The following is a 114706-nucleotide window of genomic DNA, read 5'->3' as shown; positions in this document are numbered from 1 at the left end:
GGCTTCGGCGTGGTGGAAAGTCCGGACCATGTTATCGGCTCCTCCCTGCGGCGGAACGACAGCCTGCTGTACCTCATCGGCCACACGGAAGACGAGATGGGAGGCTCCGTTTTCGCCCGCACCCACGGCGTGGAAGACGGCAAGGTCCCCCAAACGGACTGTGCGGCAAACATGGAGCTGTACAAGGCCTATTACAACGCCCTGACTTCCGGCCTGGTGCTCTCCGCCCACGACGTCTCCGAAGGCGGCCTGGCCGTCACGGCGGCGGAAATGGCCTTCTCCGGCAAGGGCGGCGTACGGCTGGACCTCACGAAGGCGCCGACCGTCAACGGATGGAAATCCCCGGCAGTCCCCCTGTTCAGTGAAAGCACGGGCCGCATCCTGGTGGAAGTGGACCCGGAATTCGCCGCGGACTTTGAAGCGGCCATGGCCGGCTTCCCCTGCGCCTGCATCGGTAGCGTCACGAAGGAAAAGAGCCTCACCGCCACCTGCTGCGGCGGGGAAAAGGTGCTGGACTGCGACGTAGCCAAACTCAAGAAGCTCTGGAAAGACGGGCTCACCCCCTATTATTGATTTCCAAAAACCGGGACCTAACCATACCAACGATTCATTTCTACCAATATGCCTCACGCACTTTTACTGAAATACCCCGGCACCAACTGTGACGCGGAAACGGAACGCGCCCTGCGCGCGGCCGGCTTCTCCACCCAGATCCAGCCCATCGCCACGGCCACGCCGGAACACGTCGCCAAATCCCAGCTCGTCGTCCTCGGCGGCGGCTTCAGCTACGGGGACTACGTCACCAGCGGCCGCCTGGCCCAGCTGGAAACGGAACGCTTCCTGGGAGACGCCCTGCACCGGCACCATGCCGGAGGCGGCCTGCTCCTGGGCATCTGCAACGGCTTCCAGATACTCACCAAGCTGGGGATTCTGCCGGATTCCAGCCTGATTGACAACAAGAAGGAACGTTTTGAATGCGTCTGGGCCAAGCTGGTGAAGGTAGCTAAAAACTCACCCTTCCTCCAGGGCCTTCCGGATGAATTCGAGCTGCCCTCCGCCCACGCGGAAGGCCGCCTGGTCACCCGCCCCGGAGACGCGGAAAAATACCTGGCTGCCGGAAATGTGGCTCTCCAGTACGTGGACAACCGCGACGGCTGTGAATGCAGCATCGCGGGCCTCCAGGATTCCACCGGCCGCGCCATGGGCCTGATGCCCCACCCGGAACGCTTCCTGCTGCCCCGCCACCACTATGACAAGGACTGGGCCGGCAATGAAGACTGGGGCTGGGGATACTTCCTCTTCAAATCCGCCTTTGACGCCCTGAAATAACGGCACCATCCCACTCAACCGCCCAACCTCCGCACCTCCCCATGACAGACACGGCACTCATCGGTTCCTCCTGCGCCCTCGGCGCCTTCTGGTCCTCAAAACGGTACTTCGACTACCTGATTGATGAAACCAATCTGTCCCTGCTGCGCGGCAAGGAATTCGGGCAGGCCGTGATCATCTGCCCCTCCCTCCGGGAAGGGCGCAGGGCCATCCGGCAGAACATGGCCCCTTTTCTGGCGCAGGTTAAAACCCTGATCGACCTCCTGCATGAGGTGAAGGCGGAACGGGTAACCTACGTTACCTGCATTGACACCCAGCCGGAAACGGGCAATGAACATTCCCCCTGCTCCGCGAACCGGAAGATGAATGGCTTGCCGCGCTGGTGGAAATGAAAGCCTTCATCAACCTCCGGTTCGGACGCGTGCTGAACGTCTACCTTCCGGAAGTCACCGGAACGGGAGCGGACATGAGCGTGGCGGATTTGCTGGCCGCCGCCCCGGAAGGAACGGAAGAACTGGAAGCGGCCCTGCTGGAACGCCACCAGCTCTATCCCATGAACCGCCTGGTCAGGGATGTGGAAAAGGCATGGGAATGCGGAATCTTCTCCGTCAACCTGGTGCCGGAGCCCGTCACCACCTTTGAACTGGTGGAGCAGTGCTTCCCCTCCCTGAGCAACCGTCTTCCCGTCGCGAAGGAAACGGACCCGTACGGGAGCGCCAGAACATCCGTTTACTCCACGCAGTACCATGATCCGGACACCGGCTATATCATGGACAAGCAGGACGTCCTGGAAGGGCTTTCTCCGGTCAGGCAGGCCTAGCCCCCGCTGAAAACCATTTCCCGGCTCCGCCCGCATCCCGTGCAGGCGGGGCTTTTTCATCCCCCTCCCGGAACGTCTCCCCGCCAGCAGCCATGCTTTCCTGTTGAGCGGATACGGGAACGGTGCTATACAAAAGCCATGAAGATCAGCGACGACAGTCTTGAATTTTTAACGGAACTTCTGGAAACTCCCAGCCCCTCCGGCTTTGAAATAGACGCCCAGCGAATCTGGGCGGACGAGCTGCGCAAGTACACGGAAGACGTCCAGTGCGACACCTACGGCAACACCTGGGCCACCTTCCACGCGGAAGCGGAAAACGCTCCCACGCTCATGATTGAAGCCCATGCGGATGAAATCGGCTTCATGATCCGCCATATCACCAAGGACGGCTTCCTTTACGTGGAGCGCGTGGGCGGCACGGATACGGCCATCGCCCGCGGACGCCGCGTGCGCTTCCTGGGCTCCCGGGGGAAGTGACGGGCGTAACCGGAAACACGGCCATCCACCTGCGGGAACCCGGGGAAAAGGAACCTAAAATCTGGGAAATCTACGTTGACGTAGGTGCATCCTCCGACAAGGAGGTGGCGGAACTCGGGTTGCGCGTGGGCCATGTGGGCGTCTATTGCGACGGCCCCATGCTGATGAATGAAAGCAAGCTGGTATGCCGCGCCCTGGACAACCGCCTGAGCGGTTTCGTCTTGTCGGAAATAGCAAGGAAACTGTGCAAGCTGAAAAAGCCCCTCGCCTGGAACGTGATGCTCGTCAACGCCGTCCAGGAGGAAGTGGGCTGCATCGGCGCGGGAATGATCACCCACCGCCTGCGTCCGGACGCGGCCATCTGCATTGACGTGACGCATGCCACGGACTCCCCGGACTGGACAAGGGCAAATTCGGAGACATCAAGCTGGGCGGCGGTCCCGCGGTCATCCACGGCACGGCCAACCACCCCAACCTGGTGGCGCGCCTGGAAATCGTGGCTGACAAGAACAAAATCCCGCTCCAGCACGAAGCCGCCGGACGCCGCACCGGAACGGACACGGACAGCATTTACGTTTCCCGCAACGGCGTGGCCTCCGCTCTGGTATCCCTGCCCCTGCGCTACATGCATTCCCCGGTGGAAACGGCCGCCCTTACGGACGTGGAAAACACGATCAAGCTCCTGCTGGAACTGATCAAATCCCTGAAGCCGGAAGATACCTTCGGCCACAAGCTGTAAGACAGTACGGCGGCAAAGGCGCCCGGGAAAGGTGCGCCTTCTTTTGGCGGCAGCCAGGGCATGTGCACAGGGTTCGCGCCGGAGAACAAGCGGAGGGTGATGCGCCGGCCTGCGGGTTCCTCCTTCCTGCGGGCTTCAGGCTTCTCCATCCCTCCGGACGATACCCTGCCTCCCTGCCCCTGCAAGGAAATTTTCCACGACGAACACCGGTCTCAAGAAACGGTGAAAACCCGATTGGACGGAAGGCGGCGTTCATTGGTAAAATGAGGCTATGAAGGCCGGGAAACCGGACAAACCGGCAGGTCGGAAAGCGCAGCTTGAAGCCCGCAGGGTGAGTAAATCTGAAAAATGAACGGATCAAACCTTCATTCCGGGAAAGGGAGCCTGTTCTCCAAGCATATATGAATGCGGCGGCGTGCACGCGAAACTGCCTCCAGGGAGCAAGGGTCTTCCGGTCCCTGGAAATCCTTCTCCCCGGAATGTATTCCCAGAGAAACGTTCCAGGCCTGAAAACGGCCGCACGCCCTTTCCCATCGGTCACATTTCGCTGAAATCCAGCCGGGTCACATTGAAATACGTCTTCCCCTTCCGGCAGGAATTCCACAGGATGACCAGCATCAGCAGGAACAGGCCCAGCCTCCACGCCACTTCAAAGGGATAGCTGGTCACTTCCCTTTCCACGCCGATGCAATTGCAGGAAAGGGAAAGCCCCCTGACCCATCCCTGGACGAACAGAGCCACAAACGTGAACGTCAGCGCACTGCCCAGCAGCGCGGCGCCGGCGCAGGTCCGGCGGAAGAGGAGTCCCAGACCCACCACAATCTCGCACGCCACGCCCAGGCAGGCCAGGGGATGTCCCCAGGCCTCCGGGAAAATGGCGAACCGGTCAATAGTCGCCTGGAGCTGGTCCAGGTGGAACAGCTTGCGCCCCGCCACAAAGAGAAAAAAGCCCCCCATCCCCAGCCGGAGCAGGAGCAGGCAGAAACGGATGATCTTTTCTCTCAGCATGGCGGGGAGTCCGGTTATTCAAAGTGGGTTTGCTGGGCGCTCACCTTGTCGTTGCGCAGCTTGTTAAGCTCATGGCGCACCTTTTCCAGCTCCGTCTGGAGGGATTTTTCCCGTTCGGAAGCAGGCGCCTCTGCGGAAGACGGCGCAGCCGCCCCCTTCTTCGCCTTGCCTACGGCATCTTCCGTGAAGAGCATGTTCAGCCCGGGAGCCTTCGTGTCAAACTTCAAGACGCCGGAAACGGGTTTCTGAGAGCCGGGATGCTTCACGGAGGCCCTCACCGTCACTGTTCCGGGCTTGGCGCCCAGGCGCACCAGCGCCGGAGCGGAGCCCCACTTGACGGGCTGGGTCAGGGTGCCGTCCGGTGAATCCGTCAGCAATTCGGCAGGACCTTCCACAGAAAAGACAAGCTCTTCATCATTCAGGCGCTTCACCGTTCCACGGCTGTCCGTGACTTCCGCCACCACCGCAAACACGTCGGAACCGTTGGCGCACAGCTCCACGCCTTCCTCACGGTCCAGGCTCAGGCGGATTTTTTCCGCCCTCCGGGAGGGCCGCACTTCATGCCTGGTCACCACCTTGCCGCCAATCAGGCCTTCCGCCACCAGCTTCACCGCCCCTTCCTTGCCGGCGCGGGCGAGCTTCTTGTTTTCCATGAAATCCCAGGCCTTCGGGAACACGACGGGAACGCGCTTGAGGCCGTTGGGGTAGGAAGCCACCTTCTTTTCCACCGGCACGCCTCCGTTGACGCTCAGGCGAACGGAATCACAGTTGGAAAACACCGTCACGTCTTCCGGAGAAAAAGGCGTGCATTCGTTGGCTATGTACACCACGGGACCGGAGCCGAGCTCATTGCGCGTCTTCTGGGGCCGCTGGGACATGAAGGCGTAATAGGAGGTCTTGGGCTGGCGGAAGGCATCCAGAATGCCGCCGTAGAAAGGGTCCGGATGATAGCCGCGCTGGTGGTCGAAGGGGTGCCACAGGCAACCGCCGAAGTGGTAGGCCGAAGCGGCGTTCAGGGTATCATACGTAGTGTACGGGAACGAGGTCTTGAGGTAATGGAGGGCCTGCACCATCATGGGGACTTCACCCCAGTGGCGCGCCGCGCGGGAGGTGGAGTTATGGGCGGACCAGGTATCCACGTTATCCCCGAATTCACGGGTAAAATACGGCTTGTTGTCCTTCCGTTCCTTGATGGACCAGTGCTTGTCCCCCGTGGCCGGGTGGGCGTACAGCACCTCATAATGCTGATTGCCCTGGGCCACCGCGTCGCAAGCGGTGTAACAGCCCTTATACGGGTATTCCTCATGCACCAGGTCGCGGGCCTTCTTGGCGAAATCCGCCGGGTAATGGGTCTCGTTCAAAATGGGCTCCCACATCATCACGGAGGGATGGTTCCTGTCCCGGCGCACCATCTGGCGGATGTCGTCATAAACCCGGTCCGCAAAAGGCCCCTTGCCCCAGAACTGCCAGCCCGGCGTAGCGACGATGACGAAAAGGCCCAGGCGGTCGCAGGCGTCCATGAAGGCCGGATCCTGCGGATAATGGGCGCTCCGGATTACACGCATGCCGGCCTTCCTCAGCTTCACGGCGTCCTGCCATTGCAAGTTGTTGGGAACTGCATTCCCCAGCCGGGCGAAATCCTGGTGCCTGTTGCCGCCAATCAGCTTTTCAGGGAACAGGGAGCCATTCAGCACCAGCCCCTTTTCCGTAATCTCCACGGTCCGGACGCCCACCCTCATGGAGCGGTTGTCCAGCAGATGGGCCGGATTCTTGGCATTGTTCCCTCCGGCGGCGTTCCATACCTCCACGCTCAGGGTGTACAGGTTGGGATCATCCGGCGACCACGGCTTTACATTGGAGATCACCAGGGGAATATCCACTTCACCCGTGGAATGGGGCGGAATGACCAGCGGGGCGGTCTCTCCGACGGGGTCCACGCCCTTGGGGTCCGTCATCAGCGCCTGCACGCGCACCTTCTGTTCCTTGTCCGTATCGTTGGCCACCTGCACCTTCACTCCCACCCTGCCTTTGCGGGTACGGGGGTCAAGGGATTCCGTCCGGAAGAAAACTCCGCCGCCGGCAACGGTTCCGGCCTCGTTCGGGTCCGTGATATAGACGGGACCGGTGGAAATCAGGTAAACGTCACGGTAAATGCCTCCGAAGTAGGCGAAATCCAGGCTTTCCTGGGGCTTGCCGGGAGGATAGGACCCATCGTTGGAATTGTCCGCCTTCACGACGATCACGTTCTTCTGGCCCGGCTTCAGCCACTTGTCCAGATTCACGATGACGGGAAGATAACCCCCGAAATGCTCCGCGGCCTTCTCCCCGTTCACCCAAACCTCGCTCTTCCCCATGATGCCTTCAAAATACAGGGTGTTCCTCCTGCCTTTCAGCTTCTCCGGGGCCGTGAACGTCTTCCGGTACCACACCGGCCCCTGGTAATTGGAGCAGCCGCTGGCCTCCTCCGGAAGAAGCTCAATGCCGTTGGGAAGATTCACGGATTCCCAGGAAGAATCATTAAAGTCCGGACTGTTCACTCCTTCCGGGGCATTTTTGCCCTTGAACAGCTTCCAGCCCACGTTCATGCCGTAGACATCCCTCTTGGTCGTATTTTCAGGCAGGCGGAGGGCTCCCGCTACGGAATAGGCTCCCGTGGATGACGCAGCTTCTTCCCTGTCCGCAGCCGGGTCCGCATAAAGAGAGAAAGAACCAGCCAGGCATGCCGCCGCCGTCAGGATAGTAGTGACTTTCATAAATGGAATAGGTGAATGTAATTTGGATATACGGGAAACACTGCCGCCATCTTTCATTCATATAGTACATCCTTGCTGATAATGCAAATACATATGTCATCCCGCATCTTCCGCTTGACCTGGAAGGCATGTTTTTTCATAGTCGATTCGTCCTGTACGGGATTATCCCGCAGCCCCGGTCCGGGTGCCAGGCTTTCAGTCCCGTGAAAAGGAAAAAGTGTGGCGTTCCTCCCCGGCTGTTTCAGGGCTACGCCTTTATCCACTAGTTTTTTATGTCATCTTTCTTTCAGAAAATTGTCAAACTTTTCTCCTATGACATTGGCATTGACCTGGGCACCGCCAACACGCTGGTCAACGTCAAGGACCAGGGCATCGTTCTGCGAGAGCCCTCGGTTGTCGCCGTCAAGGGAGACAAGGTTCTGGCCGTGGGGGACGAAGCCAAGCGAATGCTGGGCCGCACCCCCGGCTTCGTCACGGCCATCCGGCCGCTGAAGGACGGCGTCATCGCCGACTTCTACATCACGGAGGAAATGCTCCGTTACTTCATTAAAAAAGCCACGGCCAGGTATTACCTGATCAAGCCGCGCGTGCTCATCGCCATTCCCTCCGGCATTACGGAAGTGGAACGCAGGGCCGTCAAGGAATCCGCGGAAGCGGCGGGAGCTCGCCGCGTGCACCTGATTGAGGAGCCGATGGCCGCCGCCATCGGCGTGGGCCTTCCAGTCCAGGAAGCCGCCGGCAACATGATCGTGGACATCGGCGGGGGCACTACGGAAGTGGCACTTATTTCCCTCTCCGGCATCGTTTACAGCCGTTCCGTCCGCTGCGCCGGGGACGAGCTGGACGACGCCATTATCTCCTACATGAGGAGAACCTACAATCTTATGGTCGGGGAACGCACCGCCGAGGACATTAAAATCCGCATCGGCTCCGCCTATCCCCTGCCCCAGGAACTCTCTATCGAGGTCAAGGGCCGCGACCTGGTCGCGGGCCTGCCCAAGACAGTGACAATCCGATCAGAAGAAGTGCGCGAAGCGCTCACGGAACAACTCAACACAATTGTTGACGCCGTGCGGACGACTTTGGAACGCTGCCCCCCGAACTGGCCGCCGACCTCGTGGACCGGGGGATCGTTCTAGCCGGCGGAGGCGCCCTGCTGCGCGGACTGGACCAGCTCCTTCATGAGCAGACCGGCCTGCCCATCCACATTGCGGAAGACCCGCTCAGCGCCGTTGCGGAAGGTACCGGAAAAGCCCTTCAGGAACTGGACTTCTTCACTAATGTTACTGACGCGGAAGACTGAAGACGGAACCTCCGGAGCCAGCGCTCCGGCCTTGCGCCTGCCGTACTGCCGCATCACATCAACGCATCTGCCTGCATGATTCCTCTCCGGCCATCTCCACAGCTTGAAATCCAGCCGCTCCTGCCGGGAGGCGGCCCTCCGGGAACATTGCGGGCAATAGCACACCCTAGCTTATTCACACCCCGTGTTTACAAAAATGCTTAAAAAAATTAAACGAGCCTTCGGCTTCGGATCCTGTGATCCCATGGAAGGCTCCACCATCATCATCAATGCCGAGAAACTCGAACGCCGCGTAGCCCTTCTGGAAAACGGCGTACTGGAAGAATACACCATCGAGCGCGAAGGCGAAGACAACATCGTAGGCGGCATCTTCAAGGGCCGCGTCAAAAACATCGAACCGGGCCTCAAGGCCATGTTCGTGGACATCGGCCAGGAAAAGAACGCCTTCCTCCACTTCTGGGACGCTCTGCCCGCCGCGCTGGACTCCAGCCTGGAAGAAATCGAACGCGAAGGACGGCCAAAGAAGCAGCAGCGCAAAATCACGTCCAAGGACATTCCGGACATCTACCCCATCGGCTCCGAAATCATGGTGCAGGTCACCAAGGGCCCGATCGGCACCAAGGGCCCCCGCGTCACCACAAACGTCTCCCTGGCGGGACGCTACCTGGTCCTGATGCCCTTCACGGACCAGTTCGGCATCTCCCGCAAGATTGAAGACCCCAAGGAACGCCTGCGCCTGCGCCAGATCATGCAGAAGCTGAACGTGCCGGACGGCATGGGCATCATCATGCGCACGGTGGCCCAGGGACAGCGCTACCGCCACTTTGTCCGCGACCTCGCCATGCTGCTGGAGCAATGGTACGGCGTGGAGGAAAAGGAGGCCAACCCCGCCCCCGTCTGCGTGTACCGGGAACCCGACCTGATCGAACGCACGGCACGGGACTTCCTGACGGACACCGTGGACAACATCATCTGCGACGACGCGGAAACTACGGAGCACATGCGCTCCATTGCGGGAAAAATCTCCCGTCGCGCCAAGCGCCACATCCAGCACTTCCCCGTGCGCACGCCCATCTTTGAAGAACTGGGGATTGAAAAACAAATCAACGAAGCCTTCCAGCGCCAGGTGCTCCTGCCCTGCGGCGGCTACCTGGTGATTGACGAGACGGAAGCCCTGATTGCCATTGACGTGAACACCGGGCGCAACAAGGGCACCAAGGACCTGGACAAGACCATTCTGGACACCAACCTGGAAGCCGCCTATGAAATCGCCAGACAGCTCCGCCTGCGCAACATCGGCGGCCTGGTGGTGGTGGACTTCATCGACATGCGCCATAGGAAGGACCAGCAGGCCGTGTACAAAGCCATGAAGGACCGCCTGAAGCGCGACAAGGCCAAGACCCAGGTACTGCAGATCACCCCCATCGGCCTGATGGAAATGACCCGCCAGCGGCTCAATGAAAGCCTCCGGGAATCCGTTCATGACCCGTGCCCGTACTGCGGAGGCCGGGGCCGCGTCAAATCCGTGATGACCATGAGCGTGGAAATTCAGCGGCAGATCTACGCCTGCATCCAGAAATACAGGGAAACCATCGGGGACATGGTCATCGTCGTAAACTCGGAGGTGCTCTCCCGCTTCAAGAATGAAGACGCCAGCCTGCTCATGGAACTGGAACGCCAGCACAGCGGAAGGTTGATCTTCCGCGGCGACCACAACCAGCACCGCGAATCCTTCGCCATTTACGACGCCCGGTACGACAACAAGCCGCTGTACCAATCCGGGCAGTAGCTAAACCAACTCCGGCTTTCCGGGCCGGGCGACACCATCGCCCGGCCTTTTTTTGACCCGTCATGAACAGCATTCCCTCCTCTCCGAACGATCCCGTCAACACGGACATCCTGATGGTGGCGGAAGACCGCGTCAAGGGCTTCCGGCGCTTCCCCTTCCATGCCATTTCCGAGCAATGCGGCCACCCGGTCCCGGTAGTCATCCAGCGCCTGAAAGCCATGATGGAAGCCGGAGTGGTGCGCCGCGTGCGCCAGACGCTGCTGGCTACCAAGCTCGCCCAGGGGGCCCTGGTGGCATGGTCCCTGCCGGAGAAGAACCTGGATGCGGCCTTTGACTGGATGAAGGAGCACGACCCCTTCACGGGCCACGTGGTGCTCCGCAACACGGATGCGGCCAATCCCGGCGCCCAATACAGGCTCTGGACCACGGTCAAGGTGCCCGTGGGCTGCGGCACGCTGGAGGAACACTGCGAGATACTGAAACGCCACATCGGCGCGGACGACTATGTCCTGCTGCCCGCCCGCGGCGTTTTTGCGCTGGGCGTGGGGCACATGCGCCGCAGGGGCCTCCGGCCCGGGGACAAGACTCCGGAACCGGCCCCCATGCAGGAAACGAAAACCGTCTCCCTCTCCGGGCTGGAATGGAAGGTGCTCCTCTCCGTCAAGGAACAGCTCAGGCCGGAGGAAATGGTGGAAGACCCCTGGGCCCTCCGCGCCGCCCAGGCTGGCCTGGAACCGGAGGAATACTGCCGCACGGCGGAAGAGCTGGACCGGAAGCAGGTCATCGGCCGCTTCGCCACCTTTTTGGAACATGTACGGACCAGAACGAACGACGGCCCCGTCACCAAATACAACGGACTGTTCCACTGGACGGTTCCCGCCGGCATGGAAATCCGGGCGGGAGCGGAATGCGGACGCCACATCTGCATGACCCACTGCTATTGGAGAACCGGAGGGGACATCTTCGGCGGGGCGCAGATCATGGGCGTGGTGCACGGCCTGGAAAAAAACGCCGTGCTGGAACACAAGGCGGCGATTGACCGCCATCTGGACGCCTCAGGCATTCCCGTCCTGCATACGGCCGTCTTCTGGGGCGAACGCTCGGAAATCAAGCCCTCCGAAATTTCCCCGGACCTGTACAGGAAATGGACGGAGGAAGTGAAAAGCGCCCCCGTCCTGCGGTAGGCGTCCTTCTTCCTTTCCTCCCTGCTTCGCGCCATTCCCCGTGGCAAACTTGTTGCACGAACAGGTTTCCCTCCCGCGCGTCCGTTCTGGCATGGTGGCGTCGCTCCCGTTAACCTGCGGAGCTTGTCACCATGAAGGCACACCATCTTTATTCCACAGCCACGACCCTGGCCACGGCGGTTCTGCTTGCCGCGCCCTCCCTTGCGGACCAGACCATCAGCGACACCCAGACCAAGGCCGTCAACATGACGGAGGGCAAACTGACCGTCACGGGAACCGGATTCCTGAACGTCGCCAAAAATGCCGTCAACCTGAAAGACCCCATCCAGTCCGCCCTTGAGATCGCGGTAATGGAAGGAGGCAGGATTTCCGGAAAAAGCGCCCTTGTCCTGGACCAGGGCATGGAAAACGGAATAACGGGACAGTTGATCAGCGTGACCAATTCCGGCACGATGACCGGAACGGAAAAACAGGCCATCGACCTGCGCTACATGATCAACACGTCCGCCACCATCACCAACAACGGTACCATTTCCGCCGGTCAGAAAGGAGCCGTCAAACTGGGCAATAACGCCACTGTGACCAACAATGGCACGATTGAAACCACGGCTGCGGGGGAAAACGGCATCACGGCCAAGCATTACGATCCGGAAGACGACGGCATTGACACCTTTGCCCATGGCCTGGATCTTGCCAACAACAGCGGAGGGAAAATCACCGGCATGAAACACGGAGTTACCGGAGAAGGGAAAGCCGCCATCAGCAATAACGGCAGGATTGAAGGCAGGGGAGGTTCCGGCCTGAACTGGGACTGGAACGCCGCCCTCCAGCAGGACGACAAGTACGTGGTCACCGTGGTTAACGGCAAAGACGGCGTCATCAGCGGCACCGGAGACGCAACCACCCTGGACGGCGACGGCGTGGACGTGGATTACATCGTAAACCTGACCAATTCCGGCACGATTATTGCCAAGGACTCCTTCGGCAGTGCGGACGGCCTTGCCATCGGCGGGGGCGTCGTAACCAATACCGGGACCATCACGGCTTCCAATTCCAACACGAACGGCCAGGCCTACGGCATTCTGGTGGATGATTCCGACGGCGGCAATGCCTTTGAAGCCATCCGGATCACCAACAGCGGCACCATTGAGGGAACAGGCGCCAACGGCGTGGGCATCAGGATTGTCAGCGACAGGGAGAACTGCATCTTCATGGAAGGAGGAACCATTACAGGAGGCAGCGGCCAGGCGGTGGTCATGGGTTCCGGCGACGATGTATTTTCCTATTCCGGCGGAACAGTGAACGGCAGCGTGGACGGAGGAACAGGCTTCAACACCATGGTCTTCCAACCGGCGGAGACGGACCTCACGTTTTCAAGCGATTTGAAAAACTTCCATTCCATCAGCATCCAGGGCTCATCCCTTTCCCCGGGCGCTTCCGTCACCCTGGAAAACCTGACCATTACCCTGGATATGGCCTCCCTGAGCCAGGACAAGCCCCTGTTCAGCCTGGAGGGGAATTCCACAGCCTCCGGCTCTCTTTTATTCAACAATGTAATCCTTCAATTGATGGGAACTCCGGACGCTCTTCCGGTGGATGGGTCCGGCATGGTTTACTTCAAACTGGCAGGGAACGGCATCAGCCTGGAAGGGCTGGAAGTACGGACGGAAGGAGGGTATAAGCTGGATATGAGCCGGGATGGCTACGTAGGCGTCAATTTCAACACGCCGGAACCGGCTGCCGCTGCCCTGGGCCTGTTCGGCTTTTCCCTCTCCATGCTGCGGCGCCGGCGCACTGCGGCCTGACATCATTCTTCCGGACCCCCCAAATCCTCCAACAGGGAATGACCCTGCACGGGAAAAATAAAGCTTCTGAAAAGACGAGCTTTTTTCCCGGACGCAGGGGCGTTCCGTACATGGGGGCAGAAAACCAACAAAAGGATACCTTCTAACGGAGGACAGCGCCGCGCAACGGCCTTCCTGCCCCCTGTTCCCTCTCCGGCGTTGAGTGGCCGGCTGGCCGTCCATGCGGAATTCTTCATTCCCGGCTTTCAGCTTGAGGGGGAGGCAAACCCCAAACAGTCATGGAAGCCGCAACAGCCGCACCGGTTTCCCTGTTCCGGCCCCCTATCATCAACAACGCCGTTTCTCCTTCCCCGCGCCAGGGCAAAACATACGGAATATGGCTTTCCAGGCATCTCCGCACAAAGTCCCGGAAACTGCATCATCTGCAAAAAACTGTCTTTTCTTCCTTGTGGAACACGCGCCCGCAGCCGCCACCTCATATTTTTCCGCAAGTCTGCGCTCAAGAGAGCCCCTCCCTACGGTACGCACCGTTTTTTAACCGCTCTTGTTCTCTCCCTGCCAGCGGCTCTTCCGCATTTTCCCAATGAAAAAATGTCTCCGGAAAACGTGCAGCGTCCCCTAAGGCGCGGCAGCCATTCCGGACAGTAGGGATGCGGTACCCTCATGAGGGAACGAAGTACAAAAAAGGACTGTCTCCCTGTGAAGGGGAGACAGTCCTTGTTGAATGGAAGGCGGCTGGCAGAAAACCCGCCGCGTCAGTTCGTTACTACTTTTTCTCCGGCTGGGCGGGAGCCTGTGCCGGGGCTTGGGCAGGCGCCTGAGCGGGAGTCTGGGCCGGAGCAACGGCAGCGGGATGCTTGTAGGAAACCGCAAACCCATCGTACTTGGCCGGCAGCTTCCTGTCCGGAAGCATCAGTTCATGCAGGCGGTACAGCGCGGCCGCTTCCTTGACGTGCGCGGGACGGGCCTTCATCTGCAAGTCGGGAATCACGGTTTCAGGATTGTGTTTTCTGGCTTCCACGGCAGCCGTCACGGCGGAATCCTCCAGGAACTTGGCCACATCCGGCATGTGCAGGTAGGAGTCTAGGGAACGCACCACGCAGGCGGAGGCCAGTTCTTCATCGGAACCGTGCAGCAGCACCAGGGCTTCCGCAAAGTAATCCAGAGCCTTGTTCCAATCCTGGGCCACCATGGCGGCGGCCCCAAGAGCATACTTCATCCGCGCCTGCTGAAGGCGGGTGGCATTTTTCTTGGTGGCCAGGAAAGAGGCGGCACGGCTTTTCACGCCGTTCCAGTCCTTGTCCGGAATCAGGGCCATGATTTTGGCAACCTCCAGATCATCCTGGGCGGAGGGGGACAGATTGGAACCCCTTACGGGGAACTTGGCCAGCAGGCCTTTGACCCCGGCCCAGTCCATCATGCGCATGGCGCACTCCAATTCATAAACGGCCGCCCGGGCGGACAGGCTGTCCTTGATGGAAAGCGTGGAGGCATATTTGTTCACCAGGGCATGGAATTTGTTGCGGGCGTCCTGGTATTTCCGGTTTTCCATAGCCACCTTGGCGTCCACGAAATCATCCGTTTCAAAGATGTACAGCGTTTTGAAGGCGCTGGCCATCTGCTGGAGGACTTCCTGGGATTCCCGGCTTTCCACGAACTGGACCATGGGGCCGTTGGCGGAAAGAATGTAAATATCCGTCGGGCGGCCATTCTTGATGGCCGGAGCGGCAGCCCTGGCGCGCAGGCGCTGGGGATTCTGGGCATTCTGAGCCATAGCCGGAACCAGGGTGGACAAGCCGGCCAATACCATTATTACTGAAAGTGCTTTCATATTGTTGATTGCTAAACCTTTTGTTGTTACTTCTGGCCCTTGGCGGCGCGTATGGCGGCTTCATAGGCGGCGATGTCCGCCCGTTCCTGGCTGACGGCGGGATCGGAGCCGAACTTGGCCGTCTTATCCTTCACCTCGTTGACCAGGGCACTGTCTTCTGCCGTCATCTTCTTGCGGTTGGCGGGAGTATCCAGCAGTTGCACATACTGGCTGCCGGCCTTCCAGGCGATATACCTGTCGGACGGCTGCTTGCCCGCCCCCTGGGACATCGTGTTCCTCTTCCACAGCGTATCCATCTGTGCAAGCACGGCGGGAGCGGACCACTTCACGAGGCCCTTGTACGTGCCCGTGATGTTCATGAAGTTGATCAGGGCCTTGTCCAGCTCGTTCTGCTTCAGGTAGGCTTCACCTTGCAGGTAGAGGACTTCCGGCAGATTCTTCTTGTAGGACTTGTTCTCGCGGTACTTGTCGGCGGCGGCAATGACGGACGGCCAGTCCTGGCGGGCGGAGGTGAACTTGACCAGGTTGTACTGGGCGTCTTCCATGGCCTTGCGGTCCGGGTTGGCGCTGGATTCCTCCTTGCTGAGTTCATCCTTCATCATCTTGATGGCGGTTTCCACCTTGGCGTTATCTTTGCTGCGGCCCAGAGCAACGGCCTTCCCGAAGACCGCATTCTTGCGGTACTTGGACATGCCGTTGATGCGGGCCTTCTTGCGCACCGGATCAGGTTCCGACGGGTCCAGGATTTCATCAAAGTAGGCGATGCTTTCTTCCGGCTGGGACGTATTGGCCAGGTGGACACCCAGCTTCACGAGCGTGTACGGAGGCAGGTCGGAAGGTTTGAAGTCCCGCTTCAGCTCCACGAAGAGCTGCTTGACCAGACCTTCCAGAGCGGCCTTCTCGGCACGCTGTTCGTCCGTTTCCGTGGGAGCCTTTTCATACCGTTCCTGCGTCTGGGCAATGACGGCCATGCGGAGCATGGCGCTCAGCGTCTTGTCCTTGTCATTGTCCACGCCGGGGAACCGGTAGAAGTGGTTGCGCATGGCGTTGGCGTCCAGATTGCGGCCCAGCGCCTGATTGCCGGCCATGTACGTCTTGGTGTAGGAGTTGACGGCTTCCTCCAGAAGAACGGTCATCTTGGGATCGTCCTTCTTGCCTTCCCTCACAATGACTTCCTGCATCTTGACGGACGCGGGGTCAAACATCTCCTTGTCGTCCTTGAAGAAGTCCATGGCTGCGGCAGCCAGCTGGAGGCTGTAGCGGCTGCCGGGCTGGTCGCTGTTCTTCCAGTACTCGTCATACCACTTCTTGACTTCGTCCCGTCGCGCCGTCCTGGCCGCTTCCACGGCTTCCTTCGGTTCTACGGGGAGAGGTTTCTTGGTGGCATTGATGAGCAGGTTGTACACGGCTTCCGCGGCGGGGCGCTTGTCGCCCAGCTTTTTGGCGGATTCCAGAGCGGCCAGGAAATAGCCTTCCGCTTCCTGTTCATGCTCCTTGCTGCCGGCATACAGGTTCGCCAGCAGGTTGTTGGCATACGGGAACAGGCGGTGCTCCTTGAAGTTGTCCACGATTTCCTTCGCATCCTTCGTGGCAAGCTCCTCGTCTCCGGGGTTCTTGCGGTTCAGGTAGTTGAAGGCACGGTCATAAAGCACGGCGGCCATATTGGCGTCATTCTTGTCCGGGAAACGGGCAATGTAATTGGTGAAGGCCTGGATGGCTTCATCCGTATTGCCCAGGTTCGTGTAGGTTTCACCCAGCAGGTACATGGCCGTTTTCAGGTAGGTGCTGTCACGGTATTCCTTCACGAAGCGTTCCAGCACCGGCACCGCTTCCTTGTAGCGGGCGGCGTCCGCAGCCCCCAGGTTGAACAGGGAGGCGCCTTTGCAGTACAGGGCCAATTCATAGAACTTGTGGGTGGGGTCGTCCTTGTGCAGCTCCATGACCTTGTCCGCCTGCTGGACGCAGAGATCGAATTTCTTGTCCTTCAGCAGTCCTTCCAGGGACAGGGTGTTCAGCATGGGGGCATACTTGGAATTGGGAATTCCTTCAGGTGCTGCGCCACAAGCTCGCCGCCCTTGTCCGCTTCTCCCAACTGCCAGGTAGTCATGGCCAGGTAATAGAGGTTGTCCTCCCTGCCCGGGGCGTCCGGATAGGATTCATTGATAAGCTGGTAAGCGGCGCGGGCGACCCGCTGGGAACCATGCACCAGGGCCTGGTTGCCCATGAAACTGAACGTGAAGGCGTCCATGACCTTCCCTTCCTCCTTCATCTTGTTGAACTGGTCAATCAGGGCGGTCACCTTCGTCCTGTCCAGCGTATGGGAGAGGTCCGTCACGCCGGGCACGGCGCCGTTGGCGCGTCCCAGGCGGTCCAGGGAATGGTTGGCGTCCGCCAGCACTCCGGCCTGGTCGGGCAGGAGGCCCATCAGCACCATTGCCAGGGAGGCGTAGTCTTCAGACTCCTTCTGCTTTCCTTCCTGGAGAAGGGCGCGGGATTTTTCCAGCACTTCCGCAATGTAGCTCACCAGCCGGGGAGCGTACAGCGCCACGCGGGTGGGGCTGATGTTCATCACGGAAGGATGGGCTTCCACAAATTTTACCGTTTCCTGGCATTTGCCGGTCTTGATGGCGGCATCCACCATCGCCAGGAAGCCGTTGGTGATGACGGCATCCGTAATGCGGCGCCCCTTGTAGCGGGAGGTGACGCAGGAGGTAAGGTTTTCCAGCCCTTTCTCAAAGGCGGGCGGATCCATCTTGAAATAACACTGGGCCAGCAGTCCCTGCACTTCACCGGCATTAACATTCCGGGCTACAGGGTCGCTGCGGTATTCCTTCAGGAATTTCTCCAGCAGCTCCGCGCCCTTGGCAAAATCCCCAAGGCGGCAATAGTTTTCCCCCTCGCGGAACAGGGCCATTTTCACGAGCTGGTTCTTGGCGCTCGGGAACTTGGTGTAACACGCCTTGAACGCTTCCACAGCTTCCTTGTATTGCTTCAATTGGGCCAGGCAGACGCCCTTCTGGTAATAGAACCAGCCGAAGCCGTCATCCAGCCCCAGCGTCTTGATACGGGGTTCATAAACGCGGATGCAGCGGTCCACGGCATCCAGGGCTTCCTGCCACTTGCCTTCCTTCATGGCGGTCAGGGCCGTGCGCTGGTAATCGCGCGGGCCATGCTGGGCACTGGACGGGAGCGCCGCCCCAATGCTCACCACGGAAACCAGGCCTGCAGCCAGTGCAGTAGTATAGTTTGATTTGATCATGTGTTTAAAATTCGTTGAAACAGAAGAGATAATAGAATAGGTACAATATCTGTGCAAATGCACGGAATGCACCTATCTGTAATGGATTGCGTCATTCTAACAGGATGCTGCAAACTCTAAAGCAGAAAGTTCTGTATTTTTAGTCATCCTTGCAAGAAAGTTCTTCCTGCTCGCGTTCCCTTAAGGGAGGATTGGGTTTGGAACCAAAAAGGCCTTTTTATCTCTGAGAATCCTGCTCTTTCAAAAAAAGATCCGGCATTCCGAGCCGGAGCAAATTCCGGCCATTAACGAAATGAACGCCCCTCTCTCAACTATCCTTGAAAGTTTTCAGGACCACTGAGTCCATCCCGGCTCTCATCAAAACATCCATGACAGCTGCGGCGCGCTGATTGGGAACATCTCCAGCCACCATTAACTGAACCACTACCCTGCCTCCCGCCCTCCCCGCGCTCCGCTTTTTGTTTTTCAGCCACTCGACGATAACCCCCAGGCTCCCTTTCTCCTCCACCAGAGGATAAAAAAGGCCATTCCCGTTACCGTAAAAGAGAGCATGCGGAAGAAGAAAAATGGAAGCGGACGGCATTGATGAAACCGTCCCGCTCTGCGGCCTTTCAGGAATGCCTGGAACTGCTGCAACAGGAGGTCCGGAAAAACGAACCCTCTTCACATTGCATTCTGCGGCAACCTGTATAACTTCGCGGGAATCCGTGAAGAGAGCCCTCCGGTCACCGCGCAGATAGAGGAAAGGCTCCTTACAGCCCTTTGCCCTCAGCTGTTCTGCCTGCTTCTTGATATGTTTCTTTAGTTCTTCCGGGGAATGGAGAGGCTCATGGGAGCCGGATCCCCAGCGGATACTGGAATCAATACCTTCCGGACGCCTGTCCTCCTTTTTGCCATACACATTAATCACGATGTTGCCGAAGGAGGACCTGATTTCTCCGGAATGTTCATCTTCCTGCATCTGAAGGCCTTCCTCTCCCCGCCGCGCACTACATCCTGCCGTCTCGGAAACCGGGATGCTGCGGCAGGCGCCCGATTCCTGAGACGCCTTCAACGGTAATGCCTGAACGGCGTTCGAGAAGACGATCAGGATTGCCCCCCACCGGGCTACATGATTTGACCGGACCATAAGAAAAAAAGACAGCGGGCCACTTCCACACTCTTGCAGGGAAGCCGAACATCAATAACACGGTCCATCCGTGAATGGCTTAGTCGTCCTTGAGGTCGGTCAGGGCCACCGTGGTAATTCCTGCTTCTGTCAAAGCGTTCATGACGTCAATGACGCGCTGGTGGGGAACATCGCCCTCCACCCACAACTGAACTACCGGCTTGGTGCCTACGGCGCTGGCTTCCTGTTTCTTGGCTTCCAGCTGCTGCACGAGGGTCGCCAGGTTATGGTTGTTCATGTCATTGTCAATCATCAGGCTGTTGTCCTTGCCCCAGTAAATGGTGCCGTCCTTGATGATGCGGATCAGCGCCGGTTCAATCTGGGAGGCGGTATCGCTCACGGATTGCCCCGGCATGGACATGTCCAGCTTGCGTTCCTGAATCAGGGAGGTCGCCACAATGAAGTAAATCAACAGAAGGAAGCACACGTCGATGAGGGAGGAAATATCCAGCTTGGGATCTTCATCCTCAACCATCTCCAATTTTTTATGTCTTGCCATAGCGCGTAATGTTATTCGGCCTTGTTTGCAGCAGAGGAATTTTAGCAGGCAATACGGCAAAGATCACCTTGACCACGCCACATTCCGCAGCCACGCGAATCACTTCCCGGGAGCCCTTGAACAGGGCCTTCTGGTCGCCGCGCAGATACAGGCGGGTTTCAAAGTCCTGCTTGTCCTTGAAGCGTTCCGCAAGGTTTTTGATATATTCCTTCAGTTCATCCGGAGAGTTGAGCGGCGCACTGACATCGGAAGCCCAGCGAACGTTGGGGTCCATGCCGGCGGGACGCTTTCCATCCCCTTCACCGTACACATTCACCACGATACAGCCGTTGGCGGATTTCACTTCACCGGAACTGCTGGCCGTGGGCATTTGAATGTTCTTATCCTTTTTAACGGTAATGGCCGTAGCGTTCACCACGAAGAAGATCAACAGGAGGAAAACCATGTCGATCATGGGGGACATATCCATTTCCCCGCTCTCTTCGTCGGCCGCTACATTGGCTTTTTTCTTACCCATAAGCTACATTTGGTTGAGATTCTCCGGCCCGGCTCCGCCTGGGCGGAAACTTCCGGACCGGACCGTCTTTCCCGGCGATCAGGCCAGGCCTTCGGGAATGCGGGCAAGCTGGGCTTCGGCGTTCACCACGTTGATGGAGGTGTTCACCATTTCCTGCACGGTGCCTACGCATTCGGCAATATGGGCGTTGGCGATGCCCTTCTGGAAGAAGAAGAACGGCGTGGCGATAATGGCGTTGATCAAGCCCCAGAAGGTCGTCAGAAGAGCCACGGAGATGTCACCGGCAAGCTGGGTGGGGTCTGCCTGTCCGGCGCTTGACAGCGTGCCGAACGCGCCCACCATCCCCTGCACCGTACCGAAGAGGCCGAGCATGGGGGAAATCTGCGCGCAAAGGGCCAGCATGTTAATCCATTTGAATACGGAACGGCTTTCATTGGCCGTAAAGTCGGCTACGGCGTCTTCAATGGCGTCCTTGCCAAGGTCTTCCGGACGGGTGGCGTCCACATTCGGCAGGGCATACGCAACCAGGCGGCCCAGATAGGTGGGGCTGCCGGCTGCCACTTCAATGGCAGAGCGGATGCGGCATTCGGCCATCAGCTGCAGCAGGGTGACCTTGAGGTCTTCCGGACAGAATTTTTCCTTTTTCAGAGCCACCATGTTGTAGATTACCAGGAAAACGATGAAGGCTTCCACCAGCATAATCGGGATCATGGTCCAACCACCGGCGATGATCCATTTGTCAAGCATGGTCTGTTCCTGCGGAACAGCGGCTTCGGCAGCTTCCTGAGCAAAGGCGGATGTAGAAAACGCGGCCATCAGGACGGAAGCAAATGCGGCGAAACGGAAACCCAGTCTAAAAAGGTTCTTCATAATTTAAGTTATATGGTTGTTCGAAAAGATACTGGTGTATTAAAGCATGCAAATTCAGACTTGCAAGCATTCATTTCGGGCCCTGGCAAAAATTCAGACACCCGCGGAACCGTCTTCCCGGGCCAGCCGGCTGCAGATCGGACAGCGCCCTCCGCAACCCCGCGCAGAGCAGTATTCACGCCCGTACAAGACGATGCGCAAATGAAGATCTCCCCATGAATTTTCAGGGAAAAGGCTTTTCAAGTCACGTTCCACGGCTTCCACCGTTTTCCCCTTGCTCAGCCCCCACAGCCGGGAAAGGCGGAAAATGTGCGTATCCACCGGAAAGGCAGGAACGCCGAAGGCCTGAGTCATGACGACGGAGGCCGTTTTATGCCCTACCCCAGGAAGGGATTCCAGGGCCGCAAAGTCGCAGGGAACCTGCCCCTGGTATTTTTCCACCAGGATGCGGCTGAGGTTCACGATGGCGGACGCCTTCCTTTCCGAGAGGCCGCAGGGCCGCACGATTTCCCGGACCGCTTCCACATCCTGCCGGGCCATTTCCTCCGGGGTGGAAGCCAGGGCGAACAGGGCCGGGGTCACCAGGTTTACGCGCTTGTCCGTGCACTGGGCGGACAGAAGAACCGCCACCAGCAGGGTGTAGGCGTCGCGGTGCGCCAGGGGGATGGGAGGGTTCCCATACAGGGACATGAGTTCCTCCCGGACAATGGAAGCCCGTTTTTTCGTATCCATGCCGCCAGATTACCATCCTGCACGCACGCCGGAAAATAAAAAAGCGCCGCCATGTGATGAATGGCGGCGCCCGGGTTAAAGGGTTCAGGAATCCGGTCAGTCAGCCTTGGCGTAAAGCCCCTTGGACACGCGGTGCTGCAGGGCCGCATACATGGCGCGGCAGTGCCTATAGCCGCGGCGGCTGCCGAGCACTTCCAGACTGTTGGCGGGGTCTCCCCAGCGGACGATGGTCAGTTCCACATAGCGGCGGCCCCATTCCTTCATCAGCTTCTTGTTAGGCTGGTAAATGTCAATGGTTCCGGTGCCGACCAGGGCGCTCCCGTAATCGTCAACGACGTAGAGATAGGGCTGCCCCTTGATGCGGAAGGTTGTTCCCAGAGGGTAAACGGACCAGTCCGCAGCGGCGCTGCGCACGGAAGAAGTGTATTTCAGCGTCGTGCCAACGGCATTCCGGGGTCCGTAGGCCAGATGGTCACGTTCGGAATGGGTATAAGCCGTGGTGCGTACTACACGGGTGCGCTGGGCGGGGTGGTAAAACGGCATCTTGTGTTTGTCGCGCCCCAGTTTGGGGAGCTTGGAAGAAGGCACTGCCGAACGGCTCGGCGCCAGGGGCTGAACAAATCCCTGGGCATTTTCACCTACACGGGCCAAAACAAGGGCGTCACTACTGGATTTCCCCATGCCGGTTACAGCTCCGTTTGTCGAGCAACTGCTGACAAACATGGCCGCGACGGCACAAGACAGGGTGGCAATTATTCTTAAATTCATGCGGTATGAGGTTAGGCGCCATACACATGGCAGTCACTCCGGCAGAACCTTCAGGCCATGTGCGGAAGCCGAAAAATCGGCAACGGCGGCTCTTGGGTACGAAATAATTTCTGCCTTGGCAATCCTTTTTTTTCACCGACCCCCTTCCAAACAAGGAAAACCTATTAATATAAAACGCTAAAAATAAGCAATATATAAAACATGCCGCATTTTTGTCATATCATGACAAATAATATACTTCACGAAACATCTTTTTCTATCACATCACGACACACTTTTTTATTTTTAATACATCTTGCTTACTATAAATATGATATAAGAGAAAATCGACCTCAATCCTTCAAAAGATTCCCTAAAAAAGTTCAATGGGCCAAATTCCGGAAGGCCGTCATGGATGGAAAAATCGCGTCTCCCCTTGAACGAATTTCCCTTTGCTGTTCAGGCTTCCACGTGAATTTTTCCTTTCCCGTTTCCTTATCTGCGCCCTTCCTGCTTCCCAATATGCCGCAATGCAGGGTTCGGGAAGAGGTTGGGAAGAACATTTCCCGGCAATAAGGATTCGGGACACGGGATTTTTACCGGGGCATGCTCCGGCCATGGGAAAGCTATAGAAAAAAAGGCATGCAGGCCTGATTGAAAAAACATCCCGTAACCCGTCTTGCAGCAGTTTTTCAAATTCTGGAGAAACTTCCATGCCAAGAAAAAGAAAGATGCGGGGAACAGCCCGCTCTGCGCAGGAAAGGAATCCTTCCGTTTTCTCCTGTAATTTTTCCGGAGCGGGAACCGGAAAAGCCCGGTTGGACGGAAAACGAAGCTTCAACCCTGAAGAGCAGGGAAAGCCGGAAGGCGAACGAATCAATTCCCTGCCTCCTGTAAAACGGTCCCGGAACAAGCATGCCCGCTTGCAGGCGGGCATTGCCCCGTTGAACGGCATTCATGGACAAGAGGGGGGAAATTTCATAGCCGCCCTTCCTTTTTTCTCTTTCCCCTCTTTCCTGCGACGCTCTTCAGATGACGCCAAGCCTCCTGCTCCCGGCGGCCGGGCGCACACCCAATGGGCAGTTGCATCCCTCCGGAAATAGATTACACTCCGGAACGAACATGTCTGCCGGCCTGCCCCAACACCTCACGCTGGACTACCTGCGCGCCCTGTTATCCCGGGGCGTGGAGAAGGCTGCCGTCACGGAGGAGGCCAGAACGGTCTTGAGGAAATGGGTCATGGACGCACGGCGGATCGCCAGGGGGGAAATCCCCTCTTCCGTTTCCGCCCCCTCTGTTTCCGGAGAAACGCAGCCGCCGCCGGAAATTCCAGGCCAGCCGCCGGACTCCGTGGATGAAGTTTCCTTCGGCAACGAACTCCGGGACATCCTCAACGGAGTACAGCCGGGCAGAACGGAGGAGGAAGCCACGCTGCCCCGCCATATTTCCTTTGCCCTGGAAGGTGAAACGGAGGAAGAGAAACTGTCCTCCCTCCGGGAACTGGTCGTCAACTGGCCGCCGCTTCGGAATATGGAGTCCCTGCGGGACACGCCCGTCTTTTCCTCCGGCAGTCCCAGGGCGGACATCATGATGGTCACGGACGCCCCCGGCCTGTATGAAGAAAAGCAGGGCGTTCCCCTGGCCGGCCCCTCCGGACAGAAGCTGGACGCCATGCTGAAAGCCATGGGGCTTTCCCGTACGGACATTTACCTGACCCATCTGGTCAAGTACCGCCCCGCCCTCCCCCGCCAGCTTACCAACAACCGGCCTCCCACGGACCGGGAGATAGAGGTATCCCTCCCCATTCTCCGGGAGGAAATCATGCTGGTGCGCCCGAAAGTGGTGGTAGCCCTGGGCGCCATCGCGGCCAGGGGCATCCTCCAATCCGGAGAGACGCCGCTTTCCGCCCTGAGGGGGACGTTCCACACGGCTTTCGACACGCCTGTGCGCGTTACTTACAATCCCAGCTACCTCCTCCGCACGGAGGATATTTCAGAAAAACGAAAGGTTTGGGAGGACATGCTGTGCGTCATGGAACAGGCCGGCCTTCCCATTTCCGAAAAGCAACGTTCCTATTTCCTGCCCAAAAAGTAACATATGGATTATTTAAACAGCATTCTGGAGCGCAAACGCGCCGACTTGAAAAAAATCCTTCCCCTGGAAGGGAAATTGCGGGCCTCCGCCATCCAGAGGAATGACTATGCGGGATTCCGCACCGCGGTGGACCTTGGGGAAAACCGTCTTTCCGTCGTCCCGGAAATGTCCAGGGTCCATCCCGTCCTCAACCTCCGGGAGTCAAACCAGGACCTCCGCCACCTGTACGGCATGTTCATCCAGGGCGGCGCGCAGGGCATTTCCATCGCCGTGGAACCGGAGGTATACGGCGGTTCCTGGGACATGGTTTCCACCATTTCCAGAATCAGCACTGTCCCCGTCATGGCGCGCGACGTTTTCATCCATCCCGCCATGATCTGCCAGGCCATCGTCTCGGGAGCGGACGCCGTCAACCTGGTGGCGGCCGCCCTGCCGGAAAAGGACCTGGAAGACCTGTACCGCATGGCCTCCGGGCTGGGACTGGACGTGATGATGGAAGTCCATACCCTGAATGAGCTTGAAACCGCCATGGATCTGGAAGCGGAATTCGTCTGCATCAACAATGCGGATCCGCATACCCTCCAGGCCAATCCGGCGGTTACGGAAAAACTCATTGAAGAAATTCCCGCCTCCGTCACCGTCCTGGCCGCAGGAGGCATCCGCACCGTGGAAGACGCGCGCCGCATGCTGGACGCCGGAGCCAACGGCGTCATTCTTCAGGACGAACTGGCCCGCATGGATATTCCCCAAGATTTCATGGAAGCCATTCTGGCGCTCAGGGCGGAATGATTTTTCCTCCTGCACTATATATAATAGACAGGAGCAATCTGTGCCCGCATGGAGAAATGCGGGCTTGAAGCCGCTTCCGCGGTTTTTCCAATCATGGCTGTCCCGGAACGGAAAGGGTCCCGGAATTGTCTCACTTTCCGTATGGACATGACCAACAGCCCGCATGCCCGGCATGGAGCTTCCGGACACACGGACCCCGTCTGCGGAGCGCAAGTCGGGGAAGATACTCCCTGGAAGGCCGGCTATCAGGGGAAAACCTATTTTTTCTGCAGCCGTTCCTGCCGGGATAAATTCACGGCAGCGCCGGAAGAAGCTCTTGCCCACCCTCCGGACGCCGGACACGGCATGGACATGAAGGGCATGGACATGCCCATGCACCACCATGAAGACATGGACCATTCCTCTGCCATGGAGTCTGCGGCCGCCGCTCCCGGTACGGTGTACACCTGTCCCATGCACCCTCAAATCCGGCAGGATCATCCCGGAGCATGCCCCATCTGCGGCATGACGCTTGAACCACTGCTCCCTTCCGCAAACGCCCGGGACGATACGGAGCTGAATGACTTCCGCAGGCGTTTTTATTTTTCCCTGCCTTTCGTCGTCCTGATCTTCATTATTTCCATGGGCGGCCATCTTGCGCGCTGGATGAACGCCGGAGTCCAGAACTGGGTGGAACTGTTCCTGGCCATCCCCGTGGTCCTGTGGGCGGGAGAGCCGCTCCTGGTCCGGGGATGGGATTCCATCAAGACCCGCAATCCCAACATGTGGACGCTGATCGGCGCCGGAACCTCCATCGCCTTTCTGTACAGCCTGGCCGCTACCATCGTGCCCGGCTGGTTTCCCCCGTTTTTACCCATGACGGGCATGTTCCCGTTTATTATGAGGCGGCGGCCATCATCATTTCCCTCAGCCTTCTGGGCCAGGTGCTGGAACTGAAAGCCAAATCCCGTACGGCGGAAGCCATCAGGGCCCTGATGAATCTGGCCCCCGCCACCGCCCATCTGGTACTCCCCAACGGGGTGGAAAGCGACATTCCCCTGAAGGACGTGCAGACCGGCGACGTGCTGAGAGTGAAACCGGGAGAAAAGATTCCGGTAGACGGCGTCCTGAAGGATGGGGGAAGCGATGTAGACGAGTCCATGCTGACCGGAGAACCCATTCCCGTCTCCCACGTTCCCGGCGACAAGCTGATCGGCGCCACGCTGAACACCACAGGCACCTTCACCATGACGGCGCAGAACGTGGGGAATGACACCGTCCTGGCGCGTATCGTCAACCTGGTGGCCCAGGCCCAGCGGACCAAGGCCCCCATGCAGAGGCTGGCGGACAAGGTGGCGCGCTACTTTGTGCTTGCGGTGGTGCTCATTGCCGTTCTCACGTTTTTCGCCTGGGGATTCTGGGGGCCGCAGCCATCCTGGCCGCACGGGCTGGTGAACGCCGTCGCCGTCCTGATCGTAGCCTGCCCCTGCGCGCTTGGCCTAGCTACTCCCATGTCCATGATGGTGGCTTCCGGAAAGGCGGCCTCCCTGGGCATCCTTTTCCGGGACGCGGCCGCTCTGGAAACCATGCACAAGGTCAATATCCTGGTGATGGACAAGACAGGCACCCTCACGGAAGGCAGGCCATCCCTGGTCAACGTAACCACGGGGAACAACGTGAATATGGACGCGCTGCTCGCCCGGTGCGCCTCTCTGGAGCAGAACAGCGAACACCCCATCGCGCACGCCTTCCTCCAGAAGGCGGCGGAGGAAAAGCTCACCCTGTCGCCCATTGAGGATTTCCAGTCCTTCCCGGGCGGCGGCGTGGCCGGGACTTTCCAGGGCAGCAAGGTTTGCGTAGGCACCGCAGACATGATGCAGAAGCGGGGCGTAGACATCTCCTCCCTGGCTCCGTGGGTGGAAGAACAGCGGAGACAGGGCCGCGTTACTGTCTTTGCCGCGGTGGACGGCCAGGCGGCGGGAGCCTTCTCCCTGGCGGATAAAATCCGGGAAAACACGCGCCAGGCCCTGGCGGACCTTACTGCGCGCGGCATCCGCATCATCATTGCCTCCGGGGACGCGCCCGCGACGGTGGAAGCCGTGGCGAGGGAGCTGGGCATTTCCGAATTCCACGGAGGAATGACACCGGCGGACAAGCAGGCGCTCATCGCCTCCCTGAAAAGCGGGAACGCCGTGGTCGCCATGGCGGGGGACGGCGTTAACGACGCTCCCGCACTGGCGGAAGCGGATGTGGGCATCGCCATGGGAACGGGATCGGACGTAGCCATGCAGAGCTGCGGCGTCACGCTGGTGAAGGGGAACCTGCTGGTGATTTCCAAGGCTTTCGCCCTTTCCACCGCCACCGTGAAAAACATGAAATCCAACCTGGGTTTCGCCTTCGTGTACAACGCTCTGGGAATCCCCATAGCCGCCGGCATCCTCTATCCCTTCTGGGGCATCCTGCTTTCTCCCGTCATTGCGGCAGGGGCCATGTGCCTGAGCTCCGTATCCGTCATTCTGAACGCCCTGCGCCTGCGGCGCTTTTCATGAAGCGGGCAAATCCTTCTCCCTGAACGCTCCGCGTATATGCCTGAATTCCGGGGCTTCCCCTCCCGGTACAGGACTTCCACAATATCGTAACGGGAGGGAACCGGTTCCGGAAGCTGGCGGAGCCATTCCGCCGCTCCCCGCCGTATCAGCGCCCTTTTGCGGGCGTCCACGGCGCGGCGGGCTCCCCCGTAACTGTTTCCCGTACGGGTTTTCACTTCCACAAAAACCAGGCAGTTCCCGTCCCGGCACACGAGGTCCAGTTCCCCGCCCCTGACGGGACGCCAATTCCTCCTTAAAACGGAAAACCCTTCCCCACGCAGGAAAGAGGCCGCTGCCAGTTCCCCGTACATTCCCAGCCATGCCGTATCCCGCTCCTTCCTATTCAGGAATGGACAGTTCCATTTGTGAAACCGGCGCAAACGAGCGGCGATGAAGCGGACAGGGCCCATGCCTCCGCAGGGCTTCCATGTGGGCTTTCGTGCCATATCCCTTGTGTTTTGCAAAACCGTACTGCGGATAGGAGGCATCCGCCTCCGTCATCATGCGGTCCCTCGTCACCTTGGCCAGCACGCTGGCGGCGGCAATGGAAAGGCTCCTGCCGTCTCCCTTCACGATAGCGCGGTGCGGAACGGGAAGCCCCTTGACGGGCAAGCCGTCCACCAGGCAGAAATCCGCATGCGGGGCCAGTCCTTCCACGGCGCGCGCCATGGCCAGATGAGTGGCTCTCAGGATGTTGAGACGGTCTATTTCCTCCACGGAAGCCATTCCCACGGAGCAGGCCACCTGTTCGCAATCCAGCAGAGCCAGGAATAGGCGTTCCCTCTTAGCCGCGGTCAATTGCTTGGAATCATTCAACCCGGACAGTTCCTCCGGCAGTTCAGGCAGAATGACGGCCCCGGCCACCACGGGGCCGGCCAAAGGGCCGCGGCCGGCTTCATCCACCCCGGCCACATAAAGAAAACCGGAGGAACGGGCCTCCCTTTCAAAACTCATATCCGGGTGTGACTTTTCCGTCATGGCCTCATTCCTCCTCCTGTTCTTCCGGAAGGCGGGTCAGCAGAATCTGCGTGATTCTTCTGCCGTCCGACCCCGTCACTACGGCCCGGTAGCGGCCAATCTTCAATTCCTCCCCTTCTTCCGGAATGTAACCCAGCCGGCTGATCACGTAACCGCCCAGGGTGGTGACGCCCGGGCAATCCAGGTCCATTTCAGGCAGGTAATCCGCCAAGTCAAACAGGGTAACGGCTCCGTTCACGGCATACGTATCCTTGCCGGTCTTGACGAATTCCCGCATTTCCTCCTGGTCAAACTCATCCTGAATGTCGTCCCCCACGATCTGTTCCAGCACATCGTCCAGGAACACCAGGCCGATGGAATCACCAAACTCATCCACCACCAGGGCAAAATGGGCATGCTCTTTCAGGAAGAACGTCAGAAGGCTGTCCAGAGGCATCGTATCCGGCACCACGCGCAACTCACGCCGCACGCTTCTAAGGTCCGGATTTTCCTGCCCTACCAGCTTGAGCAGATCCTTGACGTGCACCCAGCCCTTCACCTCGTCCAGATGGTCGCCCTCCACCAGGGGGAAACGGGTATGGCGGGACTTCCGGGCAAGTTCCCAGTTCTCCTCAAAGGGAGCCGTCAAATCCATCACGTCCACTTCGGAACGCGGCGTCATCACGTCCTTGACGCACATGTCGTTCAGTTCAAGGGCATTCTTGGAGATCTCCGCCTCCTGCTTCGTCAGCTCTCGGGAACGTTCGCTTTCCTCCACCAGGTACATCAGTTCATCCGTGCTGTGAACCGTGCAGGCCGTGGAGCGGGGATCGATACCCAGCAGGTACTTCAGCACAAACCGGGCAATTCCGTCCGTCAGGCCAAGAATGCCCGTATATTTGAACACCGTGTAAAAGAAATGCAGCAGGGGGACCGTCGCCAGAGCGGCCCTGTCCGGATGGCGCACCGCCATGGCCTTGGGAATAAACTCCCCAAAAATAACCTGGCAGCAGGCAAAGAAAATAAACGTAACGGCCAGGGCAATGCCGTAAACGGGAACCTTACCGCCCAGCCCCAGGGAAACAAGGAAGGGAGCCGTCAGCTCCGCCACGAAAAACGTGCCCAAAAATCCCAGCGCCAGAGAAGAAAGGGTAATGCCCGCCTGGCAGGCGGCCAAATACAGGTCAAGGTGCTTGACCGCCTTCCGTGCCCGGGCCAGCTTCCTACGGGTACGCGCCGGAACGCCATCCCCGGCGTGCAGCTGGCTTTCGCGAACCTTCATCAGGGCGAACTCGGCCGCCACAAAAAACGCGTTCAGCAGTAAAAAAAGGATAAAGCCGGCAATCGCCAGCGTCATTCCACCCAGCGCCGGAACAGCGCCGGGCGCTTCAGCGGCCCCGAAGGCCGCAAGAATACTCAGAGGGTCCGGATCATTCATTCTGTTTCAAGTAGTATACGGGAAAGGAGGCCGGAATATTTCCCGGCTTTTGTGTTACAGTTTTTCATAAACGCCCTTGTCCCGGCGCTCCAGCACGGTGAACCCGGCTGCCTTGGCGTCGGAAACGGAAAGGGGCTTGGTCACCTCCGGCACATTGATCCGGCTGATGACCTTGCGCACCGGGTGCTTGCACACCAGGCACTTTTCAAGCGGCGCACGGTCCACCGGCCGCCGCAATTCAAAACCGCGGCGGCACACCGGGCAGGACTGGCCGGGGTCGTCAGGGTTTTCGGAAATATACTCGTATATGGGCATAGTAAAACGCTAGGCTAAATAAAAATCAGCCTAGCGTCAAAATCTTTATAAGGCTGCAACCTTTCCCAGCCCTTACCAGCTGGACTTGGTCACACCGGGGATCATGCCGGCGTTGGCCAGTTCGCGGAAGGAAATACGGGAAAGCTTGAAACGGCGGATAAATGCGCGGCGGCGGCCGGAAACAAGGCAGCGGTTGACCGTACGGGTCGGGCTTGCATTGCGGGGCAGCATGGTTAAACCGATATAATCCTTCTCAGCCTTCAATTGCGTACGCAGTTCCGCGTAGCGCTTGACGGTGTCAGCCTTTTTCTTGTCTCTTGCGATCCAGCTCTTCTTAGCCATAAGTTCGGCGGAATAAGTAGAGGGCCGGGGATGAAAAATCAAGCGCTTTTTTTCAATTTCATCAAATTCAAGCCGTTTTCAATGTCATCCGTCCTTTTTGGCAGCTTCCGCACATCGGCTTAAACGCCTGTTTCTTCCGCAAGCGGCACCATCAGGAAAAGCCTCACAGGCGTTTCCGGCGGAACAGAAGCAGTCGATTATTTAACTCTTCCTAATCATTTCTTCCCCGGCGGAACGGGATCATATCTGCAAGGCATCAGCATAAAATGGGAATTCCCTTGACTTCAATCGTATTTTTGGAAAACTTTTTCAAGAATGTTGTTGAAAAACAAGGTTGTTATGAAGATCTGCGTCTTTGGCGCACTTCTTGCATGCCCCTGCCGTGTGACGGCGGAAGAGGAGGGACCCATGCAAGGTCTGAAGATTGAATCGAAAACGCATAAGTATTCCGCGGATTACCACATCGCCAAGGAAGAAGGACAGAATCCGGACGAGGACGAGGATAAAAAAAGGACCTGCGTGGGCATGGGCGAGAAGGTTACCTTGACGTTGACGGGAAAGAAGGCGCTCATTGGAGAAGATGAGGACATCAGGTGGAGCCTGGCGGACGGGGCGCATTTGGGCAGCTTTGAGGGAATAACTGATGGAAAGCGTAAAGTAACATTGTCCATCAATGAGGATTTGGGTCCGAAGACCGTCGGAAACAACCATACGATCAAAGTCTGGGCATATGGTTCAAAAACGCAGCAGATGCCCGATAAACCGCTCAAACTGGAAGTGTGCATCCCTACCCACATCACCGGGAAGCACAGGAAAAAGGAAGGAGGCGGCAGGGGAATGATTGCGGACGCTGAAAATTTCCCGGTTTTCCCACGGATGAGGCACAGGACCGGGGCAAACCCGGAGCTTCCGCCCAGCTGGAATTGACAATCCATCCCACGAAAGTCAATTTCCAGAATATCCATGTGATTGAAAAAGACGCGGACGCCAGCGACAAAACTTTTCCTCCCCTGGGAGGCAGGCACCGGCCCGGAGAAACATGGTCCCAGATTGATCCCGGCAACAGGGTCATTGACACCATAGCATGGAAAAAGACGATGAATGAGGTGAAAGCCGGATTGAGTCCGGATGCCCCGGAACAGAAATGGGATTGGGCATGTAAACGTTACGTGCAGTCTATTCTGCACCGGGATGTTTACATGCTCAATACCGTGACGCAAAGCTTCAAGGTCCGGTGGACGGACCCCAGGACCAGAAAAGCCGTCCATGCATGGATTTCCAAATTTGAATGCCAGGTGGAACGCGACTCCCAGCAGGGAACCCATGCGTTTTCCCCGCAAGACAACAAATAATGATCCCCACAATAATGATGAAAACATTCCACCTCGTCCTCCCGCTCATCCTTCTTTGCTCCGGCATCACGCCCCGGGTGCAGGGAGCCGCCACGCTCCCGGGGTCTCGCCTTCCCCTGGCTTATCCGGAAACGGCCCAGCCCCGCGCGTATCCGGGCTACCGCATGCTGGCGGAGATGGGATGGATGTACCTGCCGGTGAAGGAACCGTATCCTCCGCTCTGGCACCTGCAGGAAATGCTCAAAAAGAACGAGCTGGAACTGTTCTACCTGTGCACAGCCCGTCTGTTCCAAATCTATTGTGTGATCCATATTGATGACCTGAGGGGAAGACAATGCCGAGAACTGTACCACTTGTGCGGTCTGGTGACGGCAGCGCCGTTCTACCAGGTGGACTTCAGCGGAGAGCATCCGTGGGAATACGGAAGAAGGACGGGAGATATGGATACGAAGAGGGTAGCCGTTTCATGCCTAAGCCGTATTATAAAAAAAGAATCTGCCGGACGCATGAACGTGAACCAGAAGGAGATCGGAAAGTTCAGCGCGTTATATACAGCGGTAATTTTAAAAGGATTCCGGAAGGAGCACCAGGCGACTTCCGAAGAAAAGCTGAGGAAGCGATGGAAGGAAGGGGAAAAGAACACGTGGAAGGTGCACCGGGAGGGACGTGTTTTTGGCTGGGAAGACCAGTTCATCGTGGCCCAGGGCAGAAATGATGATATGAAATATGAGATAGAAGAATGGCTGGAGGAAGATTTAATTCGCATCCTGGTGGGATACTTTCCCGGCCGTGCGGCGGAAGCGCGCCAGTACATCCGGATGGCGGGATACGAAGACAAGGAGATCAACGGACTGGTGGACCGGACCTTGGGACGTGCCAAGGAAACGGAGTTTCTGTATAGAGGAGGCAAGAAAAAGAATTAAAAGCAGCTTTCCGGGCTTATGCGGTGAACGAATCCTGACGAACCTCCACTTGTTTTTGTTCAGGAACCATCCCGGGGAAGCCGCTCCGGGCAGTTCCGGGAAAAAGCCCATGGTTAAACATGATTTTGTCCTTTCCTCCGGAGAGGGAATGGGGCATCATGCCGCCGCACACTAATCATTGACGTACATGAAAATCGTAGTTGCATACTCTGGCGGCCTTGACACCTCTGTTCTTCTGAAGTGGCTCAAGGAAAAATACAATGCCGAAATCATCGCCTACTGCGCAGACGTAGGCCAGGCGGAAGAACTGGACGGCCTGGAAGCCAAGGCCCTGGCTACGGGAGCCTCCAAGTGCTTCATCGGCGACCTCAAGGAAGACTTCGCCGCCAACTACATCTTCCCCATGATGCAGGCCAACGCCCTTTACGAAGGCCGCTACCTGCTGGGCACCTCCATCGCGCGCCCCTGCATTTCCAAGGACATGGTGGACCTGGCCATCCGTGAAGGAGCGGACGCCATCGCCCACGGCGCCACCGGCAAGGGGAACGACCAGGTGCGCTTTGAACTGGCCGTCAATGCCCTGGCCCCGAACATCAAGGTCATCGCTCCCTGGCGCGACCCCGAATTCCGCAAGCAGTTCCCGGGCCGTACGGAAATGATCGCCTACGCGGAATCCCACGGCATCCCGATCCGCCAGTCGCTGAAAAAGCCTTATTCCATGGACCGCAACCTGCTCCACATTTCCTTTGAAGCAGGGATGCTGGAAGATACCTGGTACGACGGCACCACCCCCGCCGACCGTGAGATGTACAAGCTTTCCGTTTCCCCGGAAGACGCTCCGGACCAGGCCGAATACATTCAGATCCTGTATGAAAAGGGCGATGCCATCGGCATCAAGTACGACGGCCTTGACACGCTGCTGAAAGAACTGAACGTCACCCCGAAGGGTGAACGCGACGGCTATACCCTGCTCAGCCCGCTGGGCGTCATGTACGTGCTGAACGCCCTGGGCGGCAAGCACGGCATCGGCCGTGTGGACATTGTGGAAAACCGCTTCGTCGGCATGAAGAGCCGCGGCATTTATGAAACCCCCGGCGGCACCATCCTGCTGGCGGCCCACCGCGACATTGAAACCATCACCATTGACCGTGAAGTGCAGAAGGTGCGCGATTCCCTCATTCCGGAATACGCCACGCTGGTTTACAACGGCTTCTGGTTTGCGCCGGAACGTGAAGCCATCCAGGCTCTGGTGACCAAGTCCCAGGAAACCGTCAACGGGGAAGTGCGCCTAAAGCTTTACAAGGGCAACGTCATGTACGCCGGACGCCGTTCCCCGCAGTCCCTGTATTCCGAAGAAATCGCCACGATGGAAGGCGGCCATGAGGAACTGTACAACCAGGACGACGCGGAAGGCTTCATCCACCTCAATGGATTGCGCCTGAAGCAGTTCAGCCGCGTCAACAAGCCCTACGGCAACTAACCCCCCGCAACACAACGTTTTCAATCAACCGTCCGGAATACCAGTTCCGGACGGTTTTTTCTTTGCAACAATCCTTTCCTTTTCCACGTACTGCCCGTGATGGGATTTATTTCATGCACATTTCTGGCAGTTGTTTCAGCGCTGGCGTTCTGTCCGGTCCCGGCCACTGCCGCTTCCAGGCCCAACATCATTCTGATTTATGCGGATGACCTGGGCATGGGCATGCTGGGCTGCTACGGCCAGGAGATCGTGAAAACGCCCAACATCGACCGCCTGGCCAAACAGGGCATCATGTTCACCCGGTGCTACAGCAGCCAATACTGCTGCCCGGCGCGCGCCTCCCTGCTCATGGGCGTGCATGACAGCCACTCCCGCTCCTACACCCAGACAAACGGCGGCCTGGTCATCACGGCGGAACAACAAGGCTGGTCCAACGAGGAACTGGAAAAGAAAGCGGCCAGGGCGGCCCGCATCAAGCCTTCCGGGGGAGAGGTTTTCCTTCCGGAACTACTGAAAAAGGCAGGATACGTCACGGGCCAGTTCGGAAAGCTGGAGTGGGGCTTCACCACCTGGCACGGAGAGCTGAAAAGGCACGGATGGGACCGTTACGTGGGATACATGGACCATCAGCGGGCCCACGGCTATTATCCCTCCTTCCTCTGGAAAGACGGCGAACGCCTTCCCCTTCCGGGCAACACGCATGCCGACGGCGGCAAGACCCCGGAGATTTACGGGCCGGGAGCCACGGAAAAACGGAGAGGAAACCGGGACGGAAAAGTGACGTACGCTCCGGACGCCATGCTGGCGGAGACCCTCAAGTTCATGGAGGAAAACCGGAACAGGCCCATGTTCATCCTCTTCTCCACCAACCTGCCCCACGGCCCGGTGGATATTCCCCCCGCAGAGAACAAGTATGCCGGTCATCCAGCCATCCGCCAGGCCTATGCGGGCGCCGCGGGCGGCAACAGGGAATGCGCCGGGGCGGCGGAGGAATACGCCTCCATGGTGGACAAGCTGGACAGGCAGGTGGGCGCCATCCTGGCCCAGGTGCACAAACTGGGACTGGAGAAGCGCACCATCATCGTTTTCAGCTCCGACAACGGGCATGAACTTTACTACCGCACGGACAAGGAGCGGGGCCGCGGCCTCAACTGCCACGGCGGCGTTCTGGACGGCACCGGGGAGCTGCTGGACGTTTTCCGCGGCAGCCGCGGGCTCATCGGCCAAAAGAACGCCATGGTCAACCTGGCCGGGCTGAAATGGACCAACCATGAAGGGGGCATCCGCGTTCCCCTCATCGTCTCCTGGCCCGGGACCGTGCCGCACGGGAAGGTTTGCCGCAGCCTGGTAGCCAACTACGACCATATGGCCACCTTTGCCGAGCTGGCGGGAGTGGGCATGCCGGAAGGCAAGGATTCCGTTTCCTATAAAAACATGCTCTTCGGCAAACCTTCCAGCCAGCGCGATTACGTAGTGGTGGACCACACGGTCATCACGGGGGACGGCTGGAAGCTCACGCACAAGCAGGACAAGTGGCTCCTTTTTCAAATCAGCAGCGACCCGGAGGAAAGGCACAATCTGGCGGAAACAAGGAAAGACCAGTTGGAAAGGCTCCAGGCCATTTACAGAAAGGAAGCGGGAAGCCCCAGAAAAGACAGGCAAAAGCCGGAACAACCCCGGAAAACCGCCCTTTTTCCGCCGCTTGCTTTTGCAGGTTGAAACTTGAACGTTCCGCATGTAGAGTTCCCCGGTGAAGAACAATCCCCCCACCTCCCGCCAGACAGCCCTGACCTGCCTGATGCGCTGGCATGAAGGCCGCTCCTTTGCGGAAACCCTCGTGGACCGGGAATGTTCGCGGGCTGCGCTTTCCACGGCGGACAGGCATCTGGTGCAGGCCCTCGTCTTCGGCGTGCTGCGCAACCAGACCTGGCTGGACCATGTGATCGACTCCCTGCGGAAAGGCAGGCTGGACCTGGAAATGCGCCTTATCCTCCAACTGGGGCTGTGCCAGCTTTTCCTGCTGGGGATGGCAGACCACGCCGCCGTGTATGAAACCGTCAATCTTGCGCCCGCACGCCTGCGGGGGCTTGTCAACGCCATCCTGCGCAACGCGCTTCGGCGGGAGAAAGCCATCCTGGAGGAACGGGAAAAACTGCCGCTTCCCGTTCTTTATTCCACCCCGGCGTGGCTGGTGCAGCGGTGGACGCAGCAGATGGAGCCGCAAACGGTCCGCGCCCTGCTCCACTGGAACAACACCACGCCGCGCCTGTACGTCCGCGCCAATCCGCTGGTCCCCGTGAACGGCATGCCAGCCTCCCTGGCTCCGCTGGACCGCGCTCCCGGCTGGTTCTCCGTAGACGGCGCCCTGCCGCTGGAAGAGATCAAAGCGGGCTCCCTTTACGTGGCGGACCCCTCCACCCGCTACGCCATCGACCTGCTGGCTCCCCGGCCCGGCGAGGAAATCCTGGACGCCTGCGCCGCCCCCGGCGGCAAATCCGCCGCCATCATCGCCGCTACCGGAGGCAAGGCGCGCCTGACCGCCACGGACCTCCATGAACACCGTCTGCCCACCTTGAAGGAAAACCTGGACAGGCAGGGTTCCTCCTCCGTCCGGACGGCGCAGGCGGACTGGTCCCTCCCCTGCCCTCCGGAATGGGAACGCCGTTTTGACGCCGTGCTTCTGGACGTGCCCTGTTCCAACACCGGGGTCATCCAGCGCCGCGTGGACGTGCGCTGGCGCCTGACCCCGCAGGAAATCCGCCGCCTGGCCGCCCTCCAGAGGAGCATTCTTGAAAACGCCTCCCAGGCCGTCAAGCCGGGCGGCAGGCTGGTTTATTCCACCTGTTCCATTGACGCGGAGGAAGACGGCCTGGTGGTCAGGGATTTTCTGCAAAACCACCCGGAATGGACCCTGAAGGAGGAAAAACTCATCCTTCCCCATGAGGAAAAATCGGACGGCGCGTATGCGGCCCTTTTGATCTGTGCTTGACCTCGGCCCCAATTTGGCAACAATGCGTGCTCCTGATTAATCTCATTCCACTATGTCCCGCAAACCCATCATTGCCGCCAACTGGAAGATGAACATCGGCCCCGCCGAAGGCGCCCAATTCATCGAAAGCTTCAAAAACCTCGTTAAGGGAAAAGACGTCGCATGCGACGTGGTCGTCATTCCCCCCTTCACCACCATCCCCTCCGTGCTGAACGCCCTGAACGGCTGCTCCTGCACTGCCGTAGGCGCCCAGAACGTCTCCCAGTATGACAACGGAGCCTACACCGGGGAAATCTCCACCAGCATGCTGAATGAACTGGGTCTCAAGTACGTCGTGCTCGGCCACAGCGAACGCCGCCAGTACTTCGGAGAAACGGACGCCATCATCAACGCCAAGATCAAGAAGGCCATCGCCGCCGGCATCACCCCGATTTTCTGCATCGGTGAAACGAAGGATGAACGCCTGGGCGGCATTCTGGAACCCGTGCTGGAAATCCAGCTCAAGGGCGGTCTCAAGGACATCACCCCGGAACAAGTGGCCAGCCTGGTCATCGCCTATGAACCCGTCTGGGCCATCGGCACCGGCCTGACCGCCACCTCCAAGGAAGCGCAGGAAGCCCACGCCTTCATCCGCAAGGTCATTTCCGACGTCTTCGGCGCGGACACCGCCGCCAGGGTGCGCATCCAGTACGGCGGTTCCGTAAAGCCGGAAAACGTGGTGGAGCTCATGGCCCAGCCGGACATTGACGGCGCCCTGGTGGGCGGCGCTTCCCTGAAGCCGGAATCCTTCGCCGCGCTGGTCACTTCCGCCAAGTAAGCGCAATCCAGCCATTTCCTTTCCTGCGGGCCGGTCCTTCACGGGACCGGCCCTTTTCGTTTCCGGAGCTCCGTCCGGCGCTTTTCCGCCCCAGGGCGCAGTTTCTGCCTTTTCAAGCGGCGGCAATCGTGCATAATGGCGGGAAATCATGAAAGCCCGCTTACTCCCCTCACGCAGCAAAGGTTTCACGCTTATTGAAGTTCTCGTGGTCATCGCCATCATCGCCCTGCTGGCTGGCGTATCCTACAGTATTTATTCCCATGCTACGGAGACTGCGGCCAGAACGCGCTGCACGGACAACCTGCGCCGCATCAGCGACTGGGGCAAGGAATTCGCAGGCCAGAACGGCGGGAAGCTGCCCTCCAGCGGCATGAAGGACAGCCTTCTGACCGCCAGGGAGTGCCGGAACTGGTGGGACGCCCTGGCCCCCATCGTGAACGCAGAACAGCCCGACCTGATTGCCCGGAACGACAAGGAGCCGAACATGCTTCCGGACACCTTCCGCTGCAAGAATGACAACCGGCCGGAAATCCTCGCGGCGGAAGATTCCATCCTTCCCGCCAGCCCGGACACCATTTCCTACACTAGCTGGCTGGACAACCGGAAGGGACGCCCCATGAACGTGGCGCGCGGGCAGGCCCTGCGCGGCAAGCCCTGGATCAGCGACGGCATTCCGCTTGACGGGCGCAGCGTCATCACGGAACAGGACTTTGAGGAAATCGTGGTCCCGGCCCTGGAACGCCATCAGGGAGGCATCATGGTGCTTTACGCGGACGGGAAAATCACCCCTGTGGAGGATCCCACGTTTGAAAAAGTCACCCAAGGCTCCTGAGCCTGCGTTCCTCCGCCGGCTGCGGGGGAATTCCAGCGGCCTGACGCCAGGAATCCGATGGAATTTTCTTCTCTCTCCCGCTGATTCGCCTTTACGAAGCCGGGATAATCATTAAGGTTAGCGTTCAGATGAACCAGCACGCTCCCTTCCTGCATCCGTATGATGGAATGATACCGCTGCCCGTGGCGGGATATGTCCTGGGCGCCGTTCTGCTGCTGGTTCACCTTTACGCACTGGTAAAAAGGCAGCAGGTGCAGGCCTTTCTGCTGGCTTCCCCGCGCAACCACCTGCTGGCCCAGGTTCTGCTGGCCATCGGCCTGTTCTGGTTCTTCCTGCTGGTGGCTCCGGAAGGGCTGGGCGTGCTGAGTTATTTCCGGGTAGGGCTGGCGGAGTTTGAAGGCATCCGCTGGCTGCTCCAGCTTGCGTGTCCCGTTTTCCTGGTGCTGATGGTCACCCAGGTGAAAAACCTGCTCTTTCCGCGGGCGCTCGGCATCTTCGGCCTGATGGTGGCGGCCCCTCTTCTCAGCGCGGCCTTCCTCCAGGATCCGGTCACCAGGCTGCTCATCCCCATCTGGTGCTACATTGTCATTTTCCTTTCCCTCCTCTGGATAGGCAAGCCCTACCTGTACCGTGACATGGTGAACAAGATATGCTCCAAACCGGCCTGGTGGACGCCCCTCTGCCTGGGCGGCATGGCCTACGGAGCCGCCATTCTGCTCTGCGCCGTCCTGTGGTGGTAGCAGACGCATTTTTCCGGCGCACCATATCCGCCCACCCGGCTTTTTCCGGAGGAATTCCCGGTCGCGCAAGCTGTCCGGGCCAACAGGGAAGACAGCTTTCCTTTTCCAGCCTCCGGGCAGGATCCGTCCGCGGGCCTGCCTGCTTTATCATACACCCCGTTCCTCCCATGCGTTTCATTCCAAGTTTCCCCCTCCTGGCCTGCATGGCCCTCTGGCTGCTCTCCCCTGTTCCCTCCCCGGCGGACAAGCCCAACATCGTCCTCATCCTGGCTGACGACATGGGATGGTCCGACCTGGGCTGCTACGGCTCGGAAATCCCCACCCCCCATCTGGACTCCCTCGCCGCACAGGGCATGCTGGCTACACGGTGCTACACGGCTTCCCGCTGCTCCCCCTCCCGCGCCTCCATCATGACCGGTTGCGAGCCCCACAAGGTGGATGTAGGGCTGCTGGACGACGACAGCGGACGCCCCGGCTACCGCGGGCGGCTGAATCCGGATATCCCCACCCTCCCTGAACTCCTGAAAAAAGCGGGATACCGTACCTACCTTTCCGGAAAATGGCATCTGGGGAAAGTCCGCGGAACCTACCCCTGGGACCGCGGCTTCGACCGTTCCCGCGGCCTGCTGGGAGGCGCGGCGGATTACTACAAGCCCATGCCGGACCGCCCCTTCGGAGAAGACGGAAAATTGCTCCGGCCGGAGGACCTGCCGGAGGATTTCTACATGACGGAAGACATCACCCAAACGGCCCTGGCCTACATTGACGACGCCGCCAAAAGCAAAAAACCCTTCTTCCTCTACGTGGCTTACACGGCCCCGCACACCCCCCTTCAGGCCCCCCGGGAGGAAATAGAAAAAATGCTGCCGTCCTACCGCGGAAAATCTCCGCATGCCATCGCCTCCAAGAGGCTGGAAAAACAAAAACAGCTCGGAATCGTCCCTCCCTCCGCCAAGCTGGGCATGGCCGGAAAATTCAATCCTTCCGGCTATGAAAAGGCCACAGCAGAGCGTAAGGACTACCTTTCCAGGTGCATGGCCACCTACGCCGCCCAAATCTCCATCATGGACCGCGGCATAGGCCGCATCCTTGCGTCCCTGGACCGCCACCGCCTCAGCGGCAACACGATCGTCATGTTCCTGTCAGACAACGGCGCAACGGCGGAAATGCCCCAGAACAACAGGAACAAGAAAACCGTTCTTCCCATCGGTCCGCTGGGGGAAGCCGGCTGCCGGGACGGGTACGGCCCCATGTGGGCGGCCGTGTCCAACACCCCCTACCGCCAGTATAAGATTGAGACCTTTGACGGCGGCTTGTCCGCGCCTTTCATCATCCGCTACCCTTCCAGAATCCGTCCCGGCGCGCGCTATCACTCCCCCTTCCTGCTTCAGGATCTCGCCCCCACCTGCCTGGCGTGGGCGCAGCTTCCGGTTCCCGTCCACATGGACGGCAAACCGCTCAACGCCTACTGGGCCAATCCCGGAAAGCTTCCTCCGTCCAGGGTATGGGACTACATTCCCGGCACCTGCCCTTCCCGCACCATTTTCTGGGAGCACCAGAGGAACCGCGCGGCCCTGACCAGCCAATTCAAACTGGTGGCTCCCAACCGCGGCCCCTGGCAGGTATACGACATCAGGGACAGGACGGAACAAAAAAACCTCGCTTCCAGGCACCAGCCGCTTATTGAACAACTGTCCGCACAGTACAGGAAGTGGGCAGAAGAAAACCATGCCGAATAATGCGGCACGGCGGGTAGCCTGGCAGGCGCGCACGGAACATTACCCAGGGGCAAGCCCTGACGTTCCGGCACCGCAGCCACCGGAGCCGTAACCCGCATCATTTCCGGGAAAAAGCCGGAAGAATATTTGTTCCCCCCTTGATATCCGGGGGCCCATTCACCATTCCTTTTCCCCATCCGGATATTGACGGACAATTCCGCAAGGAGTCCGGCCCTCCGGACGGAGCTTGCTCCGGCTCTCCATGCTTTTACCCTGTAAACAAAGATATTCCATGAATCAAAATAAAACACATCAAAACACTGCGATTTAACAAATCGTTTCCCAAATGGAAAACTCTTATTTTTTCCTAACAATTATTGGAACAAAGGAAGCCTTATCATTCAAAGAAATATCGTATTAGAATGCTTCTAAATTAACAAAAAACTCATTGATTATAAATAAACTTAATTTAAGATGGCATAAGAAAAAACCTCTCCGCTTCCTGCTTTCATTCCGCACCATTTCAACCTTCAATATGGAATATTTTTGATAATCAACAAATAACACACCTTTAACAAGACTTGTACAGCATCACCTTCTTTTCAACCAACCTTTCTCCCGCATCTTTCTTATGTTCAAAGAGCCCTCCTTCCTCAAAAAAGCAAACCTGTTCCAGCCCATCCTGGTCGTTGTGATCTCCATCATCGGAGGGACGCCCATGGAAGGCGCCAACACGGGAAAAATCGTCCTGCTGGTTATCCTGGGCGCCGCTTTCATCGTGTGGCACGTGGAATGCCAGAGGCTGATCAACAGGAACCGGGAGATGAAGAAACAGGCCTGCACCCTGAAAAACCGCAGTGCGGCTCTTTACAAAAAAACCTACGCCGCCCTCAGCGGGGAATATGAAAACTTCGCCAACAAGCTGAATGGAGAAGACCGCCGGGAGAAAAAAGCGGACGGCTCCCGCGCAACGACGGAAAGCTTCAACTCCGCCTGCCTGTTCCTGTGTTCCACCATCGCCGCAGCCCTGGCCGAATATAAAAGCTCCCTCATCTTTGAAGTGCTTTACATCCAGGCGGAGCGGCAGCAGGGCCAGACCTTCCTGCGCGTCACAGGCTACGCGCAGGGAGAACACAATAACGACATCCCGTCCCTGCTGGCCCAGCCTCCGCGGCCCGTGACGGGAACTCCCTCCATGCTGGATGAACAATTGTTCGCTGAACGCCATCTCAGCCCCGTAGTCCTCTCCGGCCCGGCGGAAGTGCGGCGCAGCTTCTTCCGGAAGCGCAACCAGCCCCCGGAGGAAAAATACATGCAATACCTCGCCATCCCCGTCCTGAGCAGGAGGAATGAAATCATCGGCCTCATTGAAGTCTCCGTTAAAAAAAATCCGTTCATCTTCCCGGTGGTCATGCTGGAAACCCACGAACTGGCCGACATCCGATCATGGCTGTACCATTTGAAAGACCATTTCCTGCTGTTCCATGAAATAGAACGCGCCGTCCGGCATGATTTGCCCTGATGGACATCCCCGCCCGGTTCCGTCTTTCCGTTCCGCCGGCGGCCTCACGGACCGGGCAGCACGGCAATACCCATTCCCATGCTCATTGGATGGTGGAACACCACGTTCCCGCCCGTTTTCCGGCTACCTCAAAAAAGAAACTCCGCCCGGAAATACTTCCTGCGGAGTTTCAACGTATGAAAGGGAATGGTACTTGGACCGGGACTCGAACCCGGGACCAATAGATTAAAAGTCTACTGCTCTACCAACTGAGCTACCCAAGCACTTACCCTTGCTGGAAGGGCGGAGGCAGTAAACACCACGCCCCCTTTCATGGCAAGCGCAAAATGGAAGACGGACAAAAAAAGATCAGGATTCCATGTATTCCTGCCACCGCGCACGCCATTCAGCTGGAATGCGCGCGGGGCGCCCCTGGGGCATCCGGACCAGGGCCAGCTGTTGATGGGCCCTCACCAGAAGATCGTTGTTGGAGGCGCGGCGCATTTCAAAATCGCACCAGAACCGGGCCCGTTCCACGGATTGCAGCCATCCCGTCGTCAGAATGGTGTCCCCCAGCACGGCGGGGCGTACGTAGTCGATTTCATGGCGGACCACCACGGCGAACTGCTGCAAATCGCTCATGGTTTTGTAATCCATGCCCAATTTGGCTCCCAGCTTGGTGCGGCAGGCTTCAATCATGCGCAGGTAGGCCAGGTTATGAACCACTCCGCCGCAGTCCGTATCATAAAACATGACTTCGTCTTCCGTATGAAACATCAGCTCCGGATTCATGACTGCCATTGTAGGAAGGAAACGGTGAAGCTGAAAGGAAATTCCGGTTCAGCCATGCCATGCATGGTGCGTCCGCGCCAGCGTCAGCACGCAAACGGAAGCCGCCCCGGCCCGGAGCAGCAGATGCGCGCAGGCGTCCGCCGTGGCCCCGGTCGTAAAAACGTCATCCACCAGCAGCACGTCCCTTCCCGCGACGGGATGACGTTTGATTCTTTTTCATCCGCGGCATAAATCCTGCGGGCGTGCCTGAGCCGCTGCTTCCGCGCCAGGCTGGCCTGGGGCAGCCGGTCAGGCAGGCGTTTCAGCACCCCGGCACAGGGCCAGCCCAGTTCTCTCCCCAGCAGCGCCGCCAGTTCCTGCGCCTGGTTGTACCCCCTCCGCACCAGCTTGCGGCGGTGCATGGGCACGGGAACGAGCAGGCGCTTTTTTCCTCCGAACCAGTGGGGATTTCCGCGCACGGCCTCCGCCATCATCCGCGCGAAGGTTCCGGCCAGATGAACGGCCCCCGCATATTTGAAGGCCAGCAGAAGCTTCCTCAATGCCCCTTCGTTCACGTATGCGGCGCGGGCTTCCTCAAAGGACGGAGCCGTTTCCGCACAGCGGGCGCATAACCCGGACGGGATGAAGGAACCTTCCGCAGGTTCTCCGCAGACGGCGCAGCAGGGTGGTTCAATGGGCACGAAACGCTCCCGGCATTCCGGACAAACATGACAGCCGTCCAGTCCGCCCCGTCCGCACAACTCGCAGACGAAAGGGTACACCCAGGAGAGCCATTCCCTGAAAACCGCTCCCAGCATCCCCGGCACGGCAGAAGTTGAAGGGCGTTCCTACCGCCCGTCCTCCCCATCGGGAGAACCGGTTTCCTCCTCTTCCGGCATGTCTTCCAGAAGCTTGTCTATGGCTTCAATAAAACGCCACGGGCAGCGTTTGCGCTGGTACTTGCGCCAGAGCACGTCGCGCAGGGTCACCCAGTGCGCCCGCGTGAATTCCACGTGTTCCCACTCCACATCGTCACGTTCCGCACGGCCCACCTTGGGGGCGCATTCCAGCTTCCATTTGCTGGCGTGGTGGCATGCCCTGTATACCAGGGTACCTTCTTCCGTGCGTTCTTTCCACGTGTGAACTTCCATGGGGGCGAGTGTAGGGAAGAACCGTTCCGGGTAAAGAGGAATTTTTGCTAGTCATCCGCCCTTGCGCGATTAGTATGGCTCCGTCATGAACGACACTGAAATGATCGAATGCCGCGAGCCTGCCCTTCAAATGCAGCGCCTCATCGCCATCATGAAACGCCTGCGCGCTCCCCAGGGCTGTCCCTGGGATGCGGAACAGACCCACCACTCCCTGATTTCCAACATGATTGAGGAAGCCTACGAGGTGGTGGACACCATCCAGAGGGATGACTGGGAGCAGATGCGGGAGGAGCTGGGCGACGTTCTGCTTCAAGTGGTTTTTCATGCGGAGATTGCCCAGGAAGCCGGACGTTTCAATTTCAACGATGTGGCCGCGGAAGTGAGTGAAAAGCTCGTCCGCCGCCATCCCCACGTGTTTGCCCAGTCCACGGCGGACACGACGGATGCCGTGCTGACCCAGTGGGACAAGATCAAACGCCAGGAAAAAGGCGCGGAGACCACCCCGTACCTTCATGGAACGGGCAAGGGACTGCCTCCCATGCTCCGCGCCTGGAAGCTCCAGAAAAAAGCCGCCAAAGCGGGGTTTGACTGGCCGGACGCCCAGGGCGCCCTGGATAAAGTGAAGGAGGAAACCGCGGAGTGTGAGGAAATCCTTCCCGTGCCGGAGGAAGATCCGCACGTCACGGAGGAACTGGGGGACCTCCTGTTTTCCGTAGTCAACCTGTGCCGGAAGAAGGGAATAGACCCGGAAACGGCCATGGCCGGGGCGAACAGGAAGTTTGAACGGCGTTTCAATGAAATGGAACGCCTGCTTGCCAAAGACGGCCTTTCCCTGGAAGAAGCCTCCCTGGACGCCATGGAGGAACGCTGGCAGCAGGCGAAGTCCGCCCAATAAAGTATTTCCATTTCCCGGACCGGGCCTTGTTCCGGTTCTCCGCTTTGCCTTTTCCGGCGCCGTCTGCATGATTCATGCGCGCGGCGCCGGAATGTTTTTCAGGAGTTCAGCTCCTGCGGCGGCGCAGCAGCAGCGCGCCCAGGCCCAGCAAGGCCACGGAGGCCGTGCCGGGTTCGGGAACCGTGCGCACCAGCGTCACCACGCCGTCGCGCATCCAGGAGTCCCCGTTTGCCAGGATGAAGCCGGCGTTTTTCAGGGCGGCGTCATAAAGGACGGAGGCCAGGGAGTAATCCCCGCTGAAGGCATTGGTGAGGGAGCCGTCATACAGCACAAAGTTGATGGTGCTCACACGGGCTTCCACCAGTTTTTCAATCAGGCTGCCGGAGCACTCCGTCAGCAGCAGGTTCACGCCGCCGGAGAAGTCCACGGAGGCCTGCCCGGCCCCGGTAATCAGCGCATTGGTCGTCCACGCATCGGGAGCTGTCATGGAAAAGTTGCCGTCCGCATAGCTGATGTTCAGGTTCGGCACGGCATCCGTTGTGGAAACGCCAGTGACGGCCAGGGAGGAAAACGCGCCCAGCCTGATGCCGGAATCCGCCGCATGAATGAGCATGTCCGTCACGCGGGCCTCCTGCCCTGCGGCCACCTCCAGCACGGAGCCGGAGAATTCCGTATGGGCCAGCGCCGCTCCCGTCCTGACGTTCACGTTGACGCCGTTGAACAGGGCGCGGGCCGCGGAGCCTGCTCCCTGCACGATTCCCGCTCCGGCGGAAGAACCTAGAAAAGCCCTCTCCACCGTGGAGGAGGCGGCCCCGGTGCGGGCCGTCACCGCCACGGAAATATCGGAGAGGGAGGAAGAATTCAGCGTATTGACGGAGGCTCCCGCTCCCGCCAGCTTCACGGAAGCGGCGTAGGAAACCGTTCCGGCCTTCACGTCCAGGCGGGAAGCCGCTCCCTGGAGTTCGACTCCGGCTTTCGTATTGAGCGCGCCCGCATGCGCCAGCTCCAGCGCGGCATGGTCCGTTACCTGGTAGACCCCGTCCCAGGTGTTGGCCGCGCCCAGCACCACGCGGCCGTTTTTGCCCGCATTGCCGTTCTTGACGATGATGGTTCCGGAGGCGCCGCCGGGCTTGACGGTTCCGTTGAGCGTCATGACATGGCTGTTTCCGGAGGCCGTCATGGAGTCCGGATCGTAACCCGTCGTATCCAGCACAAAGGCCTTCCCTCCGGCGTTCACCACCATTTCATTCTCATTGCTCCAGTCCGCGTCCAGCATGCCCAGCACGCCTCCGCCGTTCAGAAGAATCGTATTGCCGGTTTTCTGAACTCCGTCTTCCGTGTAGGGAGTCCCGGTCAGGGAACCAAAGCCGGAGCCCAGGCGCAGAACGCCGCCGTCGTTGACCTGCACGTCATAATCGTACAGCCCCTGCCATTCGTCATGGCCCACCACCAGGTTGCCATCCTGCGCCACGCTCAATTCCCCGGCCAGCAGAAGAGTGTTTACCACCTTGAGGGAACCCGCGTCAATTTGCAGGGAAGCCAGGCGCGCATTCCCCACCGTCTGGGAAAAGATGCCCGTCTTCACCAGGCTGATGTAGCCGGAATCATGGCGCAGGCCCGTATCATACATGTCGATGTACTGCCCAAAGCCCACATTGCCGCAATAAATCCGGTCCTGCGTCCCCACCGCCAGGAAAAGGGTGGTGGAGGAATCGCGCCCCGCGCTGGCTTCCGTGGTCACGAAGGAAGCCTCATCCTGCCCCATGATGCCGGCCAAGGTGATGTGATGGACGTCCTCCACGGAATCAAGATGCAGTATCGTGCTCTGCACACCATTCAGGCTTAAATCAAAACCGGCTTCTTCCCACGTGTTCCGGTCCAGACAGGCCTGCACCGTTCCCTGGCCGTCCTGCGTCCCGCTCATGCTGATCTTTCCATGGAATTTGGAGCCGTCATCCAGCTGGAAAACGGTCTGGCCGCTGCCGTTGGCATGCTGCAGGACAAGGTTGGCGGTGGAATCCCCCCGGACCGTGGAAATGACGCCACCGATCACCCTGTCCGTATGGGACACCGTCACCACGGAATCCTCCGCCACCGTCAGCAGGTTATTCAGCAGAGCCACCTTCTGGATAAAGCCCCCGCTCTGGTAGTCCAGCGCCAGGGAGGTGCCGTCAAACATCCGGATTTCCCCGGTCCCCAGGGCTCCGGCATCCCTCATGACTACCCTGCCGCCGTTGATTTCCGTTCCGCCGGAATACGTGTTGGCCGTCTCCATCACCAGGGTTCCGGCTCCGTCCTTGGTCAGAATGGTTTTCCAGTTGCTGGTTTCATAGTCATCCGGAAGCTCCCCGTCCGCAATCAGGCCCCCGTCCGCATGGGCGCGGAAGATGTAGTTGACGTCATCCTTCACGCGGATGGAGGCGGGGCGCACTTCCCCCTGATGAGCACCACGTTGTAATCCTTTCCTTCCTCCCTTTCCACCATTCCTGTTTTCCCGGCTCCTTCCGCGCCGAAGGCCACATGGTAGGTATCCCGGTAAAAGCCGTTAAGGCCCAGATTTTTGTCCAGGCCCTCCAGCCAGTGGTTGCGGTCGGTCCCCTCCCCTTCGGGCAATTCATTGGCAAACCAGACGTTGTCCGTGGCGGCCACGTATTCCCCCTCGCTCCGGTTTTCTCCGTTGTACCAGGTGCGGATGGGCGTATTGGTCACCGTCATGACCAGGTTCATGTTGTCCCCGGAAACCTTGATGATGCCGAACCACCCGTTCCCGATGGAAATCGTGCGGGTTTGAAAGCCGCCCAGCGCCCCGTCCACGTAAATGCCGCTTTCCGTCGTCGCCAGGTAGTATTTTTTGTCAACCGTGTCCGCTTCTCCAAAATCGTATCCCCCGAAACGCACCAGAATATCGCCGTTCAGGTTCAACCTGCCGGAATCAGCGATGTCCTCCAGCCCCTTGACGGCCAGCAGGGGATGCTCCTGCAGCTCGGAGGGCAGGATGGAGCAGTCAAAATACAGGAAGGAGGAATCAGATACCGTCACGGAACCGTTCACCACCGCCGTTTCAGGAACCGCAACGGCCCCTGCCCCCGTACCGGCGTTTACGGTCCTGTCCGTCACGATGTGGAGCGCATAACCGGGATTGATGGTCATGCCTCCCCCCGCGGCGCCCCACTCCTGCGCCGTGCCGTCGGAGGCGATGCCCCGCGTCACTCCCAGATTCAAGTTGGTTCCTCCGTACAGGACGGCGCTCGTTTTCACGTTGAGGCTGTTGAAGCCCAGCGTCCCCTCCTGGAGCACCAGGCGGTTGACCGCGGCCGTATGGATGTACTGTGCTCCCGCGCCCGTCTTGGTCAGGGAAAGGGTTTCCCTGCTTGCGGCCGTCACCTTGCCGGAGGTAGCGGAACCATACGTGGATGCCGTCCCGAAGACACCGGCAAAATACAGCTTTTCCGTACCGTTCACGTCCAGCGTCAGCGTACTGTTGGAGTTGGTCAGCACGCGCAGCGTATCCACTTCGCTCCCCACGGTGCAAGTCTTGCCGTAATACTCGCTGTCCTGCGTTTTCCCGATCAAATCCCCTTGCAGCCCCGCCAGAACGGCATCCTTCTGCACCAGCAGGATGTGGTAAAGGTCCATGCGTTCCTTTCCTTCAAAAACGGTGCCGTTGTCCGCCGCGTTCACGGTATGGGCGCGCGTCAGGTCCACCTTGGCGTTCCGCAGCGCATCGTCTTCCACGATGAGCTGTACGGCGCCGGGCTTCCGGATGGCCAGGATGTCGTTGTTGGCATCCGCATTGGCGGGGGAGTCCGCCTCGGAATACAGAATGTAGTTGTCCAGCTTGACCGTGCCGGTGAAATTGGACTTTTCCCCCGGGGCCAGGCTTTCATCGCAGATGTGGAACATGCTTACCCACTTGTCCTGGCCGCCCGCCGTCGTGGAGGTATAGCCCATCAGCGTCAGTTCCCCATAGCCGTCCAGCCTGCCGGTCAGGGACAGCGTGCGCCAGTGGCGGGAAGTCAGGTAATCCCACTGGTAGCCGGAGGAACCTGCGCCGGGCAGGTCTTCCTTCTCCGCCAGGGAAAGGGGGGAGTAGCCGATGACCACCTTCGCCGTGTCCTTGGAGGACGTCCCGATCCGGATGTTGTTGGCAATGGAGGGGTTGCGGTAAGAGGAATCCAGCTCCGTGGCAAAGGGGTAGTTGACATACAGTTCCGTTCCGTCCGCCATGCGGATGTCCCCGGCGCCCAGGGCTCCTTCACGGGCGGCCAGAATACTGCCCTCCCGGATTTCCGTTCCGCCGGAAAAAGTATTGCCGGTAGCCAGGGTAAGCATGCCTGCGCCCTCCTTGACCAGCTCGCCCGCGTGGTCCGGTCCGGCGTCCGCAATGCTGCCTGCGCCGCCGTCCGCGGCGTGGAAGACATAGCCCATGCCGCCGTTCGCCTCCTTGTCCACGGAGACCGTCAGGCTGGAGACGCGCACCGTTCCGTCAAGGATGACGTCAAAGCCGTCCACGGCGTGGCCGGATAAATCCTGCATGCCGAAGAAGACTTCACGCTCCCCGTTGCGGAACGTCAGGCCGCCTTCCCACGGGCTGGAGCCCGCCGCCCCGTCGGACCACACGCTGCCGTCCGGAACCTTGGACCCGTTCCCCTGCCAGACGTAGTAATTGAACTTGTCCGCGTCAAAATAGGTGCCTTCCAGGGAAGTGGAATCCAGCCCGGTTACGAGCATCTGCCATTGGCCTCCCCCCTGCACATTCAGGGTCAGTCCGCTGTAAACGTCCAGCTCCCGGTAAATCCAGCTGCCGTCGGCATCCCTGCCCGTGGCGTACCTGACCTTTTCCCGCTGCACGGCATCCGCAAAGGAGAGGGTGTTCCCCTCCGTCACGGAAACCAGTTTGCGGGAGTCTCCGGACTGAATGCCGGATGCGGGCATGATTACCGTCAGCAGGCTGCCCTCCGCAAATTGCACGGAAGAATCCAGTTGAAACGTTCCGTCCACATCCAGAACCAGCCCCTTGTTGAAGACAAGCGTTCCGGCGGACCGCCAGTTCATTCCCCCAGCCGGGAAGCCGCTTCATGGTAATCCAGCGCGAGGGCGGCCCCTGCCGCAATGTCCAGCAAGCCGCCGGAGGAAGTGGAAAAGGAATTCCCTACGGTCAGGGCCCCATCCGCCCCCAGGCGGAAAACGCCGCCCTGAATGTCCAGACTGCCCAGCCGGCCAGAATAAACGGTTTGCTCCCCGCTTCCCTTCTTGACCAGATTGATGACTCCGGTGCCGTCCGCCTCCACAAGCTGGGTATTCTTGTAGCTCTCATTCTTCTCTGTCCCCACGTAGTAGCCGCCGTCCGCGCCCGCGGCGCCGATCATTCCCTTGAATTCATGGTTCTCCGCACCGTCAATGGTCAGGGTAGCGGCAGTCCCATTGCCCACCGTCACGCGGGAGGAGGAACCGGCCGTGGCCCCTTCCAGGCCTGAGACGGTCAAATCCCCCTCCAGCTTCAGAATCACCATGGAGGGGGTCCCTGCACTGCCCGTCAGCCAGCCTCCCAGCCCGGCGGGGTCCTTGCCGCCCTGGCGGATCACGGACAGGTCCATGACCGTGGCGTTCATATTCCCCGCCGCCTGAAGCTGGACGGGCGTATTATACCCTTCTGAGGAGAGGCTGGAACGCGGCGCCGCCGCCTGGACCACGCCGCTGAAACCGCTCATGTCCACGCCCGTCAGGTCAAAAATGCTTACCCGGCTGCGGCTGGTGTTCTCAAACACCAGCGTCCCCGTACCGGAAACGGTACCCTCTAAAAAAGCCGTGCGCGCCGTAGAGCTCGTGAAGCCCAGATACACCTTGGAGCCGGGGCCGCCGTCCATCCGGATATTCAGGCCGTAATGCTTTTCCTTGTTGCCGCCGTCGCTGACATTGACGCTGTCCAGGAAAATATCTCCGGAACCTTCCATCCGCACCGTTCCGTCAAATCCTTCCTCCAGGGCAACGCTTCCACCTCCGGTCACGGTGATGTCCTGCCCCGCGCGCGGGACCGCGGCAAGGCTGCCGGGGCCGGAAACCGCAACGGCATTCTCTGCAAGATGCAGCCCGGATTCCGGCTTCTCCCGGTCCCCATGGCTTTCCGCCTGTCCGTCTTCCTCCCTTGCCTCTTCCTCCCCGTCTGAAGAACCGGAATTTTCCTTCAGCGAGTCAGGAAGAAGGGGGGGGGGGGGGGGTAGGACGGCTTACCTTGAAAGAGTTATAACTCTTGGAGCGGTTATTTCCCGATACCAGGGCATTTGCCAGCACGCCGTGCACCAGTTTCACCTGAGCATCTTCGTGGCTCTGGAACGTGTATTCCTGATCCATGTGGGAGACGGCCACCTTCTTCCGGTAAAGTTCGGCTGGCCTGCTCTTCCGCTTGAGGCTCCACTTACCTTCCGGATTCAGCGGGAAAGCGGGACTGACCAGAGCCAGACGCTCCGGTTCCGTTTTTCCGGCATTTCCGGATACCGGCTCCATGGCGGCGCTCACCATTTTTCCATGGCTGTTTTCAAAATAGAACGCGCCGGAGTCTTCCCGGAGCCCGTTCTTTCCGGCTGCATACCGCACCAGCAAACCGCCTCCCTGCTCCAGTTTTTCATAATCCGCCAGGTTCAGCAGGTATTCATTGTCATCCAGAACTACCGCGCCGTCCTCCGCCAGCGGAACTTTTTCTCCGGACCACGGCTTGCCCTCGGCCAGGGACGCTCCCGCACACATCCCCAGAACACCGGCGAAACAGGTAATAAAAGCAATATTCATCATGATGACGGATAAAAAGGAGCGCGGCGTATACACCCTGGTTTTCTGGCTGTCAAATGGAATGTCTGTTTTTTTCCATCCTGCTGGAACACAATACCATACCCGGGACGATCTGCCCATCTCCCGTAAAAACGGGAAAAAACGGGGCATCAGGGCGCTTCATAAAAACCGCCAGCCTTGTAAAAAAATTCCCTGCCGCAGCCCGGTTTCCCCCGGAAGCGTGAAACAAGAAACGGAAAAGGGAACGCGTGCCTCCGCGGCGGAAAAGAGGTCCGGAATCAGGCCATCATGTCCATGTTCGGATCCTTCCAGGCCGGGTCATACCCCTTGGCATAGCTGAACACATGCTTGTGCATGTATTCAAAATACTGCTCCTTCTGCATGGGGGTAAGCCGCTCCCAGATGGCCACGTTCAAGGCGCGGCACACCTTCTGCATCATTTTCAAGGTAAGCTGGCGTCCCTGCCGGGCCTTTTGAACCTGCTTGTGGGTAAGCTGTTCCGGGGAAATCTCCACCAGGTCGTGGTTGGTCAGATGCCAGCGCTTCATCAATTCGTCCAAAGGCTGTTCTCCGTGGTTGCGTCCGGTTTCTGTAGCTTCCTCTTCCATGCGCCTTTCTTCGTGCCCTATTTCCGGGAAATAGGCAATACATGATTGCCCCATCAGCACTTTTTTTGCATTTCCAGTTGCCCGGCGTGCTGATACATGGTTCAATCCCGCTCTGTTGCAATAAGATGATTAGCGAGAAAGAGGAATTACTGGAATGGCGCAAGCGCGCCACCGCACAGCCCACGGGACGGGTAGTCCTGGACCTGGAGGCAGACAGCCTGCACCGCTATCAGGAAAAGATCTGCCTGATCCAGTACGCGGATGAAACGGGCTCCTGCCTGATCGACCCTCTCTCCATTGAAGACATGGGGCCGTTTTACAACTGGCTGAAGGAAACGGAAGTCTGGATGCACGGGGCGGATTATGACATGAGCCTCTTCCAGAACGCCTGGGAAACGCTGCCCGCCATGATCTGGGATACCCAGACGGCGGCGCGCCTGCTGGGCTTCCGCCAGTTCGGGCTGGCCGCCCTGGTGGAACATTTCCACGGCGTAGCCCTGAGCAAGTCCTCCCAAAAGGCGGACTGGGCGCGGCGCCCCCTTTCCCCGACCATGGTCACCTATGCCCTGAACGACGTGAATTACATGCTGGACATGGCGGACAAACTGACGGCCGCCCTCCGGGAAAAAGGACGCATGGGCTGGTTTGAAGAGATTTGCAGGCACTCCATGGACCGAGCCCGGGAACGCCATCTGGCCGGCCATCAGGACCCCTGGCGCATCCAGGGCTGCGGCAAGCTGAACAGGAAAGGGCTGGCCGCCCTCCGGGAACTGTGGACATGGCGCGATGCGGAGGCTAAAGCGTGGGACAAGCCCGCGTTCATGGTCTGCTCCAACGCGGACCTCATCCAGTGGAGCCTGGCCCTTCAGGAACAGCGCACCGTGACTCCTCCGCCCCGCTTCCACTCCCACAGGCGCAGCCGGTTCATGGACGCCCTCCAGAAATTTTACCTGCTGGATGAAGACGACTATCCCTGCCGCCCGCGCATCCAGCGCCGCCAGCATTCCGACCAGTTTGAGGCCAATCTGGCGCGCCTGTGCAAGCTCAGGGATGAAAAGGCTGAAGAACTGGGCATGGAAGGCTCCTTCCTGATTACCCGGGCCTCCCTGGAAGCCATTGCGGAAGACAGGGAAAAAGGCGTCTCCACCCTGCTGAACTGGCAGAAGGAAGCCCTGGGCTTTTAACCGGCCCCGTCTTTCCGGCGCGCTTCCGGCATTTCCCCCTGAACCGGACCTTCCGCGGCAGAAATGCCCCGCCGGCTGCGTCATGACTCAACGGGGGTGATTTGCCGCTTTTCCTCCTCCTGCCCCATCCCTTAGGATAGGGCCCCTCCTCCCCCTGCACCACTTACCTATTCACCTGACAACATGTACCGTCCCCTCATCATCCTCGGCCTTCTGGGAGCCTTCGCCGCCCAGGGCAGACAGGCAGGAACCGAAATGCTCCGCCCGGACCAGCCGGAACCTCCGGCCCACCTGCTGGCGGACATCAATTTGCTGGGCGGGGATTACGGGGACGAAACGGCCCCCATCCCCAACGATTCCCTTACGCAGGCCCTGACCGGCCTCCACTCCAAAGCGCACCGCGCGGGACTGGAATTCCTGGTGGAAAACGCCTTTTCCTACAACTCCATCCACCACCCGGCTCCGGACAAGCCCGGCACCCAGCTCTGGTACCTGCTGCACGCCCACGCCAATTACCGCCTCATCCAGGCGCCCAGCAACCGGGAAACGTGGCTGAAACTGGAGCTTTCAGGCTCCACTGCGCTGACCGGAAAGACGTGGAGGGGCGGCAACATGAATGACGCCATCGGCCTGACGGGAGACACGCATACGGACATCTTCGGGGAAAGAATCTTCTTCCTGCCGGAAATAGCGCTCCTGCAAACCTTCAACCGGGGAAAAAGCGCCATCGTCGCGGGCGTGGTGAACCAGACGAATTATTTTGACACCAACAGCTACGCCAATTCCTCCTTCGGCCAGTTCTGCGCCTCCCCCTTCGTCAACAACCAGGTGATTCCCATGGCGGATTCCAACCTGGGCGTCATCTTCCAGCACCAGTTCCACGAACAGTGGTACGCCATGCTGGGCGGCAACTTCACCAGCTGCCCCCAGAACGCCTCCCCGCTGAAACACACGGACGGCAAGAATTTCAACGTCCTGGCGGAACTGGCGTGGGTGCATGATTCCGGGGCCGTCAAGCTCACCCCCTTCATGGCCCGCATCAACGAACTGCCGGACGGGGAGGAAAGGAAGAACCTCCACACCGTGGCCGGGATTGCCCTGAACGTGGAGCAGCAGCTTGGCGGCAGCCCGTGGAAGGCCTTCTGCCGCGCGGGCTGGAGCGATTCCACGCGGGACAACTTCTGCGGCGCCGCCGTCCAATGGTCCGGCGGCTTCGTTTGCAGCCAGCCTCTCCAGCACCTGGGCGTCTGCGAGGAGGGGGAAGCCAACCAGTTCGGCATTGCCCTGGCCGTGACCCGCCCGGACGACGGGAGCATGGCGGAAGGCCGTTCCAGAAGCAAAAAGGAAGTGGTGATGGAATGCCACTATAACATTTCCGTGACTCCCTGGTTCCTGATCCAGCCCTCCCTGCTGTGGATTTCCAACCCCGCGGGCCGGGACGACACCGGAAACGCCAGCGTCTTCCGGCTCCAAACCATCCTGACGTTTTAAGAGCCGCCGGAACAGCCGCGGAAGGCTTCCGCCCCCATGGCGGCTCTCTTTTCCCCGTTGTTGATTTACCTGGAACAGGGGAGCGTCTTTCTCTACAATGCACGGCTAGTCTCTCCCGTCATGCCCTCCAACCGCCATTCATACACGGTCCTGGCAGCCGCCTGCGCCTGCGTGCTTGCCGTGTGCGCCTTCCTTTTCTGGCAGAACCGGCAGAAGAAAAACAAACTGGCGCGGCAGTACGCGGAACTTTCCATGCCGCCGCCCGCACAGGGCGGCACTCCGGCGCAGCAGAAGGCCCTGCTTGAAATACTCAGCGGGAAACGGGAGGCCGTTTCTCAGGAAAACCTCCTTTTCCCCGAAACACGGGACGCCGCTCCCCTGCACCGTAAAAAGACGGAAGGGCCGCCGCCCCGGAGCCGAGAAAAAATCTTTTCCACCCCGCCGGGGCATGCTAGGGTGGCAGGCGATGAATCATGCCGATTTAGACCAGTTGCTGATCCTTCAGGAAAAGGACGTGCGGATCTCCAAACTCCGGAAGGAGCTGGCCTCTCTGCCGGAACAGAGAACGCGCCTCCTGCGCCAGATGGAGGCCATCAAGCAGAAGGCCCTGGCCGCCAAGCAGGAAGTCGCGAGCGTTGAGAAGAGCATACGGGACGTGGAAGCCGCCGTTGAAACCAAGCGCGCCTACGTCGGCAAGATGAAAACCCTCCAGTCCAACACCCGGAAAAACGAGGAATACCAGATGTGCATTCAGGAGGTGGAGAAGACGGAAGCCGCCATTGACGCCCTGGAAACCTCCGAGCTGGAGCTGATGGAACGTCTGGAAGCCGCGAAAACGGATATGGAGCAGAAAATCCGGCGCGCGCGGGACGCCCAGCGCGAGATGGAGGAAACGCTGGCCCGCTTTGACCGGACGGCGGAAACGGACAAGGAGCTTCTGGACCACTTGAATGCGGAACGCGCGGACCTGGCCGCCGCCGTTCCGGAGGATTCCCTGGGGAATACGAACGGATGACCAAAAGCAAGGGAGTCCCGGTCATTGTGCCGATGGATGAAAAAGGCCACTGCGGCGGCTGCCACATGGTCATTACGGACAACGCCCGCATGAAGGTGCTGGGCGGCCACGAAACCGTTTACTGCGACAGCTGCCACCGCATCCTCCACTGACGGAGTTTCCAGGCGCGCCGCCGGGCTTATCATGAAATCCAGATCGGAAGAGTTTGAAGAGTGGGGGACGGAAGTCATCTTCGGCCGGGCCAAGGGGTTCCGCGCCTCCATGATGCGCATGGTCCTGCGCGGGGCCTCCTGGCTGTTCAGGCTGGTGGTGCTGGCGCGGCTGTACCTGTTCCACTCCAGCATCGCGAAGCAGGCCAGGCTGGGAACGCTGGTGGTCAGCGTGGGGAACATCACCGTGGGGGGCACCGGAAAGACTCCGGTGGTGGAACTGCTGGCCCGCACCCTCACCCAGCGCGGCCGCAAGGTAGCCATCCTGACCCGCGGCTACAAGAGCGCGGACCTGGACAAGCCCCAGGAGTGGAAGGACAAGGACGGCCGCCAGCCGGAAAACCTGCCCAAGATCGCCAGCGACGGGGAAACGCGCTACCTGGGCCCCCTGCATTCCGGAGACGAACCCTTCATGCTTGCCAAGAACCTGGACGGCGTGGCGGTTCTGGTGGACAAGAACCGCATCAAGTCCGGCATCTTCGCCATTGAACACCTGGGGTGCGACACCCTGCTGCTGGACGACGGCATGCAATACCTGAAACTGGCTCATGAACTGGACATCGTGCTGGTGGACTGCGGCGCGCCCTTCGGCACCGGGGCCATGCTCCCGCGCGGCACCCTGCGGGAGCCCAGGGGCAGCCTGGCGCGCGCCAGCTACATCGTTCTGACCAAATGCGGCGGCAAGCCCCAGGATGATCTGATCGCCGCCATCAGGAAGTACAATCCCGTGGCGGACATCATCGTGAGCGACCACGGCCCCCGGTACCTAGAAAACGTGTTCACGGGGAACGGCTTCCCCTGGAGGCCCTCCAGGGGAAATGGGTGGCGTGCCTCAGCGGCATCGCGCGCCCGGAAAGCTTTGAAGATTCCCTGCGCTCCCTGGGCGCCCACGTGGAAATCTGCCGCAGGTTCCCGGACCACCACTGGTTTGAACAAGCGGAATTGCAGGAGTTCTACGACCGCTGCGCGGACCGGGCCATGGACATGATCGTGACCACGGAGAAGGACGCCGTGCGGCTGGAAAAACCGGAGGAAGACCCGGAGGTTCCCATTTACTTCCTGCGCATTGAGGTGGAGATCTACCAGGGCCGGGAGGCGTGGGAGCGCTGCGTGGACCGCATCTGCGGAATTTCAGAGCCGCGCCCGCGGGATGAATGGATGCCTTCCTCATCCTTTTGATATGGCTTCCGTTTCCGGAGGTTCTCCGGAAATTCACCTCTTTTATGCAGAGAAGGCCGCTTGACTTGCCCGGAAAATCGTGTGAAACAAGAGGGCAGTATTTTTCCATGAAGGCATTTACCATCACCTCCATTCTGGCTGCCGCGTGCCTACTCCCGGCCCATTCGCTGGCCGAAGCCGCAGCAGAAAACAAGACCCAGGCCGCCGCTGTCCAACCGGCGGCAGGCATTCCCAAGCAGGATCCCCGGCTTATCAAGGGAAAGCTCCCCAACGGGCTGACCTACTTCATCCGCCCGAACGCAGAGCCCAAGGGCCGGTTCAGCATCCGCCTGCGCGTCAATACGGGTTCCCTGAATGAAACGGACGACATCCAGGGCATCTCCCACTTCCTGGAACACATGGTTTTCAACGGAAGCACGCATTTCAAGCGCGGGGAAATGATTCCCGCCATGCAGAAGGAAGGCCTGGGCCTGGGCGGGGACGCGAACGCCTACACCGCCTTTGACGAAACCGTGTACATGATGGACGTGCCCAGCATGAAGGAGTCCACCGTGAACCTGGCCTTCACCATCATGAGGGATTTTGCGGACGGCGCCCTGCTGGAGGAAAGCGCCATTGACGCGGAACGCGGCATCATCACCAGTGAATACAAGGCGCGGGATTCCGCCGGCTACCGGGTCATGAAGGAGGTCTTCTCCATCATGCTTGACGGCACCAGGATTCCCGACCGCTACCCCATCGGCACGCTGGAAGTAATCCGTACCGCGCCGCGGGAAAAATTTGTAAACTACTATCAGACCCATTACGTCCCCAGCCAGATGCAGCTCGTCATCGCCGGAGACATCACGCCGGAACAGGGCAAGGCCTGGGTGGAAAAATACTTCGGCTCCATGAAGAAGGACAATTACTCCTTCCAGACGGACCGGGGCGCGCTCAAGACGGCCACGGAAACCACCGCCCACTGGATCACCAACAAGGAGGCCACCAGCACGGAAGTCAGCGTCAACATCGCCCGTCCCTACGTGAAGAAGCCGGACACGGTCGCCAACCGCAACGAGGACATTCCCCTCAACGTGGCTTACGCCATGCTGAACCGCCGTCTGGAAAAGATGGCGAAGAATGCGGACTGCCCCTTCATTTCCGCGGAAGGCGGACGCATGGACGTGATGGAAGCGGCGCAAGTGGACGCCATCCAGACCCAGGCGGACTACAAGAACTGGAAGCCGGCCCTGACCGCCATTGAACAGGAGCTGCGCCGGGCCATCGAATTCGGCTTCAACAAGGAGGAGCTGGCGGAAGCCCGCAGCAACATCACTGCCGCCGCGGAAAACGCCATCAAGTCCTGGCCCACCGTCAAGTCGGAAGACGTGGCCTCCGCCATCGCCCAGAGCGCCGCGCAGGACAAGGTCTTCACCACGCCGCAGGAAGACTGGGCCATCTCCAGGGAAGTCGTGGAAAACCTGACGCCCGAACAATGCCAGGCCGCTCTGAAGGAAGCCTGGACCGGAGCCTTCCCCCGCGTGATCGTCACCTCCAACAAGGAAAACGCCCAGGGAAGCGCTGAAATCATGAAGACGTACCAGGACGCCCGGGCCTCCAAGGTGGAGCCCTACCAGGCGGACAGCCGGAAGGACTTCTCCTACAAATTCGGGGAACCCGGCAAGGTGACGGCCCGCGCGGAAGCCGCTGACCTGGGAGTCACCCAGCTCACCCTTTCCAACGGCGTGCGCGTCAACCTGAAGCCCACGGAGTTCGACAAGGATTCCATCAACATCACCTTTGCCGTGGACGGCGGGGAACTGAGCAGGCCGGAAAAAGCCTCCGGGCTGGAACTCTTTGCGGGCGCCGTGATGAACGGCGGCGGCTTGAAGGACCACTCCAACGACGAACTGGCCGCCATCATGGCAGGCAAGAAAGTCGGCGTGGGCTTCTCCATGACGGACCGCTCCTTCCTGCTCTCCGGAAATACCAGCAAGGAAGACCTGGAAACGCAGCTCCAGCTCCAGACGGCCTACCTGATGTACCCCGGCTACCGCCAGGACGGCGTCACCCTGCTCCGCCGCGCCATCCCCATGCTTTACAACAAGCTGAACCATGAGGTTCAGGGAGCCATGAAGATGCAGGTGCCCGCCATCCTGTACAAGAACAATCCCCGCTTCACCTTCCCCGCGCAGGAACAACTGGCTTCCTATGAGGTCAAGGACGTGCAGGACTGGGTGGACGCCCCCTGAAGAACAATTACATGGAAGTGACCGTCACGGGGGACTTCAAGACGGAAGACATCATTCCCCTGCTGGAACGCACCGTAGGCGCGGTGCCCAAACGTGCGGACGCCCCTGCGAAGCTGGATGAAAAACTGCGCCACCCTGCCATGGCGGACTTCAACTTCTCCAAGGACCTGACCTATGATTCCTCCATTGACAAGACGCTGGTCTGCCTCTTCTGGAAAACGCCCGGCGGAGAAGACAAGAAGCTGGCCCGCAGGCTGAACATGCTCAAGGCCGTCTTCTATGACCGCGTGTTCAAGGGCCTGCGCGAAGACATGGGGGAAACCTACTCCCCCTCCACCGGGCTCAACATCAGTGAAACCTACCCGGACGACGGCTACATCATCACCCTCAGCTCCGGCGTGATGCGCAACAAGGATGCCGTGCGGAATGCGATTGCCAGGATTGCGGACGACCTCGGCAAGGGGAACGTCACCCAGGAGGAACTGGACCGCGCCCGCAACCCCATTCTCAACTCCATGGACCGCGCCCAGCGCGACAACGGCTACTGGACCTCCGTGCTGAGGGATTCCCAGGCCAAACCGGAACGGCTGGCCCAGCAGAGGGAAAGCATTCCGGACGTGAAAGCCATCACCGTGGAAGAGGTCAACAAGCTTGCCAAAGACATCTTCGGCAAGGGAGAACATCTCAACCTGAACATCCTGCCGGACCATCCGGCCGCGGAAGCTCCGCCTGCTGAAAAGCAGGCGGACAAACCCGATGCCACCCAGGCCGCCGTCTCCACGGCGGCTTTTTGCATTCACGCCACTGCCGTGAAAACCATAAAAAAAGACTCCGGCAAGAATGACTACGCCATCATCATCTCCGAGGAAACCGCCGCCATGCCGGAATGGAAGGCCGTGGCGGACAAGCTGGCTGAAAAGCACGGAGGCTCCATCGTCACCGTGAAGGACTCCATGTTCGCCAAGCTGGACACGCTCAAGAAAATGGCTCCCCGCTTCATGGCCGTGGTCGCGCGACCGGAGGAAATAGACCGGGTGCTGGTCAATGACCTGCACCGCCTGACCCGCCGCCTGGACGACGACCCGTACGGGGACTGCATCTGGGGCATCGTCACGGGCTACACCCCGCAGGACGCCATGAGGATAGCCTCTGAAACGCAGCCGCTCGTGATCAGCCGCTCCATGGGAACCACCAACGTGGACGCCTCCCGTTTCACCGACAGCATGAGCATCACGGACTGGCAGCCCTTCCAGTACCTGGAACAGCACAATTCCAAGGGCAAGGTAACGCCCGCTTTTTACGTGAAGGGCCTGAAGGAACAGGACCGCGGGGATGAAACCACGCTGGGCGTGACGCCCAAGCTCGTGGAATACTGGGAACTTTACGCTCCCCAGCTCTTCGTCACGGCCTCCCACGCCACCCAGTTCAATCTGGAAATGCCTTTCGGCAAGGGGATCATCGTCTCCGGCAACAACCGGTTCCACGTGCTGGACAAAAAGCAGTTCAAGGAATTCACCACCTTCCTGCGCGGCGCGATCTTCAACGGGAAGGAGGACGACCTGCTCTCCTTCCTTGAGAGAATCAAGGCTCCGGAGATTGAAATCAAGCCGGTTCCCGCCGTCTGGGTAGCCGCGGGGAACTGCCTGGTAGGGGATACTAAAAAAACGAAGAATTCCATGGCCGTCACCGCCCTGAGCCACTACGGCTTCAACCAGCTGGTGGGCTACACCGTCCCCTCCTGGTACGGCAAGGGCGGCTGGGGAACGCTGGGACTCCTGTTCAGCAACCATGACGCCTCCAGCCTGGCGGAAGCCTGGTACCTGAACAACCAGTTCATTCTGGACGAAACCATGACCCGCTTCCCCAAGCTCATGAACGTCAACTTTAACGCGCCGGACATCAACGGCATCAAGGACGACCCGGACTTTGCCAAGGGCATGAACTCCGCCGGCTACGGCATGGGCAAGGACCAGATGGGCCTCATCCATGACCGGGATACCGTGGCTTTTTACGGGGATCCCGCCTGGACGGCGCGCCTGGACGAATCCCGCGCTCCGTCCCCGTGGCATATTGAGTGGAACGACCCCGCGGACGCCGCCAAGGGCTTCACCGTCACGGCCAACAAGGACGCCAAGGCGCGCCTGGGCGTCTGGTTCCCCAACAGGATCACCGCCAAAAAGGCCACCGTCACCATTGGAGAAACCGCCACTCCCGTGGAGAAGGCCGGCCTGCTGACCAACGACTTCCTCCTGCTCCGGGAACTGGAGCTCAAGAAGGGGGAAAAAGCCGTGGTGGAAATGAAATAGGCCGGAATATCCGGCCGCCGTTCCTTTTTCCATAGACAAGCGGGCTCCAAACATGGATACTCCCGGCAATCAATCTACCCTATGACTGATTACTCCATTTTCTTCATCATCGCCGTGGCCGCGACGGGCGTGGGAGCGCTTCTGTTTCTCCTGTCCCTGTTCGGGCTGGGGGAACATGACCTGGACTTTGACGCGGACGCCGGCGGCGCGGACGTGGGCCTGCTGTCCATTAAATCCGGCATCGGCTTCTTCCTGGGCTTCGGCTGGGGCGGCGTGCTCGCCCAGGGCCTGGGCTGGGGAATGGCCGCCTCCCTGGCAGCGGCCTTCTTCACCGGCGTGCTGATGTTCCTGATCATCGGCATCTCCATGCGCTTCATCATGAGCCTCAAATCAGACGGCACCCTGAACTATGAAACCCTCAAGGGCATGCACGGCACCGTTTACATCAGCATTCCCGGCAGGCTTGAACGCGGCGGACAGGTGACGATTGCCCATCCCAGCCAGCTTCTGTACCTCCCCGCCGTTCAGGAAGGGGAGGAATCCCTGCCCGCAGGAACCCCGGTGGAAGTAGTCGCCGTCACGGCAGGCGTCGTCACCGTCAAACCTCTTCATTAACCAATAAACCCAACCATACACCCCATCCAATACCATGGACCAAATCATCCCTATCGCCATTCTGGTTCTCTTCATCATCCTGACGGCCTCCTGGCTGTTCAGCCGCTACCGCATGTGCCCGCCGGACAAAATCCTCATCGTCTTCGGCAAGGTGGGCACGGGCCAGCCCGCCAAATGCTACCACGGCGGTTCCACCTTCGTGCTTCCGGTCCTCCAGTCCTACAGCTACCTGGACCTGAACCCCATCAACATTGACGTGCCCCTCCAGGGCGCCCTCTCCTCCCAGAACATCCGCGTGGACGTCCCCTCCTCCTTCATCGTGGGCATCTCCACCCTGCCGGAAATCATGCAGAACGCCGCCGCGCGCCTGCTGGGCCGCTCCCGGGAGGAAATCCGCAACCTGGCTGCGGAAATCATCATGGGCCAGATGCGCGTGGTGATCGCCTCCATGACCATTGAGGAAATCAACTCCGACCGCGAAAAACTCATCAAGGGCATTACGGAAGGCGTGGACGTGGAGCTGCACAAGGTGGGCCTCCACCTCATTAACGCCAATATCACGGACATTCAGGACGCCTCCGGCTACATCAGCGCCCTGGGCAAGGAAGCAGCCGCGCGCGCCATCAATGACGCCACCATCAAGGTGGCGGAAGAAACGCGCCGCGGGGAAATCGGCAAGGCGGAAGCGGAAAAGGACCAGACCGTCCAGGTGGCGAACGCCCGCGCCATTGCCATTGAGGGCCAGAACGAAGCCCAGATCAAGATTGCGGAATCCGCCGCCAAGCTGCAGGTGAAGCAGGCGGAGGCCAAGAAGCTGGCGGAAGTGGCCCAGAAGGTGCAGGAAGCCAAGACCCTGGAAGAAGCCTACGAGGCGGAAAAGGAAGCGGAAATAAAGCGCGCCGAACGCGAACGCGCCACGCAGGAGGCCAACATCCTGGTGACGGCCCGCATTGAAAAGAGCCAGCGCGAAGTGCAGGCCCAGGCCACGGCGGAAGTGCTCAAGCTGGAACAGGAAGGCAAGGCGCAGGCCCTGCTCATCCAGCGCAGGGCGGAAGCGGAAGCCATCCGGCAACTGGCGGAAGGCGAAGCCCAGGCCACCCTTCTGAAGAAAAAGGCGGAAGGGGAAGGCATGGAAATGGTGGGCCGCGGTGAAGCCGCCGCCATTGAAGCCGTACTGGAAGGCAAGGCCCGCGGCTTCCAGCAGATTGTACAGGCGGCAGGCTCGTCCGACGCCGCTTCCAGCCTCCTGATTACCGAACAGCTCACCAAGATCGTGGAACTCCAGTCCGGCGCCATCAAGGGCCTGAAATTTGACAAGGTAGTCGTCATGGGCAACGGAGGGGATTCCTCCGTGGGCGGATTCGTGCAGAATCTGGTGAAAGACACCCTGCCTCTCCACGAGCTCGGCAAGAGCGTGGGGCTGGAACTGCCCTCCTTCCTGGGAAAATCCACGGAAGAGAAAAAGGCCCCTGCCGCAGCCGCTCCCGCAGCCGCCACCCAGGCGGCCACGACTGCAACCACCGTTAAACTGAACTGATCCGCAGATGAATATGGAAGCCGTCATGGGCGTTTTGCTCGGCATCGGGCTGGGAGCGGCCTGCGGCTTCCGCATCTTTGTGCCTCTGCTGGTAGCCGCCATCGCCATCCGGGGAGGCTTCCTGACGGTGACGCCGGAATTCGCATGGCTGGGCGGCACGGCCGCGCTGGTCACCCTCTCCGTAGCCACGCTGCTGGAAATAGCGGCGTACTACATCCCGGTCATCGACCACACGCTGGACGTGCTGGGAGCTCCCGCCGCCATCGTTGCGGGAACCATCCTGGCCGCCGGCTTCATCGGCAGCATGGACCCCATGCTTAAATGGGGGCTGGCCGCCATTGCCGGAGGCGGAGCGGCAGGCATCATCCACGGAGGCATGGCCGCCATCCGGGGAGCGGCCTCCGCCGCTACGGGCGGACTGGGCAACTCCGTCGTCACCACGGCGGAAACGGCTTCCGCCTCTATCGTCGCCGTGCTGGCCTGCGTTCTTCCCGTCGCGGCCGTTCTGCTGGCCGCCGCGGCCATTTACTTCCTGGTCCGCACGGGGCTGGTGCTGAAAAGGAAACTGCGCCGTTCTCCAGGCGGTCCGGAGGGAGAAATCTAGCCAAGGGGAAAAAACCCCCTTCTCCCGGCAGCCGTCCACGCAGCGATTCCCCCGTGAATGAAGGCCCCGCGGCCTTCATCAATAACCCGCCGCCAGGTCCCCGGCGAAGATTTTTTACATAACTTCCGAATCCGGGCTCGGCACAGCCACTTTCTTCCCCGCCGGAAAGCCCCATGCCCGGAAAAAGAGGCGTTCCGGCAAGCATTCGGCTCATTGACAAGGAACCGGAAGCAGGGTAGGATGCGGCTTTCAACCTCTCTTCCACCGATGAATACCAAACTCGCCCTTCTGACGCTCGCCGCCGCCCTCGGCCTTGCCTCCTGCAACACCATCAGCGGAATCGGAAAAGACGTGGAAGCCATGGGCAGCAAAATTGACAACGCCTCCCAGGCCACCAGGGAGTCCATGCAGTAAAGCGGAAGAAGCATCCGGCCACCAGCCTGGAGCCTCTTTTTAATTCAAAAGAGGCAAAGATTTAAAGTTTCCCCCATCGTTTCATGGATGGCGGTTCTCCATGGAGTGCTCTGCCGCCCGCGGATTACAAATCCGTTACAGATTAACATGGAATGGTCCCGATGCCTTATGAAGCGCTGCAAGTCCTTGGGGCATCCGTATTTAACCCGAGCGGCAGCGAATCCTTTTCCCTGAAAATCAGTGCGTCCTGGCAGGATACGTATATTTCAACGGCCGCAAAGGCTTGCGGCGTTCCAAGAGCCGGCTTCCTCATTCCGGAAGGCTTCCCACACGGAAACGGTCTCCCATGGTGCAACGGTCAGGCAGCATAAGTTCCTTGATATGAAAATCGGCCCTTGACCCCGGATTTGTAATCCGGCATATTCCCGCGGGCTTGAAAGTTTCCCTTTCAAGCTCTAATTCACATCGCATTCATATGAAGAAAACTCTGATCCTGCTTTCCTCCCTGCTGGCTTTTTCCTGCATGACGGCGCAGGCCGCTATTTATACATGGACTCCCATTGACGGTTCTACCGACTGGAGCCAGGCCTCCAACTGGCAGACGGAAACCGGCGCCAGCGCCGATGTTCCGCTGGTCAATCCCAACTGGGGCACGGTCAACGTATCCGGCAACCATACCGTGGTATGCGGACCCGGTACCACCGTGGAAGGATGGACCTCCACCATCAATGTTTCCAACGGAGCCAATGTGTCCCTTCAGAATTTCACCAAATTCCAGCGCACGACCGTCTCCGTGGGTGAAGGCTCCACGCTGACCGTCGGCAAAACGAGCGGTTCCATCGTAGCCAACTGCGACCAGAACATGAACTGGACGGTATACGGCACGCTGAACCTCACCGCCGCACTCACCTGGAACGCCAACAGCAACAACTTGTTCGTGGACCTGGGCACGACCGGCATCCTGAATCTTACGAACCAGACCGATCTGGGCCGTTTCGCCTTCTCCGCCTCCCTGGGCGACCTGATTACGGAAGGAACTACATTTGAGCTCGTGACGCGTGAACTCGTCAACGGAGTGGGAAGCGCCGCAACCAGCAACACGACCATCACGGGCGGAACGCAGAGCGACGACATCGCCGCCGAGGCACTTACCGCTGAAAACGTAGGCAAGTACCAGGTGTTCACGAAGGACGGCAAGATTTACGTCTCCTACATCAACGGCGTGCCGGAACCGGCCACTGTCTCCCTGAGCCTTCTGGGCCTGGCGGCCCTGATGCTGCGCCGCCGCCGTTAAAAACGGAAGGTTAATTTCTTTTCAAAGGGCATGCCGGACATACGGCATGCCCTTTTTATTGCTTCCGTCACACATCGTAAAAAAACCTTTTTACAGGGAGCGGGAACATTCCGTGGGGCCGGAAAACCGGAGGCTGGAAAGAAGGCGTCACGCCCATCAAAGAAAACCGCTTCATCCATCCGGATGAAGCGGTTTTCGTCCATGGTCACACACAGTCTTTTTACATGGAACGGCTGGTGGAGCGGGCGGCGGAATTAATGTCACTGCCGACGGCTTCCACGTCCTTGCCTACTCCGCCGATCGTATGGCAGGAAACACACCCAAGAAGGGTGGCGATACTCAGAATAATCAATTTGCTTTTCATCGTTTTATTGGAAGAGTTCCGAGTGGTCAGACTCCATTTCTCCGGACTCCGTTCAAAGAACCCTTCATGATGCCGCACAGGCGCTCCTGTCATTCTCCGTTCTTGCCATGCGCACCCGCAACGCTTAAAAAACATGCGTCAACGGGAGAAAACATCCGGAGGACATTCCGTCCCCGCTCCCGGAATCATTACTATTTACTACCAAGATGATCAAAGTAGCCATTGTAGGATACGGCAACATCGGGAAATACGCCGTGGACGCCTTGCGCGCCGCGCCCGATATGGAACTGGCGGGCATCGTCCGCCGCCCCGGCAGCGAACCCGTGCACGGCATCAAGACCGCAAGCAGCATGGAGGACCTGGGCCATGTGGACGCGGCCCTGCTCTGCACCCCCACCCGCAGCGTGGAAGAAACGGCTCTGCCCCTGCTCGCCCGCGGCATCAACACGGTGGACAGCTTTGACATCCACGGGGACATCGTGAACCTGCGGCGCTCCCTGGGAGCACAGGCGATCAAGCATGACGCCGTCTCCATCATCTCCGCCGGCTGGGACCCGGGCACGGACTCCGTCATCCGCACCCTGATGCTGGCGATGGCTCCCAAAGGCATTACGTACACCAACTTCGGTCCCGGCATGAGCATGGGCCACAGCGTAGTCGCCCGCTCCAAGGAAGGAGTGGCGGACGCCCTTTCCCTCACCATTCCCACCGGTTCCGGCGTGCACCGCCGCATGGTTTACGTGGTGCTGAAGGAAGGAGCCAAGTTCTCCGACGTGGAGTTCGCCATCAAGTCCGATTCCTATTTCAGCCATGACGACACCCGCGTGCAGCAGGTGCCCGACATCGACGCGCTGAAGGACATGGGCCACGGCGTGCTGATGGAACGCAAGGGCGTTTCCGGCTCCACGCAGAACCAGATGTTCACGTTTGAAATGCGCATCAATAATCCGGCCCTGACCGCCCAGGTCATGGTGGCTTGCGCCCGAGCCAGCATGAAACTGGCCTCCGGCTGCTACACGCTGCCGGAAATCGCCCCGATGGACTTCCTGCCGGGCGACCGCGAAGAGTTGATTGCCCAGCTCGTCTAGAGCGTTCCGGCACGTCTTTCCCGGACGCGCGGCAACAGGGGCAACCGTTCCCCTTTCCTTCCGCACCTTTCCCATCCTCCGGCCCCCGGCCGGAGGATTTTTATTGTTCCACAACCACCAGCCTGCCATCCACGGCATTCACCCGGGCCGGGGTGTGGGTCCGTTCCGTCCAGTCCCACGCGCGTGCCATGTCCGCCCAAAAAGCGGCGTGGGGGGAATTCTTTTCCTTCAATAAACGCGCCGGAGTGGGCACGAAGGGATAAATCTGCACGGGAACGCGCTGCTGCCCATGAATCAGGGCCTGTTCCACCATGGTGTAAATTTCCTCAATCCCCGGATCGGTCATCGCCAGGCAGCCAATGGAAACGTCCCGGCCATGCACCATGATGAAGCTTCCCGTCCGGTTCAGGGAGCGGTCATAGGCATTCGGATAGCCGATGTTGAAAGCCAGATGGTAGTTGCTGCGGGGATTCAGGCCGGACGGCTCCACTTCGTAAAAACCCTCCGGGGTCTGCTTGTCCCCCTCCTTTTCCTTGGGCCCCAGCTTTCCGGACCACGCGGCAATGGGGTAACGCTTGGCAAGCACGTAGCGTTCCGCCTTATCCGGCTTCACCCACAGTTCCAGCACGGAGTCTTCCTTCACGGCACGCAGGAATACAGGATCCCCCACTTTGGCCCCGCAGAGGCCCAGGAAGGAATTCAGCACGGGCGTTACCCGTTCCCGCGCGGCATCGGCACGGTTGACGGAATCCTCGGCACACGCCATTTTAAGAGTCACCACCACGGAGGCCAGCAGAACCAATCCCAGCCCGGCCAGCAACACGCTTTTCTTCATAAATCATGTATAATGGCGGCATTCGTTTTGACAAGGACAAAACCCGCCGCCCTTTGCCGGAAGTGAAAAGAACGTCGGGAACGGCCTGCCCCTCCACTCCGGGAACAATAACCTTTCCGGTGAAAAGCCGCCGGCATGGAAGGCCAGTTCCCCGTTCTTCCGGGGAAAGGATGGGCAGGTGCCGTACTCCATCATGCGCGGGACCGTCTCCGGCCCTTCCTTACGCAAAAGAGGGGAAAGGATGTCCGCAGAAAGAAAAAAAGACGCCGTGAAGGGATTCCCGGACTTGGAGGAAGGGCAGGCCCCCTGCCGGGAAATATGCCATGGAATAGAAAAACATGCCTGTACTGGAAATGCAGCCTCCGGGAAGGTATCCTCACCCCGTTAGCCGCTCCATCCCGGCACGCGGCGCATCAACGGAAGGCCCTTTCGTAAAAACGGCCTGCGCACCTTCTCTTTTTGCGCGCTGCCGCAGAAAGAAGCGGCATCCACCGAACCGCCATGGAAATAGACCACCTTCTCCCCATCACCACACGGCAGGAATTAAGAACGTGGCTGGAACAGAACCACCGTTCCTCCTCCTGCTGCTGGGTTCTCACGACGAGAAAGCCTTCCCCCATGCCATTCCTTACCTGGACGCCGTGGAAGAAGCCCTGTGCTTCGGCTGGATTGACAGCACCCGCAAGAAGACAGCCTCCGGCTTTCTGGCCCAGCGCCTCACCCCACGTTCCAGGAAAAGCAAATGGTCCGAGCTGAACAAGGAACGCGTACGCCGCCTGACCAGGCTGGGGCTGATGACCCCCTATGGAGAAAAATGCCTGCCGGAAATGGACCCGGAGGCGTTCCGGATTGATCCGGATATTTTAGAAGCCCTTCAGAAGGACCCGCGCGTTTATTCCAACTTCCTGGCCTTTCCCCGCCTGTACCGCCACGTGCGCCTGGATACCATCCAGATTAAGAAAAACCAGCCGGAGCTGTTCCATAGCCGCCTGGAAAAGTTCCTGAAGAATACCCGGGAAAACAGGATGTTTGGAGAATGGCATGACGGAGGCCGGCTACTGGAAGAGTGAAAACGGAGCTTCCCGTATTTTCCCAACAGACGCCGGAACGCCGCATGCCGATGCGGCAACTAAACGAAAACGCGGCTGTAAGCCGCGCTCCTTACGCAACAGGGCCGTTCCGGACAATGCCGGAACGGCCCTGCGGGTCCGGGAGAGCAGAGCGTCTCCGCTCCACTCTCCACTCTCAAACTTCAACTCTCCTTAGAAGTCATACCGGTAGCCGATACTTCCGTTCACCGAGTTCGCTCCGTCCCGGAAGTCGGCATTGCCGTCCACGAAGATCGTTCCCTGCGTTCCTACCGGCACGCTCAGCCCTGCTCCGATTTGCAGAGCCGTCATTCCCACCTTCGCTCCTCTGACTCTCTGCGTGAAGCCGGGGTTGCCCAGCAGCGCCACATTGGCTTCTCCGCGGCGGTCTCCCATGTCCTGGGCCGCGTTGACACGGAACTCAGCCAGCGCTTCTCGACCGAAGATGTTGCTGCCTACAAGGCCCATCCAGCGGCCGCCCAGCGCAACCGTTCCCGTCGTCAACTCCTGTTTGGCGACGTTCAGGCCCATGTTGCCGGCTCCCGTTTCCGTGTAGCCGTCCATTCTCGTGGTTACTACCGAGGCGTTGACCAGGGGCTGCAGGATGCTGCTCCTGTCTTCATTGAGGTACACGTCGTAGGTCAGTTCATACATCGCTCCAAAGCCCCACCCGTTGGTGTTGCCCTGCGTGCCGTAGCTGCCCGCTCCGTAGTTGACCGTGCGGTTGAGCTTCGCGTCGTTCCACCCCCCCGTCAGGATGAGCGTGTGCGCCCAGCGCTTGCTCTGGTAGCGGCCGAAGAGGTTGGCGTAGTAGCTGTCCAGGTGACCGTCCGCAGAGTCCGCCGCGCTGGCCGTCAGGTCGCCGTAGTTGGCCGTGAAGGCCGCTCCCATGGTGAAGTGGTCGCTGAGGTCCACGTCCATGCCCACGGTGCCGCCCCAGGTGGTGAGCTGGTAGCCGCTTTCATCCCCCCTGGTGTCCAGCTTGGCATAGGAGCCCGTGCCCTGCATCCACATGTGGAAGTAGGGGAGGTCCGCATTGACGTAGGCGGGGTTCACGCCCATCTGGTTGGTGCGGTTGCGTATCCAGTTCATCTGGTCGCGCAGGGCGTCCCGCTGGGCGATGCCCAGGCTGGTGACCGTGCTGCCCGCGGCGGCGGCCAGGGAACGCCTGGCGGCGGAGGGATTGTTAACCATGTCGTCATTGAGGGCGGCCAGGAAGTCCGTAACGGCCTGGTCCACGGAACCGTGCCTGGCGGCTTCCCAAATCAGATTGGCGCCCGCCATGGAGTTGGCCGTATCAGCGACGCCGGCATAAATATTGTCCGTTTGTTCCTCCGCTTTCAGAACGACCTTGTCCCCTTCCTGCACCAGATGGGCATTCTTGTAATAGGTGAGGAAAAGACCGCCTACCGTCAGCGTATTTTCTCCCAGGTCAATCGTTCCGGCTCCGGTGAGCTCCATCAGCGTGAGTTCCATCGGATTGCCCGATTTCCAGGTGATGTTGACGCCCGGAATTGACGTGACGTGGAAGGCGGCTCCGTTTTCAATGACAATGTCTCCGGAAGCCTTGATGAAGCTGGCGGTCATGTCGGCATCGGTATTCAGGGTGAAGGTGGTGGTGGAACCGCTGCCGAAGGTGGCGTTTTCCACGCTCAGGGTGGTGTTGACCGCCGTCAGGGCGTTGTCGCTGGCCTGGATGGCCAGCTTGCCGTTGTTCACCAGATTACCGTAGCTGAGATGGGCGCCGTCTACATCCGCCTTGCCCTGGAGAACCAGGTTTCCTCCGCTGACCGTCAGATCGGTATCCGCGCCGGAGCTGCGCAGGACTTGGGTGCCTGCGCCGGAAACATCCAGTGTTCCGGCCCCCAGCGTTCCATCATACGTATGCGTTTGGCCGGAAGCCGCCTGAATATGCAGGGTCTGCCCGTTCAGCTCCAGGTCTCCGGCGCCGTTCAGGCCACCGGCAGAGCCGTCCGCCGCCAGGCTCAGGGAGCCGTCCAGGTCCAGCACCACGCCGGAAAGCGCGCTGTCCGCCGCCAGTCCCAGGGAAGCGCCTTCCGCAATGTTCAGCGTACCTGTTCCGCCGATTTCCGTGCGGGAAAGGCCATCGGTAGCTCCCGTCAGCGTCAATGTTCCGGAAGAACCGATATCCAGCTTTCCGCCGTTGGCGCCGGACGCCAGCGTCTGGGCCGTCGTGTGGCCTCCCATGCCGATTACCGCAAGGGAGCCCGCGTCCGTGGAATCAAGGCGCAGGGCTTCCACATTGGCCGTGCCGTTAAGCTGAAGCGTTCCCTGTTCCGCAATGATGTCTCCGGCCAGCGTCACATTCCCGGACAGGGTGAGCTTGTTGGCTCCCGTCTTGACCAGGTCCGTATTGGCCGCGGCACCGTCCAGGCCGCTGATGTTCCCGGCAAAAACGGTGTCCACTCCCGTTCCTTCATGGAAAAGGTTGTTCTGCAATTCGATGCTGCCCTTGTTGTCCGCCGTGTTGGTGACAATGAGGTTGCCCGTTCCCGTCTGGCCCGGATTGGTTCCCGGCGCGGTCAGGTTCTTGATCACCATGGAGCCGTCCGACTGGACGTAAAGGTCCTGGTCCACGATCACGGCCTGGTAGAAGTTGAGGGACTGGTTCGTAACCGGATTGTCCGCACTGCCCGTGCCGTCCACGGAGGAGACGTAAACCAGGTCCGTATCACCGGAGAGGACGATGCTGCCCCCGTTGACGTCTACAATGCCGAAGCCCAGCGCGGCAAAAAGCGGATTGGCCGCAATGTGGCCCTTGAGCGTTTCAAGGTCCTGCGCAAAGCCGCCGTTCGTCAGCAGGATTTCCAGATTGCCGCCCGCCGTTTTCATGGCATCCATGACGCTGGTGAGGTCCAGGGTGAGGGTGGAGCCGTCTCCAAAGGAGATGCTGCCCAGGTTGTCCCCCGCGCCTTCAAACTGAATCAGGGAATCCGTCCCCGTGAAGGGGTCTCCGGAAATGTTCCCCGCACCTACCGCAAGGCTGCTGCCCGTGCCGGTCACGGTCCAGGTGGAACCCTGCTTGAGCCCGGTGAGCTGCGTCCCGGCAGTGGCGGTGACGACCGTTCCCAGCCCGGCGGCATCCAGGCCGCCCAGGGCGATATTGCCGGAACCGGCAACCGCATTGACATGGACCTTGTTCGCAGCCGTTCCCGCATAGTTCCCGGCGTTCGCCAGCGAACCGGATTGAATGAGGATGTTGGTAGTGGCCGCCGCGTCGGAAAGGTCCAGCGTACCCTTGGCCAGCGTGAGCGTTCCCGTCAGGCCGTTGGCGCGGTCTCCCACCGCAAAGGTGCCCGTGGTGTTGACGGTGAGGCTCCCCGCTCCGGTGACAGTTCCGGCCCAGGCGGCGTTATCCCCGGTCCCGTCGCCCAGCTGGACGGAGGAGTTCCGGGCAATCTTCAATTCCCCTGTGGACGTGTTCGCCCCGGTAAGAACCAGTTTGTCGCCGCCCTGGACGTCCAGAGCCGCCGTATCAATCACATTGCCGGTATAAAGCAGGTCACTGCCCGTGCCTGTGTAGTTGACGCGGTAGGTTCCGGCCCCTCCCATAGAAACGGCCTTGATGAATTCGCCCGTTCCCAGCGTGGCGGCCGCACCGCCGTTGCCAAAGGCAAGAACCACATTCCCCTGCCCGGAGTGCATGGTTCCCACAAAACCGGTGAGGTTTCCGGTGAAGATGGTGGTCAGCGTCGGGTTGCCTGCAGCCGTCGTTCCCAGGTTGGCCCCGGCGTCACTCGTCAAGTCGCCCCCGAACGTCACGGTCTGGTTGGAATTGCCGTTCAGCCAGCTTCCCGCCGCCCTCACATGAATGTCGGCATTGACGGAATTGGTGGAATCACTGACAAAAAAGCCGCGTCCGTCCAGCTCCAGGCTGGCGCTGCCAAAGGCGGCCGCATTCGCAAAGGCCACTTCATTCCACGCGGCGTTGGTGCCGTTGCCCACCAACTTGAACGTGCCCGTAAAACCGCTGTTGTCTCCGCTGATGGAATAACGGCCTCCTCCGGGGAATCCTCCTCCCTCCTTGTGCCCCAGCACCAGGGAACCGGCCCCGGAAATGCGGCCGGACAGCGTATCCGTCATGGTGCTGGCATGGGCGCGGTTGTCCCTGATTTGAAGAGTGGCATCCTGCGCGATGGAGATGTTTCCGCTCCAGGTCCGGGTGGCGCTGTTGGCCCCGATATCATAGAAAAGCGTGCCGCCGCTGACGGTGATGGCGCCGGTGAAGGCGCCTCCCAGGGTCGTGTTAACGGTCAGCAGGCCGTCCCCGAGCTTGACGATGTCCTTGTTCCCCAGTTCCTGGGTATAGGTGGCCCACGCAATATTATTGCCGTTCGTATTCACCTGGATGGCCCTGGTACTGGCGGCGGCGTCAATGAGGCCGGAAATATCCTGCGTGGCCCCCGTGCCGTACGTGAAAATGCCACCTGCAAAAATGAGCTTGTTGGTCGCTACCAGCCCCAGCGTTCCTTCCGTCGTTCCCGCCGTGTTCAGCACCAGTTCCCCTCCGTTCAGCGTCACCGTGCCGGTGCCCAGGCCCTGGACGGCATTCAGGTTGAGGGTGCCGGCCATGATGGTCGTGCCGCCGGAGAACGTATTGGTCCCGGTATTTTCAATGGTCATCTCCCCTTCCCCCGTTTAACGAGGGACATCGGATTCGCGCCGTCTACAAGGGCTCCCGTGCCCGTGAACGTATAGGCCGTTTCCCCATTGTTGACCGTAAGGCGGGCGGAGGAAACATCCCCGTCAATAGTGACGGCGGAGAGGGCCACGCCTGCCAGGTCTTCAAAGTTGGCGGATTTGGCGGCATCATAAACGACCGCCGTCCCATCCTTGTCCAGCCAGATGGCTGCGCCTCCCGCTGCCGTCCACGTACCCGCGGCTCCTCCGTTCCAGTTGAGGGCTTCACCCAGCGCCTTGACGCGCAGGTAAAGGGTGTTTCCGGACAGTTCCAGGGCATAAGTGTAATCGCCGGAAAGACCGCTGGGATCAAAGGAAAAGTTGCTGGCCGTCAGCGTGCCGAAGCTGTCTGCCGTAATCAGCTTGTAGTCGTTTTCCATCGTCTGGTCCACCCCGCTGATCGTCAGGGTCAGCGTACCTTCCGAATTGAAGGAAAGCGTGCCGCCGGACTGGATGATGGAAGCGCTGGAGGAATTCAGCCCCGTCAGGTCCAGCGTCAGGCCGGAAGCCGGGGAAAGAGCCATATCACCCGCAGAGGTAAGACGGGCCCCGGCTCCCATCGTGATGGAATTGCCGAAGGCCACTCCGCCGGCGAGCCCGAAGCTGAGTTCTCCCCCGGAAACCGTCAGGGCGTTCGCAAACCCGGCGGAGGAACTGAGCGTAAGCTTGCCCGTGCCGCTCTTGGTGAAGGCGCTCCGCCCATCCAGAACCGTGGCATTGGCAATGATTGCATCCGTGCCCGCTCCGGCGGATATCTCGTCAAACCCGGTAACGGTCGCGTTGGCGAACATGTCCGCTTTCGTCACGCCGTTCAGGTTCAGCACGCTTTTGGTGACCACATCCCCGCGCCCCTGGCCGGAAAGAGTTGTCGTCCCGGTGAAGACGGCGTCATTACCCGTAATGGTCACGTTGGCCAGCGCCGTGGTCAGGGAAGTGCCGTTGACCTTCTGGCCGCCCGCATAAATGGCGGCATTGTTGAACGTGCCTCCGCTGATGGAAAGGTTGGCTTCCCCGATCGTCAATGCGGAACTGGTGTTGTTGCGTTCCACATACGTGCCCAGGGATATTTGCGCTCCGTCAAATGTACCCCCTGTAATCGTGATATTGGTGGAACCAATATTTCCGGTAAGGGCAGCCGTAGCGGTTCCATTAATGTAGGAACCGCCCCAGATCTGGCCTGTATACGTCCCGGACTTGAAGGTCAGGTTGGTGGAACCTGTGATATTGAACGTGCTTTCCCCGGTTTCCACCCAGCTTCCCCCGCAATCATGGCCGCTACCGTGCCACTGCCCAGGTCCAGCGTCATATTGGTATCAGTAAGGCTCCAGGCTGACGTGCTTAAACGGGCGCCCGCAAAATTTTCTTGGTTCCGTCTCCGGAAAAAGTAGCTCCCGTGATAGTCGTCGTCACTCCCTGCGCAAACAAACTTTGCGCAAAGGATCCTCCCGTGATTTCCATGGAAGCGGACGAATTGGCTGCAATATTTGCTGCGGAACCTGCTGCGGTCGCATCGGACAAGCCATACACATTCGCATTATACTGGCCTCCCGCAATTCTCAATTTGGCCGTATACGCATTCGTTCCGTCTCCCAACTGGACGAGGCCTCTTCCCAGAAGGGCCACGGAGCCGTTAAAAGTCCCTCCGTCCAGATTCAGGGCAACGTTCCCGAGAATGGTTGATTTTTGACCCGCACCACGTGTCGTTCCGGCCGTTACCAGTTGCGCGAAGGTTCCGCCGTCAATGGTGAATGTGACGTCTCCCGTATGGCGGAAGGATTCCTGCCCCAGCCCTATGCACCACCTGGCGTCAGGCGAGCTAACCGAAGTTCCGGCCCATTCCCCCCATGGATATTGACAATGTATGTCCCTGTCGTCTGGAACGCATCCGTCTTGTTGCCATCCCCCACCAGGCAGAATCCATTGATCGTCCCTGCATTCTGGTCCACATTGAGCGTGATGTCGGCAGCCACGATCCGGTTCTGATTGCTCCACCCCATCAATTGAGGATTTGTATTCAGCAGGGACGTTCCCGCCCCGATATTGATTACAAAGGAATTGGTCCCTCCCAAGGTGACGCCTCCGGCGGTACCCGCAACATTCCATAACTGCAGCTTCGTATAAATTCCTCCTTCCAGATTGAGAACCCGGTTATAGCCGTCTTCATAGGTCCCGCTTTCCGTAATATCCGTCAAATAGATGTCACCGGGGGAATCCGCCTGAGTCACTGGATCCCCCGCCGGCGGCGTAATCGTATACTGGTCGTCGGCAAAGGATATCGTCGTTTCTCCGTTGCCCGTCAACGTATAGGCAGCCCATGACGGAGAAATGAAACAGGCCAGAAGAGCGGACAGGAGAGGGAGGGGCAAATGCGGACGCATAATTTTGTAACGTGTTGATAATTAATAATAAATTATATACCAGACTATATCGTTAGTAATAATTAACGGATTTAAAATCCGGAGTCAATGACAATTTTTAATGCCAAGCGCTTTAGGACAATTGAACGGCTTGATGCGTAGGAAGGGAAGAAGAGTGGGAATACCGGCGCCAAGTACGGGCATTATCAATATTTTATTATATATCTGGTCTCATTAAGGAACATTTCCGGATTTTAAATCCGCACGGGTATTTCTCCCGCTTCTTCCAGCAAGCGCGGCCTGCATGCAGGAAAAAGTGATTTCTTGTCTTGCATTCCCATGGGAGTGCCTGTATAAGCCTCCACGTCCCCGCCGCAAGGCAGGAACACAGCATCCAAGGTCACGGAGCGGTAGCTCAGTTCGGTTAGAGCGCCAGCCTGTCACGCTGGAGGTCGCGGGTTCGAGCCCCGTCCGCTTCGCCACCTTGCTTCAAAGAAACAACCGCCTCCGGGCGGTTTTTTTGTGCCCGGAAAGTCCAGGACCTGGGAAACAGGCAGTCCGGTGGCAATGTTTTACTGGAAAAGAGGGCCGGAACCCGGTAGAATGGGAGCCAGCATTACAATCATGAGCATACTTTCGGACCGTCTTTCCGAGGAAATACTGCAAGCCCGCCAGCGCGTTTACACGGTTGGCGAACCGACTCCTCTTCAACGATTGAATCTGCCGGGCATCAAGGCCCCGGTATACGCCAAAAGGGAGGACCTGGGCCCCATCCGGGCCTATAAATGGCGCGGAGCGTTCAATTGCATGGCCGCACTGAGCCAGGAGGCGCGGGACAAGGGCATTGTGGCCGCCTCCGCCGGCAACCATGCCCAGGGCGTGGCCCTGGCGGCCAGCGTCCTGAACTGCCACGCCACCATTTTCATGCCCCGCTCCACGCCGGAAGTGAAGCAGACGGAAGTACGCCGCCACGGCGGCAGGCACGTGAAGATCATGCTTCATGGAGACTGCTATGACGAGACGGCCGCAGCCGCCCACGAGTACGCGGAAACCCACGGAAGCACTTTTGTCCATCCCTATGACGATCTGGTGACCATGGCCGGACAGGGAACGCTGGCGGATGAAGTGGTGATGAGCGGGGAAGGCCCTTTTGACCGCGCGTACGTCGCCATCGGCGGCGGCGGACTGGCCGCCTCCGTAGCCTGCTGGCTGAAAAAGTTCTGGCCCCACATCAAGGTCATCGGCGTGGAAGGCGTGGACCAGGCCTCCATGAAAACCTCCATTGAGCAGGGACACCGGGTGAACCTGGATTACGTGGACGTTTTTTGCGACGGAACCGCCGTCCATATCCCCGGAGAATTGACCTATCCCCTTTGCCGGGAACTGATCGACGAGTTCGTGACCGTCACCAATAACGAAGTCTGCCAGGCCATCCGCGCCATGTGGGAATCTTCCCGCGTAGTGCCGGAGCCCTCCGGGGCCATGAGCCTGGCCGGATTCCTGAAACAATGGAACGAAGGTGAAGTGAAGCCGGAGGAAAAGAGCTTCGTGGTCATTTCCGGAGCCAACATGGATTTCACCCACCTCACCCAGATTGCCCGCCAGGCGGGCATCGGCAACCATGAAACGCGCTACCTGCGCATCTCCATGGATTCCAAGCGCGGCCAGGTGCTCAAGTATCTGCGCCATATCCCGCAGGATACCACGCTGGTGGACGTGCAGTACGGCAAGACGGAGGGCAACACCCAGTACCCCGTGTTCGGCATCGCCGCCTCTGACGAAGACCTGGACACCATCCGCACGACGCTGAAGAAGAAGGGCATTGAGTTTGAAGACATCAGCGAGGACGACGACGTGCGCTTCCGCATGATTCACTACCAGGCGGAGCTGTGCCAGCATCCCCTGTTCGTCCACATCGAATTTCCGGAACGCGCCGGAGCCTTTCTTGACTTCATGGAACGCATCGCGGACCTGGCATCCCTCTGCTACTTCAATTACACCTATACCGGGGAACGCGTGGGCCGCGCCCTGGTGGGCATGGAGTTTGAATCCGCGGAAGACCGGGAAACGGTACGGAAGCGCATGGCCGGATTCTCCAGGAACATCATCCGGGCCATCCGGGAAATTTCTCCGGAGGCCTTCCACCGGATTATGGGAAGCAGATAGTTAACAATTAACAGGTAATAGTTAATAGATATTAACTATTGGCTCTCCTTCCATGCTTCCCCCATCATCCTGGCCTCCCAGTCCCCCGGCGGCGCGAGCTTCTGGCGAAGGCCGGCGTGCCTTTCTCCCTCGTCGTACGGGATACGGAGGAGCTGAAGGACGCCGCCATGCCTCCGCAGGAACTCTGCCTGCACAATGCGCGGGCAAAGGCGCAAGCCGTATTCCGGGAACATCCGGATTCCACCGTCATCGGCGCGGATACGCTCGTTTTTCTGGACGGCCTTCCTCTTGGCAAACCGGAAGACGGGGAAGAGGCCCGTTCCATGCTCCGGATGCTCTCTGCACGGACGCACCACGTGTGCACGGCGGTTTCCATCCGGTCCCCCCTGGGAGTGAAAGACTTGGCCGTGCTGACGGAAGTGACGTTCCGGGAGCTGAAGGAAGAGGACATCCGCCGCTACATGGAGCTGGTGAATGTGATGGACAAGGCCGGCTCCTACGCGTTCCAGGAACACGGGGAGATGATCATTTCCTCCGTGCGCGGAGATACGGACAACGTAATCGGGCTGCCCGTCAGGGAGGTGGTGGAATGCCTGCGGAGCTTGGGTTACTGAGCATTAAATGTACGTTTAACGTTCCTGCCTTCTTCATCAGGGATTCATTTTGCGCAGTTTCCAGCCAGACGGCGACTGGATTTCAAAATTGGAAAGCATCTTGAGGGATCCGCTGTGGTTCCCTTTGTCGTTCAACAGCTCAATGGTTTTCTCTGCCTGGGGAGATACCCTGAATGATTTGTGGCCCAACCAAGTAACCTCTTTTCCGTCCTTGCCCAAAAAGACGGAGCAATCATCATTCAAATAAAGAATTTCATTCGCGGCGGTATCCCCTTTAACCGTTTTCCACCGCCCAATAAAAGAGGCAATAACACGAACTGCAGAGAGTTCCTTTTGAATGGCCAGCGCTTCATTTATTTTACCGAGATTGGCGTACTTTTTCTGAATTTTAAGAAGGGCATCCAAGTAGGCCTTGTCCGTCTTTTTCCTTTCCTTCATTCTTTTAGACGCCACATCTTCTTGAATTTCCTTCATCTGTACGCCTACTTTAGGAGAAACTTTTTCCATCCGGGACAGTTCATCCCTCCCAACAAGTTCTTTGGCGGACAAGCGGTTCTCCAAATATTCCACGACTTTCTGCAGTTCCGCCGCAGAAGCGAAGTCATTCTTCGCGGCATATTTGTTCATGGAATCCCGATAGGCTTTCAATTTGGACGCCTCATATTTCTGATTAATGGAAGAAAGGATGTTCTCATATTGTTCCTTCAATTTCCGGGCATCCGGAGGCAGGGATTGGGCGCTTACAGTGGCCCAGGAAATTATTCCGCACAAAATAATACAGCACAACTTATTCATTATAGATGCTGGATATAATATATCCAACATACAAAAATTCAAGAAAAAGAATGATTTCCCTGCCGAGGATGCGGTTTCTCCGCAATCAAGAGGAAATCATTTTTCCGCCAGAAAACGGCTGAATTTGTTATAAAACGCCACAGGGAGCACGGCTTCTATCAGGGTGCCTTCCTCCACGTATTCCGTGGAGAGAACCTTCCCTTCACTATGCATGGCGGCCGCCAGGTCGCTCCGGGTATAGGGAATCAGGAACCGCGCGCGCCGGACGCGGCTTTCCAGCATCTCCACGCAGGCGTTCAGCAGGTCTTCCGCGCCATGCCCCTCCTGCACGGACATGGGCACCACCCTGCCGTTGAAGTGGGGCTTCAACAGGGTTTCCAGCGTGTGGCGCTCTTCTTCCGGCACAAGGTCCACCTTGTTCAGGACCACGATCATGGGCTTGTCGCCCGCGCCCAGCTCGCCGAGCACTTCCAGCGTGGTTTCATAATGGCGCACGGCTTCCGGATCGGAGGCGTCCACCACCTGCACCAGGAAATCCGCCAGCACGGCTTCCTCCAGCGTGGATTTGAAAGCCTCCACCAGGCGGTGGGGAAGGTTGCGGATGAAGCCCACGGTATCCGTCAGCAGCAGGGGCTGCCCGTGGGGAAGTTCTATTTTCCGCGTCGTGGTGTCCAGCGTGGCAAAAAGCATGTCCTTCGCCATGACTTCGGAACCGGATACCAGGGAAAGCAGGGAGGATTTCCCGGCATTGGTATAGCCCACGATGGCGGCCGTGGCTACGGCCTGGCGCTCCCGTTCCTTGCGCTGCGTGGCGCGCTGCCGGGTCACCAGGGCCAGTTCCTTCTGAATGGCTTCAATCCTGGCGCGCGCCAGGCGGCGGTCCACTTCAATCTGTTTTTCGCCCTCGCCCCTGGCGGCTCCGCCGCCGCCCTTGCCTCCTCCGGAACCGCCGCCCTGGCGGTCCAGGTGGTTCCACATGCGGGCCATGCGCGGCAGGGAATACTGCATGCGGGCCAGCTCCACCTGGAGGGTGGCCTCCCGCGTGCGTGCGCGCCGGGCAAAGATATCCAGAATGACCTCTTCACGGTCAATCACGCATTCGTCAATCAGCCGTTCCCATTCGCGCTGCTGGGAGGGGGAAAGCATGTTGTCAAACACCACGCAGTCCGCCCGGCAGTCCAGCGCCAATTGCTTTACTTCCTGGGCTTTTCCGGTGCCGCACAGGAATTTGGCGTGCATGTCCCGGGACTTGATGAGGTGCTTGCCTGCAATGCTGATGCCGAGGTTGGTGACAAGGTCTTCCAGCTCGTCCAGCATGGCCTGTTTTTCCCTGGCCTCGGAAGGGTCGAAGTAGATGGAAACGAGCATGGCTCGCTCCACCATTTCCGGCTTTTCACGAATTTCAAACATATTCAAGCAGTTAACGGAATTGCTTGCTGGAGGTGGGCTGGTAGTCCTTCAGCGCGAAGTCCGCGTGTTTGTGACAGTCACAACCGCATGAAGAGAGGATGCCGGCCACGCATGCCAGCGTCAAAAAGCTGATCAGTCTCATGCGGCTATGAGACCTGTACGGAGTATCCTAGGCAAGCAAATTTTACTTCATCACGCCTACTTTTCCGCAAAACCGGCGCAGGGTTCCTTTTCCAGACGGGACTTTTCCACCGTCGGCACGGCCTTCCCGCCCTCCTCCGGCCAAGAGCCTGCCGGAATTAATCCGATTCTTCACCGTCTTCCGGGGGCGTCTCCTCCGCGTCCAAACCGCTCATCCACAGGTTCCATTTTTCAATGAAGGCGCGGTCCATCTGGAGCAGCGCATTTTCCTGCTGGGCGGGGGAAATGGTCTCCGTCAGACTGCCGAAAATAAGCAGCGGCTTGGAATACGCATCCGCCAGGGGGGAGAATTCCGCAGGCTGCTTCTGGCGGCATTCCCGCGCCAGGGCATACAGGGAGTTGAACGGTAGCTCGTTCCAGCTGACCTGGTACGCATCACTGCCTTCCCGGCTGTCCTGCGGTTCCACAGTCAGCAGATGCCCCTTCATCCCTGTCAGGCGCACCTTGGAGCCGTCTTTCAGCACCAGGGGTTTTCCAGGTTTCTTTTCCAGGAGAGCGGCAGAATTTTCTCCATGCGGGTGAACAGGGGCAGCATTTGATCCGTCATTTCCCGGCGCACGGACAGTCTGGCCTTGACGGCGGGGGAGGAAATAACCTTTTCCGCCCCGCCGTAAACGGCGGAGGCCTTTTCAAAGTCCCCGGTTTTTTTCATGACGTCCGCAGCTTCCCGGCAAACGTCTTCATAGCTTCTGGACTGAGCGGCCAGCAGGGTTTCCTTTTTCTTTTCCTCCTCCAGCGCTTTTTGTCTTTCCTCCTCCTTTTTCCTCTCAGCCATCTTCACGGCTTCCGCCGCCTCCCAGTCACGGGCTGTCTGGTACTGCATTCTCAAATGGTCCAGCATTCCTTCCAGCGCAGCATAGGCTGGAGGCATCGCGGACACTTCCCCGATCATCATCTGTTCCCGCAGGAAGTCTGCGGCGGACCGTTTGGCCTCCACTTCCGCCACCGTCTTTTCCGGCATGTCCTGAAGGCGTTTCAGGCGTTCGTACTGGTCCGTATATCTCTTGAGGTTGTTGAGCCAGGCGGAAGCCAGCTCACGGACGTTCCTGTCCCGGTCGTCCGCCGCATCGGCCGCCACCTTGTCCAGAAAAACGCCGTATTCCGGCCATTTACCGGCAAAGTACCAGGATTTCAGCGCCATGCCCACATAGTAATGCACGGCCAGATTGGAGTTGGAACGCAAACCCGGCATTCGGGAAGACCAGTCCCCGGAACTCAAGTACATGACCAGGTTGCCGACGTCCCTGGAGCGTTCCAGTTCCGCAGGGTCCTTGCAGGCCTCCACCTTCCTGCTCAGCTCTTCCAGGCGCTCCACCCCTTCCGGGAACTGGCCGCGCGTCCACATGCACAGAACCTGGTTCAGACCGGCCCAGAGTGAGGTGGAAAGGGGGCAGTCCGGCTGGTCCGCCAGATCCCCGAACATGGCGGCGGCTTTCACCAGGTCTCCCCGGTTCAGGGATTCCTGGGCTTCATTGAACAGCTTGCCGAAGCGGATGCTGCGCTCCAGCCGCGATTCCGCCGCAGCCGTGTCCTCCGGGGTAGTGCCCGTTCCCGCCGTAGGAGTGAGCGCCGGAGGGGGTGTTCCCGGGGAAGCGCCCCTCCCCTTCTGCCATGCCGCCCAGCCCCAGATGCCCAACCCCAGCGCCACTACGGAGGCAACGGAGGAAATGACGATAATGCGGCATTTCCTGCGGCGGACGCGCCGCGCCTCCGCCGCGCGCCGTTCCGACCAGGTGAGGCCGGATTCCTGCATGGCCAGGGTGTATTCCTCCAGGGCCTGTTCCACGGCATCCATCAATTCCGGATAGGAGGAGAACCTGTCTTCCCTGTCAAAAGCCATCAGCCTGTCCACGATGAAGCAGGTCATGGGGGAGACGTCATTGACCACCTGTTCCAGGCGGGGAAGGTTTTTCTTGGTCTCCAGAAGGACATCGGAAGACTGGGAAGCGTCCACGCGGGGGGAGCGCCCACCAGCAAATGGTACATGGTGGCTCCCAGCGCGTACATGTCCGTCCGGAAGTCTTCTTCTCCCCTCAGCAGCGTTTCCGGAGCTGCGTAATAGGGAGTGACCCATATTTCCCGCTCCACGTCGGATTCACTGTGCAGCAGGGAGAGGCCGAAGTCCACGATCTTGGCGACTCCGTCAGGAGACTGGAGAACGTTGGCGGGCTTGATGTCCCTGTGCATGAGGCCCGCGTTCCAGGCGGCGTCCAGGCCGCGCACGATATCCAGCGTCAGGCGTAGCACCTTGTCCTCCGGCACGCGTTCTTCCGCGGTAATCAGGGCATCCAGGCCGCTGCCCTCCACCAGTTCCATGGCAATGTAAAAAAGGCCCTGGTCGCGCCCCACGGCATAAATCTGCACTAGGTTTTCATGGGAAACCCGCGCCATGATCTGGGCCTCCCGTTCAAAGCGTTCACTGCGCAGGGCATCCCCGGCATAGGTGTCATTCAGCACCTTCAGGGCCACCTCCCGCCCCAGCACGGAATCTTCCGCCCGGTATACCACGCTCATGCCGCCTTTTCCCAGTTTTCCGGTAATCCGGTAGGGGCCCATGCGCGTTTTCACGCGCGTCAGCGCCTGGCAGCCCGGACAGATGGCGTTGGCATACGGAGGCAGTTGGGAAACGTCCATGGCCTGCCCGCATTCCGGGCAATGAACAATGTTGTCTTGCTGGGGATTCATGAACGCAGGGCGTCGGGGCGGGAATCGGAAAAAGGAGGGGCGGGAATCCGGCGCGGCAGAGGCTGTTCAGCGCATCCGGCAAAAGTCCCCCTCCGGATATGAGCAGGGAGGGACCCCATACAGGGTCCCTCCCGCAAATTTCATTCCTCCTGTCAGGAGAGGGCCGGCAGGGAAGCGGCGGCTACGGCCTGGCCGTGGCGCTTGGTCTTTTCATCCGGCACGCGGAGCTGGATCTTCAGCTCGGGGAATTCGGTGCGCAGCACTTCCTCCGCCTTGTCAATGATGATCTGGCCGCCGTCTCCGGAAGCCACACGGCCCAGGAAGAGCAGGTTGCGGATATCATAGAACCTGGCGTAGTGGGCAATGGCATAGCCGAAGTGCACGCCGATGGTTTCATAAATCTTGCGGGCGCGTTCGTCGCCTTCCGCCATGGCGGCCTGAACCTTTTTGAGCTGTTCCGGGAAGGGCATGCCTTCAAACTGGAAGCCGGCGCGGGGAGCCAGACGGGCTACGGCCTGCTGGGAGAAGTAGAGGGCGCCTACGCCCATGTCCTTGGACCATTCGTCCACGCCGCCTTCTTCCGAGTAATCCACGGGAGCGAAGGCCAGTTCATTCAGCCAGGGCTTGATGTGGCCTTCCGGGTCCACGTAGCCGGCGGCTTCGGATGTGCCCATGGCTACGCCGAGCACGGCGTTGTCGTTCATGCCCATGGCTCCGGCGAGGGCGGTGACTTCACCGTCGTTCACCACTTCAAAGGGGATGTTGTTCCACTTTTCCTTCTGGAGGGTGCGGAACACCTTGCCGAGGGTCTTTTCAATGTCTTCCTGGCTGACGCCGCGGAACAGGGAGGAGGTGCGCACCTCGCTGTTGATGATGACGCCGGCGGAGGAACCGCCGATGGCGTCCACCCGCGGAAGGTGGGCTGCGGCGCGTTCCAGGGAGTCCTGGATGCCTTCAATGTGGTACTGGGGATCCTTCTGGAAATAGGGGTCCCAGACCACTTCTTCGGAATACACCACTTCTCCGTTCACCACGGCGGCGCATTTGCGGTCGGAACCGCCCAGGTCGAAGCCGATGCGGTAGCCGTCCAGGTTGCGGCCCAGGGTCATGGAGCCGGAATATTCCTCAGGCAGTTCTTCCACGGACACCTTCTTCACTTCAATGGGGGAGCCGTAAATCTTCTTGCCGATGAAATCCCAGTCGAATTCGCGGGCGCCGCCCTTGCAGTAGCGGGAGGCCAGCATGTCCGCAATAGCGTCATCCCCGGCGACGAGGATGATATTGCCGCCCTTCTGCCACAGCAGGAATTTCACGATGCGTTCCACATAGGTCTCATTCAGGGCAACGTTTTCTCCGGTGTGGGGAAGGAGCTTGCCGGACCAGCGGAAGCAGGTCCCGTCATTGCGGGTCAGAGCGATGTCCACTTGATGAGAAGCGGGATCGGCGGCGGCTTTGGCCTCAAAGGCTTGATTCCAAAGAACGGCCGGCACGAAGCCGGGGTCCAGCACAGGCGTGATTTTGGGTTGAATATTCATGGCAATAATCCGTTGGAAATGTAGCATACCCGCTTTTCTTTGAAAAGTATTCATTCCCTTCCTTCATGATTTTTTTTGCGGAGTACGGGGCGATAGCTCACTTTCTGCTGGAAAATCACCGTGTTTTCACTAAAGAAGCAGGTGTCCTTATTCCGGCGTGGCGCTCCGGAAGGGCGGCCTATTCCACGCATACCTGTTTCATGAATGAATTAACGGACCAGCTTATTACCCTGTTCTCCTCCGCCCTGATTGCCGTCATGTTCATCGCCGTGGCGGTGGGCATCTTCCGCCAGGCCCATGCGCCGAACATCCAGCGCCCCCTGAAATGGCACATCCCCGTGGACCATCTGGACATGCTGGACATCGCCATGTGCGGCATCATCGTCCTGTACTTCAGCCTGGGCGCCCTGATGGCTGCGGCCACGCCTCCGGGAGCCTCCGCTCCGCCCACCACTACAAACATGGAGCTGGACGGCTACAAGATTTTCAACGGCACCTGCCTGAACCTCATCCTGGCCTTCGTCCTGCTGGTGCGCATGTTCCACACAGGCAGAATGGAGGCGCTAGGGCTGAAAAAACATTCCCTGAAAGCCCTTCTTTATGCCCCCGTGGCGGGCTATCTGCTGGTGCTGGTCATCCACTTCCTGCTGGACAGGGCGGGCCTGTTCCAGTGGATTGAACAGGTCACGCACGCTCCGGCGGAGCAGTCCATCGTCTCCGTGCTGCGGCATTCCAGCGATATTCCCCTGGTTGTGGTCATCTGCTTCAGCGCCGCCATCGCGGCCCCGCTGGTGGAGGAACTCATCTTCCGCGGCTACCTGTACCCAATCATGAAAAAGTACACGGGCGCCTGGTTTGCGCTGGTCACCACGTCCCTGCTCTTCGGCATCATCCACGTCAGCCTGGTGCCCTTCATTCCGCTGGCAATCTTCGGGGCCATGCTGGTGCTGCTGTACGAATACACGGGCTCCATCTGGACGCCCATCATCGCCCACTGCATTTTTAACACCGCCACTCTCATCAACATCCTGTATCCCGGCGTTCTCCTTCCCTATGGAACCTGATCCCACCATCCGGCAGACGGGGGAGGACGCGCTGGTGGCCCGGCTCCTGCCCCTGATGCCCTCCAACGCCTTCCTGGTCACGGGACCGGGGGACGATTGCGCCGTGACCCGGAGCTCCGGAAACCGTCAATTGCTCCTGAAAACGGACTGCGTGGTGGAAGGCATGCACTTCCTGCCTGGAACGGATCCCGAACTGATTGGCAGGAAGGCGCTGGCTAGGGCCGTCTCAGACATAGCGGCCATGGGCGGCACACCGCTTCACGCGCTGGTGACCCTGTTCGTGCATGCGGACCGCCCCGTCTCCCAGGTGGAAGGAATTTACCGGGGAATGGGACGGCTGGCACGGCAATTCGGCATCAGCATTGCCGGAGGGGAAAGCTTCCGGACTGCCGGAAGACGGCCTCATCATCAGCGTGGCCCTCACCGGAGAGGTTGCGGAAGGGAAAGCCGTCCTGCGCAGCACGGCGCGCGCGGGAGACCTGCTCGCCGTCACGGGCGTGCTCGGCGGCAGCTTTCCCACGGGGCACCATCTTTCCTTCATTCCACGGGTCAGGGAGGGCGGCGTACTGGCCGCCTCCGGCTTGGCCACCGCCATGATGGACCTTTCCGACGGTCTGGGAACCGACCTTCCACGGCTGGCCGCGGCCTCCGGACTGGGATTCCGCATTCATGCAGAACTCCTTCCCGTGCGCCCGGGCTTCACCGCGGCGCAGGCCGCAGGAGACGGGGAGGATTACGAGCTGCTGGTCACGTTCCGTCCCGGCGACCGGGAGCGGGTTGCCCGGCTGGCCGCGGAGCATTTCCCGGAAACGCCCTTCACCGTTATCGGGGAAATGACGACGGAACCCTCCTCCGCCCTTCCGTCAGGCTACAGGCATTTCAACTAGCCGGATAAGGGAAAAACCGGACCGGAAACCGGCAAAAAACGCCTGCGGAACTATTCCGCCGCCTTCTCCTCTTCCCTCTCCCGCTGCATATAGGGCAGCAGCTGTTCGTACGTGTCCTTCCCCATGTAGCGCTTGATGGAACGCTCCGGAGACTTGAAAATGTCCACCAGGATCAGGCAGTCCAGCACATCGCCGAAATGCTTGTCCACGCTGAAGGACAGGATTTTTCCGTTCAGCTTCAGGTACTGGCGCAGCAGCACGGGAATTCCCTTGCCGTCCTCCTCAATGTCCGCCACGAGCTGGGAGAGCCCCTGGGCGTCCGTCAGGCCAATGGGCAGGATACAGGATTCCGACCTTTTCAGGTCCGCCTTGCGGGGCGGATTGTAGGCTTTCACCTCATGCACCAGCACGGAGTCCATTTCATGCGCCTTCAGGTAGGAGACGATGAGGGCACGGGAAAGGTTGGTGTAATCACGGGAGATGCTTACCGTGCCGAACAGGTAGCGGTAATGGTGGTTGCGGGCCATGAACTGGCCGATGCCCTCCCAGATGAAGCCGAGGGCCAGCGGCCTTTTCTGGTATTCCGGCACGATGAAGGCGCGTCCCATTTCCAGGGAGCGGTCCAGCACCTTCAGGGCGGCGGGGGTAAAGGAGAAATATTCCCCGTTATACAGCCCTTTCACGCCGTAGCGGGCGATGATCTTGTCCGTCTCCCCCATGCGGTAGGCCCCTGCAATCTTCCGGTGGGTCCTGTCCCACAGGAACAGGTGCTTGTAATGGTTGTCGTACGTGTCCAGGTCGCACGCCTTGCCGGAGCCCTCCCCCACCTGGCGGAAGGTGTATTCCCTCAAGCGCCCTATTTCAATCAGGATATTGGGGATTTGCAGGGCGTCCGCCACGTACACGTCCCAGTCTCCGTTCTCCTGGCGGGCATGCAGGCATTCCGCGGGCAGTGCGTCAATCTCCGCCTGCATGTCCTGCACGGAAACGGGCGGAATCAGTGCGGCCATCTTCGCCTTCCGGTCCTTCCTGTGCACATGGGGACGGCGGCTCTTTTCATAACTCTTGCCCAGCAGGTAGGTGCGCAGGCGCAGATGGGAAACCATGGCTTCATCGGAATCATACTGCCCAAGCTGGCTGAACGGAATGGGCTTGCCCACCACGATGCGGTGCGTACGGCGCCCGTCACGCCCCACTTCACGGGGAAGGAAAGCCACGCGCGCCTTGCGGTTGATGAGGGAAACGCCCTGGAACAGCAGACTGTTGCGCCCCGGAAAATGCACGGGAACCACCGTCGCCTTCGTCATGCGGATGATGGCGGCGATGTTCGCGTTCCAGGGATTGTCCGTCACCCTCTTGTGGGCCAGGGAAAAGCTGGAGGCCGTGCCGGCGGGGAAAATGCCCAGCACGCCGCCCTTCCGCAGCCAGGAGATCATCTTGCGCATGCCGGAGAGATTCTTGCGCTTGGCGTTCTCATCCTCGTACACGTCCACCTTGATCAGCCAGGGTTCCAACTCCTGGCACAGGGAAAGCTGTTCGTTCGCCAGAATGCGGACGTCCTCCCTCACGCGGGTGAGCAGCTCTCCGAACATGATGCCGTCCGACAGGCCGTGCGGATGGTTGGCGACCACGACCACCGGCCCTTTCTTGGGGATATTTTCCAGATCCCCCGGGCGCAGTTGCAGCTTCAGGTTCAAATGTCTGGAAGCAAGCTGGAAGAAATTCTCCGGAGAACCGGATTCCTTGTCGCGCACGATCTTGTCGTACGCCTTGTTCAAGCGTTCCAGGCCCAGCAACTTTTCGGCGGACGCGGCCACCAGGGCGGGAAGGCGCGTATTCTCATCCAAAATGTCTCTGATGTCCACCATCTTCGGGTGTTTGAGTTGGGCCATGCCCCGCTGTATAACGGATTTACAGGAAAAAGTGAAACTCTTTTTGCACGGGCCGCCGGAACGCAGTCTTGATTTCCACGGGGCGCAAAGCTACAATCCAAGCGGCTTTAGCCCCCATTTCCAACATAGAAGACACTCATGCATCCAGCCATCGCCATTGACGGTCCCGCCGCATCCGGAAAATCCACCGTCGCCAAGCTCATCGCGGACCGCCTCGGCTACACGTTCATCAACACCGGGGCCATGTACCGGGCCGTCACCTGGTATATGCTGGAACAGGGCATCGACCCTGCGGACACGGCCGCCGTGCTGGAAGCGCTGTCCTCCGTTCCCCTCTCCTTCGGAAAGGACGGCAGCCGCTCCGTGGTCCTGTGCGGGGAACGCGTGCTGGGTGAAGAACTCACGCGCCCGCAGGTTAACGACCACGTCTCCACCATCGCGGCCATTCCGGAAGTGCGCTCCCTGCTGGTGGAACGGCAGCGGGAATACAACCGCCGGGAACCCGTGGTGATGGAAGGCAGGGACATAGGCACCGTGGTATTTCCGGACACGCCGTTCAAGTACTTCGTCACCGCCTCCGAGGAAGTGAGGGCCTCCCGCCGCGCCGCGGAAGGCCTGACGGACTCCATTGCGGAACGGGACCGCAAGGACTCCTCCCGCGCCACCGCCCCGCTGGCCCAGGCTCCGGACGCCCTGCTGGTGGATACGTCAGACATGACGATCGACCAGGTCGTCCGTTTCATTACCGACAACATTCAACAAAAACTCTCCGCCAGATGAACTCCTTCTACTGGGTTTTCTACACGCTCTTTAAAAGCATTTCCAAAGCCTTCTTTTCCTGGAAAGTCGTCAACCGGGAAAAGCTCATTGAAGACGGCCCCGTGCTCATCGTCAGCAACCACCAGAGCTTTCTGGACCCGCCCATGCTGGGCATCTCCTATGAGGACGGCATCTATTTCTTTGCCCGCAAGACCCTGTTCCGGGGCATTTTCAAATGGGCGCTTCCGCTTTGCCTGGCCATCCCGATCGACCAGGAAAACCCGGACGCCGCCAGCCTCAAGCACGTCATCCGCCTGCTGAAATCCGGCAAGCGCGTGCTCGTCTTCCCGGAAGGTTCCCGCACTCCGGACGGTGAAATCCACGACGGCATGGGGGGCATCGGCCTCATTCTGAGCAAGACGAAGGTTCCCGTGCAGCCCCTGCGCATCAGCGGAGCGTATGAAGCCTTCCCCATCGGCGCCCGCTTCCCCAAACTCCACCCCGTCACGGTCACGGTGGGAGATCCCATCCCCTTTACTCCGGCGGAACTTAACGCCAAGGGAAAAGAGGCGTACCAGCATTTGACGGACAGGATCATGGACGCCATCCGCGCCCTCCCTGCGGAATAATCCCTCCTTCCCCTGCCCCATGATCTCCAGGCTGAAATTAATGGACTTCCGCTGCTACGGAAGCTTCTCCTGGCAGATTCCGCAGCAGGGGGCCATCATCCTGGGAAACAACGCGCAGGGAAAAACCAGCCTGCTGGAAGCCGTCTGCTTCCTGCTGCGCCTGCAATCCCCGCGCACCGCCCGGCCCGGCCCGCTGGCCGCCCACGGAAAGCAGGCCTTCGGCATCCGCGGAGAGCTGCCGGGGCAGGCCCGGCGCATCCTGTGGACCCCGGACGCTCCGGACCTCCGCGTCAACGGAGAGCCGCGCAAGGACCAGCGCAGCTATCTGGCTGACAGCTACCCCGTGGTATGGATGGGGAATGACGATCTTTCCCTGGTGCAGGCCGGAGCGGACGCCCGCAGAAAATACATGGACTTTCTGGGCAGCCAGTGGCACCCCGGCTACAGGCTGGCCCTGTTCAGCTACCGGAGGGCGCTGAAAACGCGCAACTACCTGCTCAAGCACAGGCACAGGGACAAGCTGCAGCTGGACGCCTACACGCGCCAGCTGGCCCTGCACGGCACGGAACTGAAAAGCCTGCGCGCCAGCCTGCTGACGCTGCTGGCCCCCCACATCACCCTCGCCTACCGCAGCATCGGCGAACGGGAGGAACAGGTGGCCGTGGCCTACCGCGCCTCGGAGGAAGGGGACCTGTATGAACGGCTGTGCGCCGCCGTGGACCGGGACATCCGGTACGGGCAAACCCAGAACGGCCCCCACCGGGACGACCTGGACATCACGCTGAACGGCAGGAGCGCCGCACAGTTCGCCTCTGAAGGGCAGCAGCGCACCATCGCCATCTCCATGAAGCTGGCCCAATCCTCCCTGCTCACGGAAGAAACGGGGCATACGCCCATCCACCTGATTGACGACGTCTTCGGGGAGCTGGACCCCACGCGCCGGGTGGCCTTTCTGCAATCGCTCCCGGCGGACGCGCAAAGCCTCATCACCACCACCCATCTGGACTGGCTGCACGATACCCCGTGCCCCCTGCCGTCCTTCCGGCTGGAGGATTCCACGCTCAAACCGCTCTAAACAAACTGAGGAGAATCACGATAAACAAGAATTCACCCCGGCGGCATTTCCGGCACGTTATTCCTTCACCCAAACGTTCAGAATCTCCACGATGTACATCTTGTGGAAATCCCGCGCGGCGTACCACTCCGGTACAATGGTCTTGTCCAGAAAGGCTTCCGGACTGAGAGCCTCCGCATACAGTTTGCGGCATTCCAGCACCAGGCGCGCTTCCATAAAACTCACGTTGCCGTTCTCCGTTGCGTACGGCGTCAGTCCGGAGGCGGCCACCTTGTCCGTATCCCGTCCGCTCGTGGTGCCGCAAACAGTCAGCGCCTTGTGGTACTCATGGCTGAAGAAGGAAAGCGTGAACTCCTCCCCGGCCTCAATGAAGCCGAAGGTATGGCGCTGGGGACGGATAACCACGAATGCCACGGGCTTCTTCCACATGAAGCCCAGGCCGCCCCAGCTGGCCGTCATCATATTGAAATGCTCCGGCGTTCCAGCCGTCACCAGCATCCAGTCGTGCCCGATCAACTGCATGGCGTTATCCCGAATCTCCTTTGGATCAATCTTTTTCATCGCGGTCTCTAACGTTCGTTCGCGTACCATCCTACACCTCTCCAGCCATATGTCAAAGCCGCGGAGCGGCTGGGATGACGCGGAAAAGGCGTGCCCCGCCCTGCCGGAAACACCCTTCCTTTGGAGTTGCATTTCCTAATTAGCGGCCCTAGCATTTCCGGGATGAACTATACCGCGCTGGAAGACAAGCTGGGTTACCGTTTCAAAAACCCGGACCTGCTCGTGCAGGCCCTCACCCACCCCAGCACGGACAGCAAGCCGGAAACGCGCCGGACATATGAACGGCTGGAATTCCTGGGCGACGCCATTTTACAGCTTGCCGTCACACAGTACCTTTACCGCCACATGCCCCAGTCTCCGGAAGGGGAGCTGACCCAACTGCGCGCCCGCACCGTCAGCCGCGCCAATCTGGGCAAATACGGCTTCATCCTGGGGCTGGACAAATATATTGCCCTGGGAAAAGGGGAGGAACGGGCCGGAGGACGGGAAAAAACTCCATCATCGCCAACACGTTTGAATCCGTCTTCGGGGCCATGTCGCTGGACTCCGACTATGAAACGGCCAAGGCCGTGGCCCTGCGCGTTCTTCATGAAGCGCTGGACTCCGCGGCCACCCACCCCAAGGAAATCAACCCCAAGGGGGAACTCCAGGCCATTCTTCAGGACATCCTGCCCGAAACTCCTTCCTATGAAACGGAAGAAAAAGGGCAGAGGGACGCCGAAAACCGTTTTCACTCCCGCGTTTTCTGGCATGGACACGCCATCGGTTCCGGCCATGGAGCCAGCAAGCGGAAGGCGGAAGTGGCCGCCGCCGCGGACGCCCTGGCCGCCAAAGCATGGCTCCGCATTACCGTGTAACCTTCAATGGGACGGGTGGCTATTTTGTCACCCTTAAGCCTTGGACAGCCCTGTGGCTGGTTTGATAGACAGAAGCCGTCTCCGTGAGGAAGAACCTTCCCGGAAGACCTTCTCACAGACACACACCAACCATAGAAAACAAATGAAAACCTATACTCTCCCCGTCATCGGCATCATGACTCTCGGAGCCGCCGCCTTTGCCGCCGCCACGCCTTCCACCGGAGACGTTCTGCTGGCCCGCGACAGCTTTTCCACCTGCAAATGGCTCGGCGAACGTTTCAAGTGGTTCAATGCGGAACGGGATCACAAGAATCCCTACATCCAGGAATTCAACGTTTCCCTGCGCATGCAGTACGGACTGGACTGGATTGACCCGAACGGCGAAGGGCGCGTGATGGGTGAAAAGGAAGGCAACGGCCGCCGCTTCAACGACGAATGGCGCCGCTTTCGCGCCGGCTTCAACATGAAGTTCCTGAAAAACTTCAAGCTCAACAACGTCTGGAACATCGGCGGCATGGACGGTCTGGAAAGCTACAACGCGAAAACCAACACCTGGGACACCTCCGACCTGACCTACTCCCTGTATGAACTGAATCTGGAATACAAGGGAGGCCCCGTCACCTACGCCATCGGCAAAATGAAGCCGCGCATCACCGGGGAATACCGCACCTCCTCCTCCGCCATCCTGACCATTGAACGCTCCATGCTGGTCAACCAGCTCCGCTCGGAAACCAACTACGGGTTCCAGGTGAACAATTCCGACAAGAATGACAAGCTCGGCTGGGCGGCGGGCATCTGGATGAACGGCAACGGAGGAACCGGAACCGGCACGTTCAACAACCGCATTGAACCCGCCTTCAACTCCCGGGACAACTGCTTCGTCACCGGCACGCTCAGCTATGATACGTCCAACGACGTTTTCCTGAAAAAAAGCCGCCTGTGGCTGGATTACGCCCATAACTTCACCAACTGGGGCGACGACGCACAAAACAAGGCGTATGAAAAGCTCACCGGCTACGGCTTCAAATCCAAATACCAGGGCACCGGCGCCAAGGACGTGGTGGCGCTGACCTGGGAAGGCTCCCAGGGGGATTTCTCCCTGATGACGGAAGTGATGGCCGGCTTCAACGTCATTGGCATGAAGGCAGGGGCTGAAAACGTCTTCGGCGTGACCATCATGCCGTCCTACAAATTCACCCCCAACTGGGAAGGCGTGGTCCGCTACCAGATGGCGGCGGGCAGCAACGCCGTGAAATGGGAAAAGCGCTATACGCAGAACTCTACCTATTCCGGCACTTCCGACTGCATGCAGGCCCTGTACCTGGGCGTCAACTACTACATTTTCGAATGCAATCCGAACATGGCCAAGATCATGGCGGGCGTTGAATACGCCCATTCCAACGGCACGGACGCCAGCAAGCAGAAAGGCTTCACCGGCTGGAGCTACAACATTGCCTTCCGCACCAATTTCTAAGAAGTTGAGACGCTAAACCACACATTGGGTTCATGGACAGGATGGGAGGCATGGAGTAAAATCCGGCCCATCCTGCCCATTTCTTTTAAAATCACAACCGTGTGTCCGGGAACGTTTCCGATTTCAATGTAATCAGCTTGGGCTGGGCTGTGTATTCGCGGCCTTTTTTCACTAGGCCGCCGGCGCTCACGAGGCCCTGGAGCTTTTCATAAATCCGCAGCCGCAGGATTTCCTCACCGCCCAGGGACATGTGCTTTTGCTTCATCACGATAACGGTACGCTGGAAGATGTCATTGAATTCCAGCATGCCCGCCTCATGAAGAATGATAATAAGCTCATCAGTCACCAAATCCGGTGTCTTGCGCGAGGAACGTGATCTCCTATCCTCCAGCATGATGATAGAATACTATCATGACACACTTCCAGGCGTCAAGTTGATAAGACCTGCGTCATTTTCCGGCAGTATGGGGCGGAAAGGGTATAAAAGGCGGGTGTCCGGAAACCGGATGAGGAAATTTCCCGGAGCGGGAGATGTGTTGTTGATTCGCCCATCCACGGGATTTACTCACCCGGAGGAAGGAAAGAAGCTCTGCAAGAAACGGGGAAAGGCATGCGTATTATCTGTAATCCGGGCCGTTCGGAACAACAGGCCCTAAATTTCATTTTTGCAGGTATGAATCCGGTCATTTTCAGTCCATGCGCAGCCGCGGCGGTTCTTCTGGCTCCTTTTTCCCTGTGGGGCGGGGAAGCCACGTTCATGAGTTACAACGTAAAGAACGGTACCGGCATGGACGGCAAGCGGGATTATGACCGTACGGCGCGGGTGATTGCGGAGGCAAAACCGGATGTCGCGGCCCTTCAGGAACTGGACAGCAAGACAAAAAGGAGCGGCGGCAGGGACACTTTGCAGGAATTGGCCGTAAGGACAAAGTTGACGGGGACGTACGCCAAGGCCATTGATTATTCGGGCGGTTCCTATGGAGTCGGCCTTTTATCCAGGGAGAAGCCTTTGAGCGTGAAGCGAATTCCTTTGCCCGGCCGGGAGGAGGCGCGCGTGCTGCTGATGGCCGAGTTCAAGGATTACTGTTTTTGCGTCACGCATTTGTCCCTGACGCGGGAGGATAGCAACGCTTCCATCGACATGATTGCCGCTCTGGCCGCGGAGTGCAGGAAGCCCTTTTTCATTGCGGGAGATTTTAATTTGACGCCGGGCTCGGAACCGATAGCCCGGATGAAGAAGCATTTCATTCCGCTGAGCGATTTTTCCCAAAAAACGTTCCCTGCCGATCAACCGGCGGAATGCATTGATTACATCTGGATGTACAGGGGGAGAAAGGCGGAGGCGTTCAAGGTGGCGGAACGCAGGGTGATTGAAGAGCCTGCCGCTTCCGACCACCGCCCGATCAAGGTGACGGTGCGTTATTAATGCCCTTGGCTCATTAATTGACGGCCCGCGGCGCATTTACGCCGCCCACCAGCAGTACGATTTCCCCCTTGGGGGCACGTTCCGCAAATTCCGCCGCCAGCCGGGAAGCCGGGCCGCGGTGGTAGGTTTCAAAGGTTTTGGTCAGTTCCCTGGCTACACAAACGGGAACGTCCGGGTCCAGCGCCGCCAGCGCCTGCACGGTTTTGACGATGCGGTGGGGTGATTCATAAAAGATACTGGTATGGGAAGCTTCCACCGCCGCCTGGAGCATGGAGCCCTTCCTGCCGGATTTGACGGGCAGAAAGCCGCCGAAGAAGAAGGCATCCGTAGGCAGTCCGGACCCCACCAGGGCCGTCACCACGGCAGACGGTCCGGGAAGTACGGTGAAGCTTACTTCCTTTTCCTTGAGCGTCTGAATGAGGCGGTAGCCCGGATCACTCACGCCCGGCATGCCCGCATCACTGATCACGGCAAAGCTTTCCCCGCCGGCGGCACGGGCGGCAATTTCCCCGGCGCGGGATTGCTCGTTGTGGTCGTGCATGCTCATCAAGGGCTTGCGGATTTCATAGTGGGAGAGCAGAAGCCCGGAATGGCGGGTGTCTTCACACGCAATGACGTCCACCTTGCGCAGCACGTCCAGCGCCCGCAGGGTGACGTCCGCCCGGTTGCCGATCGGCACCGGAACGAAGTAAACGCTGTATTCCACTTCCGCCATAAGCACAAATTTTCCGGAGCCGGACAGGTCTAGCCGTTGGTGAGGGTTTCCGCAATGGAGGTGGCTACCAGCCGCGCCGCATAGGAGAGGGCGTTGGTCCGGGCCGTCTGGATGTTGCCCAGGTCAAAGAATTGGCCCACTTCCTCCGCAGAGCTGGCATACAGGACTTTCTGCGTCCTGGCGTCCACCACCCGGTACTTGACGGCCAGGCGCAGGCCCAGCTCCGTACTTTTGTAGGTGTCTTCCCGGCTGGAACGCAACTGGTCGAAGGTGATGGAGTACACTTCTCCTTCCACCCGGATATCCGCATCCGCACCGGTGCTGAGCCGGTAGGTGCCGTCCCGCTGCAGTTCATCCGCCAGCGCGCCGGTCACCAGCGTGGCGGCGCGGGGTTCCAGGGAGTTGTTGGCAAAGAGGCAGACCTTGACGGTCTGCGCAAATTCCAGCTTGGGCGGCTTGGTGCCGCCGAGCTGGTAGCCGCAGGAACCGGCCAGCAGGCACAGAACGGGCAGAAGAAGTTTGAAGACGTTCCGGATACGGTTCATGCGGACGGAGAGTTCCTGTTATCTGCTGGTGACGCCCAGTTTTTTCAGGCGTGCCTTCGCCTTGGCGGCGGCGGCGGGATTGACGCTGCCCTTGGAGGCCACTTCCTGGTAGCAGAAGATGGCCGCATCGGTGTCTTTCATCTTGGTCAGGTAGTATTCCGCCACTTCCAGCTGCTGGGCCACCAGCTCACGCTTCATGGCGGCCAGGTCGGAACGGGCGGCCCCGGCGCGGGAGCTGTTGGGGTAGCGCTGGAGGTAGTCTTCATACGCTTCCTGGGCGCGGGCCACATTGACGTGGTTGCGGTCCCCGTCAGCGGCGGCCTGGCGGTACAGGGTGGCTATCTGGAGCTGGGCCGTCGGGGCCAGCGGAGAGTGCGGATGGTTGTCCACCAGGTTCTGATACGCCTCAATGGCCTCCTTCATCTGGCCGCGGGCGGCCAGGTAGCTGCCCAGCACGTTCATTGCCTGCGGGGCGGTAGGGGCGTACGGGGCGTTGTCACGCACGTGGTTCAGCCATTCCGTAACGTTCTTGGGGTCCATCCGGACGTCAAACATCCACAGTACGCGGTTGGTCAACGCGCCGCTCGCCGCGCCGAAGGCCATTTCCTTCTGCCGCGCCATGGCCTGTTTGTACAGGGGGCTGTCCGGGTGGCGGTCAATGAGCTTCTGGTACTGGTCAAACGCATCCGCGGGTTCCTTGCGGGCCTCATAGAGTTCCGCCATTCTGAACCGGGCCTGCGGCGCTTCCTTGGAAAGGGGGTGCTTTTCCACCACGCGCTTGTATTTCTTGATGGCGCCGGACAGGTCGTTCTTCGCTTCCTTCGCCCTGGCTTCCTGCATCAGGGCGATGGCCTGCTGGTCCACCATGCGGACGGTTCCGGGGGGCGGGGGCGCTTCCGAAGAGCACTGGCACAGCACCAGTGTTCCGGAGACGGCGGCCATCATGACAAGCAGCTTTTTCACATTCATGACTTTACAGCAGAAAAAGAGGGCGCGTCAACCCGGTGAACGCAGATTGACGCGCAAAAAAGAGTTAGTGTCCCTTGCCGTATACGGCTTCAGCATCAAAAACGACGCCGCCGTCCGCTTCACGCAGCGTGACGGGTTCCCCCTGGGGCTGGGCCTTCAGCTCGTCGCCGAAGGGCACGGAACGGTAGAAGCAGGAGTGGTGCCCGGTGTGGCAGGCTCCGGCGCCGCACTGGTCCACCAGCACGATCAGGGCATCCTGGTCACAGTCAATCAGGATTTGCTTCACTTTCTGCACGTGGCCGCTGGTCGCGCCCTTGTGCCAGATTTCCTGGCGGCTGCGGGAGTAGTAAACGGCTTCCCCCAGCTCCATGGTCATGCGCAGGGATTCCGCGTTCATGTAGGCCAGCATCAGCGGTTCATGGGTAACGTGGTCCATGGCGAGGGCCGGAATCAGGCCGTTCTGGTCAAATTTGGGGGCGAATTCCGCGCCTTTTTCCACATTCACCTTGCCGCGGTCGGCAAAGACAATCCGGGATGAGATGTCGTTTTGTTCCATAACCGGCCCCCTTAGTACATGAAATATCCGACATATACCAATCTTTTCTGTTGCCCTGACGCAACGAAATGTTTTCATAGGGAGCGTATGGCATTCACGGCATCCCAAGCGTTCGACCTGCTCCGCACCGCCTTCTCCCGCAACCGGCTTCCCCATGCCCTGCTCATTGTGGGAGACGAGCACCAGGGAGCCTCCCGCCTGATCCTTCAATTGCTGGAGCTGATGAACGGCATCCGGGCGGACCACCTGGACAGCGTGCGGGACGAGTATTGCCGCCTGGTGCGCCCCAAGTCCAAGTCGCGCCGCATCCTGCGGGATGACATCCGCGCGGTGGAACCTTTCCTCCAGCAGCGCGCGGCGGAGGGAAAATGGAAGATAGCCGTGTTCATGGATGCGGAGCGCATGAATGACGAGGCCGCCAACGCCTTCCTGAAAACCCTGGAGGAGCCGCCCAGCCAGTGCCTGCTCATTCTGTCCACCTCCCAGCCGGACCAGCTTCTCCAGACCATTATTTCCCGCTGCGTGCGCGTCAACCTGCTGCAATCCGCGGAGTTCAGGCTCACCCCCATCCAGGAGGCCCTGCTGCCCCACTGGCTGGAGACCTGCCGCAATCTGGACAATGACCTGGCCGCGCTGGCCTTCCGCAGCAAGTTCGTGGACGTCATGACGGAGGCCAAGGCCGCCATCACCAAAAACCTGAACCAGGCCCTGAAGGATGAAGCGAAGGAAGCCGCCCAGGGCACGGATACCTCCGACTGGGAGTCCCGCAACAAGGACGCGAACACCGCCCAGATAGAGACGGAATACCTGGAACAGCGCAACCAGGCCCTGGAATTGCTCATCAGCTGGTTCGGCCAGGCGGCCCTGATCGCCTCCGGCGCTCCGGAGGTCACGCCGATTCATCCGGAGGTGCGCACGCTGTCCGCACAGATGCCCGTGAACGAATTGCTGAAGCGCATGGAAGCCCTCAACAGGCTCCGCGACGATTTGAATTTCAACATTCATGAAGCCCTGGCGCTGGACGTCCACCTGCTGGCCGCCGTCGGGTCTTCCTGAATGAAGACTCCCTCACCTCCCCTACCCCATTATGACCTACTACTCCCGTCTGCTGTTGTCAGCCGCCGTCTTCCTCGGCTGTTCGCCCGCCGTCCGCGCCGTCACCCCGGAAGAAGGGAGGCGCATCTACCTGGAAGCAAAGGAAGGGAATGCGGAATCCCAGTACCGTCTGGGCCTCTGCTTCCTGAAGGGAGACGGCGTCAAGCGCAGTCCCTCCCAGGCCAAATTCTGGTTTTCCAAGGCGGCCAGGCAGGGGCACCGCACGGCGGAACGCTCCCTGCGCCTGATTCCCAAAAAGGCTCCGCTGCCCGTGGACCCCTCCGCCGACCGCGCCACCCGGGAGAAGAAGGGGCTTGAATTGTATGAATACCTGTACAAGCTGAAGGATTACAGGCCCGCGCGGGAGAGCACAACCACCTCTGTCACCATCAACGGCAAGAGGAAGTATGACAAGCTGCCGGAAGAGGGAACGAAGCCGGAGCTTTCCAAAGTCAGCGCTTTCATCCGCGCCGGGGCGGACGTGAATTACCAGGGGGAGGGCATCAGGGGGATAATTCCTGCGCGCTGGCCCTGGCGCTGGACATGCAGTTTTTTGAATTGGCGGACCTCCTGATTGCCAACGGGGCGGACGTCAATCTGGAAATAGGCCGGTCCGACGAGTATAAAAACGCCTCTTCCTCCCTTCTTTCCAGGCATTATTTCAATCCCAGGGCTCCGCAGGCAGCCTATCTGCTGGAGCACGGGGCGGACCCGGATTACGTGTGCAATGACGGCAAAACCCTGCTGATTTCCGCCGCCAGGTACGGGAATGAGGAGAGTGTCAGGTTCCTGCTGGAAAACGGTGCGGACCCCAACAAACCCAACGGTAAGCCGCGGCTAGGCCATTACAAGCCGGCCAATTCGGAAACGGCCCTGTGGGTGCTCGCGGACGTTTCCGGCCTTCAGGAAAATTCCATAAACGCCGCCGCCAAATTGTTGATTGAGCACAAGGCGGACGTGAATTTCCGCTCCAGGGGCGGGGCCACTCCCCTGGACCGCGCCATCGCCACCGGAAAGAGCAGCCTGGCGCGCATCCTGAAAGAAGCGGGGGCCAAAACCTCCAGGGAATTAGACGGCAAGTAAGGCGCTGAAGCTCAGCCTTTTTTCCCTCCCTGCCGGAGTCGGGAGAGGATGACTTCCTCATAGGCGCGGAATTTCTGCTCATACGTCAGCCGCGCCGCCGCCGGGCTGGTGGAGGGCATCTGGATGATGGCAGGGGTTTCCCGGAGGAATAGTTCCGGAAAATACCGCTTGAGGTATTTATGGGAGGCGGTGCCGTTGCAGCAGACGGTGCCGATGCCGGGGAAACATTCCAGCAGGGCGGCAATGTCATTGGGCTGTTCCTGGGAGATGTGCTGGTCCAGGCTGCCGGGCCTGACGCCGGAGGCCACCACGTCCCACAGCCCCACCCCGCCCCGGTTGAGCAGGGACAGGCGTTCCCCATACGGCAAGGAGGGGTCAAAATCCAGCAGGGTTCCCATGATTTTCCAGAAGGCGTTGCGCGGATGGGCGTAATACTGGGCCTGCCGCAGGGATTCATCCCCCGGCAGGGAGCCGAGCACCAGCACGGAGCATTCCGGCGTGACGGAGGGAGGGAAGGAGCATTTCTTCACGGCGGGAGGAGGTCACGGGTTCTGCATGCCTGAGTATCTGCGCACCTCCTTGATGCCCACCTCCTGCCGGAGCAGGGAGGAGAGCCACGGATGGCTTCCCACCGCCGGAGCCAGGTTGAACCGCTCCGGCCTGGTGATGCGCGTGAAGATGACGCGCCTGATTTGGGATTTGGGCACTGTCTTGGCTCCGTAGCCGTCCGGCATGTTGGAGGACCAGAAGGTGACCGTGTCCCCGCCGTCCTTCACCAGAACGGTCAGGTGGCCGGATTCCCGGCGGCCGATGTGGTCCGTCCAGAATATTTTCATGAAGTCTCCGGGACGGGCCTTCCGCCAGTCTTCAAAGTTGACGCCGGCTCCCAGCCTGTGCACCAGCACGGCCAGGCCGGGACCGTTGGCGTTCGCCCAGCCCCACGGCCCTTCGCCGTCATGCTGGCCCAGGCGGGGAATGAGAGCCAGCCACGCTCGCTCGGAAATAACGGGCTGCGGCTGGGCGGCGTCCCATAATTGCAGGGATTTTAAAAGGAGCAGGTAGCAGGCGGAGGAGCAGAAGGAAGGGGTGGCCTCCCGGAGAAGGAAGACGGGACGGCGCGTGCGGGGGTCCCAGCGGCAGGTTTTCTGCGCCAGGGCTTCCATGGCTTCCCTGTTGGTTTTGTAGCCTCCACCCTTCCGGAATTGGGAAAGTCCGGCGCGCAGGGACTGGTACCATGCGGCCTCACCCGGAGTCATGGCCGCACCCCGGCCTGCGGGGGCGCGTTCCGCCGCCGTCACGGCTGCCGGCCACAGCAGCCCAAGGCAGCAAATCAATATCAGGGCATTCCTCATCCTTGCCCCACAGGGTATACGGGCGGCGGAAAATATCAAGGGCGGATTGCGCGCGCAGCGCTGTACGGAAAGGGAAGAAGACCATAGCCTTTTCCCCGGAATTCCTGTTGTTTTGTCTGGACTTATCGCAGAACGTCCCTTACTGTGCGTCAGGTCACGCGCCGGGTATGCGGAGCGGAGAGGCAACGCACCTTGGGCGGACCTTGTTTCCGGTATTTATTTTTAACCACCACGGACCACATAGAGGCATCATACCATGGCAAAACGCGAAGACATCCGCAAAATCCTCATCATCGGCTCAGGCCCCATCATCATCGGCCAGGCCTGCGAGTTCGACTACTCCGGCACCCAGGCCTGCAAGGCCCTGCGCGCTGAAGGCTACGACGTCGTTCTGGTGAACTCCAACCCCGCCACCATCATGACGGACCCCGGCATGGCGGACCACACCTACATTGAGCCCCTGACCGTGGACCGCATCACGGCCGTGATTAAAAAGGAACGCCCGGATGCTCTGCTGCCCAACCTCGGCGGCCAGACGGCCCTGAACCTGGCCTCCAAGCTGAATGAGGAAGGCATCCTGAAGCAGTACAACGTGGAAGTCATCGGCGTGGACCTGGAAGCCATCGCCCGCGGTGAAGACCGTATCATTTTCAAGGAAACCATGGACAAGATCGGCGTGCCGGTGGCCAAGTCCGAACCCGTCTATACCGTGGAGGAAGCGGAGAAGGTGGCCGCCGAGCTGGGCTACCCCGTCGTGCTCCGCCCCGCCTACACCATGGGCGGCACGGGCGGCGGCATCGTGTACAACGTGGAGGAACTGCGCCAGATCGTCCCCCGCGGCCTGGCCGCCTCCCTGATCAACCAGGTGCTGGTGGAGGAATGCGTGCTGGGCTGGGAAGAACTGGAACTGGAAGTCGTGCGCGACGCCAAGGGCCAGAAGATCACCGTCTGCTTTATTGAAAACGTGGACCCCATGGGCGTGCACACCGGGGACAGCTTCTGCGTGGCCCCCATGCTGACCGTTCCCCAGGACGTGCAGGACAGGCTTCAGGATTACTCCTACCGCATTCTGGACGCCATTGGCGTCACGGGCGGCACGAACGTGCAGTTTGCCCACAACCGTGAGGACAACCGCATCATCGTCATTGAAATCAACCCCCGCACGTCCCGGTCCTCCGCCCTGGCCTCCAAGGCCACCGGCTTCCCCATCGCCTCCGTCTCCACCAAGCTGGCCTCCGGCATCACGATGGACGAACTTCCCTACTGGCGCAAGGGCTCCCTGGAAAAGTACGAGCCTTACGGCGACTACGTAGTCGTCAAGTTCGCCCGCTGGGCCTTTGAAAAGTTCCCCAAGGCAGCCGACAAGCTGGGTACCCAGATGAAGGCCGTGGGGGAAGTGATGAGCATCGGCCAGAACTTCAAGGAAGCCTTCCAGAAGGCCGTGCGTTCCCTGGAAATCGGCCGCGCCGGGCTGGGCCGCGTGAAGAAGCTGGAAGCCCTCACCACGCCGGAACTGCGTGAAAAGATCACGTACGGCAACAGCGAACGCTTCTTCCAGATTTACGAACTCCTGCGCCGCGGCGTGACCGTGGAGGAAATCGTGAAGCTGACCCGCATCACCCCGTTCTTCATTGAACAGATGAAGGAACTGGCGGACTTTGACTTCTCCCTGGATGGCCAGGGCTGGGATTCCCTGCCCGTGGAAACCCTGCGCCAGGCGAAGAAGATGGGCTTCTCCGACAAGTATCTGGCCCAGATTTTCAACGTGCCTGAAAAGGCCGTCCGCACCCGCCGCCAGGAAAACGGCATCACCGCCACCTACCGCATCGTGCCCGTCAGCGGCGTGGAACACGCGGAATATTACTATTCCACCTACAGCGGCGCAGAGGATGAAGTGCCCGTGAACGACAAGAAGAAGATCATGATCCTGGGCGGCGGTCCCAACCGCATCGGCCAGGGCATCGAGTTCGACTACACCTGCGTGCACGCCGCTTTCACCCTGCGGGACAACGGGTATGAATCCATCATGGTGAACTGCAACCCGGAAACGGTCTCCACGGACTTTGACACGGCCAACAAGCTGTACTTTGAACCCGTGACCGTGGAAGACGTGCTGGCTATTTATGAGAAGGAAAAGCCGGAAGGCGTCATCGTCCAGTTCGGCGGCCAGACCCCGCTCAACATCGCCCAGGCCCTCAAGGACGCCGGGGTGAAGATCATGGGCACCCAGCCGGAAGGCATCCGCCTGGCGGAAGACCGCGAATACTTCCGCGAACGCATGATCGCCCTGAATATTCTCCAGCCGGAAAGCGGCACCGCCCGCTCCCTGGAAGAAGCCGTGGAACTGGGCCGCCAGATCGGCTACCCGGTGATGGTGCGCCCCTCCTTCGTTCTGGGCGGCCGTGGCATGGAAGTCATTTACGATGAAGAAAACCTGAAGCGCTACGGCGTGGAGGCCATCCAGGTCAGCCCGGAATACCCCATGCTGATCGACCGCTTCCTGGACAACGCCATTGAAGCGGAAGTGGACGCGCTGGCCGACGGCACGGACACCTTCGTGGCCACCGTGATGGAACATATTGAGCTGGCGGGCATCCATTCCGGAGACTCCGCCTGCGCCATTCCTCCCGTGACCATCGCCCCCAAGCACGTCCGCACCATTGAGGAACACGCCGCCAAGATCGCCAAGGACTTCCAGGTGAAGGGCATTCTGAACGTGCAGTTCGCCATCTGCGATGACGAGGTGTACATCATTGAAGCCAATCCCCGCGCCTCCCGCACGGTGCCCATCGTCTCCAAGGTCACGGGCATCTCCATGGCGCGCCACGCCACGGAAATCATGCTGGGCAAGAAGCTCAAGGACCTGGGCCTGAAGCCGCGCGCCTGCCGCTTCATCGGCGTGAAGGAAGCCGTCTTCCCGTTCAACATGTTCCCGGAAGTGGACCCCGTCCTGGGGCCGGAAATGCGCGCCACGGGGGAAGTCATGGGCATTGCGGACAACTTCGGCATGGCCTACTACAAGGCCCAGGAAGCCGCAGGCTGCATCCTGCCCACCTCCGGCAAGGTGCTCGTCACCGTCTCCGACCGCGACAAGAAGTTCATTGAACCCATCGCCCGGGACCTCATCTCCCTGGGCTTCAAGATCGTCTCCACCGGAGGCACCGCGGAATACCTGCGCGGCCAGGGCGTGGAAACGGAAGTGGTCAACAAGCTGCATGAAGGCCGCCCGAACCTGGGCGACATGATCACCAACAAGCAGATTGACCTGATCATTAATACTCCGGTGGACCGCACCAGCATGATTGACGACTCCTTCATCCGCATGCAGTCCATCCAGAAGAAGATTCCGTACATGACCACCATCGCCGCCGCCAGGGCCACGGTGGAGGGCATCCGCTCCGCCCAGCATGTGAAGGTATCCCCCCGCTCCCTCCAGGAATATCATTCCTGAACGCGGACGGCTCCAGCCATTTAAAAGGAATGCCCCGCATGCGTCTCCTGCATGCGGGGCATTTAATTATCCGTCCGGGCCGGAGGAGGGATGTGAAATTCAACCAGCGCCTGTTTCCGGCCCCTTTTCAGCCACACCGCCTCCGGAGAATCACGCTTCCGCTATTTCCGCACAGATCAGCGTGGCGTTATCCTGGTTGGGCGCGCCGTCACGGTTGATGCCTTCCAGCACGGACCGCACCAATTCCTCCGCGGACAGCATGGACAAGTACCGCATCCCCGCCGGGCCCAGGGAGTCCAGATAAGGCCCCACTCCGTCGCTGGCGACCAGAAGGCGGTCCCCGGGAACCAGAGGGAAGCACTCTTCCCGCAGATCCACCAAAGGCACTTCCCTCCCCATCAGGGCGGAGGTCAGGGAATGGCGGGAAGGATGGCTCAAGGCCTCCTCCCGGCTGATGGAACCTTCATCCGCCATGCGTTCCAGCTCCGCGGAATACTGGTGCAGGTCATTAAGCAGAAACATTTTTTCCTCCCGGATGAGCAGCAGAAGGGAATCTCCCACGCTGACCCAGCGCAGCCCTTCCGGCCCTATCCAGGCCGCTACCAGCGTCGTGCCCATCTCGTCATCCTTCCCCCTCTTCTTCCGGACCGTACGCACCTGTTCATTGGCGGCGGTCACTGCGTCTTTCATCCTCTTGCCGGGAGACCGGTTTTCCCGCTCAAACGCCTGAAAAAAACCTTCTATAGCCGCGCGGCTGGCCAGCTCCCCTCCGGTATAGCCCCCCATGCCGTCCGCCAGGACCAGCACCAGGGCGTCATCCCCGGCCAGGATGGAAAAGGAATCCTGCTGATTGCTGCGGGCGCCCAGAATCTGGTCCCCATGCAATCCGGAAACCATAAAAGGTTCTTGGGAAAAAGGCTGCTGCGTCATGGCGGTGAGCCATCGTAGCACGGCAGGCCCACCGGGATAAAGCAAGAATAACGTGAGAGAAGAAGCCATGTCTGCATCCCGGGATGATTTTTCCGGAGTCGGAAAAGCAAATATCAATGCGGGGCCGTAGAAATCCGGACGACACGTATCGCGAAATCTCGTTCGTCAACGGGAAGAACAGGGAACTTTACATGGCTCCCAAAGCCCTGGATTACTCCCAGCTTCATGACCTTTTTTCCCGCTACGCGGCAGGGGAGAATCTTTCCCGCCTCAACAGGGAGTGGACTCTTGACGTGAACAAAACCCGCTATATTCCCACCATCATTGTTGTTCTGGCAATCATCGCCGTCCTTGCCGCCATCATCTTTCAATCCATGAATTGAAAGAAAGCTTTCCTTTTTTCATTGCCGGACATTTCCGGGATATTCCGGCAGAAGGGCCGTTGCGGTTCCGGGCTTCTGCCGGAAGAACATCGCACTGGATGGAGGCCAAGGAAACAACCGGCAAAGGAACGCGTGAACATCCTTTTCCGGATGCAGTGCATGAACGGTGCGTCCTCAGCAGGCCCCTAAATACACCACGGTTTCATTCGGAACCGTAACACGGCCTCCCGTCTCAAACCGGTCAAACAGCCCGTTAAGGGCGTCCAGCCAGGGGGAATGGCCCTCATCCTTTTCCGTCAGGGCATAGGAGGCGGACATCATGCGGCGGAGATACTGGTCCCGCGTATAGGACAAATCATTCGGAAAGCGGAATACCCGGAAGCGGTGGTCGAAAAACTCGCCGAGTCTATCCGTCAAGTCGGCCAAGCCCCCGCTGAATCCATAAAAACGCGGGCAGTAAAGACGATGGATGTTCCCTTCCTCCCGGACAATGGGGCCGTCTTCCACCCTGGAATTCCAAATCAGGGCTATTCTGCCCTCCGCGGCCAGAATACGGCGGCATTCCCGCTTGAACGCGGCGGCGTCAAACCAGTGGAACGCCTGCGCCGCCGTTACCAGGTCCACGGAAGCGCCGGGAAGCAGGGTATGCTCCGCCGTTCCCGGCACGGAATGGAAGCGGTGGAAACCCTTCAGCACCTTCTCCGCCTCCCTCCGCATGTCATCGTTAGGCTCCACGCCGTACACGGTCCAGCCATGCTCCACCATGGCGCGGGACAGGATGCCTGTTCCGGAACCTATATCCGCCATTCGGGGATTCTCCCGGCGGGTTTCCCGCGTCAGAAGCTCAACAACGGCGGCGGGATAACCGGGCCTGCCCTGAACGTAGGCCCCGGCTTTTCCGGTAAATCGGTCAGTATTATTCATCGGGCTTTGTGAGATGGTTTACTCCTTTTCTCCCGTTTTTCCAGCTTCAATGCTGTTCCCGGAACATGAAAAGCCGCCGCACCGCGGGATTTCAGGAAAAAGGCATAAGAGCCGCTCCCGCCGCCTGGCCCGTTGAAGGCAGCCGGGTGAATACCTTTTCCTGCCGCTTCCTCATCCTCCCGGCAAACGGGCGGGATGCAGTCCCCACTGATGGCTTTACAAGTCTTTCACGAGCTTTTAGTATCCGGATCAGGCCCGCTTCTCCCGGATTGCGTCCTGATTACGGGAAAACGACCATCTGCGGGCTCCATTTTCCAGACTGCGCCGCCCATGTTCGGATATTACAGACTTGCCTCCGCCGTCCCCCAGCTCCGCGTGGCTGATGTGGATTACAACGTCGACCAGCTCATGGACGGATTCCGGAAGGCTGCGGAACAGAAAGCTGCTGCCGTCGTCTTTCCGGAGCTGAGCATCACGGGCTACTCCTGCGGAGACCTCTTCTTCCAGCCGCGCCTGCGGGAGGCGGCCCTGGACGGCCTGCGCCGCTTTGCGGAAGCGACGGAAGGCTCAGGCACCATTGCCGTGGCGGGCCTGCCCTTCCTGCATGAAGATGCCCTGTACAACACGGCGGCGGTCATCCAGTCCGGCAGAGTGCTGGCGCTGATCCCCAAAACCGTGCTCCCCAACTACCGGGAATTTTACGAAAAGCGGCAGTTTACATCCGGCAGGGAGCTGGGAACAGGGACGAAGGAGGCCAAAGTCAATGGGGCATATATTCCGTTCGGAACGGAAATCATCTTCCACGATGCAGCCTCCTCCTTCAGCTTCGGCGTGGAAATATGCGAAGACCTGTGGAGCGTCATTCCCCCCAGCTCCGGACTGGCCCTTCAGGGAGCCAGGGCCATATTCAACCCCTCCGCGGGAACGGAACTCACGGGCAAGGCCGCCTACCGTCGCGAACTGGTCAAGCAGCAAAGCGGCAGGTGCCTCTGCTCCTATGTCCTTTCCTCCGCAGGCGTGCATGAATCCACCACGGACACCGTATTCGGCGGGCATTCCCTCATTGCGGACAACGGCAGGCTGGCGGCTGAAGGCGAACGGTTCGGCAGGGAAAGCTCCCTCATCCTTGCGGACGTGGACTTTGAACGGCTGGCGGCGGCGCGCCTCTCCGAAAGCTCCTTCAATGACAGCAAATCCCTTTCCCCTGCCGGAAATGCCCTTCATCTGACGCTGCCGGCGGAAGTTCCCGCCCCCCGGTCTGGAATACGCCTTTAATCCGGCGCGGCCATTTCTGCCCTCCCCCGCACACCGCCCGGAACGGTGCGAAGAAATCATCGCCATCCAGACAGCGGGACTGGCTAAAAGAATGGAGCACACCGATGCACGGCGGCTTGTCATCGGCATCTCCGGCGGTCTGGACTCCACGCTGGCCCTGCTTATTTGCGAGCGCGCCTGCCGGGCGTTGAAACGCCCCGCCTCCGACATTCTGGCCGTCACGATGCCGGGCTTCGGCACCACGGACAGAACCCACGACAATGCCTTAACCATGTGCCGCCTTCTGGGCGCGGAGCTTCGGGAAATCCCCATTTCCGAATGCTGCCTCCGGCACTTCGGCGACATCGGGCACGACCCCGCCGAACGCACTACCACCTATGAAAACGTCCAGGCCCGCGAACGCACGCAAATCCTGATGGACCTGGCCAACAAAACCGGGGGGCTGGTCGTGGGAACGGGAGACCTGTCGGAAATAGCCCTGGGCTGGAGCACCTACAACGGAGACCACATGTCCATGTACGCGGTCAACTGCTCCATTCCGAAGACGCTGATACGGTGCCTCATTGAACACATCGCCGGAGAATCGTCCCCGGAACTGGCCGCCACCCTCGCGGACATCAACAACACCCCCGTCAGCCCGGAACTTCTGCCTCCGTCAGGCGACGGCTCCATTGAACAGCGTACGGAAGACGTGCTGGGGCCTTACGACCTGCACGATTTTTTCCTCTTCCACTTCATCAAATACGGGGCAGAGCCGGACAAAATCCTGTATCTGGCGGAGCACGCCTTTCGCGGCGAATTCCAGCCGGACTTCATTCGCCGCTGCCTGGGCATCTTCATCCGCCGCTTCTTCCGGCAGCAATTCAAGCGCAGCTGCATGCCGGACGGCCCCAAGGTAGGCACCATTGCCCTTTCTCCGCGAGGAGACTGGCGCATGCCTTCCGACGCCTGCGGAACAGTGTGGAAAAATATATTTCCCACCGTTGAACCCTTCTGGAGGGCTGCTGCACGCTGACCTTCTCCGGCGCCCCGGCATGAATTGCCCTACAGGGAAGCTCAATGCCCGGGGGCCAGCTTCAACCCGATAATGCCTATCAGCAGGAAGGTGGCCGCCAGCATGCGCCAGACATTGGAGGAATCCCCGAACCACAGGATGCCCACCAGAAACGTTCCCAGCGCGCCGATGCCCGTCCACACCGCATAAGCGGTGCCGATGGGAATGCTGCGCTGGGCCAGCCACAGAAGAAAACCGCTCAGGGCCATGCTGAACACGGAGAACGCAATGCAGGCGGCAAACCTGCCGGAACCCGTGCCGGGCGCCTGTGAAAGCTTGAAGCCCAGAGGCCATCCGATCTCACAGAGACCGGCCAACACCAGATAAATCCAGGACATATATTGAAACGGGGAATCATCTTCCGTTTGCCGGCCCTCCCGAATGGGAAGAGCTCCAAGGGCAACGGATGCCTTGCAGGGTACCCGTGCCCGCCCCGGAATCAAGCAGACAAACCATGCACACACTGTCATACCAGGAATGCTGAAGAAACAGTGAACACAAATAAAGAAAACTCTTAACATTCATAAACTATTTCCTCTCATCCCTGCCAGCAATCAGGCCGAAAGTGCAGGGAATGAAACAACAGGAATGGGTGCTGAGAAAGCCTCAAAACTGGAGAAAAAACCTCCATGATCATTCTTCCGATTACAATCACATCCTCCGAAACCGAATCAGACGATTCAAACTTCTTCTATCTTAGAAACCGAGGCAAATACAGCATTTGCACGAAAACTATTGCTTCAGGCGAAACGGATACCAACGACATGTTCATGGTTGAATAATCCGCAACTTCATTCTTCTAACAAATACAGTGCGAGCTCACAAAAGCTCGCACTGTATATTTATTCCTTCTATAATCAAGGATTTACATAAGTTTCAATCCACGCACGCCTATCCATGCGACTAGCCATATAGTAGCTAAAACGGTATCAGATACAAGCGAAAATCGAAAAAATATTCTTATGAAAATCATTGATAGGTTGACTCCATGAAAAAAATTTCATAGCCTGAATCCAGTTAGAGCAAAAAAGCTAGAAAGAATCCCTTCTTCCAGCTTTTCAGGTTCCTACTTCCGCCCTACAAAGGAGACAGCAGCAGCATAAATATGGAACTCTATGCTATCTTTTTTTACGCTGATGTCAACTCTGGAGGATAGAAGTGGATTTTTAGTAGATAGAGTGATCTATGAATGCAAAAAAACAAAAAAACAAAAGAATGATAGATTGTCAAATTAATCTAAAAATATCTCACCAGGCATTCCGAGATATCTTCCTCATGATATCACTAATCATATCTTCCCTATGATTTGGTGAACATGCTGATTTCCCTTGGTTGAAATTTCAACCATCGAGACATTATGAAAACAAGAGAAAAATCCAGTTCTTGTTTTCATAATGTCTCAAATTCCTACCACCGTTCCTCCCAGAGCTTTTCTTACTTCATCCAACATCTGCCCATTAGAGGCTTCTGCGTTCTGCAGGAAAACTTCTTCATGGCGACGGAGGCATACGGGTGGTCTCTGCTACATTTTATAGATTTTTTACCAGAAGCAAGGATTTCAACTCAAAAAACTCTTCTCTCCACAATTCTGAAGCTTATATTAGAAACATGGTCTGTGGGTATGAAGAGAAGGAGACTTATAGAGCAAATACCCGGAAAATTCGAGAATCCCGTCGCAAGCTTACGAACAAAACAGGACCGGCAGATTAACTCCCCCGGTCTCGGCAATAATCAACAACTAAAAGCGGGACTATTTTATTACCGGAGCTTTCTGCCCGGTCGGCAGCCCCGTATCCTTTCCGTCGGTCAGCCACTCAATCGTAATGGGAACAAACTTCAGCTTCTTGATATTCGGCTGGTTTTCCTCATAAAGCACCCCCACGACACCGGGTTCTACCATGGCGAGGCTGGAATAGGCAAAACCTCCTTCTCCCAAC

The 114706-nt window shown here is 59.4% G+C and carries 101 protein-coding genes, 2 tRNA genes and 8 pseudogenes (2 of these 111 only partly in view); 60 read left to right on the top strand and 51 right to left on the bottom strand.

Features of this window, described 5'->3' with window-relative positions; genetic code table 11:
* From purL to PVA48_RS07820, 6 genes and pseudogenes are all read left to right on the top strand, one after another.
* Nucleotides 1–573, top strand: the final stretch of a protein-coding gene (gene purL, locus PVA48_RS07845; protein WP_102729044.1) for a phosphoribosylformylglycinamidine synthase subunit PurL. The gene continues 1830 nt to the left of window position 1, outside the view; only the last 573 of its 2403 coding nucleotides appear in the window; its start codon lies beyond the left edge, outside the window; its stop codon occupies nucleotides 571–573.
* Nucleotides 574–621: 48 nt separating this feature from the next.
* A complete protein-coding gene (locus PVA48_RS07840; protein WP_022397582.1) occupies nucleotides 622–1329 on the top strand; it encodes a phosphoribosylformylglycinamidine synthase subunit PurQ in 708 nt (235 codons plus the stop codon).
* Between the two features lie 41 nt (nucleotides 1330–1370).
* Nucleotides 1371–1721 (top strand): hypothetical protein, encoded by a 351-nt coding sequence (locus PVA48_RS07835; protein WP_423231550.1) that lies wholly within the window; start codon nucleotides 1371–1373, stop codon nucleotides 1719–1721.
* Nucleotides 1718–2149 carry a hypothetical protein gene (locus PVA48_RS07830; protein WP_423231549.1) on the top strand — a complete coding sequence of 144 codons (432 nt, stop codon included), beginning with the start codon at nucleotides 1718–1720 and terminating at the stop codon, nucleotides 2147–2149. Before PVA48_RS07835 ends, PVA48_RS07830 begins: the two co-directional genes overlap by 4 nt.
* A 138-nt stretch (nucleotides 2150–2287) precedes the next feature.
* Nucleotides 2288–2979 (top strand): annotated as a pseudogene (locus PVA48_RS07825) (M42 family peptidase); the annotation flags it as partial.
* Between the two features lie 125 nt (nucleotides 2980–3104).
* Nucleotides 3105–3365, top strand: coding sequence for a hypothetical protein (locus PVA48_RS07820; protein ID WP_423231548.1), 261 nt, complete (start codon nucleotides 3105–3107; stop codon nucleotides 3363–3365).
* A gap of 537 nt (nucleotides 3366–3902) precedes the next feature.
* On the opposite strand, the gene PVA48_RS07815 is transcribed toward PVA48_RS07820, so the two are convergent.
* Together PVA48_RS07815 and PVA48_RS07810 are read right to left on the bottom strand one after the other, a co-directional pair.
* Entirely contained in the window at nucleotides 3903–4373 is a 471-nt protein-coding gene (locus PVA48_RS07815) for a MauE/DoxX family redox-associated membrane protein (protein ID WP_102727542.1), read from the bottom strand.
* A gap of 14 nt (nucleotides 4374–4387) precedes the next feature.
* Nucleotides 4388–7126: a glycoside hydrolase family 2 TIM barrel-domain containing protein gene (locus PVA48_RS07810; protein ID WP_102729042.1), complete on the bottom strand. Its 2739-nt coding sequence runs from the start codon at nucleotides 7124–7126 to the stop codon at nucleotides 4388–4390.
* A gap of 272 nt (nucleotides 7127–7398) precedes the next feature.
* Between PVA48_RS07810 and PVA48_RS07805 the strand changes: the two are divergent.
* The 4 genes and pseudogenes from PVA48_RS07805 (at nucleotide 7399) to PVA48_RS07790 (ending at nucleotide 13207) form a co-directional block, all read left to right on the top strand.
* A pseudogene (locus PVA48_RS07805) lies at nucleotides 7399–8429 on the top strand (rod shape-determining protein).
* A 196-nt stretch (nucleotides 8430–8625) separates the two neighbouring features.
* A complete protein-coding gene (locus tag PVA48_RS07800) occupies nucleotides 8626–10218 on the top strand; it encodes an Rne/Rng family ribonuclease (RefSeq protein ID WP_423231547.1) in 1593 nt (530 codons plus the stop codon).
* A 62-nt stretch (nucleotides 10219–10280) separates the two neighbouring features.
* Complete coding sequence (locus tag PVA48_RS07795; protein ID WP_102722856.1) at nucleotides 10281–11402, top strand: AsnC family transcriptional regulator; 1122 nt, start codon at nucleotides 10281–10283, stop codon at nucleotides 11400–11402.
* Nucleotides 11403–11533: 131 nt separating this feature from the next.
* Nucleotides 11534–13207: a hypothetical protein gene (locus PVA48_RS07790; RefSeq protein WP_102729041.1), complete on the top strand. Its 1674-nt coding sequence runs from the start codon at nucleotides 11534–11536 to the stop codon at nucleotides 13205–13207.
* A 766-nt stretch (nucleotides 13208–13973) separates the two neighbouring features.
* Here PVA48_RS07790 and PVA48_RS07785 read toward each other — a convergent pair.
* From PVA48_RS07785 to PVA48_RS07745, 9 genes are all read right to left on the bottom strand, one after another.
* Nucleotides 13974–15038, bottom strand: a complete 1065-nt coding sequence (locus tag PVA48_RS07785; protein ID WP_146017847.1) for a hypothetical protein — start codon at nucleotides 15036–15038, stop codon at nucleotides 13974–13976.
* Nucleotides 15039–15064: 26 nt separating this feature from the next.
* On the bottom strand, nucleotides 15065–17056 hold the full coding sequence (locus PVA48_RS07780; protein WP_423231546.1) for a tetratricopeptide repeat protein: 1992 nt from the start codon (nucleotides 17054–17056) through the stop codon (nucleotides 15065–15067).
* The gene (locus tag PVA48_RS07775; RefSeq protein ID WP_423231545.1) at nucleotides 17050–18297 is read right to left on the bottom strand and encodes a tetratricopeptide repeat protein; all 1248 of its coding nucleotides are present in this window, start codon (nucleotides 18295–18297) and stop codon (nucleotides 17050–17052) included. Before PVA48_RS07775 ends, PVA48_RS07780 begins: the two co-directional genes overlap by 7 nt.
* Before the next feature lie 307 nt (nucleotides 18298–18604).
* The gene (locus PVA48_RS07770) at nucleotides 18605–19258 is read right to left on the bottom strand and encodes a hypothetical protein (protein WP_102749396.1); all 654 of its coding nucleotides are present in this window, start codon (nucleotides 19256–19258) and stop codon (nucleotides 18605–18607) included.
* 247 nt (nucleotides 19259–19505) lie between these two features.
* Entirely contained in the window at nucleotides 19506–19940 is a 435-nt protein-coding gene (locus PVA48_RS07765) for an ExbD/TolR family protein (protein ID WP_219723317.1), read from the bottom strand.
* 10 nt (nucleotides 19941–19950) lie between these two features.
* A complete protein-coding gene (locus PVA48_RS07760) occupies nucleotides 19951–20481 on the bottom strand; it encodes an ExbD/TolR family protein (RefSeq protein WP_423231544.1) in 531 nt (176 codons plus the stop codon).
* Between the two features lie 78 nt (nucleotides 20482–20559).
* Nucleotides 20560–21351, bottom strand: a complete 792-nt coding sequence (locus PVA48_RS07755) for a MotA/TolQ/ExbB proton channel family protein (RefSeq protein WP_022397596.1) — start codon at nucleotides 21349–21351, stop codon at nucleotides 20560–20562.
* A 93-nt stretch (nucleotides 21352–21444) separates the two neighbouring features.
* Complete coding sequence (gene nth, locus PVA48_RS07750) at nucleotides 21445–22083, bottom strand: endonuclease III (RefSeq protein ID WP_022397597.1); 639 nt, start codon at nucleotides 22081–22083, stop codon at nucleotides 21445–21447.
* A gap of 96 nt (nucleotides 22084–22179) precedes the next feature.
* Entirely contained in the window at nucleotides 22180–22851 is a 672-nt protein-coding gene (locus PVA48_RS07745; RefSeq protein ID WP_240454353.1) for a 3D domain-containing protein, read from the bottom strand.
* Nucleotides 22852–23952: 1101 nt separating this feature from the next.
* Here PVA48_RS07745 and PVA48_RS07740 point away from each other — a divergent pair.
* From PVA48_RS07740 to PVA48_RS07725, 4 genes are all read left to right on the top strand, one after another.
* Nucleotides 23953–24924: a uracil-DNA glycosylase gene (locus tag PVA48_RS07740; RefSeq protein WP_022397600.1), complete on the top strand. Its 972-nt coding sequence runs from the start codon at nucleotides 23953–23955 to the stop codon at nucleotides 24922–24924.
* A gap of 3 nt (nucleotides 24925–24927) precedes the next feature.
* Complete coding sequence (locus PVA48_RS07735; protein WP_022397601.1) at nucleotides 24928–25713, top strand: glycerol-3-phosphate responsive antiterminator; 786 nt, start codon at nucleotides 24928–24930, stop codon at nucleotides 25711–25713.
* Between the two features lie 147 nt (nucleotides 25714–25860).
* Nucleotides 25861–26649: a heavy metal-binding domain-containing protein gene (locus PVA48_RS07730; protein WP_423231543.1), complete on the top strand. Its 789-nt coding sequence runs from the start codon at nucleotides 25861–25863 to the stop codon at nucleotides 26647–26649.
* Nucleotides 26637–28241, top strand: coding sequence for a copper-translocating P-type ATPase (locus tag PVA48_RS07725; RefSeq protein WP_423232503.1), 1605 nt, complete (start codon nucleotides 26637–26639; stop codon nucleotides 28239–28241). Before PVA48_RS07730 ends, PVA48_RS07725 begins: the two co-directional genes overlap by 13 nt.
* On the opposite strand, the gene PVA48_RS07720 is transcribed toward PVA48_RS07725, so the two are convergent.
* From PVA48_RS07720 to rpsN, 5 genes are all read right to left on the bottom strand, one after another.
* Nucleotides 28133–28591: a YraN family protein gene (locus PVA48_RS07720; protein WP_423231542.1), complete on the bottom strand. Its 459-nt coding sequence runs from the start codon at nucleotides 28589–28591 to the stop codon at nucleotides 28133–28135. The genes PVA48_RS07725 and PVA48_RS07720 overlap by 109 nt on opposite strands.
* 28 nt (nucleotides 28592–28619) lie before the next feature.
* Nucleotides 28620–29234 (bottom strand): ribonuclease HII, encoded by a 615-nt coding sequence (locus PVA48_RS07715; protein WP_249853113.1) that lies wholly within the window; start codon nucleotides 29232–29234, stop codon nucleotides 28620–28622.
* Nucleotides 29235–29262: 28 nt separating this feature from the next.
* Nucleotides 29263–30675 carry a hemolysin family protein gene (locus tag PVA48_RS07710; protein WP_102729032.1) on the bottom strand — a complete coding sequence of 471 codons (1413 nt, stop codon included), beginning with the start codon at nucleotides 30673–30675 and terminating at the stop codon, nucleotides 29263–29265.
* A gap of 54 nt (nucleotides 30676–30729) precedes the next feature.
* Nucleotides 30730–30990, bottom strand: a complete 261-nt coding sequence (locus PVA48_RS07705) for an FmdB family zinc ribbon protein (RefSeq protein WP_012419609.1) — start codon at nucleotides 30988–30990, stop codon at nucleotides 30730–30732.
* 72 nt (nucleotides 30991–31062) lie between these two features.
* Nucleotides 31063–31332, bottom strand: a complete 270-nt coding sequence (gene rpsN / locus PVA48_RS07700; protein ID WP_022397607.1) for a 30S ribosomal protein S14 — start codon at nucleotides 31330–31332, stop codon at nucleotides 31063–31065.
* 408 nt (nucleotides 31333–31740) lie between these two features.
* On the opposite strand from rpsN, the gene PVA48_RS07695 reads away from it, so the two are divergent.
* The 11 genes from PVA48_RS07695 to PVA48_RS07645 all read left to right on the top strand — a co-directional run bounded on the left by PVA48_RS07695 (nucleotide 31741) and on the right by PVA48_RS07645 (nucleotide 43705).
* Entirely contained in the window at nucleotides 31741–32259 is a 519-nt protein-coding gene (locus PVA48_RS07695) for a hypothetical protein (RefSeq protein ID WP_423231541.1), read from the top strand.
* Between the two features lie 38 nt (nucleotides 32260–32297).
* The gene (locus PVA48_RS07690) at nucleotides 32298–32684 is read left to right on the top strand and encodes a hypothetical protein (protein WP_423231540.1); all 387 of its coding nucleotides are present in this window, start codon (nucleotides 32298–32300) and stop codon (nucleotides 32682–32684) included.
* 14 nt (nucleotides 32685–32698) lie between these two features.
* Nucleotides 32699–33607: a hypothetical protein gene (locus PVA48_RS07685; protein WP_102729031.1), complete on the top strand. Its 909-nt coding sequence runs from the start codon at nucleotides 32699–32701 to the stop codon at nucleotides 33605–33607.
* Nucleotides 33608–33794: 187 nt separating this feature from the next.
* A complete protein-coding gene (locus PVA48_RS07680) occupies nucleotides 33795–35087 on the top strand; it encodes an argininosuccinate synthase (protein WP_022397610.1) in 1293 nt (430 codons plus the stop codon).
* A gap of 99 nt (nucleotides 35088–35186) precedes the next feature.
* Nucleotides 35187–36806 carry a sulfatase-like hydrolase/transferase gene (locus PVA48_RS07675; protein WP_102729030.1) on the top strand — a complete coding sequence of 540 codons (1620 nt, stop codon included), beginning with the start codon at nucleotides 35187–35189 and terminating at the stop codon, nucleotides 36804–36806.
* Nucleotides 36807–36837: 31 nt separating this feature from the next.
* Nucleotides 36838–38076, top strand: coding sequence for an RsmB/NOP family class I SAM-dependent RNA methyltransferase (locus PVA48_RS07670; protein ID WP_022397612.1), 1239 nt, complete (start codon nucleotides 36838–36840; stop codon nucleotides 38074–38076).
* Between the two features lie 52 nt (nucleotides 38077–38128).
* Nucleotides 38129–38893 carry a triose-phosphate isomerase gene (tpiA, locus tag PVA48_RS07665; protein WP_102729029.1) on the top strand — a complete coding sequence of 255 codons (765 nt, stop codon included), beginning with the start codon at nucleotides 38129–38131 and terminating at the stop codon, nucleotides 38891–38893.
* 148 nt (nucleotides 38894–39041) lie between these two features.
* Complete coding sequence (locus tag PVA48_RS07660; protein WP_102729028.1) at nucleotides 39042–39725, top strand: type II secretion system protein; 684 nt, start codon at nucleotides 39042–39044, stop codon at nucleotides 39723–39725.
* A 128-nt stretch (nucleotides 39726–39853) separates the two neighbouring features.
* Nucleotides 39854–40465 (top strand): hypothetical protein, encoded by a 612-nt coding sequence (locus PVA48_RS07655; RefSeq protein ID WP_102722842.1) that lies wholly within the window; start codon nucleotides 39854–39856, stop codon nucleotides 40463–40465.
* 167 nt (nucleotides 40466–40632) lie between these two features.
* Nucleotides 40633–42204 carry an arylsulfatase gene (locus PVA48_RS07650; protein WP_102736823.1) on the top strand — a complete coding sequence of 524 codons (1572 nt, stop codon included), beginning with the start codon at nucleotides 40633–40635 and terminating at the stop codon, nucleotides 42202–42204.
* 610 nt (nucleotides 42205–42814) lie between these two features.
* Nucleotides 42815–43705, top strand: a complete 891-nt coding sequence (locus PVA48_RS07645) for a hypothetical protein (RefSeq protein WP_022397617.1) — start codon at nucleotides 42815–42817, stop codon at nucleotides 43703–43705.
* 187 nt (nucleotides 43706–43892) lie between these two features.
* Here the strand turns inward: PVA48_RS07645 and PVA48_RS07640 are convergent.
* The 5 genes and pseudogenes from PVA48_RS07640 to PVA48_RS07620 all read right to left on the bottom strand — a co-directional run bounded on the left by PVA48_RS07640 (nucleotide 43893) and on the right by PVA48_RS07620 (nucleotide 45606).
* A tRNA-Lys gene (locus PVA48_RS07640) sits at nucleotides 43893–43968 on the bottom strand.
* Nucleotides 43969–44053: 85 nt separating this feature from the next.
* A complete protein-coding gene (locus tag PVA48_RS07635) occupies nucleotides 44054–44485 on the bottom strand; it encodes an acyl-CoA thioesterase (protein WP_102722839.1) in 432 nt (143 codons plus the stop codon).
* A gap of 39 nt (nucleotides 44486–44524) precedes the next feature.
* On the bottom strand, nucleotides 44525–44647 hold the full coding sequence (locus PVA48_RS07630) for a ComF family protein (protein ID WP_423232478.1): 123 nt from the start codon (nucleotides 44645–44647) through the stop codon (nucleotides 44525–44527).
* Nucleotides 44648–45081: 434 nt separating this feature from the next.
* A pseudogene (locus PVA48_RS07625) lies at nucleotides 45082–45273 on the bottom strand (double zinc ribbon domain-containing protein); the annotation flags it as partial.
* A 30-nt stretch (nucleotides 45274–45303) separates the two neighbouring features.
* Nucleotides 45304–45606 carry a hypothetical protein gene (locus PVA48_RS07620; protein WP_102729026.1) on the bottom strand — a complete coding sequence of 101 codons (303 nt, stop codon included), beginning with the start codon at nucleotides 45604–45606 and terminating at the stop codon, nucleotides 45304–45306.
* 85 nt (nucleotides 45607–45691) lie between these two features.
* Between PVA48_RS07620 and mazG the strand changes: the two genes are divergently transcribed.
* The gene (gene mazG, locus PVA48_RS07615) at nucleotides 45692–46501 is read left to right on the top strand and encodes a nucleoside triphosphate pyrophosphohydrolase (protein WP_102729025.1); all 810 of its coding nucleotides are present in this window, start codon (nucleotides 45692–45694) and stop codon (nucleotides 46499–46501) included.
* A 106-nt stretch (nucleotides 46502–46607) separates the two neighbouring features.
* Here the strand turns inward: mazG and PVA48_RS07610 are convergent, their stop codons facing one another.
* The 5 genes from PVA48_RS07610 to PVA48_RS07590 form a co-directional block, all read right to left on the bottom strand.
* Nucleotides 46608–48932 carry an autotransporter-associated beta strand repeat-containing protein gene (locus PVA48_RS07610; protein WP_423232477.1) on the bottom strand — a complete coding sequence of 775 codons (2325 nt, stop codon included), beginning with the start codon at nucleotides 48930–48932 and terminating at the stop codon, nucleotides 46608–46610.
* Complete coding sequence (locus PVA48_RS07605) at nucleotides 48908–51556, bottom strand: autotransporter-associated beta strand repeat-containing protein (RefSeq protein WP_423232476.1); 2649 nt, start codon at nucleotides 51554–51556, stop codon at nucleotides 48908–48910. Before PVA48_RS07605 ends, PVA48_RS07610 begins: the two co-directional genes overlap by 25 nt.
* On the bottom strand, nucleotides 51553–52509 hold the full coding sequence (locus tag PVA48_RS07600) for a hypothetical protein (RefSeq protein WP_423232475.1): 957 nt from the start codon (nucleotides 52507–52509) through the stop codon (nucleotides 51553–51555). The genes PVA48_RS07605 and PVA48_RS07600 overlap by 4 nt, the downstream gene beginning before the upstream one ends.
* 184 nt (nucleotides 52510–52693) lie before the next feature.
* Nucleotides 52694–53290, bottom strand: a complete 597-nt coding sequence (locus PVA48_RS07595) for a hypothetical protein (RefSeq protein WP_423232474.1) — start codon at nucleotides 53288–53290, stop codon at nucleotides 52694–52696.
* 275 nt (nucleotides 53291–53565) lie between these two features.
* Nucleotides 53566–53949: a hypothetical protein gene (locus PVA48_RS07590; protein WP_240454355.1), complete on the bottom strand. Its 384-nt coding sequence runs from the start codon at nucleotides 53947–53949 to the stop codon at nucleotides 53566–53568.
* Between the two features lie 71 nt (nucleotides 53950–54020).
* Between PVA48_RS07590 and PVA48_RS07585 the strand changes: the two genes are divergently transcribed.
* The 13 genes and pseudogenes from PVA48_RS07585 (at nucleotide 54021) to PVA48_RS07525 (ending at nucleotide 67974) form a co-directional block, all read left to right on the top strand.
* Nucleotides 54021–55079, top strand: a complete 1059-nt coding sequence (locus PVA48_RS07585) for a ribonuclease D (RefSeq protein WP_180971010.1) — start codon at nucleotides 54021–54023, stop codon at nucleotides 55077–55079.
* 183 nt (nucleotides 55080–55262) lie between these two features.
* Entirely contained in the window at nucleotides 55263–56570 is a 1308-nt protein-coding gene (locus tag PVA48_RS07580) for a carbohydrate porin (protein ID WP_102722179.1), read from the top strand.
* A gap of 448 nt (nucleotides 56571–57018) precedes the next feature.
* Nucleotides 57019–57585: a zinc ribbon domain-containing protein gene (locus tag PVA48_RS07575; RefSeq protein WP_423232473.1), complete on the top strand. Its 567-nt coding sequence runs from the start codon at nucleotides 57019–57021 to the stop codon at nucleotides 57583–57585.
* Nucleotides 57582–57737 (top strand): C4-type zinc ribbon domain-containing protein, encoded by a 156-nt coding sequence (locus tag PVA48_RS07570; RefSeq protein ID WP_423232472.1) that lies wholly within the window; start codon nucleotides 57582–57584, stop codon nucleotides 57735–57737. The genes PVA48_RS07575 and PVA48_RS07570 overlap by 4 nt, the downstream gene beginning before the upstream one ends.
* A gap of 31 nt (nucleotides 57738–57768) precedes the next feature.
* A pseudogene (gene lpxK / locus PVA48_RS07565) lies at nucleotides 57769–58485 on the top strand (tetraacyldisaccharide 4'-kinase); the annotation flags it as partial.
* Nucleotides 58486–58616: 131 nt separating this feature from the next.
* Complete coding sequence (locus PVA48_RS07560; protein ID WP_423232471.1) at nucleotides 58617–58973, top strand: tetraacyldisaccharide 4'-kinase; 357 nt, start codon at nucleotides 58617–58619, stop codon at nucleotides 58971–58973.
* A gap of 107 nt (nucleotides 58974–59080) precedes the next feature.
* Nucleotides 59081–61204, top strand: coding sequence for an insulinase family protein (locus PVA48_RS07555; protein ID WP_423232470.1), 2124 nt, complete (start codon nucleotides 59081–59083; stop codon nucleotides 61202–61204).
* Nucleotides 61205–61215: 11 nt separating this feature from the next.
* The gene (locus PVA48_RS07550; RefSeq protein WP_423232469.1) at nucleotides 61216–63510 is read left to right on the top strand and encodes a M16 family metallopeptidase; all 2295 of its coding nucleotides are present in this window, start codon (nucleotides 61216–61218) and stop codon (nucleotides 63508–63510) included.
* A gap of 81 nt (nucleotides 63511–63591) precedes the next feature.
* On the top strand, nucleotides 63592–64125 hold the full coding sequence (locus tag PVA48_RS07545) for a hypothetical protein (protein ID WP_102729019.1): 534 nt from the start codon (nucleotides 63592–63594) through the stop codon (nucleotides 64123–64125).
* A 34-nt stretch (nucleotides 64126–64159) separates the two neighbouring features.
* The gene (locus tag PVA48_RS07540) at nucleotides 64160–65662 is read left to right on the top strand and encodes a flotillin family protein (RefSeq protein WP_022397631.1); all 1503 of its coding nucleotides are present in this window, start codon (nucleotides 64160–64162) and stop codon (nucleotides 65660–65662) included.
* Nucleotides 65663–65669: 7 nt separating this feature from the next.
* Nucleotides 65670–66266, top strand: a complete 597-nt coding sequence (locus tag PVA48_RS07535) for a DUF4126 domain-containing protein (RefSeq protein ID WP_102729018.1) — start codon at nucleotides 65670–65672, stop codon at nucleotides 66264–66266.
* Nucleotides 66267–66533: 267 nt separating this feature from the next.
* Nucleotides 66534–66680, top strand: coding sequence for an entericidin A/B family lipoprotein (locus PVA48_RS07530; RefSeq protein ID WP_022397633.1), 147 nt, complete (start codon nucleotides 66534–66536; stop codon nucleotides 66678–66680).
* Nucleotides 66681–67155: 475 nt separating this feature from the next.
* Entirely contained in the window at nucleotides 67156–67974 is an 819-nt protein-coding gene (locus tag PVA48_RS07525) for a PEP-CTERM sorting domain-containing protein (RefSeq protein WP_102729017.1), read from the top strand.
* Nucleotides 67975–68194: 220 nt separating this feature from the next.
* On the opposite strand, the gene PVA48_RS07520 is transcribed toward PVA48_RS07525, so the two are convergent.
* The gene (locus tag PVA48_RS07520) at nucleotides 68195–68338 is read right to left on the bottom strand and encodes an entericidin (protein ID WP_102722172.1); all 144 of its coding nucleotides are present in this window, start codon (nucleotides 68336–68338) and stop codon (nucleotides 68195–68197) included.
* Nucleotides 68339–68544: 206 nt separating this feature from the next.
* Here PVA48_RS07520 and PVA48_RS07515 point away from each other — a divergent pair, with 206 nt between their 5' ends.
* Complete coding sequence (locus PVA48_RS07515; RefSeq protein WP_022397636.1) at nucleotides 68545–69426, top strand: diaminopimelate dehydrogenase; 882 nt, start codon at nucleotides 68545–68547, stop codon at nucleotides 69424–69426.
* A gap of 100 nt (nucleotides 69427–69526) precedes the next feature.
* Here the strand turns inward: PVA48_RS07515 and PVA48_RS07510 are convergent, their stop codons facing one another.
* Nucleotides 69527–70261 (bottom strand): L,D-transpeptidase family protein, encoded by a 735-nt coding sequence (locus PVA48_RS07510; protein WP_240454356.1) that lies wholly within the window; start codon nucleotides 70259–70261, stop codon nucleotides 69527–69529.
* Between the two features lie 501 nt (nucleotides 70262–70762).
* Between PVA48_RS07510 and PVA48_RS07505 the strand changes: the two are divergent.
* Nucleotides 70763–71331: pseudogene (locus PVA48_RS07505) on the top strand (YdeI/OmpD-associated family protein).
* Nucleotides 71332–71523: 192 nt separating this feature from the next.
* Here the strand turns inward: PVA48_RS07505 and PVA48_RS07500 are convergent.
* The 3 genes from PVA48_RS07500 to PVA48_RS07490 form a co-directional block, all read right to left on the bottom strand.
* Nucleotides 71524–75993 carry an autotransporter domain-containing protein gene (locus tag PVA48_RS07500; protein WP_423232468.1) on the bottom strand — a complete coding sequence of 1490 codons (4470 nt, stop codon included), beginning with the start codon at nucleotides 75991–75993 and terminating at the stop codon, nucleotides 71524–71526.
* Nucleotides 75990–77300 (bottom strand): hypothetical protein, encoded by a 1311-nt coding sequence (locus PVA48_RS07495; protein WP_423232467.1) that lies wholly within the window; start codon nucleotides 77298–77300, stop codon nucleotides 75990–75992. The genes PVA48_RS07500 and PVA48_RS07495 overlap by 4 nt, the downstream gene beginning before the upstream one ends.
* Before the next feature lie 540 nt (nucleotides 77301–77840).
* The gene (locus PVA48_RS07490) at nucleotides 77841–78428 is read right to left on the bottom strand and encodes a hypothetical protein (RefSeq protein WP_423232466.1); all 588 of its coding nucleotides are present in this window, start codon (nucleotides 78426–78428) and stop codon (nucleotides 77841–77843) included.
* A 383-nt stretch (nucleotides 78429–78811) separates the two neighbouring features.
* Between PVA48_RS07490 and PVA48_RS07485 the strand changes: the two genes are divergently transcribed.
* From PVA48_RS07485 to PVA48_RS07475, 3 genes are all read left to right on the top strand, one after another.
* Nucleotides 78812–78889 (top strand) — tRNA-Asp (locus PVA48_RS07485).
* Between the two features lie 142 nt (nucleotides 78890–79031).
* Nucleotides 79032–80573 (top strand): pyridoxal-phosphate dependent enzyme, encoded by a 1542-nt coding sequence (locus PVA48_RS07480; protein ID WP_180970910.1) that lies wholly within the window; start codon nucleotides 79032–79034, stop codon nucleotides 80571–80573.
* A gap of 38 nt (nucleotides 80574–80611) precedes the next feature.
* On the top strand, nucleotides 80612–81187 hold the full coding sequence (locus PVA48_RS07475; protein ID WP_423232465.1) for a Maf family protein: 576 nt from the start codon (nucleotides 80612–80614) through the stop codon (nucleotides 81185–81187).
* Nucleotides 81188–81223: 36 nt separating this feature from the next.
* On the opposite strand, the gene PVA48_RS07470 is transcribed toward PVA48_RS07475, so the two are convergent.
* From PVA48_RS07470 to PVA48_RS07440, 7 genes are all read right to left on the bottom strand, one after another.
* Nucleotides 81224–81814: a hypothetical protein gene (locus PVA48_RS07470; protein ID WP_146018111.1), complete on the bottom strand. Its 591-nt coding sequence runs from the start codon at nucleotides 81812–81814 to the stop codon at nucleotides 81224–81226.
* A gap of 264 nt (nucleotides 81815–82078) precedes the next feature.
* The gene (gene hflX, locus PVA48_RS07465) at nucleotides 82079–83392 is read right to left on the bottom strand and encodes a GTPase HflX (RefSeq protein WP_022397643.1); all 1314 of its coding nucleotides are present in this window, start codon (nucleotides 83390–83392) and stop codon (nucleotides 82079–82081) included.
* 10 nt (nucleotides 83393–83402) lie between these two features.
* Entirely contained in the window at nucleotides 83403–83534 is a 132-nt protein-coding gene (locus PVA48_RS07460; protein WP_022397644.1) for a hypothetical protein, read from the bottom strand.
* 157 nt (nucleotides 83535–83691) lie between these two features.
* Nucleotides 83692–84057 (bottom strand): hypothetical protein, encoded by a 366-nt coding sequence (locus PVA48_RS07455; RefSeq protein ID WP_423232464.1) that lies wholly within the window; start codon nucleotides 84055–84057, stop codon nucleotides 83692–83694.
* Nucleotides 84051–85547, bottom strand: a complete 1497-nt coding sequence (locus PVA48_RS07450; RefSeq protein ID WP_423232463.1) for a hypothetical protein — start codon at nucleotides 85545–85547, stop codon at nucleotides 84051–84053. The genes PVA48_RS07455 and PVA48_RS07450 overlap by 7 nt, the downstream gene beginning before the upstream one ends.
* On the bottom strand, nucleotides 85457–86278 hold the full coding sequence (locus tag PVA48_RS07445) for a serine/threonine-protein kinase (RefSeq protein ID WP_423232462.1): 822 nt from the start codon (nucleotides 86276–86278) through the stop codon (nucleotides 85457–85459). The genes PVA48_RS07450 and PVA48_RS07445 overlap by 91 nt, the downstream gene beginning before the upstream one ends.
* 152 nt (nucleotides 86279–86430) lie before the next feature.
* Nucleotides 86431–87813: an ROK family protein gene (locus PVA48_RS07440; protein WP_022397646.1), complete on the bottom strand. Its 1383-nt coding sequence runs from the start codon at nucleotides 87811–87813 to the stop codon at nucleotides 86431–86433.
* Nucleotides 87814–88013: 200 nt separating this feature from the next.
* Here PVA48_RS07440 and PVA48_RS07435 point away from each other — a divergent pair, with 200 nt between their 5' ends.
* From PVA48_RS07435 to PVA48_RS07425, 3 genes and pseudogenes are all read left to right on the top strand, one after another.
* Nucleotides 88014–88877 carry a CPBP family intramembrane glutamic endopeptidase gene (locus PVA48_RS07435; RefSeq protein WP_102736976.1) on the top strand — a complete coding sequence of 288 codons (864 nt, stop codon included), beginning with the start codon at nucleotides 88014–88016 and terminating at the stop codon, nucleotides 88875–88877.
* A pseudogene (locus tag PVA48_RS07430) lies at nucleotides 88867–89202 on the top strand (AIR synthase related protein); the annotation flags it as partial. The gene PVA48_RS07435 and the pseudogene PVA48_RS07430, both read left to right, overlap by 11 nt.
* The gene (locus tag PVA48_RS07425) at nucleotides 89162–89764 is read left to right on the top strand and encodes a thiamine-phosphate kinase (RefSeq protein WP_423232461.1); all 603 of its coding nucleotides are present in this window, start codon (nucleotides 89162–89164) and stop codon (nucleotides 89762–89764) included. The pseudogene PVA48_RS07430 and the gene PVA48_RS07425, both read left to right, overlap by 41 nt.
* 50 nt (nucleotides 89765–89814) lie before the next feature.
* Here PVA48_RS07425 and PVA48_RS07420 read toward each other — a convergent pair whose 3' ends face one another.
* Complete coding sequence (locus tag PVA48_RS07420; RefSeq protein ID WP_423232460.1) at nucleotides 89815–91656, bottom strand: lysophospholipid acyltransferase family protein; 1842 nt, start codon at nucleotides 91654–91656, stop codon at nucleotides 89815–89817.
* A 138-nt stretch (nucleotides 91657–91794) separates the two neighbouring features.
* On the opposite strand from PVA48_RS07420, the gene cmk reads away from it, so the two are divergent.
* From cmk to recF, 3 genes are read left to right on the top strand one after another with little or no spacing between them, the layout of a single operon-like run.
* Entirely contained in the window at nucleotides 91795–92436 is a 642-nt protein-coding gene (gene cmk, locus PVA48_RS07415) for a (d)CMP kinase (protein WP_022397650.1), read from the top strand.
* Nucleotides 92433–93044, top strand: coding sequence for a lysophospholipid acyltransferase family protein (locus PVA48_RS07410; protein WP_102729013.1), 612 nt, complete (start codon nucleotides 92433–92435; stop codon nucleotides 93042–93044). The genes cmk and PVA48_RS07410 overlap by 4 nt, the downstream gene beginning before the upstream one ends.
* A 19-nt stretch (nucleotides 93045–93063) precedes the next feature.
* Nucleotides 93064–94119, top strand: coding sequence for a DNA replication/repair protein RecF (gene recF, locus PVA48_RS07405; RefSeq protein WP_102729012.1), 1056 nt, complete (start codon nucleotides 93064–93066; stop codon nucleotides 94117–94119).
* A gap of 57 nt (nucleotides 94120–94176) precedes the next feature.
* On the opposite strand, the gene PVA48_RS07400 is transcribed toward recF, so the two are convergent.
* Nucleotides 94177–94680 carry a flavin reductase family protein gene (locus PVA48_RS07400; RefSeq protein ID WP_102729011.1) on the bottom strand — a complete coding sequence of 168 codons (504 nt, stop codon included), beginning with the start codon at nucleotides 94678–94680 and terminating at the stop codon, nucleotides 94177–94179.
* 162 nt (nucleotides 94681–94842) lie between these two features.
* On the opposite strand from PVA48_RS07400, the pseudogene PVA48_RS07395 reads away from it, so the two are divergent.
* The 3 genes and pseudogenes from PVA48_RS07395 to PVA48_RS07385 form a co-directional block, all read left to right on the top strand.
* A pseudogene (locus PVA48_RS07395) lies at nucleotides 94843–95163 on the top strand (ribonuclease III family protein); the annotation flags it as partial.
* Between the two features lie 50 nt (nucleotides 95164–95213).
* Nucleotides 95214–95537 (top strand): putative dsRNA-binding protein, encoded by a 324-nt coding sequence (locus tag PVA48_RS07390; RefSeq protein WP_423232459.1) that lies wholly within the window; start codon nucleotides 95214–95216, stop codon nucleotides 95535–95537.
* 142 nt (nucleotides 95538–95679) lie between these two features.
* Nucleotides 95680–97011 (top strand): porin, encoded by a 1332-nt coding sequence (locus PVA48_RS07385; protein ID WP_102729009.1) that lies wholly within the window; start codon nucleotides 95680–95682, stop codon nucleotides 97009–97011.
* A 91-nt stretch (nucleotides 97012–97102) separates the two neighbouring features.
* On the opposite strand, the gene PVA48_RS07380 is transcribed toward PVA48_RS07385, so the two are convergent.
* On the bottom strand, nucleotides 97103–97357 hold the full coding sequence (locus PVA48_RS07380; RefSeq protein WP_146018112.1) for a hypothetical protein: 255 nt from the start codon (nucleotides 97355–97357) through the stop codon (nucleotides 97103–97105).
* A 327-nt stretch (nucleotides 97358–97684) separates the two neighbouring features.
* On the opposite strand from PVA48_RS07380, the gene PVA48_RS07375 reads away from it, so the two are divergent.
* Nucleotides 97685–98437 carry an endonuclease/exonuclease/phosphatase family protein gene (locus PVA48_RS07375; RefSeq protein WP_102729055.1) on the top strand — a complete coding sequence of 251 codons (753 nt, stop codon included), beginning with the start codon at nucleotides 97685–97687 and terminating at the stop codon, nucleotides 98435–98437.
* A gap of 13 nt (nucleotides 98438–98450) precedes the next feature.
* On the opposite strand, the gene rsmI is transcribed toward PVA48_RS07375, so the two are convergent.
* The 4 genes from rsmI to hisI all read right to left on the bottom strand — a co-directional run bounded on the left by rsmI (nucleotide 98451) and on the right by hisI (nucleotide 101222).
* Nucleotides 98451–99152, bottom strand: coding sequence for a 16S rRNA (cytidine(1402)-2'-O)-methyltransferase (rsmI, locus tag PVA48_RS07370; protein ID WP_022397658.1), 702 nt, complete (start codon nucleotides 99150–99152; stop codon nucleotides 98451–98453).
* Nucleotides 99153–99181: 29 nt separating this feature from the next.
* Complete coding sequence (gene lptE / locus PVA48_RS07365) at nucleotides 99182–99697, bottom strand: LPS assembly lipoprotein LptE (RefSeq protein WP_022397659.1); 516 nt, start codon at nucleotides 99695–99697, stop codon at nucleotides 99182–99184.
* An 18-nt stretch (nucleotides 99698–99715) separates the two neighbouring features.
* A complete protein-coding gene (locus PVA48_RS07360) occupies nucleotides 99716–100660 on the bottom strand; it encodes an outer membrane protein assembly factor BamD (RefSeq protein ID WP_215833365.1) in 945 nt (314 codons plus the stop codon).
* Nucleotides 100661–100730: 70 nt separating this feature from the next.
* Nucleotides 100731–101222: a phosphoribosyl-AMP cyclohydrolase gene (gene hisI / locus PVA48_RS07355; protein ID WP_102729007.1), complete on the bottom strand. Its 492-nt coding sequence runs from the start codon at nucleotides 101220–101222 to the stop codon at nucleotides 100731–100733.
* A gap of 87 nt (nucleotides 101223–101309) precedes the next feature.
* On the opposite strand from hisI, the gene PVA48_RS07350 reads away from it, so the two are divergent.
* The 3 genes from PVA48_RS07350 to PVA48_RS07340 are packed head-to-tail and all read left to right on the top strand — an operon-like array spanning nucleotide 101310 to nucleotide 103400.
* Entirely contained in the window at nucleotides 101310–102278 is a 969-nt protein-coding gene (locus PVA48_RS07350; protein WP_180975265.1) for a hypothetical protein, read from the top strand.
* A gap of 31 nt (nucleotides 102279–102309) precedes the next feature.
* Nucleotides 102310–102891 (top strand): tetratricopeptide repeat protein, encoded by a 582-nt coding sequence (locus tag PVA48_RS07345; protein ID WP_423232458.1) that lies wholly within the window; start codon nucleotides 102310–102312, stop codon nucleotides 102889–102891.
* Nucleotides 102861–103400, top strand: a complete 540-nt coding sequence (locus PVA48_RS07340) for an ankyrin repeat domain-containing protein (RefSeq protein ID WP_423232457.1) — start codon at nucleotides 102861–102863, stop codon at nucleotides 103398–103400. The genes PVA48_RS07345 and PVA48_RS07340 overlap by 31 nt, the downstream gene beginning before the upstream one ends.
* An 11-nt stretch (nucleotides 103401–103411) precedes the next feature.
* On the opposite strand, the gene PVA48_RS07335 is transcribed toward PVA48_RS07340, so the two are convergent.
* Both PVA48_RS07335 and PVA48_RS07330 read right to left on the bottom strand, forming a co-directional pair.
* Nucleotides 103412–103930 carry a DNA-deoxyinosine glycosylase gene (locus PVA48_RS07335; RefSeq protein WP_102729005.1) on the bottom strand — a complete coding sequence of 173 codons (519 nt, stop codon included), beginning with the start codon at nucleotides 103928–103930 and terminating at the stop codon, nucleotides 103412–103414.
* A gap of 12 nt (nucleotides 103931–103942) precedes the next feature.
* Nucleotides 103943–104734, bottom strand: a complete 792-nt coding sequence (locus PVA48_RS07330; RefSeq protein ID WP_253231807.1) for a hypothetical protein — start codon at nucleotides 104732–104734, stop codon at nucleotides 103943–103945.
* A 274-nt stretch (nucleotides 104735–105008) separates the two neighbouring features.
* On the opposite strand from PVA48_RS07330, the gene carB reads away from it, so the two are divergent.
* Nucleotides 105009–108203: a carbamoyl-phosphate synthase large subunit gene (gene carB, locus PVA48_RS07325; protein WP_102729002.1), complete on the top strand. Its 3195-nt coding sequence runs from the start codon at nucleotides 105009–105011 to the stop codon at nucleotides 108201–108203.
* A gap of 150 nt (nucleotides 108204–108353) precedes the next feature.
* Here carB and PVA48_RS07320 read toward each other — a convergent pair whose 3' ends face one another.
* Entirely contained in the window at nucleotides 108354–109100 is a 747-nt protein-coding gene (locus PVA48_RS07320) for a PP2C family protein-serine/threonine phosphatase (RefSeq protein WP_180975264.1), read from the bottom strand.
* Nucleotides 109101–109249: 149 nt separating this feature from the next.
* Here PVA48_RS07320 and PVA48_RS07315 point away from each other — a divergent pair, with 149 nt between their 5' ends.
* Nucleotides 109250–109516, top strand: coding sequence for a hypothetical protein (locus tag PVA48_RS07315; protein ID WP_102722149.1), 267 nt, complete (start codon nucleotides 109250–109252; stop codon nucleotides 109514–109516).
* Nucleotides 109517–109690: 174 nt separating this feature from the next.
* On the opposite strand, the gene PVA48_RS07310 is transcribed toward PVA48_RS07315, so the two are convergent.
* The gene (locus PVA48_RS07310; RefSeq protein ID WP_102729000.1) at nucleotides 109691–110440 is read right to left on the bottom strand and encodes a class I SAM-dependent methyltransferase; all 750 of its coding nucleotides are present in this window, start codon (nucleotides 110438–110440) and stop codon (nucleotides 109691–109693) included.
* Between the two features lie 330 nt (nucleotides 110441–110770).
* Here PVA48_RS07310 and PVA48_RS07305 point away from each other — a divergent pair.
* Nucleotides 110771–112730, top strand: a pseudogene (locus tag PVA48_RS07305) (NAD(+) synthase).
* Between the two features lie 41 nt (nucleotides 112731–112771).
* On the opposite strand, the gene PVA48_RS07300 reads toward PVA48_RS07305, so the two are convergent.
* Both PVA48_RS07300 and PVA48_RS07295 read right to left on the bottom strand, forming a co-directional pair.
* Nucleotides 112772–113107: a DMT family transporter gene (locus PVA48_RS07300; protein ID WP_102727590.1), complete on the bottom strand. Its 336-nt coding sequence runs from the start codon at nucleotides 113105–113107 to the stop codon at nucleotides 112772–112774.
* 1412 nt (nucleotides 113108–114519) lie between these two features.
* Nucleotides 114520–114706: the end of a sialidase family protein gene (locus tag PVA48_RS07295; protein WP_180975263.1), read on the bottom strand. The gene runs 1013 nt beyond the window's last position; the window shows 187 of its 1200 coding nt (coding positions 1014–1200); the start codon falls outside the window, past its right edge — the gene reads right to left on this strand; the stop codon is at nucleotides 114520–114522.

Source organism: Akkermansia sp. JRP_AM1, from assembly GCF_049262625.1.
Taxonomy (GTDB): Bacteria; Verrucomicrobiota; Verrucomicrobiia; order Verrucomicrobiales; family Akkermansiaceae; genus Akkermansia; species Akkermansia massiliensis.
The sequence above is the reverse complement of the archived record's forward strand: the minus strand, read 5'-3'. Positions and strand labels throughout refer to the sequence as shown.

Bases quoted from the DNA above. Each gene is read 5' to 3' on its own strand.
- PVA48_RS07840 (WP_022397582.1), top strand. From the start codon at position 622: ATGCCTCACGCACTTTTACTGAAATACCCCGGCACCAACTGTGACGCG.
- PVA48_RS07835 (WP_423231550.1), top strand. From the start codon at position 1,371: ATGACAGACACGGCACTCATCGGTTCCTCCTGCGCCCTCGGCGCCTTC.
- PVA48_RS07830 (WP_423231549.1), top strand. From the start codon at position 1,718: ATGAAAGCCTTCATCAACCTCCGGTTCGGACGCGTGCTGAACGTCTAC.
- PVA48_RS07815 (WP_102727542.1), bottom strand. From the start codon at position 4,373: ATGCTGAGAGAAAAGATCATCCGTTTCTGCCTGCTCCTGCTCCGGCTG.
- PVA48_RS07810 (WP_102729042.1), bottom strand. From the start codon at position 7,126: ATGAAAGTCACTACTATCCTGACGGCGGCGGCATGCCTGGCTGGTTCT.
- PVA48_RS07800 (WP_423231547.1), top strand. From the start codon at position 8,626: ATGCTTAAAAAAATTAAACGAGCCTTCGGCTTCGGATCCTGTGATCCC.
- PVA48_RS07795 (WP_102722856.1), top strand. From the start codon at position 10,281: ATGAACAGCATTCCCTCCTCTCCGAACGATCCCGTCAACACGGACATC.
- PVA48_RS07790 (WP_102729041.1), top strand. From the start codon at position 11,534: ATGAAGGCACACCATCTTTATTCCACAGCCACGACCCTGGCCACGGCG.
- PVA48_RS07785 (WP_146017847.1), bottom strand. From the start codon at position 15,038: ATGAAAGCACTTTCAGTAATAATGGTATTGGCCGGCTTGTCCACCCTG.
- PVA48_RS07780 (WP_423231546.1), bottom strand. From the start codon at position 17,056: ATGCTGAACACCCTGTCCCTGGAAGGACTGCTGAAGGACAAGAAATTC.
- PVA48_RS07775 (WP_423231545.1), bottom strand. From the start codon at position 18,297: ATGATCAAATCAAACTATACTACTGCACTGGCTGCAGGCCTGGTTTCC.
- PVA48_RS07770 (WP_102749396.1), bottom strand. From the start codon at position 19,258: ATGCAGGAAGATGAACATTCCGGAGAAATCAGGTCCTCCTTCGGCAAC.
- PVA48_RS07765 (WP_219723317.1), bottom strand. From the start codon at position 19,940: ATGGTTGAGGATGAAGATCCCAAGCTGGATATTTCCTCCCTCATCGAC.
- PVA48_RS07760 (WP_423231544.1), bottom strand. From the start codon at position 20,481: ATGGGTAAGAAAAAAGCCAATGTAGCGGCCGACGAAGAGAGCGGGGAA.
- PVA48_RS07755 (WP_022397596.1), bottom strand. From the start codon at position 21,351: ATGAAGAACCTTTTTAGACTGGGTTTCCGTTTCGCCGCATTTGCTTCC.
- nth (WP_022397597.1), bottom strand. From the start codon at position 22,083: ATGGATACGAAAAAACGGGCTTCCATTGTCCGGGAGGAACTCATGTCC.
- PVA48_RS07745 (WP_240454353.1), bottom strand. From the start codon at position 22,851: ATGAATTTAAGAATAATTGCCACCCTGTCTTGTGCCGTCGCGGCCATG.
- PVA48_RS07740 (WP_022397600.1), top strand. From the start codon at position 23,953: ATGTCTGCCGGCCTGCCCCAACACCTCACGCTGGACTACCTGCGCGCC.
- PVA48_RS07735 (WP_022397601.1), top strand. From the start codon at position 24,928: ATGGATTATTTAAACAGCATTCTGGAGCGCAAACGCGCCGACTTGAAA.
- PVA48_RS07730 (WP_423231543.1), top strand. From the start codon at position 25,861: ATGACCAACAGCCCGCATGCCCGGCATGGAGCTTCCGGACACACGGAC.
- PVA48_RS07720 (WP_423231542.1), bottom strand. From the start codon at position 28,591: ATGTACGGGGAACTGGCAGCGGCCTCTTTCCTGCGTGGGGAAGGGTTT.
- PVA48_RS07715 (WP_249853113.1), bottom strand. From the start codon at position 29,234: ATGAGTTTTGAAAGGGAGGCCCGTTCCTCCGGTTTTCTTTATGTGGCC.
- PVA48_RS07710 (WP_102729032.1), bottom strand. From the start codon at position 30,675: ATGAATGATCCGGACCCTCTGAGTATTCTTGCGGCCTTCGGGGCCGCT.
- PVA48_RS07705 (WP_012419609.1), bottom strand. From the start codon at position 30,990: ATGCCCATATACGAGTATATTTCCGAAAACCCTGACGACCCCGGCCAG.
- rpsN (WP_022397607.1), bottom strand. From the start codon at position 31,332: ATGGCTAAGAAGAGCTGGATCGCAAGAGACAAGAAAAAGGCTGACACC.
- PVA48_RS07695 (WP_423231541.1), top strand. From the start codon at position 31,741: ATGCAAGGTCTGAAGATTGAATCGAAAACGCATAAGTATTCCGCGGAT.
- PVA48_RS07685 (WP_102729031.1), top strand. From the start codon at position 32,699: ATGATGAAAACATTCCACCTCGTCCTCCCGCTCATCCTTCTTTGCTCC.
- PVA48_RS07680 (WP_022397610.1), top strand. From the start codon at position 33,795: ATGAAAATCGTAGTTGCATACTCTGGCGGCCTTGACACCTCTGTTCTT.
- PVA48_RS07675 (WP_102729030.1), top strand. From the start codon at position 35,187: ATGGGATTTATTTCATGCACATTTCTGGCAGTTGTTTCAGCGCTGGCG.
- tpiA (WP_102729029.1), top strand. From the start codon at position 38,129: ATGTCCCGCAAACCCATCATTGCCGCCAACTGGAAGATGAACATCGGC.
- PVA48_RS07660 (WP_102729028.1), top strand. From the start codon at position 39,042: ATGAAAGCCCGCTTACTCCCCTCACGCAGCAAAGGTTTCACGCTTATT.
- PVA48_RS07655 (WP_102722842.1), top strand. From the start codon at position 39,854: ATGAACCAGCACGCTCCCTTCCTGCATCCGTATGATGGAATGATACCG.
- PVA48_RS07650 (WP_102736823.1), top strand. From the start codon at position 40,633: ATGCGTTTCATTCCAAGTTTCCCCCTCCTGGCCTGCATGGCCCTCTGG.
- PVA48_RS07645 (WP_022397617.1), top strand. From the start codon at position 42,815: ATGTTCAAAGAGCCCTCCTTCCTCAAAAAAGCAAACCTGTTCCAGCCC.
- PVA48_RS07635 (WP_102722839.1), bottom strand. From the start codon at position 44,485: ATGGCAGTCATGAATCCGGAGCTGATGTTTCATACGGAAGACGAAGTC.
- PVA48_RS07620 (WP_102729026.1), bottom strand. From the start codon at position 45,606: ATGGAAGTTCACACGTGGAAAGAACGCACGGAAGAAGGTACCCTGGTA.
- mazG (WP_102729025.1), top strand. From the start codon at position 45,692: ATGAACGACACTGAAATGATCGAATGCCGCGAGCCTGCCCTTCAAATG.
- PVA48_RS07605 (WP_423232476.1), bottom strand. From the start codon at position 51,556: ATGAACTGGCGGTCCGCCGGAACGCTTGTCTTCAACAAGGGGCTGGTT.
- PVA48_RS07595 (WP_423232474.1), bottom strand. From the start codon at position 53,290: ATGATGAATATTGCTTTTATTACCTGTTTCGCCGGTGTTCTGGGGATG.
- PVA48_RS07590 (WP_240454355.1), bottom strand. From the start codon at position 53,949: ATGGGGCAATCATGTATTGCCTATTTCCCGGAAATAGGGCACGAAGAA.
- PVA48_RS07585 (WP_180971010.1), top strand. From the start codon at position 54,021: ATGATTAGCGAGAAAGAGGAATTACTGGAATGGCGCAAGCGCGCCACC.
- PVA48_RS07580 (WP_102722179.1), top strand. From the start codon at position 55,263: ATGTACCGTCCCCTCATCATCCTCGGCCTTCTGGGAGCCTTCGCCGCC.
- PVA48_RS07575 (WP_423232473.1), top strand. From the start codon at position 57,019: ATGCTAGGGTGGCAGGCGATGAATCATGCCGATTTAGACCAGTTGCTG.
- PVA48_RS07570 (WP_423232472.1), top strand. From the start codon at position 57,582: ATGACCAAAAGCAAGGGAGTCCCGGTCATTGTGCCGATGGATGAAAAA.
- PVA48_RS07555 (WP_423232470.1), top strand. From the start codon at position 59,081: ATGAAGGCATTTACCATCACCTCCATTCTGGCTGCCGCGTGCCTACTC.
- PVA48_RS07550 (WP_423232469.1), top strand. From the start codon at position 61,216: ATGGAAGTGACCGTCACGGGGGACTTCAAGACGGAAGACATCATTCCC.
- PVA48_RS07545 (WP_102729019.1), top strand. From the start codon at position 63,592: ATGACTGATTACTCCATTTTCTTCATCATCGCCGTGGCCGCGACGGGC.
- PVA48_RS07540 (WP_022397631.1), top strand. From the start codon at position 64,160: ATGGACCAAATCATCCCTATCGCCATTCTGGTTCTCTTCATCATCCTG.
- PVA48_RS07535 (WP_102729018.1), top strand. From the start codon at position 65,670: ATGAATATGGAAGCCGTCATGGGCGTTTTGCTCGGCATCGGGCTGGGA.
- PVA48_RS07530 (WP_022397633.1), top strand. From the start codon at position 66,534: ATGAATACCAAACTCGCCCTTCTGACGCTCGCCGCCGCCCTCGGCCTT.
- PVA48_RS07525 (WP_102729017.1), top strand. From the start codon at position 67,156: ATGAAGAAAACTCTGATCCTGCTTTCCTCCCTGCTGGCTTTTTCCTGC.
- PVA48_RS07520 (WP_102722172.1), bottom strand. From the start codon at position 68,338: ATGAAAAGCAAATTGATTATTCTGAGTATCGCCACCCTTCTTGGGTGT.
- PVA48_RS07515 (WP_022397636.1), top strand. From the start codon at position 68,545: ATGATCAAAGTAGCCATTGTAGGATACGGCAACATCGGGAAATACGCC.
- PVA48_RS07510 (WP_240454356.1), bottom strand. From the start codon at position 70,261: ATGAAGAAAAGCGTGTTGCTGGCCGGGCTGGGATTGGTTCTGCTGGCC.
- PVA48_RS07500 (WP_423232468.1), bottom strand. From the start codon at position 75,993: ATGACCATTGAAAATACCGGGACCAATACGTTCTCCGGCGGCACGACC.
- PVA48_RS07490 (WP_423232466.1), bottom strand. From the start codon at position 78,428: ATGCGTCCGCATTTGCCCCTCCCTCTCCTGTCCGCTCTTCTGGCCTGT.
- PVA48_RS07480 (WP_180970910.1), top strand. From the start codon at position 79,032: ATGAGCATACTTTCGGACCGTCTTTCCGAGGAAATACTGCAAGCCCGC.
- PVA48_RS07470 (WP_146018111.1), bottom strand. From the start codon at position 81,814: ATGAACAAATATGCCGCGAAGAATGACTTCGCTTCTGCGGCGGAACTG.
- hflX (WP_022397643.1), bottom strand. From the start codon at position 83,392: ATGTTTGAAATTCGTGAAAAGCCGGAAATGGTGGAGCGAGCCATGCTC.
- PVA48_RS07460 (WP_022397644.1), bottom strand. From the start codon at position 83,534: ATGAGACTGATCAGCTTTTTGACGCTGGCATGCGTGGCCGGCATCCTC.
- PVA48_RS07445 (WP_423232462.1), bottom strand. From the start codon at position 86,278: ATGAATCCCCAGCAAGACAACATTGTTCATTGCCCGGAATGCGGGCAG.
- PVA48_RS07440 (WP_022397646.1), bottom strand. From the start codon at position 87,813: ATGAATATTCAACCCAAAATCACGCCTGTGCTGGACCCCGGCTTCGTG.
- PVA48_RS07435 (WP_102736976.1), top strand. From the start codon at position 88,014: ATGAATGAATTAACGGACCAGCTTATTACCCTGTTCTCCTCCGCCCTG.
- PVA48_RS07425 (WP_423232461.1), top strand. From the start codon at position 89,162: ATGCGGACCGCCCCGTCTCCCAGGTGGAAGGAATTTACCGGGGAATGG.
- PVA48_RS07420 (WP_423232460.1), bottom strand. From the start codon at position 91,656: ATGGCCCAACTCAAACACCCGAAGATGGTGGACATCAGAGACATTTTG.
- cmk (WP_022397650.1), top strand. From the start codon at position 91,795: ATGCATCCAGCCATCGCCATTGACGGTCCCGCCGCATCCGGAAAATCC.
- PVA48_RS07410 (WP_102729013.1), top strand. From the start codon at position 92,433: ATGAACTCCTTCTACTGGGTTTTCTACACGCTCTTTAAAAGCATTTCC.
- recF (WP_102729012.1), top strand. From the start codon at position 93,064: ATGATCTCCAGGCTGAAATTAATGGACTTCCGCTGCTACGGAAGCTTC.
- PVA48_RS07400 (WP_102729011.1), bottom strand. From the start codon at position 94,680: ATGAAAAAGATTGATCCAAAGGAGATTCGGGATAACGCCATGCAGTTG.
- PVA48_RS07390 (WP_423232459.1), top strand. From the start codon at position 95,214: ATGTCGCTGGACTCCGACTATGAAACGGCCAAGGCCGTGGCCCTGCGC.
- PVA48_RS07385 (WP_102729009.1), top strand. From the start codon at position 95,680: ATGAAAACCTATACTCTCCCCGTCATCGGCATCATGACTCTCGGAGCC.
- PVA48_RS07375 (WP_102729055.1), top strand. From the start codon at position 97,685: ATGAATCCGGTCATTTTCAGTCCATGCGCAGCCGCGGCGGTTCTTCTG.
- rsmI (WP_022397658.1), bottom strand. From the start codon at position 99,152: ATGGCGGAAGTGGAATACAGCGTTTACTTCGTTCCGGTGCCGATCGGC.
- lptE (WP_022397659.1), bottom strand. From the start codon at position 99,697: ATGAACCGTATCCGGAACGTCTTCAAACTTCTTCTGCCCGTTCTGTGC.
- hisI (WP_102729007.1), bottom strand. From the start codon at position 101,222: ATGGAACAAAACGACATCTCATCCCGGATTGTCTTTGCCGACCGCGGC.
- PVA48_RS07350 (WP_180975265.1), top strand. From the start codon at position 101,310: ATGGCATTCACGGCATCCCAAGCGTTCGACCTGCTCCGCACCGCCTTC.
- PVA48_RS07345 (WP_423232458.1), top strand. From the start codon at position 102,310: ATGACCTACTACTCCCGTCTGCTGTTGTCAGCCGCCGTCTTCCTCGGC.
- PVA48_RS07340 (WP_423232457.1), top strand. From the start codon at position 102,861: ATGCAGTTTTTTGAATTGGCGGACCTCCTGATTGCCAACGGGGCGGAC.
- carB (WP_102729002.1), top strand. From the start codon at position 105,009: ATGGCAAAACGCGAAGACATCCGCAAAATCCTCATCATCGGCTCAGGC.
- PVA48_RS07320 (WP_180975264.1), bottom strand. From the start codon at position 109,100: ATGGTTTCCGGATTGCATGGGGACCAGATTCTGGGCGCCCGCAGCAAT.
- PVA48_RS07315 (WP_102722149.1), top strand. From the start codon at position 109,250: ATGCGGGGCCGTAGAAATCCGGACGACACGTATCGCGAAATCTCGTTC.
- PVA48_RS07310 (WP_102729000.1), bottom strand. From the start codon at position 110,440: ATGAATAATACTGACCGATTTACCGGAAAAGCCGGGGCCTACGTTCAG.
- PVA48_RS07300 (WP_102727590.1), bottom strand. From the start codon at position 113,107: ATGTCCTGGATTTATCTGGTGTTGGCCGGTCTCTGTGAGATCGGATGG.